This window comes from Vibrio pelagius (assembly GCF_024347575.1).
Taxonomy (GTDB): domain Bacteria; phylum Pseudomonadota; class Gammaproteobacteria; order Enterobacterales; family Vibrionaceae; genus Vibrio; species Vibrio pelagius.
On record NZ_AP025504.1, the window covers coordinates 1,095,758 to 1,211,100 of the forward strand.

Here is a 115,343-nt window from a genome sequence, read left to right on the forward strand (position 1 = left end):
GTGCTTGGCCTTGCGCCTCTCCTCGATTTAAGCGAAGAATGGCTAGTTCGCTTTCCATATCTGGGTAAGCGACATCAAGGTGCAATAAAAAGCGGTCGAGCTGTGCTTCTGGTAACGGGTAGGTACCTTCTTGCTCAATCGGGTTTTGCGTCGCCATGACGAGAAAAAGCTCTGGTAGTGGGTACGTCTTGCGCCCAGCAGTCACTTGTTTTTCTGCCATTGCTTCGAGCATTGCGGCTTGTACCTTCGCTGGCGCTCGGTTGATCTCATCGGCAAGAATTAAAGAGTTAAATATTGGTCCTGCCTGAAAGGTAAAGTCACCAGTTTCAGGACGGAAGATATCTGTCCCGGTTAGATCGGCAGGTAATAAGTCTGGGGTAAATTGAATACGGTGGAAGTCTCCTTCAACGCAGTCTGCAAGTGACTTAACGGCGCGAGTCTTTGCTAGACCGGGTGGCCCCTCAACCAGAATATGACCATCAGCGAGCAGTGCAACCATTAGTTGTTTCACCAGCTCTTGTTGTCCGATGATTTGAGCCTCTAGATAAGTTTTCAGTGTGTTGAACGCGTTTGAATGCATGACGTTGTCTCGGCGTATCTTGTATCAAAATTGAAGTTTTCTGTGTAATCACAGTGTATTAGCTACTTGGTTAGAAAATCTAGCCAAAAGTTCCGCAGAATATTGAGAACTGACAGAGAACTGATTTTGATTGGTGGTTTTGCATCCAATTCAGCCGTGAAAATTAAAATAATTGCTGTTTTTTCGACAGAAAGGCACCTTGTTGTTCAGCTTTTTAGTGACATTTACACGCATATTGGGCGCAATATTTGTTGCTCCAAACGTTTGCTTAAAGGTCATTGGCGTTTGTGGCTTGAGTGTCGCCATTCCCTAAAGCTTATTCATAATCAGCCGATGTAAGTGAGTTGCAAGTTTACTTGCCAAATTTAGGTGTAGAGAGATGTTCAATTTAAATTCAATGAGTATTAAGCAGAAAGTGGTTGCCGGAATTACTTTCGCGGTACTGGCGTCAACGATCATCGTTGGTGTAATGGCTCAGCGCCAAGCTAGAGATGTATTAAGTCACCGCTTGGTGGATATCGAGCTTCCTGGCTTACTCGAGCGCATCAATGGCGAAATCGACCGTGAAGTATCGCAACTTTTGCTTGCGGCTGAACAAGTTGCATCGAATGAGTTCATTGCAGATGCGATTGAGTCCACTTATCGCGATGCCGAAGTTGAAGCCAAGCTAGTGAAACAGCTTAATAACGTTCGTAACCAGTATCAGTTAAACGACGCCTCGGTAGCAAACCGCGAAACGGCTTACTATTGGAACCAAAATGGCTTTTTACGCCAACTTAACCAACAACAAGATGGCTGGTTCTTTGGCTTTACCCAATCTGGTCAGCCGACCATGGTGAGCATGTTCCAAGAAGCGAATGGCGAAGTGAAGATGTTCGCGAACTATCAGCAATCTACTGGCAAAGCGATGTCTGGATTGTCTAAGTCGATGGATGACATGGTTCACTTGTTAAACAGCTTTAAGATTGAGAATACGGGTTTTGTCTTTCTAACCGATAGTCAAGGTGATGTACAAATTCACCGTGACAGAGCGCGCAGCGATTCATCTCTACAGCAATTATACGGCGCGCAAGCAAGCCAGTTGCTGAACAAGTCGGGCTTTAACTTGATAACGACTCAGTTCCAAGGCCAAGAGCTGTTTGTTGCAAGCCTTTATGTTGCATCAATGGACTGGTTTGTTATCGGTGTGGTCCCAACGTCTGAAGTATTTGCTGAACTGGATGCAACCGCACAGAAGATGCTGATCATGACGGTGATTGTTGCTTTAGTGTTTATCCTCATGGGCTTCCTATTGGCAAACAGTATTACCAAGCCAATTAAACTGCTTTCAGAGCGCTTTACTGACCTAGGTAAAGGTGATGGCGACCTATCGCAGCGTATTGAAGTCAAAGGCAATGACGAGATTGCACAGTTATCTGCAGGCTTTAATGGCTTTATTGAAAAAATTCACTTATCGATGAAAGAGGTGTGCGAAACCAGCCAAGCGCTTCAAGTTGCGGCGGAAAGCGTATCAAGCAAAGCGCACATTACGCATGACAACAGCCAAGAGCAGCGTGATCAAACCATTCAAGTAGTAGCAGCAATCAACCAAATGGGGATGACCATCAGCGAAATCGCGTCTAACGCGGCAACCGCAGCAGAAACAGCGACCCAAGCATCTGACAACACTGAAGTTGGTCGTGAAGTGGTGAACAAAGCGAAAGATGCAATCAGCCGACTGGCTCAAGACATTGAGAGCACAGGTCAGGTGATCGAGCAGCTAGCATCTACCACTCAAGACATTGGCTCTATTCTTGGTGTCATTCGTGACATTTCTGAACAGACTAACCTTCTGGCACTCAACGCAGCGATTGAAGCGGCGCGTGCTGGTGAGCAAGGTCGTGGCTTTGCGGTCGTAGCAGATGAGGTTCGTAACCTAGCAAGTCGTACTGCAGATTCAACGGAAGAGATTCAGAAGATGATTAACCAGCTGCAGAGCGATGCGAAAGACGCAGTGACGGCAATGAGTTCCGGTAAGATCATTACGCTGGAAGGTGTAACAGCTTCCGATGAAGCGGTTGAAGTGTTAGGGGGTATCTCTGATCGCATCCTAGACATCACAGATCGCAACACTCAGGTGGCGACAGCGACGGAAGAACAATCAACAGTGGTTCACACCATCAATCAGAACATTGAAGAGATCAACGCAATCAACGAAGTTACGACGGGTACAGCTGAACAATTAGCTGATGCAAGCCAAGAGTTACGCCTGCTCTCTTCTCGTCTTGATAAGATGGTTGGCTCATTTAAGCTTTAAGCTTTTAGTTTTAAAATATTGATTTGCGTATTGGCCTTGTCTCGGTTTACAGGGTAAGGCCAAAGCACCTAGCATCATTGCCTAGAAATGAGTAAAATTGTCTTAGTATTAATGTTTAGGTAAAAAAGAATCATGAGCGATTTTGAAAAAGAACTTGAGCTTATGTCTCAAGAGATGGGCGACGAGCCAGAAGTGAAACTACCGTCACTAGAAGAGCAAAAAGCCGTTGTTGCTGAGCTTAAACGTCTAGAAGCGGAAGGTAAACTCACACCAGAAGTACTGGAAGAGCACTTCGGTAAGTTCAACCAAAAGAACACACCAATCCACTAACTGGGCAGGTGTTTGGGGAAACCCCTGAAGAATGACAAAGGTCTAGCGAGTGCTGGGCCTTTTTTGTGGTTCATCGCGGATTAGCGGGAACTTAAAACAAAAACGGTAGTAAGTGATATGGTTTAGTCGCCAAACAAAAATCATACACAAACTACCGTTTCCATGCCGAATCATACTTTCCTATCTTCATTCTGGGAAGGCTTTCAAATAGTAAAGTCTCACCAGACAGCAACACTTATTACCCTTACTCTTAAACCTAACTCTGAAGCTAAATGCCTCTGTGGTCTTGAAGACGAAGCTATCCATGAGTATCAATGGCGTCATGTAAAGGATGCCATGTTACTCGGTGTTCCAGTTGAACTTTCCGTTCAAACTCGAAGGATTAAGTGTCGCGACTGCGGCATAAAAACAGAGTCTCTATCTTGGTTAGAGCCTTATGCTCGCATAACGAAGCGCCTAAAAAGCTATATAGAACAACTATTACCTCTTCTCCCTATTAAGCATATCTCCCAGTTAACGAGCGTTCATTGGCACACAATTAAAGAGATAGATAAACGCCGGCTTAGACAAGTTGTACCGTCAATAAAATGGGAAGACCTAAGGCAACTCGTCATGGACGAGTTCGCCATCTTTAAAGGACATCGATATGCCACGGTCATCGCTGATGCTAAGACTCACCAAGTCATTTGGATAGGATTAGGTCGTAGCCGCAAAGACATACGACCGTTCTTCGAGCAATTAGGCGAGCATGGGATAAATATCGAAGCCGTCGCGATGGACATGAATACGGCTTTCGATCTTGAAGTTCAAGCACACTGTCCGAACGCAAAAATCGTTTACGACTTATTCCATGTTGTCGCTAAGTTCGGTCGCGAGGTGATGGATAGAGTTAGAGTCGACCAAGCCAACAAACTTAAGCAAGACAAAAAAGCGAGGCAATGGGTGAAGCGTTCACGCTGGGTACTGCTGAAAAATAGAGGCAACTTAAATACACGCCAAGAAAGCTATCTTACTGAAATATTGAATATCAATAAGGACTTAATGACCACTTATATACTCGGAGCTCAACTCAAAGAGCTTTGGTATTGTGAATCAGAAGGGCGCGCTAAGGAGCTCTGGGACGCGTGGTGGGAACAAGTGCAAGAGAGTGGGATTAAGCCATTAAAAGAGTTCGCACGAAAACTCAGACCATATCTTCACGGGGTTATCGCATCGGCAAGTTATCCGTTAAATACCTGCACGCTTGAAGGGATAAACAACAAGATAAAGCTAATCAAGCGAATGGGGTATGGTTATCGAGATACTGACTACTTCTTCTTGAAGATAAAAGCGGCTTTCCCCGGAAAGCCGCGATGAACCTTTTTTGTGGGCGCTGGTTGGACTTTCAAAGCCTGTCTTTAAGATAAAGAAAATCCCTCACGAGGAGGGATTTTGATAGGGCAATATATGTTTAAATCTACAGTCGAGGTTTACTCTGTACCTTTCTCTACGTACAGACGACGACATGCTTTACCGTCGCTGTGGAACAGGTGACAACGGTGTGCTGGGATACCGATAGCAAGCTTGTCTCCTGCTTCAACGTCTAATGTATCTGGTTGACGGAAGATAACGTCAGCATCTGCACTTTCTAGGTTTAGGTAAACCTGAGTTTCGTTGCCTAGCTTCTCAACAATCATCACTTCGCCTTCGATGGTTGCATCGCCGTTTTCTGCAGACAGCAAGTGTTCAGGGCGAACCCCCAGTGACATACGGTCGCCAACGTTAACTGTCGTGCCATCGACTGGGACCCAGAAAGTCATGCCGTTGGACAGTTGAACCATGACACGCTCAGACTCCACTGCTTCGATGTGAACCGACATGAAGTTCATCTTAGGTGAACCGATGAAGCCTGCAACAAAGCGGTTTTTAGGGTAGTGGTACAGTTCCAGAGGTTTACCCACTTGAGAAACGTAACCGCCATCAAGAACAACGATTTTGTCTGCCATCGTCATTGCTTCTACTTGGTCATGCGTTACGTAAATCATGGTACAACCAAGCTGACGTTGTAGCTTAGTGATTTGAGAACGCATCTGAACACGTAGCGCCGCATCTAGGTTAGATAGAGGCTCATCTAGTAGGAATACATTTGGTTGAGAAACCAAAGTACGACCGATAGCAACACGCTGACGTTGACCACCTGAAAGCGCTTTTGGCTGACGCTCTAATAGGTGACCTAGCTGTAGGATTTCAGCAGCATGCTCAACACGTTTGTCGATCTCAGCCTTGTCTGCTTTCGCAAGCTTAAGACCGAAAGACATGTTGTCGTAAAGGTTTAGGTGAGGGTATAGAGCGTAAGATTGGAATACCATGCCCACGCCACGCTTAGATGGCTCAACGTCGTTCATACGCTCGTCGCCAATGTACAAATCACCTGAAGTGATATCTTCTAGACCTGCGATACAGCGTAATAGTGTCGATTTACCACAACCTGATGGTCCAACGAATACTACAAATTCACCTTCGTTGATCTCTAAGTTTACGTCCTTAGAAATCTGTACATCACCATATGATTTATAAACGTTTTTTAACGTGACACTCGCCATCTAGCTCGTCCTCGATCGATCAAATTTTAAAACTTACTGCTTATCATTATAAGAAATTATTGGGTCAGCAGTAACTGTAGGAATTGGTAAGCATTGAGTGTGTAAGAAAAAACGGGTGTGTTTGGTGGTTTCAACAGATCGTCAATACACCCAAACACACCCTCATAGCCAAGCAGATGTCTCTTTCCCCCACATCAAGCTAAACCTCCCCCGTGATGCCATCACTGGTTTAGCTTGATGCTTAATTTAAGACAAAAGCGGGCAATGCAAGCCAACATATATTGTTCGGTCTATATAGAAGCAACAAACAATTGCCGGTAAAGGGTTCTTACTATCCACTCTTGGATGACTGCAGTTTCGGTTAATCCAAGAAAGAGTACATCCTCCTAATGGAAAATTAACGAGGGGGAGTAGGAGGGGAGGAGTAGATAAAGGGGGTGAAACGTAATAGGCGATCCACTTCAAATAAATTCACCGGACAACGGTGATGTTGATCACGGTGCTTACGGTTTTTGTGATTTTGCTCTCTAATCCGACCCGATGGTGATCACGAATTTAAGCCATAATAGCTGGGGCGTAGTGGCTAGGATGATGAGCTTAAGACGGTTTTTTCAGATCATATCTAACGAAAACTGGCTCGTCTTAAATGAATGCGCCCTACGTATAAATATAAAAAGGATATTAACATGAAAAACGCTCTAAGCGCTGTAGCTCTAGGTACATTAGTTGCTCTGGGTTCTTTCGGTGCAAACGCTGCTATCGAAGAAGGTCAACTAACAATCTGGGTAGGTGGTGATAAAGCTTACGAAGGCATGGCAGAAGTAGGTAAACGCTTTGAAGAAGATACAGGCGTAAAAGTTACGGTCGCTTTCCCAGACAAACTAGAAGAGAAATTCTCTCAAGTTGCAGCTGCGGGTGACGGCCCAGACATGATTTTCTACGCACATGACCGTTTCGGTGGTTTTGCAGAAGCGGGTCTTCTTGCGGATATCAAACCTTCTAAAGAGACCAAAGAAGGTATCGTAGACTTCGCATGGGACGCAGTGTCTTACAAAGGTAAAACAATTGCATACCCAGTAGCAGTTGAGTCAGTTTCTCTAATTTACAACAAAGCTCTTGTTCCTAACCCACCTAAGTCTTGGGAAGAGATCCCAGCACTAAACGCTGAGCTTCAAAAAGATGGCAAAAAAGCGATCATGTGGCCTCTACGTGGCGGTGCTTACTTCACATGGCCTCTACTAGCAGCTGACGGCGGTTACGCATTTAAACAAACGGCTGAAGGTTACGACATCAAAGATGCAGGTGTAGCGAACGACGGTGTTCAGAAGTCTCTTGGCTTTATCGAGAAAATGGTTAAAGACAAAGTGATCTCTGCAGATATGGACTACTCTGTAGCAGAGTCTGAGTTCGTTGCTGGTAACGTTGCAATGACAATCAACGGTCCTTGGGGCTGGGCAAACATCGAGAAATCTGGCGTAGATTACGGTGTTGCAACACTACCTAAATTCAACGGTAAAGCATCTAAACCTTTCGTTGGTGTATGGGCTGGTGGTATCAGCACGGCTTCTCCAAACCGTGACCTAGCGGTTGAGTTCATGGAAAACTACCTGCTGACTGACGAAGGTCTGAAGAGCCTAAATGACGACAAGCCACTAGGTGCTGTAGCGCTTAACTCTTTCCAACGCCAACTAGATAGCGATACTCGTATCGCGGCGACAATGGACAACGCGATGAACGGCGAAATCATGCCTAACATCCCTCAGTTCACAACGTTCTGGTACAGCATGGAAGAGGCAATTGGTAACGTGGTTGACGGTCGTCAAACTGTAGACCAAGCACTTAAAGCCGCTGAAACACGCATGACTAAATAATATCGACGAAACACCCTTTTAAGGAGGGGGTAACCCCTCCTTACTTTTCTATTTTATATATCGCTAGCAGGTTCCTCTATGCAGTCAGTTCAAGGTACAGATGCTATTCAAGCACCAACAAGCCTTCCAGGAAGTAAAAGCGTCTTCATTAAGTGGGGATTGCTTGGTAGCGTTGGCTTAATCAATGGCTACGCTACCATCCTAATGTATTCTCGCGGTGAGCTCGCATTCGCGTTGCTTACGGTGATCCTAACGGCTTTAGCTCTTTACGTTTTCGGTAGCAAGAAAACTTACGCACACCGTTATATCTACCCTGGTATTGCCGGAATGATCCTTTTCATTCTCTTCCCTTTGGCTTATACCGTCGGTCTTGCGTTCACTAACTACAGTGCAAAAAACCAACTTTCGCTAGAACGTACGCAAACTGTCCTACTGGACCGTACGTTCCAAAGCGGTGAAAGCTTCCCATTTACTCTGTACAAAACAGACAACGGCCACCAAATCGTGGTTGAAGATGGTGAGCAACTTCTCGCAACTGAAGAGTTCTCGTTAGGCGGTTTGAACGTCAGTGAGATGGATCTGAAAGCGATCGACTCTGCTCAAGGCGAAAAAGAGAAAATCAAAACAATTATCCAAAATCGTACTGCAATCAGTGCTGTTGATTTCCACCTACCATCAGGTGAAGACATCCGCATGAGCGGCCTACGTAAGTTTGCTGCTGTGGTTCCGCTTTACACAATGCAAGACGATGGCGAAACGCTATACAACAACGAAACGGGTGAGACTCTAAAACCCAATATGGAAGTAGGTTTCTACCAACCTGTTGATGAGAATGGTGCATTCATTGGTAACACCATCTCTCCGGGCTTCGTGGTTGAAATCGGTACGGCTAACTTTGAGCGTGTTTGGAAAGATGAAGGCATCAAAGAACCTTTCATCAGCATCTTTATTTGGACAGTTGTCTTCTCGATTTGTACGGTAGCCTTCACTCTAGCGATCGGTTTGATTCTTGCGAACATCGTACAGTGGGAGGAGCTGAAAGGCCGTGCTGTATACCGTGTTCTACTGATTCTGCCTTATGCAGTTCCAGCGTTTATCTCAATCCTTATCTTTAAAGGTTTGTTTAACCAAAGCTTTGGCGAAATTAACATGGTGTTAGAGAGCATCTTCGGTCTTAAGCCGAACTGGTTCTCTGACCCAATCCTAGCGAAAACGATGGTGCTTATCGTAAACACATGGTTAGGTTTCCCTTACATGATGATCCTGTGTATGGGTCTATTGAAGGCGATTCCTGATGATCTATACGAAGCGTCTGCGATTGATGGTGCTAACTTCATCGATAACTTCAAGCGCATTACGTTCCCGTTGATGATTAAACCACTAACACCGCTACTGATTGCAGCATTCGCATTTAACTTCAACAACTTCGTAATGATTCAGCTGTTGACGAACGGTGGTCCAAACATGATTGGTACTTCTGAACCTGCGGGTTACACAGACTTGCTTGTAAGCTACACGTACCGAATCGCGTTTGAAGGCGGCGGCGGTCAAGACTTCGGTCTAGCAAGTGCAATCGCAACGCTTATCTTCCTACTAGTAGGTGCCCTAGCGTTACTAAACCTTCGTTTCACTAAACTGTCTCAAGATTAAGGAGCACGACAATGGCTATGGTACAAGGTAAAAGCCTGAAATACCGAGTGTGGGCAACGCATATTGCGCTGTGGTGCTTCCTAGCACTGATTATCTTCCCACTACTGATGATCATCGCGATCTCGTTCCGTGAAGGTAACTTTGCAACAGGTAGCTTGATTCCAGAGAACCCATCACTGGAGCACTGGAAACTGGCACTGGGTATCCCAGTAACTAACGCAGACGGCTCGGTAACACCACCTCCATTCCCAGTATTAACTTGGCTATGGAACTCAGTAAAAGTTGCAGGTATCACATCAATCCTGATTGTGGCACTGTCTACAACATCGGCTTACGCATTCGCTCGTATGCGCTTTAAAGGCAAAGAGACGATTCTAAAAGCGATGATGATTTTCCAGATGTTCCCAGCGGTACTTGCACTGGTTGCAATCTACGCTTTGTTCGACAAACTAGGTCAGTACATTCCTTTCTTAGGCTTGAACACACACGGTGGTCTTATCTTCTCTTACCTAGGGGGTATTGCACTGCACGTTTGGACAATCAAAGGTTACTTTGAAACGATTGATACTTCTCTAGAAGAAGCGGCAGCACTCGATGGTGCGACGCCGTGGCAAGCATTCCGTTTGGTACTATTGCCACTGTCAGTGCCTATTCTAGCGGTAGTATTTATTCTATCGTTTATCGGTGTTGTCGGTGAGGTTCCGGTTGCATCTATCCTGCTTTCAGACGTGAACTCTTACACGCTAGCGGTTGGTATGCAGCAGTATCTATACCCACAAAACTACCTATGGGGTGACTTTGCGGCAGCAGCAGTATTATCGGCACTTCCTATCACTATCGTCTTCCTATTAGCACAACGTTGGTTAGTTGGTGGTTTGACGGCAGGTGGTGTAAAAGGATAAGCTAGGGCTTATAAGAAAGACAAAGAGCGACCGCAAAGTCGCTCTATATTGGCATTTTTATTACATCATTTTGGTTTGGCCGCCGATCAGTAATAAAAATAACCCTCAGGTTACGCATAGCTGGCTACTAATCAGGTTCCTTACGCTATTCAATGATTAGTGGTTTTTGTAACTCTAACCCAGGTATTTACTTGGGTTTTTTTATATCTGAAAAAATTCGGTCTTTTCAGATGACCTTACCGCTCTTCAAGAGCTTCTTGGCTTGTGTGAGAAGAGATGCTTTGCACATTGTTTTGATAACAATACTCATCAGTCGATCATCATACCCTCTAGTTGTACAGTCAGTATAAATAGACGAATGGGAATTGATACTTTGGTCAAAGCTCACTGCGGAAGACTTCAATGAAAGCCATGTAACAGTGATTAATGTTGCATAAAAATTGTCTGGCAAGTCAGTTTGAAAGTGAAATCAGTAAGGGGAGTAGGCGCTTATCAATAGTTTGCTATATATAAACGCCTGAAATCTATTAGGTTAGAATTCTCTGTTGGAAGGAGCGCAACCAAGGTGTTGCAGTAGAACGTAGATACTCTCTTGGTCTAATGCGACGCGTCTAAAGAGGTCTGCGAAGGTATTATCGCCACCAAAACAGGTTTGAATATAGTGATTGATCTCTTCGTTGTTGTAGCCTTCTACGTAAAGGGTTCTTACCCATTGATACTCAACTGCCTTAAGATTGTTTAGGGTTGATTCACTCAAAGTAGTGCGCGTAACGCTCAAGAGGTGCTCCAGAAATACAGTCGTGTCCATGATAGATGGCAGTATTTAAGCAGAGCTAAATGACGACTTTATTACAATTATAATATTTTACAGACTCATGACTTGAACAATGAAAGAACAGAGAAAGTGAAGTTACACACTCAATGGTTAAGTGTGTAACCCTAAGATTTATTTCAGATATTTGACGTGCGCTTCCATCTCTTCGCCAATCTCTTTACGCATGTTCATGAGGCGAACGGCAGAGTCGCGTAACTCAATATCTTCTTGGGTTTCTGGTACCCACTCTGGCACTTTGGTTGGTAAGCCGTTTTCATCAACCGCAACCATGATAACAATACAGTGGGTCGTTAGGCGGTTCTTAAGGTTTTTGGGGTCGCTGGCTTGTACATCAATCGCGATATGCATTGAAGAGGAACCTGTGTAGATGACTTTTGCACTGACTTCGACCAAGTTACCTACGTGGATCGGCGCAACAAAACGAATACCACCGGCATAGGCCGTAATACAGTATTTGCCACTCCAACCTGCTGAACAAGCGTATGCTGCTAAATCGATCCATTTCATCACGGCACCACCGTGAACTTTACCACCAAAGTTTACATCTCCGGGCTCCGCTAAAAAACGCAGGGTTACGTCGCGCTTTCCATTTTGACTACTGCTCATTTTTAGTCCTTTTTATTCTTATGTTGTACTGCAACAACTATGTTACTTACCAATAACATATACTTTAGTCGTACGAATTAAAAGCAGAGTTTTCGGGTTGAGCGGGGAAATATCGACGCAATAGGTATTAGGAGAATTAACTGGGGCAGATATAAAAAAACACCGAGTATTGAGCTCGGTGTCTTTGATGATTGGACTAATTCGCTAGCCTCTTTCTTACAGCCAATTAACCATTGTTTATTCGGGTAACTAAAGCGTTACTTGTACTTATTGTATGGATGTTGCCATACCATTTTATTGTCCCGCCACGAAATATAAGTCTTTCGCGTAGATGTTTCCTTTCGGATTATTCACTGGTAAACCTTTCAAGGAGTTACGAACTAAGCGAGTATGGTTGTAGTGATAAAGAGGGATAACGACAGCAGATTCATTGAGTAGCACTTCGGCTTGTTGGTACACTTTGAAGCGCTCATCTTGCTTAGTTATTAGGCTTGCTTGCTTTATCAAATTATCGAATTCTGGATTGCAATAGCCGCTTTCATTGGCGGTGTGCCCGCAGGTAAAACCCTCAAGCAGAGCAGACGGTTCTGGGTAGTCTCCAAACGCCCAAGAGCGAGCCAGTTGGTAGTCGCCTGAGCTTTTTGCTGCGACATAAGCTTTCCACTCCATGTTTTCTAATTTAACCTTCACACCCAGTGGCTTCCACATTGAAGCGATGGCCAGTGCAATCTTCTTGTGGTTCTCGCTGGTGTTATAGGTCAACGTAAACTCAAGTGGTTTTTCTTTGCCGTAACCGGCTTCTTCAAGAAGTTGCTTTGCTTTACTCAGTCTTTGCTTGGCATCTAAATGTTTAAAGTCTGACTTTGGTGCTTGGTAGTTTGGAATATTATTTGGTGTGACACTGTATGCTTCTGGTTCACCTTGCCCTGTGATTTTATCAACTAAGATCTCGCGGTTCACCGCCATACTCAATGCCTGACGAACTTTCAGGTTATCGAAAGGTGCTTGGCGAGTATTAAACGAATAGACATAAGAACCGAGTAGAGCTTGCGCCTTGATTTGATCTGGATTCTCTTTAATCAGCTTCTGGTAGTATTCCAGTTGAACTCTATTGGTCATATCAATCTCGCCAGATTGATAGCGAATCAGTTCAGCATTTTGCGATGACAAACCTAGGTAAGTTACACCATTTATAACCGTGGCATCGTTGTCCCAATATTTCGGGTTACGTTTAACCTTAACGTACTCATTTGGGACCCATTCAGATAATTTGTATGCTCCGTTTGTCGCGATATTTTCTGCTCGGGTCCAGCGATCACCTTTCTCTTTAACCAGTTCGCTTGGAACGGGAAAGAAGGTTTTAATACTCATTAAGCTCATGAAGTAAGGCGTAGGTTTACTTAGGTTGATTTCAATAGTTAGTGGGTTGAGAGCCTTAATTCCCAGTTCTGATGGATCTTTTTCGCCGGCGATGATCTCTTCAGCATTGACAATGTTGGCTGTTCTAAATACGAAGCTAGTGTTATTACCAGTCTTAGGATTCACAGCGCGTTGCCACGCAAATACGAAATCATCAGCTGTAACTGGTGAACCGTTTGACCACTGAAGTCCTTTTTTCAGAGTAAAGGTGACGGTTTTGCCGTCATTGCTGAAATGCCAATCTTTAGCTTGTCCTGGGATGATTTGTCCGTCGCGATTCTCAATCACGAAGCCTTCAAACATGTCATTGACGATGATATCCCCCGGCATGCCTGAGTTAACAAATGTTGGATCTAATGTGTTGGGTTCTGCACCATTACCACGAACAAAATATTGCTCGTCGGCTAGTAAGGCATTTGATGGAACCTGTGCAGCGATAGCAGAAGTAGTACCCAAAGCTAGCAGAGTGGGGAGAGCGATAGATAGAGGTGATTTAGTCATTGTAATTCCTTGACGACTTAAACAGAACTTTATGCATTAAAAAGGAATAATTACAATATTGCAACAATAAATAGTAAGGCTATTAATGATTGACAACAGGATGGAGCTCTAGTCTGATTCAAAAAGAAAAAGCGAAACAAACGCAGTGGTTCATTTCGCTTCTAAACGTAAGTATATTGGAACTACATTCGCCTCAAATTGAAGCCTGAGTGTTGAATGCTAACCCTGTTGCGGAATCGCGCCTTTGACCACGGATTTTCTTTTTATCTGCGCCATAATGACGCCAGAGATAACCATGATGCCGCCCATTAAGTGATAATCATGAATCGTTTCACCGAGCCAAGTGGCTGCAAGGACGACTGCGACAACAGGTAGTAAGTTCATGAACATAGCACTCGAGTCTGCGCCAATCGCATCGATCGCTTTTACCCACATCCAAGGAGCCAGTACTGAGCCGGCGATTGCAGCGTAGGCGATAAGTGGCAGTGACTCTTGAGAAGGCGCCAGTTGAGCACTCGATAACCATAGTGGTGTTAACATAGCGACCGCAAATAGGCCTTGCATGTAGATCACTACCCAGTTACTTACCGGCATCTTCCAACGTTTAAGTAGTACACAGTAAGCGGCGTAAACAAGAGCGGCAATCAACATATAGCCATCACCTTGGGTGAGCTCTTGGTGTAAGAAAAACAGTGGGTCACCTTTACCTAGCATAAACGCCAAGCCCGATAGCGATAGTCCGCCACCGACAATGCTTAGTCCTGAAATGGACTTGTGCAGCAGAGGAACGCTCAAGAAGATGCTAATCAACGGCACTAATGACGTAATTAGAGCCATGTTTGATGCACTGGTCGTGAGGCCCGCGTAGTAGCCAAGAGATTGATTCAGCACCATTCCCAGCAAGGCAAGAAAGGCTAGCTTGGTCAGATTCGGCTTAATGGCAGGCCACTGTTTAATGGCACTTGGCAAACAGAAAGGTGTAAGAATGAGCATAGCGACAAACCAACGAAAGAAACTCATTGCGCTTGGCTCGATAACGCTCGCTGCCATCTTATTTACAATGGCATTGGCACCCCAAATACAAACAGTAAAAAATGGCAGAAGATATGACATGTGAGCTCCATCGCAGAATGAGTTAATGTGCATAGTTTGACAGGTCGTTACAATAACAGATATCTTTAAAAAGACATCGAACGCGATAGGAAGACAAGTTTGAAAAAACATCCAAGAAATCTTCACCCTTCCTTATCAATTGATAAGGCACCATCCAACGTATTTATGAATTTCGAAGCGTTTCTCTCTAATACAGAAACCCGAGTTCACAGCCATCCTTGGGGACAAGTACAACTGATTAGTGGTGGAATCTTAGAGATGGAAGCGGAAGGAACGCGTTTCTTAGCACCACCTCATCTTGCCATTTGGGTACCAGCTGGCGTTATGCACTGTAGCTATAATCGTAAACCACTGGATTACTGTTCCTTGAACATTGCACCTGAGCTGACACAACACTTGCCAGAAAAGACCAGCCTAATAAAGATCACACCGATCGTGTCGTCGATTATCGATGATTTTCGTGAAAGGAATATCAATGTTGCAGAACGCGAACCAGACAAACGTTTAGTGCAAGTGCTGCTTGATCAATTGGCAGAGCGACAAGTTGAACACCACTTTTTACCATCAACCGATAACAAATATCTAGCCCCAATCCTTGCGGCGATTGAGGAGAATCCCACCGATGAAATTTCTCTTAAGGATTGGGCAGAGCGCGTTCATACCACAGAACGCACCTTGTCGCGCCATTGTCAAAGCGAACTGGGGATGAGTTTCACCGAATGGCGCTTACGCGTCCGTTATCTTTACTCAATGGATCTTCTACGTAATGGTCAATCGGTAAAAGAGGTCGCTCTCACCTTAGGCTATAACCAAGCCAGCCCTTTCATCTCTATGTTTAAGAAGTACTCCGGACAAACACCAGAGCAGTATAAGAACCGATTGTTGTAAGAAAATGGAGATATCTCGACAATAATTTGCATTTTCTTGGTCCCATTCAACACAAGAGAGGAGTCAAATTGACGATAAACGGCATAAACCCAAAATCTAATGCCCTTAGTCAATAACCCGTCAGCTCCATATACCCAGCCCCAGAGTGGGAGCCTTGGATGGTGACTGGGCCTTCCCAGTATGGGACTGACAGCGGCATTTTTGCGTTGGGGTTGAGTGCCGAAACGGTAAGTTCAATTTTGTAATTTGGAATCGAGATTGTCCACTCCGTTGGGTAGTCTCGGTTGTCGATTTCCGTGTATTCTTTTACACGCATTACAATCTCATCTTGTGTAATGGCTGTACCTGAACCGTCTTGATGCATTAAGCGTGCATTAGAGTAACTTGCGCTTCCTGTTTCAGAGTCGCGAAGTTGGAATACCACTAGGCTGGTTTCATCATCAAGCCTTAATGCAAACCAATCCCAGCCCTGTTGTGAATCAAGCAAGAACTGCGAGCTCCACTCTCTATCTATCCAACCTTTGCCGGAAACTTGATGCGTGTTGCCATCAATGGTGACTTCTCCAGAAACATCAATAAACGGTTGACTGTAGTAGTAGGAAGCCACCTGCCCATCGGCACTTTTCATGCTGTATCCTTGCTTACCTTGCTTTTGATAAGGCGCGCTACTGTTGAGAGTGAGCGAGTAGCCGAACTGTTCAGATCTTGCATTTAACGTGGCTGGGAAAAGATCTTCGGTCGATGATGTCCATTGCCAATCATCGAGATAAACACGAAATGGCGAAGTATCGACACCTGCCAAAGCGGCGTGTTCACGAGACCATTTTTCATCTGCGTAGTGCTTTTTCTGCGTAGTGACAGCACCGTGCGCCATGTAGATCTGGCTGCTTTGCCATTGCGTTTTCTTGGTTTCGTTTGAATTAGATGGTGGGGCGGCGGCAAAGCGAAATTGGGTCCACTGTACACCGAGTGATTGCCCATCTTCATCGGTTAAATTGGCGGTCAAATACCACCATTCATGGCGAAAGTCGGGATGGGCTTGGTGGTCTGCTGGGAAGTGGATTTCAACTCCTTTTGTAACGGGAGTGAACTGGTCATCTTGTGATTGGTTGCTTTCAGCACTTGCCAATAGTGTTCCCATGGTTTGAGGTTGCTGCTCTTCGCAACCAACCAGTGCCAGAGCAAGTAACATAAGTGCGCAGAGTTTGATGGGGTGAATCATTACAAAACCTCACTTTGCAGACTGGAGACGACAGGTTTACTGACTAACCGCCAAAGCGGTATCAGGGTGGCAATCACGCCGACCACAATGGTCACGGCAGCCATGCTCAGTGCATCACTCCAATTCCATAGGTAGTTCAAGCTCCAACCAAAGGCGCGCAGGGTAACAATATCCGTGAGTACATAACCGACCAAAGCGCCTAATGGTAAGGCGATCACCAGAGTAAAACTAACCAGAGCGGCAATCTGCCCGATCACCATCGTCATCAGCTTTTTACGATTCACACCAAGTGCATACAACCTTGCGATCGCGGCTTTGCGCGCATCGAGCAACATAAAACAGGCGGTGAACAGGCCGATCACAGCAACCATCAATGTAACGCCGTTTAACGCTCGGGTGATGGCAAACGTCTGCGAGAATATATCTAAGGCGATGGATTTGATCTGCGCTTGGTCATAGAGCTGACTTGGGTGCAGGTTGAGATCTTTACGTAACTGCTCATAAACCAACTTTGGATTGCCGGAGACTTTAATACCAAGGCTGGTAGGTAAATCAGTAAAACCGCTTTCTCGCCAAAGTTGAGACGCTAAGAGTATTTCGCCATTTGGGGACCCGTAATCATGGAAAACAGCGCCAACTGTGAGTGCTTTGTTTGGAATCGCGTCGAGCTTAAATTCACTTGCAAGTGATAACCCAAGTTTCACTGCAGTTGGCTCACTAATGGCGACGACTTCACCTTGATAGAAACGTGACCAAAAGTCATCAAGCCGAGATTGAAATACCATGGTCTGCTCTAGAGTGTCTTCGTCTTTGGTGCCGAGCAAAATGGGTAAGCCATATAGGTTGTCGTCGACGTAGTACTGTTTATATACAGTTTGGACGTTCTCAAACTGTTCTAAAGCTAGCTCAACATTGGCGATTTCCCCTTGAGACGGGCTGACATAGATGTCAGCATGAAGTCGTTGTTCAAGCCACTGTTTGAGTGTTGATTCAAAGCTGCCAACTAGGGTATTCATCCCCATGTTGGCGGTCACGGCAAGCAGCAGTGCCATCATCGCCAGAGAAAGAGGGGAGATAAGCTCTCGCAGCTCTGCAAACAGATACTGCATTAACCCGGAACGTGTGCGTTGTTCACACCAAATCGCTAATACCATCAGTGTTTTCGGAAGGTATAGAGGAATCGACACTACTAATAGACCTAACCATGCCATAGTGAAACGGTGATGCTCGCTAAGCCAAAGCCCTGTTAACGCGATAATGGTGAGTAGCGCGCCAGCAATAAATAGTTGGTTTTCATTGGATGAATCTGGGGCTTGGTAATATCCGCCATGGGAAGAGAGCGGTTGTTGCACTCGCTGTTTAAAGTGCTGCCAACACGCAAGCAGTGTTGCTGCCAAAGTGAGTAGTAGAGCTTGAGCCCACCATTGCCACTGCCACGTTCCCGGCAGTAGCGTCGCACCATAAAGTTGCTCTAAGGTAAGCGCAACTGTTGGGTGCAGCCAATGGCTGAGTTGCATACCCAGAACAAAGCCAATTGAGGCACCAATAGCCACTAAGATGGTGAGCTCGACCAATAAGGCTGAGAGGACTCGAAAGGGTGCTATTCCGGCTTGCTGAATTTGCACGATCAGTCGGTTACGTTTGAGTAAGCTGTATTTTACGCCGTTGTAGGCGATGAATAGTCCGACTAGGAATGCGAGCAAACTCATTGCCGTTAGATTGAGGTGAAAGCTGTCGGTAAGAGAGCCTAAATCGGTGCTTTGATTGTTGGTTATCCATTGCCCTTGGTCGCTAATGTATTTTTGCCAAGCGGCTTGAGTGTCATTCCCTAAATCGAAAACGGCGATGTAACTGAGTTGGCCTTGTTTATTGAGCAACTTCTGCGCAAACCCAATATCCATCAACATTCTGCTACCGAGCTGCCATTTATCGGGCAAAACCGCGACTTGCGTTTTAATGTCGTCCAATACCAATGTGTCGGGTTCGCCGATATTTCGGTATTGCGACTGGCTCATCATCACGATTGGCTCGCTCGCTAACAGGTCTGGAAGCGGGAGTAGGCTATCGAACAGAGAAACGTTGTAATCATTGTTAGATGCGTATCGCGAACGTGATGTGATCGCAGTGATCAGTCCACTGCCTTGTATCGACCAACGGCGACCTTGATCATCTCTCACTCTTCCTTCAATTACAGGCAGCGCAGCGCTCAATCCTTGTTGTCTGAGAGTGAAGTAAAGTGACTCCGGTAAGTAGTTTTGCCCTGCTGGTGGAATAATTAGGTTCTGCGCTTGCGCACTCAGTTGTTCAGTGGATTCAGCATAGCTGCGCTTAGCGTTGAGGTTGATGGCTTGTACTGCAACAAATAGAGTCACGGCTAATACAATGCCAATCAAAATAGCGGCAGCTTGAAGGGGCGCTTGCCGATAGTGAGCGGCAAACAGATTCAGCGCAAGCTTAGTATGATTTAATTTGAAAGCGTTAACTCTAGCGTGCTTCATGTGAGAGGCCGCTTTGGCTTTGTGGACGCACTCGCTGATCGTTATGCAGCTCACTGTTTTCAAGGCGCAGGCGTGTTTGCATAAAGTCGGCGCAGTCATTGCTGTGGGTGACAAGTAGAACTGCTGTGTTTCCTTGGGTTGTGATTTCACTCAGTAGTTTCATCACTTCGATACCGGCTTTTTGATCGAGGTTGCCTGTTGGCTCATCGGCGAGCAGCAGTTTGGGTTGGTGTGCCAGTGCTCGTGCGATGGCTACGCGTTGCTGTTGGCCGCCGGATAGCGCAGATACATGTCGTTCGAGCAGTTGGCTGATGCCAAGTGTCTCGACCAAATAGTCACACCAGTCATTCCATTGTTGTTGATTCAAGTGCAGTGGGAAGGCGATGTTCTGTTTTACATTCAGGGGCGTTAATAGGTTGAATTGCTGAAAGATTACGCCGAGTTTTTGATGGCGGAATTGACTCCAGTGTGGGTCTTTCCAGAGTTTGGTGTTATCGCCATCAAGCCATAGCTCACCAGAAGAGAGCGGTTCAAATCCAGCAATCATATTCAGTAGGGTGCTTTTCCCACTACCACTGGCTCCTGTTAACGCCACACTTGAACCTGTCTCGAGTGCAAAGTCGACACCTTCTAGTACTTGATGGTCTTCTTTGCCATCGACAAAGCTTTTACTGGCACGTTTAAGTGCGACGAGTGGCCTTTCCATCATCTCTCCCTAGGGTTTGTTTTAGCAGTAACGCTTATAGATTGAGTTACTTAAAATTTTAGTTCACAAACGAGGAGAGTGGTGCGATTAAGCCCGAATAATTAATGACTTGCTAATCAAACTTAGCGACTTTTCTTGAGCCGGTATTGGTGGGTAAATTGCGGTAGATCTCTCATCTGAAGTCATGAGAGTTATGCCTGTGATAGACAGTAGTAGAGTCTAAAAATCTTGTACTAACGTTGGTGTTTTAGAGCGAAAGAGTTTGGTGAACAGAGATTTGTATCGCCAACCGAGTGACAATAGATGCTGCGCCAACCTTTTGTTTTCGATGATGGCGACTTCAATTCCTCGATAGTGGTAAGGCGAGCGTTTTACATACTCGATGAACTCAGTCAGCACACCTTGACTGCGGACAGAGGGGGAGAAGTTCACCGACACAATGCTGAAGCGCTGGCTTCCCACAGGGCAGCGTACGAAGCAATGACCAAACTCGGTGTGTATGGTTTCGGAAAACTCGGGAAACGGTCGAGATTGGTAGGTCTTAGAAAGGGCATCGTATTCAGCACAAAGCTGGTCAAGAAGGTGTTTGGCGTCATCATTCATACTGGCTACTCCGGATTCGGTCTCGCTGTCTTTCTGATGACTATTTTAGCGCTGATTACCGGCGTAAATGAGGTATAAAGCGTTACCTATTTTGTTCCGAGTTTTGGCTCTGTGCATCGAGAGATAGTTATGAAAGAGATGAGGTTTACATTGCTTTGAGATTCGCAGAGCCCTTGCCCCTCGTAGTGATGGCGCTCATTGGAAGTCTTTTAAATGCTGTTGAACTAAGGGCGGTGCTCCCCTTTAGCGGATCAAGTTATCGCTTACCATTCAGGGTTTTTACACTCGGTGTAAAGAATTTAGCTTTTTAGTAACTTAATAAATTCGGCTTTGTTTAGAGCATACACTAGGGCGTGTTGATCTTTCGAGCTGATTTTTGCAGCGAGTTGCTGGGTATTTCTACAAGGCAGAGGTTTTGATGTGTAGCTAGCCTACATGAAAAGCCGATAACGCAGTAGAAATGACCAGCAAACGCTGCCCGAAGGGTTCGGCTAAAAGCGTTTTACTCTTTGTTGAGGGGGATTTGCTTAGAATGACTAGGCTACTTCCCCCTCGCCGCGATTAAAACGCTTTTGACTAGGCGTCCCCATCCGAACAAAACTTAACCACGAAAGGTCAACACGCCCTAAAAATAATGTTAAAGTTTCACGCATTGCCAACATGTCTTCGGTGCCGTAAACGATTGAATCGCATAATGAAGAGGCGCTGATGCGTAGGCTAGATTGGCTAGGAATATCAACGAGCAAGGAGATTTCATGCTTAATTCTGTAACGGCGAAAGCGGTGATCGATCACGCTCTCTTTTTAGGGGCTGATTTCGCAGAGCTATTCGTTGAACACCACCAAACCAGCAGCGTACAAATTGCGTCTGGTGAAGTGGACAAGGTTAACTCGGGCATCGATTTTGGTATCGGTATCCGCCTCTTCTTCGGTCATAAAGTCCTTTATGGCTACACCAACAGTACCGATGAGAATGAACTAAAACGCGTAACATCCCTGCTGGCGGCAAAAGATAAACGTGAGCAAATTGCTTCTGCAGGTGCTCTGAATCTGAACCGTTACCCAGTACAGCATGGCTGTCGTATGCCATTGAGCAAAGACGCGAACCTCGATTCAAAAATTGCGTTCTTACTGCAAGTGGACAAAGCGGCGCGTGCGGAAAGCGAGTACATCAGCCAGTTTATCGGCAGTGCGCTTCAACGCGAGCAGCAAGTCTCAATCTTCAACTCAGAAGGCCTTCACGTTGACGATACTCGCCACTACATTCGTGTTTCGGGTAACACTGTTGCGCAAAAGGGTACTGAGCAGTCTTCTGGTATGGAAGGTCCGGGCGCACTTGCTGGTTGGGAGTTTAGTGAGCAGTTAGATGCTAAAGAACTTGGTCAAAGTATTGCCCAGCAAGCCCTAATTAAACTGGGTGCGGATGTTTGTCCGTCTGGTGAAATGCCAGTAGTGATTGGTAATGGTTTTGGTGGAGTTATTTTCCATGAAGCGTGTGGTCACTTACTAGAGACGACTTCTGTTGCTAAGAAAGCGTCTGTATTCCATGACCAAATGGGCGAAATGATCGCGCATACCGCGGTAAATGCAGTGGACGATGGCACCATGACCAATGAGTGGGGCTCCATTCACGTTGATGACGAAGGTATGCCGACACAGCGTACTCAGCTGATCAAAGACGGTAAGCTCACCAGCTTTATGGTCGACAAAATGGGCGGCATGAAAACTGGCTATGAACCGACGGGATCGGGTCGTCGTCAAAACTACAAGTTCGCGCCAACGTCTCGTATGCGTAATACCTTCATTGAAGAGGGTGAACATACTCTTGATGAGATGTTCGCAGGTATTGAACGCGGTATCTACGCGAAGAAGCTGGGCGGAGGTTCTGTTCAGCCGGGCACTGGAGAATTTAACTTTGCGGTCCGTGAAGCTTACTTGATTGAGAATGGTAAGGTCACCAAGCCATTGAAGACAGCGACTTTGATTAGCACTGGCCCTAAAGTGCTGAAAGAGATCAGCATGGTTGGAAAAGATATGGCGTTAGCACCGGGCATGTGTGGTTCGGTGAGTGGTTCGGTACCGACGACGGTTGGTCAACCTACGTTGAAGGTCGATAACATCCTAGTAGGAGGCGGTAACTAATGAGCCAAGAACAACAACTTCTTAATGCCGTTGAATACGTACTTGCTGAAGCGAAACGCCAAGGTGCGGAAGCAGACGTTATCGTTAACAGCAGTAATAGTTTCTCGCTTAAAGCGAACCAAGGCCAGCTTGATGAATATAAAGTGAGCTCAAGCCAAGTTCTGGGTGTGCGTGTGGTCAAAGATGCACGTGTCGCGACCAGTTACTCGGAATCGCTAGAGCAACCAAGCCTTGATCTACTGCTGACGAATGCATTGCAGAGTGCTCGTTTTTCTAAGCAGGATGAGCATCAAACCATCAGTTGTGTAAGCAGCACAATTACGACGGATGTGGCTGAGATTGCTCAACAAGACACGACGTCAGTTGATGAAAAAATCGAACTCTCTTTGGCACTTGAGCAAGGTGTAGTGACTCAACCTCATGCGAAGAGCTCGCCTTACAATGGTTACAGCGATGGTGAGTCTCAATTGATCATCGCTAACACTCAAGGTTCTCTGTGTAAGCATTTTGAGCGTTCATTTAACTGTTATGCCTACACGTTATTTGAGAAAGATGGTAAGCAGTCGATGGCGGGTAAAATGTCAGTAGGTCGTCGCTTCGATGAACTAAAGCCAGCGTACTGTATTGAACAAGGTTATAACCTAGCACGAGATCTGCTTGATGGTGCGCCAGTTGCTACTGGGAACTACTCAGCTATTTTCCACATCAATGCGCTTAGCAGCTTGTTCGGCGCGTTTGGTAGTGCATTTTCTGGTGTGAGTGCTATGAAAGGCATTACGCCACTCGCCGACAAGCTAGGTCAAGGTATCGCGAGTGAACTATTGTCGTTCACCGATAAAGCGTATATGCCGAATGGCATGGCGATCGCGGGCTTTGATAGCGAAGGCTTTGCGACTCAAGACAATGCGATTATTGTCGATGGTCAGTTAAATACACTACTTCATAACAGCCAAACAGCGAGCTACCTAGGTGCAACATCGACAGCAAGTGCTGCGCGTGGTGCTAAGTCGAGCCTTGATGTATCAGCAAACCATCGTGTGATTGCAACAGGTCAAAGTAGCGTAACAGAAGTGAAAGCGGGCGAGTACTTAGAGCTGGTGGAACTGCAAGGCGTCCATTCGGGAGCAGATGCGGTGAGCGGTGACTTCTCATTTGGTGCGAGTGGTTTCTTGTGTCGAGATGGTGAACGAGTCCAACCTGTTCGCGGTATTACGGTTGCGGGTAACTTCTACAAGATGCTTAAAGAAATTGATGCTGTAGGTAATAGCCAACTCAGCAATGATAGCCGCACCTTTTTTGCTCCAGATGTGCGCTTCGCGCGTCTAAGCATTGGTGGTAAGTAGCATTGGCGCCAAATAGCGGTCTGACAGCTACTTAGGCGATTTAGCTAAGAAAATTAGCAGCACCAAAACGACAAAGAGGACTTAATGAGTCCTCTTTTTAATTCTATACGGCTTAATGTGATAGTAATCAGTCAGCCATTTCTGGCTCAAGCACTTCGCTGATGCATGCGCGGCTGATGTCTTCGTTGATATACGCCATGCCGAGCTTATTTTGGTAGTCCATACGATCTGCGGAGCGAAGATCAATATCCGGTCCTTCAATACCACACTCTTGGTATACCTTAGCTAAGTGCGCCATGAAGTTTTCGCCGATGCTCATCATTAATAGGCTCATTGCACCCACGTCCGGTCTTACTTTCGCTCGTTGCTTTTCTGATAAGTTAACCGCCAGTACGATAGGTTGCTCATCACCTTCGAAACGTACGCTACGTTCACGCACCGTTTGTTGTGCCCAGTAGTAAGCCAACTCTTTACTTTGAGTCAGGAATACAGGCTCAGTCGATTCGGTGTAGTTATTGCCAATCGTGGCCATTGTTTTCTGCGCTGCTTCATTCAGTGCTTTGTCTCCAGAGCGTTTCAGCCCTTGACCTTTAATGGAAGCAAGTAAGGCTGAAGAGGTCCCGTGATACCAAATATCACCGGTTGCAAAGCCATCGTCAGTTAGCAGTTCTTTTGCATCTTGTAAGTAGGTAGGTACAGAAGTCATAGGCACTCTCAACAACATGAATGGTATTAGTTTAGCCAGAAGAGCGGGAAGGAACAGTGGCTTATCACGCAAATCTGGCTTTTGAAAAAATCGCGTTTTATTCATTTGATACCAAGCTTTCGGGGGATAAAAGCTTAGTAAGATGAGCTTCCTCTCTCACCAGGAGAAGAAGAGAGGAAGCTCGTTAAGCGATTAGTCAAATTGGTGTGAAGTATTCAACTCACCTGCAGCTTTCAGCGCGTTCTCACCTGCAAAGTACTCTTTGTGATCATCACCCATGTCTGAACCAGACATGTTTTGGTGTTTAACACAAGCAATGCCTTGGCGAATCTCTTTACGTTGAACGTTTGCAACATAGCCCAGCATACCTTGGTCGCCGAAGTACTCTTTCGCTAGGTTATCTGTAGATAGCGCAGCAGTGTGGTACGTTGGTAGCGTGATTAGGTGGTGGAAAATACCAGCTTCACGAGATGCATCTGCTTGGAATGTGCGGATCTTTTCGTCAGCACGCTTAGACAATTCAGTTTCGTCGTATTCAGCACTCATTAGGTTAGCGCGGTCGTATGCAGAAACGTCTTCACCAGCTTCAACCATTGCATCGTATGCTTGTTGACGGAAGTTGAGTGTCCAGTTGAATGATGGAGAGTTGTTGTAAACCAGTTTCGCATTAGGGTGTACTGCTCGAACGCCGTCCATCATCTCTTTGATTTGACCAATGTGTGGTTTCTCAGTCTCAATCCAAAGTAGGTCAGCACCAGCGTTGATTGCTTCAATACAGTCAAATACACAGCGGTCTTCACCCGTACCTTGACGGAATTGGTATAGGCCTGAAGGTAGACGCTTAGGTCGAACAAGCTTGCCGTCACGGTTGAAGCAAACGTCGCCTTGCTTCATGTCTGCTACATCTATCTCTTCTACATCTAGGTAAGAGTTGTAGATATCACCTTGGTCACCTGGCTCTTTCACTACCGCGATCTCTTTTGTTAGACCTGCACCTTGTGAGTCAGTACGTGCAACGATGATGCCGTTGTCGATGCCTAGCTCTAGGAAAGCGTAACGAAGTGCACGTAATTTCGCGTGGAAGTCTGCGTGAGGTACCGTTACTTTACCGTCTTGGTGACCACACTGCTTCTCATCCGCTACTTGGTTTTCAATCTGTAGACAACAAGCACCCGCTTCAATCATCTGCTTAGCCATTAGGTAAGTCGCTTCTGCGTTACCGAAACCTGCATCGATATCCGCAATGATTGGTACAACGTGTGTTACGTGGTTGTCGATTTTGTCTTGAATAGAGTCTTGTAGATCAACATCACCTGCTTCACGTGCTGCGTCTAATTCACGGAATAGACCACCTAGCTCACGAGCATCTGCTTGACGTAGGAATGTGTATAGCTCTTCAACTAGGCCAGCAACGGTTGTTTTTTCGTGCATTGATTGGTCTGGAAGAGGACCGAATTCTGAACGTAATGCCGCAACCATCCAACCCGAAAGGTATAGGTAACGACGATCTGTTTTACCGCCAAAATGCTTTTTAATTGAAATCAGCTTTTGTTGACCGATAAAACCGTGCCAGCAACCCAAAGATTGAGTGTATTGAGAGCTGTCTTTGTCATAAGCCTCCATATCTGCACGCATAATGTCTGCCGTGTATTGCGCAATGTCTAGACCGGTTTTGAATTTATTTTGAGCACGCATACGAGCAGCAGATTCAGGGTTGATAGCATCCCATGGAGCACCAGCAGCACGTTTTGCAACTTCGATCATTTCGATATCTTGTGTGATTTGCGACATAACTATTCCTTAGTTTCACGTGGGGTATGTTTGCCAAATTTGGCTTGGATTAAAACTTTGCTATGGACAAAGAATAATCACACATGTGATAATTTTGTTAATTTATAGTTATTATATTCGGTATTTTTTATATGAATATTGCTCGTATAGACCTTAATCTACTTGTGTATTTAGACATGTTATTGCGAGAGCGAAACGTGACTCGTGCAGCCAAACAATTGGGTATTACTCAGCCAGCAATGAGTAATGGACTTCGTCGATTACGCGACCTTTTGGAGGATCCATTATTGGTAAGAACCAGTGAAGGGATGATACCAACGGAGCGTGCTCAAAAGCTTCAGCCGTTGATTCGAAATATCTTGGCTAATGTAGAGAAGACATTGCAGCCAACCACCGAATTCCGGGCCGAGGACAGCGAACGCGTGTTCCGAATCATGGCGAGCGACTACGCAGAATCGACCATTATTCAGCCATTATTAAGAAGGCTAAGTGAGATCGCTCCGAAGATTCGCCTCGATATTATGACACCCAGTGACGTGAGCTATCAGGACGTAGAACAGGGCACCGTTGATATTATTATCAACCGTTTTGACAACATCCCTCAGTCCTTCCATCAGATGAGCCTTTGGCACGACGGGTTCTCCTGTTTGTTCAGTTGTGACAACCCAATTGCCGATGACTTTAGCCTTTTGTCGTATTTAAAAGCTCAACATATTTGGGTAAGTAAGACGGGAATGGGTACTGGCGTCGGGATCAACCCAAGTGAAGCACAGAAATTGGGGTGGATAGATGAGGCACTAATGCGAATCGGTAAAACGAGAAACATTACTGTATTCACGCGACATTATTTGTCGGCCATTCTCTTCGCCCAACAGAAGAATCTGATTTTGACGATTCCAACAAAGGCCGCTCAACTGCAAAGGGATAACCCTAATTTGCTGATCAAGCCTGCGCCATTTGCCATTGAACCTTTTGAGGTGAAGATGGCATGGAGTCCGTTATTGCAGAGTAATCCCGACCATCAATGGATGCGTCGTTTGATTAAAAGTGTCGCTAGTGAAATAGAGAGCGGCGTGACAGGATAGCCCCGATTTATGGGTATTTTTTTTATGAATATTCAATATAAATGGCATAAATTAGCTAAATTTTAGTCCGTTACGTAGTTTATTGAGTAGTCATCGGTTAATTTGAGAGAGATTTTATGAGCAGTCGTATTCAACAGGGAAGCTTGAACATTGATAGCACCCTCTACCAGTTAATTAATGAACAGGTCATCCCAGGGACAGGCATCAACGCCGAAGATTTTTGGCAATCTTTTGCTGATATCCTTAAAGACCTTGCCCCAAAGAACCGAGAATTATTGATTAAGCGTGATGACCTTCAGCATCAAATTGATGTGTGGCACCAAGAGCGAGTTGGTCAAGCGTTGGATCCGGTCGAGTACAAGCAGTTCTTACAGCAGATTGGTTACCTTGTTCCAGAAGGTGACGATTTCGAAGTCACCACAGCAAACGTAGAACCAGAGATTGCAACTCAAGCAGGTCCGCAACTTGTAGTGCCTATCATGAATGCGCGTTTTGCTCTTAATGCAGCAAATGCTCGTTGGGGTAGCCTATACGATGCTCTTTACGGCACGGATGTGATCAGTGAAGAAGATGGCGCAGAGAAAGGGGGTAGCTTCAACCCTGTACGTGGTGCCAAAGTAGTTGCGTACGCTCGCGAGTTTCTAGACGAAGCAGCGCCATTAAACGGTGTTTCCCACAAAGACGTCACTAAATACAGCATCAGTAATGTCAGCAAAGGTAATACTCTGACGGCAACGCTAGAGAACGGTGAAGAAGTGACGCTTATCGAGCACAGCCAGTTCATCGGTTACCAAGGTGAGGCAAGTGCACCTTCTTGTATTCTTCTTAAACACAATAACCTTCATATCGAAATCCAAATTGACCCGAGTGCACCTATCGGCAGCGTAGATGCTGCTGGGGTTAAGGACGTTCTGGTTGAAGCGGCACTCACGACCATTATGGACTGTGAAGACTCTGTTGCAGCGGTAGATGGTGAAGACAAAGCGCTTGCCTACCGCAACTGGTTAGGCTTGATGAAAGGTGACTTACAAGAGTCGCTTGAGAAGAATGGTAAGACTATTGTTCGCAGCCTCAACCCAGATCGTCAGTACACCAGTGTTAGCGGCGGAGAGATCTCTCTGAAAGGCCGAAGCATGCTGTTTGTGCGTAATGTTGGGCACCTAATGACTAACCCAGCCATCATCGACGAAAACGGTAATGAAGTACCAGAAGGCATCATGGATGGCATGATTACTTCGCTTATCGCAATGCATGATTTGAAGGGTAACAGCCCGTACCAAAACTCGACTGCCAATAGCATTAACATCGTAAAACCTAAGATGCATGGCCCTGAAGAGGTGGCGTTTACCAATGAGTTGTTTGGTCGAATTGAAGATGCCCTAGGTCTTGAGCGTTTCACGATTAAAGTCGGCATTATGGATGAGGAACGTCGCACCTCGGTCAACTTGAAAGAGTGTATCCGCGCCGCGAAAGACCGTGTGGTATTCATCAATACCGGTTTCCTAGACCGCACAGGTGATGAGATTCATACCAGCATGGAAGCGGGCCCGTTTGCTCCAAAAGCACAGTTGAAAACCATGACTTGGATTGGCGCGTACGAAGATCAAAACGTCGATCTAGGTTTAGCATGTGGCCTTCAAGGTAAGGCACAAATTGGTAAAGGCATGTGGCCAGAACCAGACAACATGGCCAAGATGATGGAAGCTAAGTTAGGTCATCCTAAAGCGGGTGCGAACACAGCATGGGTTCCATCACCGACTGCAGCAACGCTGCACGCACTTCACTATCACCAAGTGAGCGTACCGAGTCGTCAAAAAGAGCTTCGTGAGCGTGTAAGGGCGAGTGTCGACGACATTCTAACGATTCCATTGCTAGGTAACCAAAAGCTGACTGCTCAAGATATTCAGAGTGAACTTGACAACAATACCCAAGGTATTCTGGGTTACGTTGTGCGCTGGATTGACCAAGGTGTTGGGTGTTCTAAGGTGCCAGACATCAATGATGTTGGCTTAATGGAAGACCGCGCAACACTGCGTATCTCAAGTCAGCACATTGCAAACTGGATTCGTCACGGTATCTGTGATGAGGCGCAAGTGATGGCAACAATGAAGCGCATGGCTGCTGTGGTTGATGAGCAAAACGCAGGTGACCCAAATTACCGTAACATGGCGGATGATTTTGAAAACAGCATTGCGTTCTCAGCTGCTTGTCAGTTGGTTTTTGAAGGTTGTGCTCAGCCGAGTGGTTACACTGAACCTGTCCTTCATGCAATGCGCTTGAAGTTAAAGGAATCGACCAGATAACAGAAATCTAATAAAACGAATTTCACACAAAAGTGAAACTGTAAAATCCCTGTTATTAACCAAGCCCAAGGTGCCGCACTCATTAGTGCGGCTTTTTTTGTTTTTGGAAGTTTTAGAAATAAAGTATCTGGCCAAGCTCCACTTATGCCTGTTAAGTATCGACGCTTAGTTACCACCAAAACATAGGTACTTAACATCCATGTACTCATCGATGCCTTCTTTTGCCCCTTCACGACCAATGCCCGACTGTTTCACCCCACCAAACGGTGCTACTTCAGTAGAGATCAAGCCGTCATTGATGCCAACCATACCGTATTCAAGCGCTTCTGCTACCTTCCATACACGGTGAATATTCTGGCTGTAGAAGTAAGACGCTAAACCATAAATCGTATCGTTCGCCATCTCGATGAGTTCTTCATCGCTGTCGAACTTCATAACTGGAGCGACAGGACCAAAAATCTCTTGTTGAACGATGTCCATGTCGTGTCTCACGTCTTTAAGAATGACGGGTTGAATAAACTGGCCATCGAGTAATTGAGTCGGTGTAACAGGCTGTGCTCCTTGTTCAATCGCTCGGTCAATTAAGCCTTGGATATTTTGCTTCGCTTTTTCACTGATGACTGGGCCAATATTGACGCCTTCATCTAAGCCATTGCCGACTTTAAGCTGTTGTACTGCTTGGTCGAACTTAGCCACAAATTCGTCATGTACCTTGCTGTGGATATAGAATCGGTTAGCACAAACACAAGTCTGCCCTGCATTGCGGAATTTAGATGCCATTGCTCCTTGCACGGCAGCGTCGATGTCTGCGTCGTCAAACACAATAAAGGGTGCGTTGCCACCAAGCTCCATTGAAGTACGTTTGATGCCTTTGGCGGCTTGCGCCATCAAGATGCTGCCAACACGGGTAGAGCCGGTAAATGAGATCTTTTTGATTAATGGATGAGAGGTAAACAGTTCGCCGATTTGTTCCGGACTATTACCTAAAACCACTTGAATAAGGTCTTCAGGGATTCCAGCCTGGTAAGCCAGTTTAACGACCGCAAATGCTGAAAGTGGTGTCTCGTCAGAAGGTTTCACAATGAAGCTACAGCCAGCGGCTAATGCAGGCGCTGCTTTACGGGTGATCATCGCGACGGGAAAATTCCATGGTGTGATGGCACAGGCTACTCCAATTGGTTGTTTGATAGTGACTAAACGCTTATCTGCCGCAGTACTAGGGATCGAATCGCCGTAGGTGCGTTTGGCTTCTTCGGCGAACCACTCGATAAAGCTTGCGCCGTAAACCACTTCGCCAGTCGCTTCTGCCAACGGTTTGCCTTGTTCCAAGGTCATCAAGCGAGCAAGATCATCTTTGTTTTCAAGGATCAGCTTATACCAATTATTTAGCAGCGCGGCGCGAGTTTTAGCTGGAACTTTTGCCCACTCTTTCTGCGCGACATTTGCACGCTGGATGGCGTTATCTAACTCCAATTCAGTAGAGATTGGCGCATAGCCAATGAGCTCACCGGTTGCTGGATTGGTGACCGCAACCGCGCTATCTGCTTCTGTCACCATAAAAGAGAGTAATTGCTTGTTGTTGATTTTGAGCATTTTGGTTCCTTATTGATGATTACTTAACACGTGTTGACCTATGAGTGAACTTACCGTTGTCGAGGAGCCAGATATCCTCAAAATATTTATTGTTGGCCCCAGTTGTCCGCTTCGATTTTCGCTAATGCTTTCGCCGCTTTTTGCAGTGCAGGCAAAAACTTAATCGCTTCATCTGGCTTCACTCGAATCACAGGTGCTTGAATTGCTAAACCAAGGTTGGATTGACCGGTTGGTGATGGGATGAGAACTGCAATACACACCAAACCGGGAAGAAACTCTTCATCGTCAATCGCATAGCCTTGGATCTTCGCTTCTTCGATATCTTGTTCCAGAACGGAATAGTCGGTAATGGTTTTCATTGTGTACTGCGTCAGAGGCACATTCTCGATCAGGCGTCTGCGCTGTGATTTAGTCATGTGCGCCAAAAACAGTTTGCCGGTAGCCGAGCAATGGACGGGAACACGGGAGCCTGGCTGGAGGTGGAAACGAAGTGGGGCTTCTGTTTCTGCACGGTCAAGATAGATGATCTCGCCACTCGATAGCGCTGTCAGGTTGCAGCTCTCGCCAACTTCTGCACGCAGGTTTTCAAGAATCGTGCGTCGTGCACTGTGCATAGTGCTATTGAAGAGTAGGTTTTCGGCCAGCTTTCTGAGTCGAATACCTGAGCTGTAGTGCTTATCGTCACCATCTCTTTGAATGATGCCTGCTGATTCCAATTGTTGCAGCATACGGTGCAACGTCGGTTTAGGTAGCCCAGTTTCTTCGACTAATCCTTGAAGAGAAATGAATTCGTCTTTCTGTGCGATTACCTCTAATAGAGCAAAAAGTCGAAGAGTTGGCGTATCTCCTTGAACTTGTGGTGTTTCTGTTTGCATATAATGATTCATCCTTGCGATATGTCTATGTGTAAGAGTGTACATAGCAAATCAATTTCCTTCAATTATCTGAATAATATTTGACCTTTTTTATTATTTCAATAATATAAAGTTAAATTATGGAACAATTAATCTCAATAAATGGAATTTAATCATGAAGGCAATTGAACGGATTATTGATAAGGCTCACTTAGATCGTAAGCGCGTGGTGTTGAGCGAAGCGGAAGATCCTCGAGTACTCGCCGCAGCACGATTGGCGATAGACAAACAGCTCGCCTATATCACGCTAGTGGGAGATGAGAAGGCGATTATTGAGGCTGCGCAGTTGCATCATATTAATCTTGCTGGTATCCACATTGTTTCACCTCAAACGTCGGCTCTGAAAGCCGTGTTAGCTGAGCGCCTATATGAGTTAAGAAAAGCCAAAGGCATGACGTATGAAGATGCTTTGGAGAAGGTTAAAGACCCACTTATCTTTGCCAACCTAATGGTAAGGGAAGGGGTGGTTGATGGCACTGTTAATGGTGCGGTGTATACCACTTCTGATGTAGTGCGAGCTGCGCTGCAGATTATCGGCCCAGCTCCCGATAGTGAGTTGGTATCGAGTTTCTTCCTCATGATGCTGTGTGAGCCTTTCCATAACCTAAAAGGTGGTCTGATTTTCAGTGACTGTGGCTTGGTGATTAACCCCAATGAAACTGAGCTGGCATCCATCGCGGTTGCCGCTTCTCAAAGTGCTCAGGCGTTGCTAATGGAAGAGCCCAAGCTGGCGATGCTTTCATTCTCTACCAACGGTAGCGCGAAACATGAGTCAGTCGATAAGGTGCGTAGTGCTGCGCAGATAGTGAAACAGCGTTGCCCAGGTATTGCGGTTGATCAAGATGTTCAGCTTGATGCCGCAATTGTTACCGAAATCGCGGCCAAAAAGTTGCCTGACTCCGAAGTGAAAGGCCAATCGAACGTATTGATCTTCCCGAACCTTGAAGCGGGCAATATAGGTTACAAGTTGGCAGAAAGGTTAGGTGGTGCGGTGGCCATTGGTCCTTTACTCCAAGGGTTGAATCAACCGGCTAATGATCTGTCGAGAGGCTGTAGCGCGGAAGACATTTTTAACGTGATTGCGGTGACAGCAGTTCAAGCGCAGCAAGGTAAAGCAGCAAACTCAACTCTTGATACCGAAGCTAATGTGGAAAAAGAAGAATCAGAATTTGAGTTTAGGTATTAAGTCTTAATTAGCCATAGCTGAATACCTAGATTTCGCCCTCACACTAAATAACAAGTATCGAATTAGGATTGCTAATGGAGTTACCGGTTTTACTCGCTATTTTGGCCACCATTGCGCTAGGCACCTATTTTCAAACTGTCACGGGCTTTGGGTTAGGCATCATTGTGATTGGTTTGACGATCAGCCTTAATCTGGTTTCCATTAACGTTATTGCCGCCGTGGTGAGCATTGTCACCTTGTTCAATTGCTTGGTTGCTTTAATGGGCAAGCCTTTGCTTAGTGAGCTAAAAATTCTTGTGGTGTTAGTGCTCGGTATTATCCCCGGTGTTTCGCTGGGCGTGTTCTTGTTGGACGAATTGAGCGAATCTGCAACGCATATCCTACGAGCTTTGCTGGGCGCTATGGTGTTATTTGCTGGTCTGAGTTTTATGTTCAAACCTAAAACCAGAACAGAACGCTCAGCAACTCTATCATTTTTTGTGTCAGGTTTTAGTTCTGGTCTAGCGGGTGGGCTGTTTGGTATGGCGGGTCCACCGATTGTTTACCATCTCTACAGGCAACCTTTTACGCTCGATCTAGTACGAAGCACACTGCTGATGGTGTTCGCTTGCACGTCGATGTCTCGTACTGTGAATGTCTACGCTGCAGGCGATATGGAAGCGAGCATATTGTGGCTATCTGCGATTGCTATTCCTTTGGTGGCGCTTGTCACCATGTTTGCACGGCGCTTTCCGCCACCCTTGTCTAATGATCAACTGAGGAAGTTGGTGTTTGGTGTACTGATGTTGATTGGTGGATATTTGATGGCTGTGTCGGCATGGTCATTGTTGGGCTCGTTGTAAAATCCGCTCTATCAGTGAGGCTAGCGAGTTGCTAGCCAAAGTTTCACAGGTTAAACACGCTTTAGCATCTCAAATATCCCTCTACATAGTCCAAACAAGCAGCTCTCTTGCGCATCCAACGTGATGTTGCTGCGATAATAGGGGCTCAAATCGACACCCATACCTACGCCATGGATCTCAATAGTATTTTTGGTCGTCTCCCGTTCAATCACCTGTTTGAGGTGGTTATCTAGGTAGAATTGATCATTGGCTGTGCTGGTGGCGGTGTCCATCGGGCAACCGTCCGAAAACACAAACAAGATCTTTCGTTGTGCGCTGTGCTGCTGCAATCGCTGGCTAGCAAACTGAACCGCTTCTCCATCAATCCCTTCTTTGAAGATATCCGCTTTACGAAGGCTTGCAATACCAAGTCGAGCGCGTCTCCATTGAGTATCAAAATCTTTAAAGACGATATGTCTAACCTCATTTAAACGCCCAGGATGTTTCGGTTGGCCTTGTTGAAGCCATTGACGATAGACCTTGCCACCGTTCCAATTATTGGTGGTGAAGCCGATAATCTCAAAGGGTATATTGGCGAGTCCAACGGATTTGAGAATCGTATCCATTAGTAGGCTGAGTTTATGACTGTGTTTTTGCATTGATCCCGAACAGTCCATCAAAAACGTGATGGCACACTGGTGGGACGCACCAATTTCAGGCTGATAAAAAACTGTACGGTCTAAAGGTGCAGTGATGAGCTTAGTGATAGCGGTGGCGTTGACGATGCCTTCTTCTAGGTGTTCTTGGCGTCGACTTCGTTGTGGTGTGGCGACAAAACCAGAGAGCATGGCGGCTAAGCGTCGGGTATTCACTTGTCTCGCCATCAAGTCATCACTGAGTTTTTGCCTCAGTTCGAATAACAGGGCACGCCTAACAAGCTTATCTGCGGCGATCACTTGATCGAACTCTGAGTTAAAGATCTGGTAATTGGCACCGGAGAGCTCGAATACCTTACTACTGCCAGTGATGTCCGCATCAACCTCTTCCTCTTCTATGTCACCGTCAACGATTAAAGCAAGTTGCGCGAGGATTTTAATGTCTTCTTCAACCGTTGGGGTGCTTGAGCTTTCACCCTCTAGTTCTTGGTTGATGAGCTCTTGCGCCAGAGACGCGAGCTCGTTGGCACAGTGCGCAAACTGCTGTTGATCGGTTCGATGTTCCTTTATTTGTTTTAGACAGTTCCCGAAAATAGGTACGATACCTGCCCGAGTTGATTCAATAGTTTCAGCTATGGGTTCTGAGACTGGGATACCCGTTAAGCGAGTGTGGATGACCTGCATTAATGTGAACAATAAAATACCAACGCGGGATTCAGTAAAACCATTTTGATGATATTGATCGCTCCAATATGCAAAGTTGAACCGAATGCTCTTAGTGACGCCTTTTAGATAAGCGGGAACTTGCGATTCGATTCGCACCTGTTCGCAAAAATCGAACAATAAACGCTCGACTTCGTTTTTTGGGCGCAGTGAATAGTGAAGTTCAGCATCCGAAAACAGCAGCCTCAATGCGGAGGAGTCAATTTTACCATTCATCGATAATTTACTGTTGATGAGCTCATGGCGTGACACAAAGGTAAGATCGTTGGTGTGTGCCGATAAGTGATAACAAGGACGACTACCGTTGTAGAGGCGCTCTCCTCGGTAATTCAGGCTCAACTCACCGCTGATCGCTCTGGCAACTGACACGCCAATATCGAGGATCTTTTTCTGTTGGGAGGAAATATTAGCCATCGATTAGGACTCCGACTGAGCATAGCTCTGAGTATGATCCTCTAAGGCCTCACCAAAGCAGCGGAAGAAATATTCGCGAACCAGCTCCTTCTCTTCGTCTTCACAACGGTTGAGGAACGACAGCCTAAATGCAGTGGCTACATTGTTGAATATTTTAATATTCTCAGCCCATGTGATTACTGTCCTTGGCGACATAACCGTCGATAAATCGCCTGCTTTAAATCCATTTCGCGTTAAACCGGCGGTGGCGATCATTTTTTCTACTAACTGCTGACCGCTTTCATTGTTTAGCTCAGGACGCTTTGATAGAACGATCTTAGTTTCATGTTGTGGGTCTAAATAGTTAAGTGTCGCGATGATGTTCCATCGGTCAAGTTGGCTATGGTTAAGCACTTGAGTTCCGGAGTACAAACCTGAAAAGTTACCCAATCCTAGGGTATTGCAGGTCGCAAACAGGCGGAAAGAAGGGTGGGGGGGGATCACTCGGTTTTGCTCGAGAGAAGTGTATTTGCCATCTTGCTCTAACAGTTGCTGAATCACAAACATCACATCAGGTCGTCCCGCATCGTATTCGTCCAATACTAATGCGATGGGTTGCTGAATGCTTTGTGGAAGAATGCCTTCCTTAAACTCTGTTACCTGCATTCCATCTTTAATGACGATGCTATCTTTGCCAATGAAATCCAATCGGCTTAAGTGCCCATCTAGGTTGATCCTCAAGCATGGCCAATTTAATCGCGCTGCCACTTGCTCTATATGAGAAGATTTGCCGGTTCCGTGTGTGCCTTGTATTAACGTGCGACGGTTAGATGTGAAGCCCGCTAATATAGCGAGCGTGACTTCAGGATCAAAACTGTAGTTGGGATCGATCTTCGGTACGTATTCTCCCGCCTTCTTAAAGGCCAACACCATTAAGTCGCTATCGATGCCGAAATGCTCTCTTACACTGACTTGTTTCGTTGGTCGCAATTCCTCATTATTCATTCTTTTTCCCCATTATCGCTTCCATGACTGCTGTGATTTTTGAACTGCTATCGATTATTAACCTCTCTCTTCGAGTTAACGACACTTTTTGTACGAAAAACTACCAATAATGTGATCTAGTTTTATTAATCAGAATGAATTGTTCCATTTATGTTTAAAAAGTTGACGTGCAAAAAATCTACTACTAAGGTGAATTTGAATCAGAAAAAGAGACAGTTCATTCCGAAAAATGAATTTTAGGTTAACTCAAGGAGAATGGAAGAATGAGTGAGCAAGAAAAACGTACGGTTGTTTCCGGTACAGTAACAATGACACCATCAGAAGCGTTCGTTGAAACTATGGTCGCCAATGATGTCACCGATATGTTCGGCATCATGGGTTCGGCATTTATGGATGCAATGGATATCTTTGCTCCTGCTGGCATTCGATTGGTTCCAGTAGTACACGAGCAAGGTGCTGCTCACATGGCAGATGGTTACTCTCGAGTTTCTGGTCGCCACGGGGTAGTTATCGGTCAGAATGGCCCGGGTATCAGTAACTGTGTAACAGCGATTGCAGCAGCGTATTGGGCACACAGCCCTGTTGTTATTGTGACGCCAGAGACCGGCACTAAAACAATGGGCTTAGGTGGTTTCCAAGAGTGTAACCAACTTCCAATGTTCCAAGAGTTTACAAAGTATCAAGGACATGTAACGCACCCTGACCGTATGGCTGAGTACACGGGCCGATGCTTTGACCGTGCTATGAGCGAGATGGGGCCTACTCAACTTAACATTCCACGTGACTACTTCTACGGTGAGATTCAAACCGAGATCCCTCAACCAGCACGTTTAGACCGTGGCCCTGGTGGTGAAAAATCTCTGAACGAAGCAGCAGACCTGATTGCAGAAGCGAAATTCCCAGTCATCATTTCTGGTGGTGGTGTGGTGATGGCTGACGCAGTTCAAGAATGTGCAGCACTGGCTGAACGACTAGGTGCGCCAGTAGTAAACAGCTACCTACACAATGACTCGTTCCCTGCAAGTCACCCATTATGGTGTGGTCCATTAGGTTACCAAGGTTCTAAGGCTGCAATGAAGTTGATTGCTCAGGCGGATGTGGTTATAGCTCTCGGTACTCGTCTTGGTCCATTCGGAACATTACCTCAACATGGTATGGATTACTGGCCGAAGGACGCAAAAATCATTCAGATTGATGCCGACAACAAGATGCTTGGCTTAGTTAAGAAGATCTCTGTGGGTATTTGTGGGGATGCGAAAGCTGCTGCAGTGGCATTAACCGAGAGATTGGAAGGCCGTGCACTCCTGTGTGATGACAATAGAGGTGCTCGCCAAGATACAGTCGCAACAGAAAAAGCGCTTTGGGAAAAAGAGCTTGATGAGTGGACGCACGAGCGTGACTCATTCAGCTTGGACATGATCGAAGAAAACTCGCATGAGACTCCTTTCTCTGGTGGTGAATACCTTCACCCACGCCAAGTACTTCGTGAACTAGAAAAAGCGATGCCAGAAGACGTAATGGTCTCAACGGATATCGGCAACATCAACTCGGTTGCAAACAGCTACTTACGTTTTGAAAAACCGCGCAGCTTCTTTGCGGCAATGAGTTTCGGTAACTGTGGCTACGCGTTCCCGACCATCATAGGTGCGAAAGCAGCAGCACCTCATCGTCCAGCTATCTCTTACGCAGGCGACGGCGCGTGGGGCATGAGCCTGATGGAGACCATGACGTGTGTTCGTCATAACATTCCTGTGACTGCGGTGGTATTCCACAATCGTCAATGGGGCGCAGAGAAGAAGAACCAAGTCGACTTCTACAACCGACGCTTTGTTGCTGGTGAACTAGACAACCAAAGCTTTGCAGAGATCGCTCGAGCAATGGGTGCTGAAGGTATCACGGTTGATAAGCTAGAAGATGTTGGTCCAACTCTACAAAAAGCCATCGACATGCAAATGAATGAAGGCAAAACAACCATCATTGAGATCATGTGTACTCAAGAACTGGGCGACCCGTTCCGTCGAGACGCATTGTCTAAACCGGTTCGTTTCCTAGATAAATACAAAGATTACGTATAACCAATAGGAAGTTTGTCCGGCACCGTATTATCGAAAGTGTTAGGGATAATTCTATCGAGATCGGAGTCGGACAAACAAATTAAGTGATGGTTTTTGATATTAAATTGAGCGTGAAAGAAAACTCTTTTTGCATTAAGTCATGTTCTTCACGTTCATTACTATGAATATTAGAGCACTAACCAAATCACTATTATTCCACTTTACATTTCATCGACATCAAGGTTTTATCAGTAATTATTATTAATCTAACATTAAAATAGTAATTATTGATGAGTCACTAGATTTATTCGACTTTAGTATGAGTACTCTAAGAGTCATTAACTTTTTATCTAACAATAACTATTTATACGGGTGAGTGGTAGAAAATAGATATGAAAAATAAACGTTATATAAAGTCACTCAAAGAACTTTACCAAATAATCGATTCATATACTAAAGAGTGTAATGAACCTTGTGGGTTGATTTATAACGTTTGTGATTACGAAAACTATAACTTGATGCCGGGCTTGGGCCGTTCTAATCGTAAGAACTTACGCCGAGTCGAACAAGATCTGCTTTCAACTGTTCGTATCTATGGTGGACATTCATTGAACTCTCACGACATAAATGATTGGTTGCTGATGTGCTTAGCAAAGAAGCAGGGGTTTCCCACTCGTTTACTTGAATGGAGCGATAATCTGGTGAATGCGCTGTGGGCTTTGTGTCATAGCCAGAGTAAAGACTGCATCAATATTACTAAAGTGATTAATTTTGAAAGAGTTAATAATTTCTTCACACCATTTGGTGTTGAGAAAGCTCAGATATTTCATGTTGTTGATTGTGATCAGCAAGAACAACGTAAGGACAAATGGTATTCCATTCATCCGTTTAAGGAAGGTTGCAATGATGCCATTCAACCTTTGTACGACGAGCAAGGATATTCAAACGGTCTAGTATCCGTTCATGTTCTGCCGTCCGCCAAAGTAAATCTGATAAAGGAGTTAATATCCATGAATGTGTTAAATGAACCTACAGAGTATAACGAAGAGGCACTGGTTGATTTGAAAAATGAATCACACGTCGATGGAAATAAGGTTATGGGTAAAGATGGAAGCAATGTCGAATTAAAAGTTAATACTCATAATCGAAATTTGGAACAATATGGCCGAAAGTACCATCAAGACTTTGACTTCGACTAACGACTAATATCTTTATTGAAAATTAAGGCTTCTCTCATATTTTTTAATTATCTAAATCGAGTTAAGTCTTTTTAATTAAACTTAGAACACTAATTAAATTTATAAAAATACTAAATCTGTGAGCTTAGATATTGTATATAATACGACTCGAAGTTAGAGTTGTGTGACTTGTTATCAAGTTGTTAATTTTTTCAAGTTTCTAGTTTAAAAGATCTAATAAAAAGTGGCGAAAGGCTACTGAAATTTAAACCAATAACGTAAACATAAAGGATTCTGGAATATGAATATGCAAACCGATGCAGCGGCATTTGTGCTGGAAAACCAAGTCGACACCGCCTTTTTACAGTCATTCAGTGATGCTTGGAATAACCATGATGTCGAAGCATTAATGTCGTTCATGACTGAAGATTGTGTATTCCATACAGTGGCTGGTGAAGGCTTAGTTGGAAACACTATCGAAGGGTACGAAGCGGTTCGAAATAGCTTTGAATTGGTTTGGCAGAACTTCCCAGATGCCGCTTGGAGCGATCCTGTCCACTTTGTGTGTGGTGACCGAGCGGTGACTGAATCAACATTCTCTGCGACTAACCCAGATGGCAGCGTCATTGAAGCCCGCATGGTCGACGTGTTTACCTTGAAAGACGGAAAAATCAGCGTAAAAAATGCCTTCCGTAAAACACGACCTCTTTTGACTCCCAAGAGCTAGACACGAAACCGCAACCCGTTCACGTGTTATGACTAGGAGAGTCGAATTATGAGTTTAGTAATGGAACAACCGGCTGCCGATGTGCAGCCAAAGGTGAAAAACACCCAAGCACAAGAAAGTACTCAAGCAAAAGATAGATACGATCCAAAGTACGACCCACTTAAGGATAAAACGCCAGGTCATGGTAAAGAATACGCCCCAACGTATTGGGTGGATACTGCAGGTGCTCCACCTGAAGATGATGGCCCAATCACATCGGACATGGATGTTGATGTGGCGATCATCGGTTCTGGCTTTACCGGCTTAAGCACAGCGATACATCTTGCAGAGATGTATGGGATTAAAGCGACAGTGATTGAAGCTAACCGTTCAAGCTGGGGATGCAGTACTCGAAATGGTGGTCAGGCGCAGTGTGCCTCTGGGCGTTTGAAGCGTTCACAATGGATTGAACGCTGGGGCCTAGAAACGGCGCTCAAAATGCACCGCGAGTGTGTTGATGGCATGGAAACCTTTAAGTCACTGATCAAAGACATCGATTGTGACCCACAACCTGGCGGCCACTTATATGTTGCTCACCGTCCAAAAGTGATGGCAACACTCGAGAAAGAAGCCAAACTGTTACGCGACACGTTTGACTACGATGCGCAGATCTTAGATGCAGAAACCGTAAAGCGTGATTACGTTGGAGACCAAGAAGCAGCAGGCGCTATGCATGAGCCAGAAGGGATTGGCATTCATCCAGGGAAACTGGCGTTTGGTTATCTAAGAAAGGCGCGAGCACTCGGCGTTAAAGTTCATCCATCGAGTCCAGTTATGGGCTGGGAGACTCGTGGCGGTGTGCATTACCTGAAAACGCCAGGTGGTGTTGTGAAGGCGCGTTCTGTCGGTGTTTGTACGGGTGGGTATACCAGCCAAGGCTTGCATTCAGAGCTTAAAAATCGCCTGTTGCCAGTACTGTCTAACTCAATGGTCACACGTCCGCTAACTCAAGACGAAATCGCCGCGTGTAACTTCAAAACCAATCAAGTGATTACTGATACTCGAATTCTGCGCCACTACTACCGTTTGTTACCGGATAACCGAATACAGATTGGTACACGCAGTGCTATCAGCGGCAAGAATGCACCTGAAAAGAAATATGAAGACATGCTAAGAGCGGATCTTACTCGAAAGTTCCCGTCTCTCGACCAGATCAAAATTGATTATTCATGGTGGGGCTGGGTGGATGTTAGCCACGACATGATGCCAAGGATTTACCAACCGAATCCAAAACAATCCATCTTTTACGCCCTTGGGTATGGCGGTAATGGCGTGATGTATTCCGCTCAAGCGGGTAAGCGCCTTGCTCAGTGGATTGCAGGTGAAGGTCATACGCTCGACCTACCAATATTTGAATCAAAACTTCCGTTCCCCAACGTGAGGGAAGTGGTGGAATCAGAGATGTTTGCGCCGTTTCGAAGAATGGGGCAGCGGTTCCTTTATCAGTGGTATTCGTTAAAGGATGAAAGGCTGTAACTACTCGAACATTGTTTCCAAAATAGGGAAATAGAACTACGACCAGGAAAGTTGTACCAGGTCACCTTGTGAGCAAAGTACAGGCAGGAAGTCTGTATGAAACGAAAGGTTAAGACTATGAAATTTATTAAAAATAAAATTATTGCTGGTGTCACCATTGTAGCAACAGCGGTGCTATCTCATACCGCGGCAGCAGCGAATTTTAAAATGGCTATCGGCGATGCTGCTGGTGGTACGCAGTGGGAATTAGCGACCTCATTCTCGAAACTCATGGAGCAAAAGACAGACGGTAAAGTAAAAATCGATCTGTTCCCGAACGGTCAGTTAGGCAATGAGCAAGACACAGTCAACGATGCGGCAATCGGGCTTCTCGACTTCTCTGTACTGGCGATCAACAACGTCACCCCTTTCTCTCCGACAGTTGGTCTACTGACCATGCCTTACGTAATTCAGAGTGCAGAAGAAGCAGTGCTACTGACTCAAGGTCAAGTTGGCCAAGACTTAGTTGATAATACGATTCGTGATGCTGGTGTTCGTATTGTCGGTTGGGCGTATTCAGGCTTTAGGGTTCTGACTAACTCGAAAAAGCCTGTCGCTTCCCCAGAAGATCTTAAAGGACTCGTGATTCGTGTTCCTCGTAACGAAATCATGATCGCTTCTTACCAAGCATGGGGCGTAAACCCAACGCCAATGGCATGGTCTGAAACCTTTACTGGCCTGCAACAGGGCGTGGTAGATGGTCAAGATAACCCTTACATCACAGTGCATGCGATGAAGTTTAATGAAGTACAAAAGTACGTGACCAATATTCGCTACATTTTCTCTCTAGAACCTTTAATTGTGAGTGAAACGGTCTTCCAACAGCAAACACCTGAAATGCAAAAGATTATTCTTGAAGCCGGTCAGGAAGCGACAGAGCACAGCTTTGCTTATCTAGAAAACACGGAAAACCAAATTCGTGAAGAGCTACAAGCGAAGGGTATGGTATTCACCGACCCAGCAGATAATGAGCAAGAGTGGATCAGCAAGGTGACTAAGTCAGTTTGGCCTAAGTTCTACTCAAGCATTGGAGGCAAAGACAAGCTAGACGACGTTCTTGAGTTACTAGGTAGAAAGTAACGATTAGATTCGCCCTATCTGCTGTTCTCCGCGACTTAATCACCTAGCGATAGAACAGTGAGATAGGGCATTTACATGGCTGTACTCGTTGAGCTGTTCTGTACCTGATCTTTTGGGGCCGTGAGCGACTGGTTGTCATGTGAAAATCACCATTGGAGGTTATATGTCAGTCGCTAAAACAATAAAAAAACACCTGAACAACATTGAGGAATATACATGTTGTTTGTTGCTTGCAAGCTTTGTCTTATTGCTGTTTACACAAATCCTGACACGTCAGCTATTCGACTACTCAATCCCGTGGGGGGATGAAGTCGCTACTTACATGTTCGTTTGGTTCGCCTATCTAGGCGCTGTTGTGGCAGCCAAGATGTCAGCACACAACCGAGTGAGCTTTCACTTCAAATTCTTTCCGCCCATTGTGCAAACCGTCAGTGAAACCATCGCTGATTTCTTATGGCTCTGCTTCAACGGTTACTTTGTCTATCTCAGTTATGACTTCGTGTTCAACAAAATGAACCTATTTTGGAAGTCTCAGACCACAGGTATCCCGATGAAGTACTTCTACATGATTTTACCTATCGCGTTTTCCCTGATGATGATTCGAATTATCTGGAACAACTATGAGCGCTTATTCAAAGGTGCAACCAATGAAGATCCAGAAGTGAAAGAACTGCGAAAAATGACTGCACAAAAGTCTATGCAGTAGTCACAGAGAATAGTCGTAATAGAGAGATGTAATAATGGAATCCTATTTAACTCTAATTTTATTTGGTGGCTTCTTAACCCTGTTAATTCTAGGTGCACCAATCACAGTATCACTGGCGGGCGCTTCGATGGCGGCTTATATGTTGCTCGATAAAAATCCTATCGCACTGGTACAAATCGCATTTACCTCGGTAGGAAACTTCCCGCTTATGGCACTGCCTGCCTTTGTGCTTGCGGGTGCACTAATGGAGGCGGCAGGGATCTCCAAACGTTTGGTTGATATTGCTGAAAGCTTAGCTGGGCCAGTAACAGGCGGTCTTGGCGCGGCAACGGTAATGGCCTGTCTTTTTTTCGGTGCGATCTCTGGTTCAGGCCCAGCAACAACTGCCGCGGTAGGTATGCTAATGGTGCCTGCGATGGTTAAGCGTGACTACGATAAGAGCTACGCCTCGGCAGTAACGGCGGCATCAGGCGGGTTAGGGATCATTATTCCGCCATCCATTCCTTTGGTTATTTTTGGTATCTCTGCGATGGGCTTAATGGCACCACCAGAAGCCATTGCACAACATGGTCAGTTTGCATCTTTATCGATTCCAAAACTGTTTGTCGCAGGGGTTGTGCCGGGTTTCATCATGGCATCGACATTGGTACTGACCAACTATTTCATAGCCAAGCGTGAAGGCTATAAAGGGCTTACTGAAACCTGGTCATTTGGTGATGTAAGGCACTACTTACGTAGAGGTTTATGGTCGATATTGGCGCCATTCTTGATTCTTGGTGGTATTTACAGCGGTATGTTCACACCAACAGAGTCAGCGGTTGTAGCAATTTTTTATTCGTTGTTTGTGGGGGTATTTATTCACCGTGAATTGTCATTTAAAAGCGTGATGAAATCTCTATCCACCACTACGTGGATCACCGGACGTGTGTTGTTGATCCTCTTTGCCGCTACCGTGTTTGGTCGCTTATTGATTGAACAAAAAGTTCCAGTAGTGGTGGCCGAATCGCTGCTCAGTTTTACTGACAACATGTATATGGTGTGGGCGCTTACGATTACCTTGTTGCTATTCATCGGCATGTTCATGGAAACCTTAGCGGCAATCATGATCATTGTTCCAGTTCTATTACCAATCATGTACATGTTAGGCGCGGATCCTACTCATGTGGGCATTGTGGTGGTCTGTACCTTGTCGATAGGTTTTGCAACGCCGCCACTTGGTGAAAACATCTTTGTTGCTTCGGGGATAGGTGGTTCCACGGTTGAGCAAATCACCGCGAAGATCCATCCCTTCGTTATTGCTTCGGTTGTGGGTGTGTTTGTTATCGCTTTCTTCCCACAAATTACACTTTGGCTTCCGTCCTTACTGGGTTACTAGGAGAGATAACCATGAGTTTATCCAAAATTATCCTTATCAGTTGCGCCTTTTTTGCCGTTATTGGTGGCATAGGTTTACGGGCTGAGCATTCAGAGTCGGAGAAGGCTACCCAAGCTGTCAATGTGCTCGATATTTCTGAGCCCCATGTGGTGAGCGAGGCAGAGAGAAGAGCCAAGACTTTGCTAGCGAAAGCGGTAATCCACGTTCAAACCGAGGGAGATGAAAGCGTAAAAGATTTCATGAGTGACCCAGAATACATTGACGGTGAGTTATACGTGTTTGCACTCGGAATTGACGGCCAATTCCTTGCGAGTGGCGGCTCTTCAATGGTGCTGGTGGGCGACAGTGTGTTGGACACGCAAGATGTTTATGGCAATCCATTTTTCCGAGAAATGATCACCAAAGCAGTCCACAACGGTTTTGGTGAGGTGGAATATCACTGGACCAACCCAACCGATCGTATGGGAGAGCCTAAAACGACCTTCTTTGAACGTGTAGGCGATGTGATTGTTGCTGTAGGCTTCTATCCAGAGCGTTCTAGTGCCGCTGAAGCTAAGCGCTTATTGGCAAGAGCGATGACCGCGATAGTGGAGTCGGAGCAACAGAGCCTGGCTGAGTTCAATGACGCTGAAGGCAGTTTCGTAGAAGGGGATTTATATGTGTTTGTGATGGACATGAGTTCAGGAAAGCTACTGGCGCATGGGGTGTCCCCTGAGTTAGTTGGGCGATCACACAACGAAATCTTGAGTCCGGATGATAAGCCGATCCTAACCGACATGTTGAATCTTGCACGAGAAAATGGCCGTGGTGTGTACACCTATCGCTGGTTAAATCCATTGTCGAGTAAGGTCGAAACTAAGCATACCTACTATCGAGTTATCGATAACAAGCTAGTAGGGGTCGGATATTATACAAAATCAAGCAAGACGTAAAAATGAGAGGGTGGTGAAATTAAGTTTAATGAAATTAATGACTTAAGACTTGTGTTGCCCCTAAAAATAGGAGTGTGTAAAAAGCAATTTAGTAAAATTCACAGTGTGTAATTTTTGTTGTGAAATTGTTTTAAAAATAACAGTAGTATGAAAAACATGGAAACCAAGCAGTAAAGAACAAATCTGAAAAGGGTCAATTAGGATGTTTGACCCAAATTAAATTTAAAGCCGTACGAGGGAAAGACTATGAACATGCTTACATTGGATAAAACAGAACTACACAGAAACCATTCTACCTTTATCGCTGAAGCTGTCTTTGCTGTCGAAATGGTTAAAGCGGACAAACAGATGGAAAAACAACGCATGGCGAAGCAACTGCTAGACACGCTTTTCCCTCTAGAGAGCGGTTCGCATGAGGATGCAGTGAGCTATGAGATCGATTACCGTCACGTTCAAGTCTACTTTAAGAACGGTGAACACACGGGTCTGAAAAGAGCGAAGCACTTTGTGGCTTACGCAGGCGACAAATCTAAGCCTTCAGCAATCCTGTTCCGTGACGAAAGCGGCACACACGTAGAGGTTACCATTGGCGCTCGCGCTGGCACTGGTCGTCTAGAACTTGTAAATATCGAAGATATTCAGCTAGAAACATGTACCACATTTGGTCAGTCAGAAGAGAGCTACTCTTCAGGCATCAGACACTGGGTTAGCTTGGTACAAGGTGATGAGAAAGGCCGACCAACTGCGTGCAGCGAAGACAAAGAATACACAGCGAAAAACGGCGATGATTACAGCCTAGGGTTTAGTTTCGCACTGTGAAGTGACTTTAGCGATAAGGGATAATCCTGAATAGCAGAGACAAAAAAGAGCGACAGCATTTTATGCGAGCCGCTCTTTTATTATTCTAGGCACTAAACTAAGCGCTTAGCTCATGCTTAATCACATACTCCAAGCCACCCACGATTGCCGCAACTTGAGCATCATTACACTCTTCGTCAGTCACTTTGTCACTATCTGGGTAAACCTCGGTTGTTGTACCGTACTTGCAGTTGGTTACGCCGCCACATAGACCAAGCTCTTTCATTGGGTAGTTGATTACGCCGTGTTGAGTCACCTCTGAACCGATGATCTTGCCGTCAGCATCCGCAGGTGCGATGTGAGTAACCTTTTCTACAGAAGCGATAACGGCTGCTTGGAAGTCAGGCTGCGGGTTTTCTGTGTCACCCACCGTGTAGAAGCCATCTGGAATCATACCTTCGATGTATTCAAGGCCATCACGAGCAGCTAAAGCTGGGCGGAACTCGGTCTCATCAGAGTCTGTTGTTTCATGAAGATCAATATGCATCAGTACTTCTTGTGGAAGCGACGCGACGAGTGCACGTAAGTTCGCTGACTCTTCTGCAGGCGTATTGTCGTAGAAAGAGCGGTTTGGATCGACAGCGTTTGGATTCCAACGGTTGATCACTTCGTAACCCCAAGGGCTCACACAAGGCGCGATAACGATGTTGAAGTATTGGCTGTAGTGTTCAGCTTGTGTATCTGCAAACTTCAGCGCGCCATGAACACCGCTGGTTTCATAGCCGTGTACACCACCTGTAACCAGTACCGTTGGCTTATTTTCGTCCCAAGCTTTGGTTTTGATTGCGAACAGAGGAAAGCGTGCTTCGTCATAGCTGAGTGCGCCGTATTGCTCTACGTCGAAACGTTCAGCCAGTGCTTTGATCTTAGGCACGACTTCTTGTTGATATTCACGTTTGACTGTCTGGCTTTCACGCCATTGTTGACGTTCAGCTTCGCCCCATTTTTGTCCAGCAATTCCGATAGGGTAAGTCGAAGTGGTTTGCATATCCATGTCCTGTAATTTGACCTAATTATGTGTAGAGGATAAAGGGCAATAAGCAGTAAAACAATCAATTAGGAAGATGTTGATGAACAATTGACACAAAAGACTTATTCTATCCGCAGAATTTAGAATGGGAGGGGATCCCAAAGGAAAAATCATGTTAATTCTTATTCGGCTGTTAAAGCTTGCTGTGATTTGCGCCATCTTTTTCACGGCATTTGATTTGTTGGAGTATGGCAAAGTTGAATGGGTTGCCAGGTTACTCAGCCACTTCTAGCTTCATTAAAAATGCCGCTGACTTTGTTCAAAAAAAGTCAGCGGCATTTTGGATCTTATGTGATTTCCCCTTTAGACAGGGATAACCCCAAAATCGGTTACTTGACTGTCCACGCTATCGTCTCACCGCCACGGATTGGTACGACGATGTCTGAACCGAACGGCATCGTTTCTGCAACGTTCCACTCTTCCTTGGTAAGAGTCACAGTGTCAGTGTTGCGAGGTATACCGTAGAAATCAGGACCGTTATGGCTCGCAAAAGCTTCTAGGTTTTCAAGCTTGCCTTCTTGCTCAAACACTTCTGCGTAAAGTTCTACTGCAGCATGCGCCGTGTATGAACCTGCACAGCCACACGCTGATTCTTTCGCACCTTTTGCGTGAGGTGCTGAGTCTGTACCTAGGAAGAACTTCTTGCTACCACTTGTTGCTGCTTCAATTAGCGCTTGCTGGTGGGTGTTACGTTTAAGAATCGGTAGGCAGTAGAAGTGTGGCTTAATGCCGCCAACCAACATGTGGTTACGGTTGTAAAGTAGGTGATGTGCTGTGATGGTTGCAGCCACGTTCTCGTTGGCGTTTTTAACGAATGTCGCCGCATCAGCGGTTGTGATGTGCTCTAGAACAATCTTTAGATTCGGGAAATCGTTAACGATAGGTGTTAGAACGGTATCTAGGAACTCTTTCTCACGGTCGAAGATATCAACGTCGTGAGTGGTTACTTCGCCATGAACCAATAGCAACATGCCGACTTCTTGCATCGTTTCTAGTACGTGATAGATGTTCTTTGCAGACGTCACACCTGAATCCGAGTTCGTTGTTGCGCCAGCTGGGTAAAGTTTCGCTGCCACTACTGCACCGGACGCTTTCGCTTTGCGGATCTCGTCAGGAGTTGTATTGTCTGTTAGGTAAAGTGCCATCAGTGGCTCGAACTGCTCACTTGGCTTTTCTGCCATGATACGCTCGCGGTAAGCCAGCGCCAATTCTGTATCAGTTACAGGTGGGACAGTGTTTGGCATGATTAACGCTCGACCATTGTAACGGCTGATATCGCGAACGGTATCTTTCAGTACTTCGCCATCGCGTAGATGAACGTGCCAGTCGTCAGGACGAGTAATCGTAAGTTGTGTCATTGAAAGCTCCCACCAATTGAAATGTTATGTAGTTGGAGCCTAAACGGTGCGAAATCTGTGAAAGCAATCGCTTACGTTTAGGCGACAGGATGATAGTGGAAAAGCCGTTTTATTTCATCCTATTTTTACTATTTCATCGGTAGGCGCTTCGATACGTACTGATTAACGCGTTGATTTGTATTAAAGGCATACGATTATCGTGTCGCGACCCACAAGCCGTGGATCATTCCCGGGACCCAAAAGAAGATCGTGAGAATAATGTTGATCACTAGGTCTTTGCCAGCACCGCGAGCGACGAAAACGCCAAGCGGTGGAAGAAGAACACACAGGATAATGACGAGAAGCTTATTCATGATAATTCCTTTCTATTCAATGACGTTTCAAAGTTTAGTCTCGCTGCGTGATAAATGTACACAGTCACAAGGAGACAAAACTTATGAAACAGTTGAGGGTGAAAAGCGTATTTTGATCACTTCTCAATATAATAGCTGAGTATCAAGTGTTTAGCGTGAGTGAGTTCCTAAAACTAGGCCCTTTTGTTAGCATTGTTAAAAATCTAATAACATTGGAGTCGTTATGTCAAAGTCCCCGGAAGCTCAAAGTCCTTATCTCTCTCAGGTGAATGTTTATCCTGTTAAATCAGTTGGCGGGATCTCGCTATCAAGTGCATGGGTAGAAAAACAAGGTTTGAGTTTTGACCGACGCTTTATGTTGGCGCTCGCGGATGGCTCAATGGTAACGGCTCGTAAGTATCCGCAAATGGTGAAAGTGTCTTCTAGCTTGCAACCGGATGGCTTGATTTTCACCTGTGAAGGTAAGCCTGCACTGCGTGTGAAATATAGCGAGTTCAAGATGCAGGAAACACCAGCGACGGTTTGGAAGGATAGCTTCACCGCATACACCACCAATGATGCCGCAGATGATTGGTTCAGTGACGTGCTTGGACAACGTGTCGAGTTGCTGTTTACTGGTGAACAGTCTAACCGTGTGCGTGAGAAGCTCGGACATAACGTGAGCTTTGCTGATGGTTATCCACTTCTGATTATCAGCGAAGCGTCGTTGGCCGAGCTAAACCGTCGTAGCCCAGAGCTGCATACTATGGATCAATTTCGTACTAACTTAGTAGTCTCGAATACCGAAGCATTTGGTGAAGATGGTTGGAAGCGCATTCGAATCGGCGAAGTAGAGTTTGAAGCGGTGAAACCGTGTCAGCGCTGTATTTTAACCACGGTTGATGTAGATAAAGGTGAGTTCCGCCCTTCAAAAGAGCCACTGAATACCTTCTCTCAATTCCGCGCAGATGAAACTGGTGGTGTTTTCTTTGGCCAGAATCTTGTAGCGAAAAACGAAGGTGTGATTAAGGAAGGCGATAAGATTGAAGTGCTAGAGACCAAACCTAAAGAGCAGTATGAAGATACGTGGGTCGAGTCGTTGCATCTTACCTGTGTCGAGCGTGAAGAGATCGCGCGCGACTTTACAACGTTTTGGTTAGAGCCTGCCAAAGGCGACAAAGTTCTACCTAGCTATCTGCCGGGTCAGCACCTACCGATTGAGATGGCCATTGATGGCGAAAAGATATCTCGTCGTTATACGCTGTCTTCGAGCCCATCACGCGTCGGTCGCCTTGCAATCTCGGTAAAACGTGTCAATGATGGCCGAATCTCAAATTGGCTTAATGATAATTTTCAAGTCGGCGATACGTTGGTCGCGCAAAATCCAGATGGTGCTTTCTATCTGGAAGAGAATCCCAATCATCCGTTGCTGCTGCTTTCTGCAGGTAGCGGTGTAACGCCTATGCTCTCAATGCTGCGTTATCTTGCCGACCACAACCAAGTAGAAGACGTGGTGTTCTATCATCAGTGCAGCAGCGAGTTGGATATCCCTTATCAACAAGAGATTCAGGAAATTGCGGATAAGCACCCAGGCCTAAAGGTGATCTATTCGCTAAGTCAGCCAGCTAAAGGTTGGCAAGGTTTGTCAGGGCGTTTGAGCGTTTCTCATATCGCGAAGATCGATGACCTGCATCGACGCCAAGCATTTGTTTGTGGCCCAGATGGCTTTATGGACAATGCTAAAAAGATGCTGATTCAAATGGGTTTAAATCCACAGCATTACCATCAAGAAGCGTTTGGTGTTAACCACGCAACAGAAGAAGTGGTGAAAACTCTGCAGTTAAGCGTTAATGGCTATCTGTTTGAGGGCAACAACCAAGGTACTTTGCTTGACCAAGCGGAAGCGGCGGGTGTTTCCATTGCCTCAAGCTGCCGAGCTGGATTCTGTGGAGCATGTAAGGTGACTCTAGAATCTGGGCAAGTGCATCAACCTGATGTTCCAGCGCTGCAAGATCATGAGCGTAATATGGGGCAAGTATTGGCATGTTGCTGCGTACCACAAACCGATATCGAAGTAGTCGACTAGGTTGTGGCTTAATTGGTCAATAGACCCTAGTGATAAAACATAACGAAAAGGCCGACGGTGAACTTCACCGTCGGCCTTTTGCTTTACGAGTTTTGAGCTAATTAGGTACGCAAATTACAGCGTGACCAATTTGTGCTTAGTCGTAGATCGTTGGGATCGGTTGACGTTTGTGCTGCGTCGCTTGATAGATGCTTACTAGACGATCAGAGACCTCTTTAGACACTTCTTTGCCTTCTAGGAAGTCATCGATCTGGTCGTAAGTCAGGTTCAGTGCATCTTCGTCTGCTTTTTGAGGATCCAGTTCTTCAAGGTCAGCTGTAGGGACCTTTTTCACAAGAAGTTCTGGTGCGCCGAGTGTTGCTGCCAGTTCACGTACTTGACGTTTGCTTAGACCAAACAGTGGTGCAAGATCACAAGCGCCGTCACCGTGCTTAGTGTAGAAACCAGTGATGTTTTCTGCCGAGTGGTCAGTGCCGATAACTAAGCCACCAACGTAACCTGCGATTTCGTATTGAGCGATCATGCGAGCACGAGCTTTTACGTTGCCTTTTACGAAATCAATCTTAGCTGAATCAGTAGGAAGAAGACCTGTGCCTTCAAGCGCAACATGAGACGCGGCATGCAGGCCATCAACGCCCGCTTTAATGTTTACTGATACAGATTGAGATGGTTGGATGAAAGAGATAGCAAGCTGCGCTTCATCTTCGTCTTTTTGCTCACCGTAAGGCAGGCGAACGGCGATAAACTGGTAATCGTTGCTGTTGCTTGATTCGTTAAGACTGTCTACCGCTAGCTGAGCGAGTCGGCCACATGTTGTTGAATCAACGCCACCACTGATACCCAGTACAAGAGACTTACATCCTGATTGCTGTAATTTGTTTTTGATGAACTCGACACGACGATCCACTTCAAATTGAGCGTCAATTGATGGTAGAACGCGCATTTCATCACGAATTAACTGTTCCATTCGTATTCCTTTCCTGCAAGCAAATTGAAATCTAGTGTTATCATACCGAAATCAAGAGAGATAAAAACCTCTTTACACAGTGAGATAAAAGAAGGCAGCGACAAGCGATGGAAAAAATAGCGGTTTTTGGTAGTGCATTTAACCCACCAAGTTTAGGGCATAAAAGTGTCATTGAGTCTTTGGTGCACTTCGACCGAATCTTACTTGTTCCGAGCATTGCTCACGCGTGGGGGAAAGCTATGCTGGACTATGATATTCGATGTCAGCTTGTTGAGGTATTTATCAATGACTTGGCTATTGAGCAAGTTGAACTATCTTTAGTAGAGCAAAGTTTGTATACCCCGGGTGAGAGTGTCACGACGTATGCAGTGTTAAAAAAGCTTCAAGAATGTCATCCAACGGCCGATATAACTTTTGTTATCGGGCCAGATAATTTTTTTAAGTTCTCGTCTTTTTATAAGTCTGACGAGATAACTGAGTGTTGGTCTGTGATGGCTTGCCCAGAAAAAGTTAAGGTTCGTAGTACCGATATCCGTAATGCGATTATAAATGGTGACGATTTTACAAATTTGAGTACAAAGTCAGTTACAAATATCTTGCAAGATGGTGGGCTGTATAAGACAATGTAATTCTTCACTCTAAGAGGTCAGAGCACTATGCTAAAAAGAGCACTTTTAACGACTAGCTTCGTCGTTACTTTCAGCTTGCATGCGCATGCTGAGTGTGACCTATTTAGCTTAGACTCAATAATGTTCGACTCGGATGACCAAACAACGTGCCTCGATTTTTCGGATAGCCTCGAAACCTTCAGCCAAACAATGCTGCTCCTGAGTGGGTTTAATGATGAAACAGAAGCATCTTCAAACGACTACTGGACTGATTGGGTACTGCAAACTAAAGACTCACCCATCATCACTCAAAGTATTAGCTCGAACTATGTTGGGTTGGGCATGTGGTTTCCAGAAGATCTCGAAGACAAAAAGTACGACATGACCACAGAAGAGTGGCTTTTAAATCACGGTTTGCAACTGAGCATCGGGTTTGGTGAGAAGTCAGTAGGGGAACCGCGTATGCGATTTGATTATCGTTGGCATGATGCAAGAGAAGCCGACATGATGATGCAGATTGAGTTTCCGTTTTAGTTGAGTCCATCCCTGTAACCAAGTTTCTAGAAAATCTGTCTCTAGCAAATAAACCTAGAAAAACACGCCGAATTAAAAAAGCCGCGACACTGAGTTACCACATAAAGTTGGACAGTTCGCGGCTTTTTCGTTGTTTGGACTAACTGATGTCAGCTTATAGCGTATCGCCAAACACCAACATACATAGTTGCTCGAACTCTTCCGTTTGACCCGAGAACAACTCATCAATTACCTTTTCTTTCTTCTGACCAGATTGCATACGTTTTTTCGCTTCACGCATCACCATCACTAAGGTTTGCTCTTGAGATAGTGGTGAGTCTTCAATGTTCCAACGGTTGAAGCGTTGCGATAATTCGCTTTCACACAGCAATGGCTTAAAGGTCAACACTTCCTGCTTAACTACTGCTAACAGCTCTTTACATGTTGAAGACGTATTATTGGTGTCTTTGTTTTTAAATGCTAAGGTCGCTAACTTATCTAATAGAGCTTGTGAAAGTGGTGTTTGGTTAACGTAGCCCGCTTGTTTAGGGAACGCATCGGTCAGGCGTACAGAAAAGTCGACACGTGCGACTTGCGTATTCGGAAAGTAGGTGAGTGAAGTCAAACAATCAAACGGGATCCAAATGCTTTGGCCTGGCTCAATTGCGTGTTCCTGCTTACCGACCTTAATTAAAACTAATCCACTTTCAACGTATACAAGGCTATGTTTTACCGCTTTTTTTCTAGGAGTGATTTCTAGGTGGGAGTAGTGAGCCGATGTGTATTCGATAGCGAAGTTCATAGAAGGTCCTTAGTTTTGCGACCGCTTAGGTTACCGTTAATTTTCTCAGATGCCAACAATAATGCTGGCAAAACTCATGTTTCTGGTCAGACCTTGTCAAAAGTATGGGTTCTGTAGCTGCGAGAAAGCAAAACAATGCGTAGAATGAGCCAGCTTTTTATTAGATGTAGTGAAAAATGACTTCTCAGACCGATCCATATATTGATATCCGTCCTTATAATGACGACGAAATTCCTGCGGCACTTGATCGCTTAATTAATGATGAAGAGTTCATCAGCGCGATCTTAAACTATCGTTTTTCTAACCACGCAGCTTGGTTCCAAGCGATCATGAGCCCAATCTTGCGCGTTTACTTAAAAATGAAGTGGAGTAAGTTGCAGAGCGTTGAAGCGATCCAGATCGAAGTGAAGAAATACCTTCGTGATACCTTAGCGAACACAACTAAAGGTGTGACTTACACAGGGCTTGAAGCGTTAGAACAAAATCAGTCTTACCTGTTTGTCTCTAATCACCGTGATATTGCTATGGATCCGGCTTTGGTGAACTATGCACTGCATCAGCAAAACCACAATACATGCCGTATTGCGATTGGTGATAACCTGCTTAAGAAGCCATGTGCAACTGAGCTTATGCGTTTAAACAAAAGCTTTATTGTTAAGCGCTCTTTAAAAGGCCCGCGTGAGATGATGAAAGCGCTTGGCCAACTCTCTTCTTATATCAAGCACTCTCTAGATACGGGCAACTCTATCTGGATTGCGCAGAAAGAGGGGCGTGCAAAAGATGGTAACGACTTTACTGATCCAGCAATCCTAAAGATGTTCCATGTCGAAGGTCGTAAAAAGAAAGTTACTTTCGCTGAATATGTGAAATCATTGAAGATTGTACCGGTTGCGATCTCTTATGAAAATGACCCTTGTGATACGGCAAAAGCACTAGAGCTGTTTGAAAAGGACGTTAATGGCTCATACGAGAAAGGTGAATTTGAAGACATCGAAAGCATCATTCAAGGTATTGTGGGCAATAAAGGCCACGTGCACGTTGGCTTCGGCTCTGTGATCGACCAAGATTTTGAGACGCCAGAAGCATTGGCTGAAGAGATTGACCGTCAAATTCACGAGAATTATAAACTGTTCCCTGTCAATCTTCTTGCAGCAGGCAAAGAAGATGACAGCATTACAGAAGCCGTGAAGCGTGAGTTTGAAGAAAAACTATCCAGCATTCCTCAAGGTGCGCATCAGTACCTAATTGATAGCTATGCCAACCCAGTAAAGAACGTCGGTTAAGTTCAGCCTAAGAGTTTGACGGCCAAGGGTAAAACTAAAAAGGAGCGTGATGCTCCTTTTTTGATCGCCTTACATGGCAAAGTCTCAAGCTCCAATGTGACTAGCGCGCTACCGCGCCACCTAGATTCAACGTCGTTGGCCATTTGTTTATGGTATTACCACCAAGATAGATATTTCCATTCACCGTCATCACGTCTGGAAACTGTGTAATCGCAGAACCACCAATATAGAGATTTCCCTCAACCACGATGCCGTTTGGCAGTTCGGTTAGAGGGGTCCGAATCAAACTCAAGTCACCCTTAACACGAAAACCATTCGGTAGTTTTGTCAGAGGAGTATCGGTGAAGTTGATAAAGCCGCCAACTTTGACACCCTTTGGCCAACTCTGGATCTGACTTCCTAGCAAGTTAGCGTAACCTTTGATAGAGGTTCCTGTAGACACACTTCTGAGCAAGCTATTCGCTGCTTTCAGACTGCCGCCAATTTCTAGTTCTTTCGGCAGTTGTTTGATTGAGGTTTTCTCTATATTTAAATTACCTTTGACAACTAACCCTGCTGGTAGCTCGGTGTAAGGTTTGTTACGCAGGTACAGATTTCCGTAATTGTCGAGATGATTCAATATTTGATAGTGATCGAGAGGTTGGGAGATACTATTTGGTATGGTGAGTAAACACGCAAGCAATGTGACAATTCTGAGCATAATGGCGATCTTCTAACAGAGTTGCGCTTACTATATCGGAAATTGAATACGAGCCCAGAAATATTGCCGATAATTGTTAAATTTAGCCAATTAAACAGAGAGCGAAATATAAGTGAAAAGATTAAATGCAATTCAAGTCATATCTTTGACAGTAATATCGGGTCTATTTGGGATGAATACAAACGTTTACGCCGATAATATTATTTCAGTGCCCGCAAAGAAGGCAGTGATTGTTTCACAAAAGAATACGCACCCAAGGGTCTGCTATTACGATGACAAGGCCTATAGTCTTGGGGCCGTTCTGGAAATTTCCGGTGTTGTCATTCAATGTACTAAACAGAATGACTTTGAGACAAATGGCGCACTATCATGGAAAACGCTCGAAAAAAAAGACGAGCAATAGGCTCGTCTTAATCGCTAGAGTAGAGTGCGTTATTATCGCGCAATTGAACGTGTTTTCAGTTCAAAGATAATTTTCTCTGCGCTCACTTCAAACTTGAAACGAGTACGCAGTTCGCTAGTTTCTTCTGTTAGCTCTGTTGATTCAAACTCAACGCTGCTTGAAACTTGTTTAGCCAAATCAATATACTTAGCTAGCTCTGCTTCCATTGCGTCTTTCGAGTTACCGTAGATCACAACTTCTGCTACATCGTCGCCTTCTTTAATGATGAAGCCCATTTCACCTGCACAACCGCAAGCTTCGCACACATCATTAGTGCCAACATCTTGGTTCATAACTAATCCTCTTACAAAATTTGAGGTTATTTTACCGAGCAATTTGATCTGTATCTACAAAAATTAAATCCTTTGGCCTATATCGCATTGGTATGCTATGTTGTTTGCAAAGGAAGTCAATGAGCATGACGTTTTATAAATGTGAATATGGGTGTGATCAATCTCATATTTTTCTGAAAATTAGTGTCATTAATTTGTCAGAACATCATTCAGTTAGTTGCACCCAGAATGATTTTATAAGAGTATCTATCGCTTGATAGTTATTTATATAATGAATTTATTGTTTCGCATTTCATATTCTAAGCAGTTATTTTGACACACTGCTTTAGAACGGTAAGGTGGGTTACGAAGACTAGTTAATAAAGTGCGCAAAGACGCAATACTATAAAACTAGTCGTATAGAGTACTTTCGTGCTTTTAGGTGTAAGTACTCATGATAAGCCCCTTGCTTGCAGAATGCTGATAATGATTTTCATTCTGACTTCATTTGATGAGTTAGATGGATTTACAAAAAGAAGAGCCTGAATATGCCAAAGCGTAGTAAAGAAGATACAGAAATCACTATCCAGAAAATCATGGATGCCGTAGTTGACCAGTTATTGAGACTGGGTTATGACAAGATGTCCTACACGACGTTGAGTCAACAAACGGGTGTTTCTCGTACTGGTATTAGCCACCACTTTCCAAAGAAGACAGATTTTACGGCAGCGCTTGATGGTCGTATATTCAAAATGTTCATGGAACATATCGATTTTGAAAATGGTCTAGATGCTTTTTCTAAAAGCTGGATCAAAGCCTTGGAAGATGCTGAGTTCTTAGCAATCTTACGTCTGCTGTTCCACCACATCGTTACTTCTGAGAGCGCACATGAGTTCGCTGCAAACGGTATTGACCGCTTGTACAAACTGACTGAAACTCAGTTTGGCGAAACAAGCGGCAAAGAACTAGAGTGGTTAATTGGTAAGTCTCTCATTCAAATGAGCAAATAATCCATCGAAATAAAGCTCCTCTTAAGGAGCTTTTTTATGCTTGCTGCTTTTAAAACCTATCGTTATTTGGCTCTCACTGTGGTTTCAGAAGCAACGAGGCGAACTATTGAATTTGTTACGTGTAATCGTTCGGGATTATCGAAATCTGCAGTAACAATATCTATTGTTGAATTGAAAAATCGCTTAAATGCACGTGAGTGACGTTTTAAGCCTTTAGAAACTACAAAGAGCACCGTTAGGGTACTCTTTGTGTTTTTAGCCCGCAGGGTGGACTTGAGGGAAGTTCATCGTAGGGTGCTTTTCAATAATACTTCGATAACCATAGACCTCTTCAATCATCTCTGGTGTTAGTGCGTTCCAGGGTGTCCCATCACACACTAATTGCCCATCTTTCAACACTATTAAACGATCCGAATACTGCGCGGCGAGGTTTAAGTCGTGTAACACCACAATCACCGCTGCGTTTTGTTCGTCTGCCATTTTGCGCGCAACTTTCAATGTGTTGTGTTGATGAGCGAGATCGAGTGCCGAGGTGGGCTCGTCCAGCATCAATACAGTCTGATCACCTGAGTGATGCAGTTGAGTCAACACCCGCGCTAAATGCACGCGCTGCTTCTCACCACCAGACAGTGATGGGTAGAGACGATCAGCTAGGTGAGACACGTCTGCCGTATTCATCTTTTCTTGTGCGATTTTAGTCACTGCTCGGTTAGATTCTTGCAATGGAATACCGCCAAGTTCTACGACCTCGTTTGCAAGGAATGGGAAAGTGAGCGTACTGTGTTGTGGGAGCATTGCCACATGTTTCGCTAGCGTGCTCGGTGACCAAAGGGCTCTCTCTTGGCCAAAGTACTCGATGTGACCTTGGCTTTCGATTTCTTGGCACAATGCTTTGAGCAAGGTGCTTTTTCCAGCACCATTAGGGCCAAGAAGTGTTGTCACTTTTCCCGCTTCAATCTCAATGGATACATTATCGAGAATTACTTTACTACCAAACTTTACATGGATCTCGCTGGCTTTGATGGCTGGGGAGTGCATTACAGAATTCTCCCTTTTTGTTGAAATAGTAGATATAGGAAAAACGGTGCGCCGATAATGGCCGTTACGATCCCTACCGGCAGCTCGGCTGGTGCCAGTACCACACGCGAGAACATATCAGCGGCTGTCAGCAATAGTGCGCCTAGGACTGCTGATAGAGGGAGCAGTACACGGTGGTCAGGACCTGCAAGCATGCGACCAAGATGAGGAATCACTAAGCCAATGAATCCAATCATGCCTGAGAGACTAACGGTAATACCCACACCTGCAGCTGTTAGTAAGATCAACTGGCGTTTTAGTTTCTGAACGGGAATACCCAAATGTTGCGCTTCTGACTCACCAAGGAGAAGTGCGTTTAGCGACATCGCTTGGCGATAGAACAAGATAAACAGCACAATCAAGGTCATAAGGGCCAATGCAATCCCAGACCATTTAGCGCCTGCCAATGAACCCATTGACCATAATGAGAGATCTCTAAGCATTTGATCGTCAGCTAGGAAGTTTAAAAAGCCAATACCAGCACCGGAAAGGGCACTGATCGCCACACCTGCCAGCAGCATGATGGTCACGGAAGTTCCGAACTTACCTGTACCTAGCTTATAAACCAAGAGTGTCGTTAATGCGCCGCCAAGAAAGGCGAACACTGGTACTGCTGCAAAGTTCATGAAACCTGGGTAGTTAAGGCTCAACTCAGAGAACATAACGATAGCCAATGCTGCCCCTAATGCCGCTCCTGCGGAAACGCCAATGATTCCCGGCTCTGCGAGTGGATTTCGAAACAGCCCCTGCATCACTGCGCCACATAGCGCCAATATGGCACCAATCACCATGCACAGAATGGTTCGTGGCAATCGAATTTCTTGGATCACCAGATTGATGTGAGGCGCGAGTTCGTTGTTTGGGTTAAACAAGCTTGCCGCACTGTCGCTCAAGCTAATGTTCATTGGTCCAACAGTAATCGAAAACAGGGCAATGAAGACTAGGGCGATACCAAAGCCTACCATTGATGTTTTTAAAGGTACGGTTCTTAACAGCATAATGAGAGCCTTAAACTAAACGCACAATCAGTTATTGTGGATAAATACGTGCGTTTAAACGTTTTGCTTCGGCAAGGCTTGCTAAGCCAAGACCACCAACTAATGCGCTACCGTTGACTGTGATGATCTGCTTGTTCATACCTGCAGGTGTAGCCGCTAGCATTGGTAATGATTTCAAAATAGCGTCTGCTCCGCCCATTTTTTGGTAGCTACGGCCACTGACAAGAATAACGTCTGGTTGCATCTCAACCATAGATTCCATAGATAGTGGTTTATAAGACGTTAAGCTTTCAGCCGCTGGGTTAATACCCCCCGCAAGCTCGATGATCGCGTTTGGAGAGGTCTCACTGCCAGCAACATTGGCTGGTCGACCTTCGTGAATCAATAGAAACAGAACTTTCTTAGCTTCGTTTTGAGGAACTTGGTTCGCTTTAAGCGCAGCGATCTTCTTACTTACTTCTTCTTTGACCGCTGTTGCGTTCTCTTGCGTGTGAGTGATCTTTGCGATTTGGTCGATACGCTTAAGTAGACCATCTACGCTTGCTTCTGTGTTAACGATTTCAACAGCAACACCTGCTGATTTGAGTTGAGAAATTGCCGTATCTGGACCCATTTCATCAGAGCCGATCAGAGTGGTCGGTTGCAGAGCAATAAGCCCTTCTGCTGATAGATTACGGTGGTAGCCAATTTTAGGAAGTTTGTCTGATTGCGGGAAACGGCTAGTAACATCAATTGCGACCAGTTGATCGTCGGCGCCAAGAGCTAATACAAGTTCCGTGACAGCACTGCCTGCACTGATAATTCGTTGTTGGTGTGTGTCGTCTGCTGCAATCGCAGAGTGAGTTGCAAGGGAGAAACCTAAAAGCGCGGCCATCGAAAGTAGCCCCTTTTTAAGCGGCTTTTTAACTGAATGATTGTAATTGAGCTCTTTAATTGTATTCATAATTCTATTCTTATTGTCTGTTTTTGTCGGTCTGCATATTTGGCCGACATGATTTGAAATGTTTACAAGGCGTAGACTGATGCCCACGCCTTTGAGGTTTGCCGTCTAACGTCGGCTGCTTATTCGCCTTCAGTTAGCAGCTGCGTTGCCGGGATACCGTTGTCTTGTAGGAAGGAGAGCAACTTAACGAGGTTCTGCACGTCAGCAGTTTTGTCCGCTCCAATGATGATTGGCTTCTTGTTATTACCAGAACCGACCTCTTCAAGTAGCGCCAACTTAAAGTTCTCCCAGTCAATGTACTCTTTGCCGTTGATTGCCCAATAAGGTTCGCGGTTAAGCAGATTCACGCTGATCGAGTCTTTATGTACCTCAGACACATTGCTGCTGTCATTACTCGGTAACTCAACGTCCAATGACTCCAACTTCACGGAAGCGGTAAGAAGCAAGAACACCATTACGATAAAGATGATGTCCAAAAGAGGTGTCAGATCTGGCGTTAAGCTTGATGCATTGTGATTCTGAGAGACTTTGATCATGACTAGTGCGCACCTTGTGTTGCAGTGATTTGTTGTGATGCGTTAACTTGATTTTTGGTAGGCTGCATTGACATACCCTCTAGCCACACGTTGACGTAGTTCAGCGTGTGTTCCAATTTAGCCAATACTCTGTCGGCCCACAGGCCAAGCAGTTGCGCACCTGAGATGGCAGGAAGGGCAATAATCAAACCGGCTGCGGTAGTGCGCATCGCAAGGCCAAGGCCATCGGCTAGGTCATTAGGTGTGATACTGCCTGTTGTTGCAGCAACGCCTTTAAACATCTCGATTAAACCAAGAACCGTACCCAATAGGCCGATCAGTGGGCTGATCACGCCAATCAACCCCAGTAGTCGTAAACCTGCATGTAGCTGGTGGCGTTTCTCTTGAAGCCAGATCCCCGCAGCGTCTTCACGTAGCCCCTTAGAAAAAGAGTGATGAGCCAGCACCATCGAAACGCCTTTGTAGAGCAGTGGGCGCTGATTGGACAAATGAGCAGCGAGTGTTTCAATTTGATGAGTGTCGGTTGGAGAGATCTGGTTAAGCTCCTTACGAATAGCGCGGCGTCCTACACCGATACTCAGCATCACCTGGAAAATTCGCTCAACGATGATCATTGCGGTAAGTGCTGAGCAGATAAGCAGTGGCCACGTCATTAGGCCCAATTGCTCTTGTAAATAACTGATTTGTTGCATGTCTTAGTCCAACTTAAAACGAACAGGTACTTGTACACGGTGAGCAATTGCTCGACCATTTACAGTGTGTGGTGAAAATTGCCATTTTTTGATTGCGTCAAGTGCGGCCTTATCAAGAAGTAGCGCACCTGAAGAATTGACTAACGCTTGCTTAACTTGTTTACCGTCTTCATCAAGCCAAATCTCATAAGTCGCAACCCCTTCAACGCCACGGCGTCTCGCTTGTCTTGGGTATTTAGGTGGCACCGGTCGAGCACTGAAACTTGGTTTAGTGATTAATATTGGCTCTACGTTCGTTACACCTTGGTTTACGGGCTGAGGCTGTGCTTTGTTCTGTTCGTTACGTTCGACTTTTTTCTCGGCGATTTTCTTGTCAGGTTGCGGCTTAACAGGCTCAGCTTTCTTTTCTGTCACTTTTTCCTCGACAGGCTTTTTCTTTGCCTGTTTTTTCACTGGCGGTTTAGGCTCAGGCTTTTTGACGAGCTCTTTTGTTGGCTCAGGTTTTGGCTTGTTAGTGATTGCTTCTTTTTTCGGTTGAACCTTTTTCGGCTCTGTTATCGGAGTCGGGGTGGGTTCTACAGGGGTTTCTGTAATTTCAGGTTCAGGAGTGACTTCTGATTCAACGGGTTCGGTGACCGTTTCTTCACGTTTCACGGACCGTTGAGTTTGTGGCTTAAAGTTAAGAGCAACAGTTTTAGATTCTGCGCCAGCTGGCATAGCAAATACCTTTGATTCTTGCGCGACAAACAACAACGCAGCATGAATCACCAATGAGGCTCCCCCTGCTATGACATACCTTGGAACGTTCACAATTAACCCTTCACCTAAACGAAAATCTAACACCGATTATTGCCTAGAATCTAAATAAGATCAATTATCAATTGCATTATCATTTCAGGATATTTATGATTCTCTCAGTTTTTAGCGAATAGTCTTCCAAGCTTGGCTCGGTAAGCGTTTAGGTAATTTATATGACTCTCGATATTTATAAATTTGACCAATCGATTTTGGGTGTTTCAACGCCGGATCCGCTGCGTTTTGCGTTTGCAAAAAAGCACTCGGCACACGCTGGTGGAAGTGCGACTCCCATTGCTCAAGATAAGAAGTTGAATTTGTTCGACGAATTGATGCTAAAAGAAGGAAAGAAACAGGATAAACGTTGTTTGTATATCCACATTCCTTTTTGCCGAGTACGTTGTACTTTTTGTAATTTTTTCCAGAACGCTGCTAGCCGCAAACTTGTTGACGATTATTTTGAAGCCTTGCTTTTTGAGTTGAAGCAAAAAGCAAAAACACCTTGGGCTCAATCTGGCCTTTTCCATGCGGTTTACATTGGTGGAGGCACTCCGACGGATTTGTCTGCAATGCAAGTTGAGCTGCTGGGCAAAGCGATTCGTGAGCATTTCCCATTAGCGAACGACGTGGAAATGACTCTCGAAGGGCGAATTAACCGTTTCAGTGATGAAATGTTCGACCGAGCGCTAGAAGGTGGCTTCAACCGATTCTCTTTTGGTATTCAAAGCTTCAATACCAAAGTTCGTCGCAGCGCAAAAAGACTAGATGATCGCGAAGTGGTTCTAGAGAGAATCAGCTCATTAAGTAAAACTGAGCAAGCCCCAATCGTACTCGACTTACTTTATGGTTTGCCACACCAAACCATGGATGTGTTTGAGCAAGACTTACACGATTACATGTCGACTGGAGCACACGGTATTGACCTATACCAACTGATCGTGGGTGGTGATGCACCAATGCTGAACTTGGTTGATAAAGGTAAGATTCCGCCTCCTGCGACAACCCCTGATAAAGCAAGCATGTATTTGGCTGGCGTCGAGTTTATGGAAAAACACAAAGTTAAGAAACTCAGTGTGAACCATTGGGCTCGTGACAATCGTGAACGCAGCATCTACAACAGCTTAGCTAAGACATACGCCGAAGTACTGCCTATCGGTTGTGGTGCCGGTGGTAATGTTGGTGGTCACGGCATCATGCAACATCGAACGCTAGAGACTTACATGGACTCGGTTAAGCGTGGTGAGCTTCCAATCGCCATGATGACGAAGCAAAGCGAACTTGAACCTATTTTCTCTTCACTGAAAGCGGGTTTTGATTCCGGAGTTGTACGCAGAAGCCTACTGGCGACCATCATGGGACAAGACACGTTTGATTATTTAAAGCCTCTATTTTCGCATTGGCAAAGCAACGGACTGGTCGAATTGTCTGAAGACTACTTAACTTTAACCATTGCAGGCAGCTTTTGGGCTGTGACATTAGCGCAAAGCGTTATTCAAGTTTTGAATGCGGATTACTTTGAAGCGAATCCACAAGCAAGACCGTCGCGTCCTGCTCATCACCCTCATGCTGTAAAGAAACACGCATAATTAATAATGGAAATGAATTCAATGACAGATACAACGGTAGAGATGATCGAAACATTAGAGCAAAGCGTCGCTCGTATTCTTGAAGAAGAACCCAAGCTACTTCCTACAGCTATTGCTGAAAAGCTGAACGTGACAGAAGCAGAAGTCGTCGCTGCACTCCCAGGCGATATGTCTGTGATGCTAGACGGCTCTCGTGCTCAAGAGATCCTTGAAGGTCTTGTTGGTTGGGGCCCAGTAACGACGATCGTTCACTCGTTCGGTTCAATCTTTGAAGTTAAAGCGCCTCTCCCTAAAGGTAAAGTGGCTCGTGGTTACTACAACCTAATGGGCAAAGAGGGCGAGCTCCATGGTCACCTTAAACTAGACAACGTTAAACATGTGGCGTTGGTGAGCAAACCATTCATGGGGCGCGAGAGTCACTACTTTGGTTTCTTCAGCGAGACTGGCGAAAACATCTTTAAGATTTACCTAGGCCGTGATGAGAAACGTGAGCTTATTGTTGACCAAGTAGAACGCTTCAACGCGTTGAAAGCGCGAGGCTAATTCTCATGTTTCGCGACTTGAGATAAGCAACGATTAGAGCGAACCAAGGAGAGACATCGGAGTTTCTCCTTGGCTAAAAATATAATAATGTAGAGAAAGTAAATAAAGGAATCACCATGGAACAGCAAGTAAAACAAGAACGCCTTCAAGGTCGTTTAGGTCCTGAAATCAAAGAGTTCCGTCAAGAGCGTCGTACGCTGCAACTGGCGACTGTTGATGAAGAAGGTCGCCCAAACGTGAGCTACGCGCCGTTTGTTCAAAACCAAGAGGGCTATTTTGTTTTAATTTCTGATATCGCACGTCACGCTCGTAACCTAAAAGCGAATCCGAACGTGTCTTTGATGATGATTGAAGACGAAGAGAGCTCAAAGCAGCTTTATGCACGCAAGCGTCTAACGTTTGATGCAACGGCATCAGTCGTTGAGCGTGAGAGTGAGCTTTGGAATCAAGTTATCGCGCAAATGAAGGAGCGCTTTGGTGAGATCATTGATGGTCTAAGTCAACTTCAAGATTTCTCACTGTTTAACCTTAAAGCTGAAAACGGCTTGTTCGTTAAAGGTTTTGGTCAAGCATACCAAGTGTCTGGTGATGATCTAGTGGACTTCGTTCACCTACAAGAAGGTCACAAAAAAGTATCGAACGAATAGTCTGAACTTTTGCTTGATTGATAAATGGCTCTCGCTTGTGGTGAGGGCCTTTTTTATGCTCTCAACGTTGGGTTTATGTTTGCTTTTACCGAGGTATTATCTAATAGTGTGCGCGGGATACTTATTAGGAGCATTAAGTGAAACCAGTAAGCCGAGATTGGGATGAGTTCTGTTATCCGTTTATTTACGAAGAGAGTCCAGCGTGCGATTTTGAGATCCTTTCCGATGAGCTTTGTTGTCGCATAGGCTTAGTTCTTACCATGGATCTCGAACCACAAGTGCGCGACGTATTAACTCGCCTGCAGCCGAATGTTTATCACTTGAATGGTTCGGTTCGAGGAAAGCTGGCAATCACGGAGTTAGAGCTGAGTGAACTTAAAGTCGACTATCATGCGATACGTGAGCGTTTAGAGGGCGGTTTCTCAGGGTTTGTATTGCCGGGAGGTTGCCGAGTTGCCAGTGAGTTGCACTTAGCGCGTTGCCAAGCAAAGAAAGTGGTCAGAGCGCTGGTGGCGATCGAACACAGCGGTAAAAAGTCACCTGCTGATATCTTGTTCAAATACGCCAACTTAGTTGCCAATACTCTGTATGCTTTAGCGTCGCTAACCAATTTCATCGAAGGCGTGGAAGAGGTAGAATTTGTGAGTAAAAGCTACCCAATGCCGAAGAAGTAAAACTCAGGATAGCGATGGGCTGATTTCCACCGTTAAATCGTAATTTGCTGCTTTTTAGGTGCCTTTTCTAACGATTTTGCGCCTTTAAGCATCGCTTCGATCAGTTCACCTGCATTGAACTTTTCTAGCGCTTCGTGTGCACCTACCTGCTGAGCTCTATCCACACAGATTTCACTCGACAGTGAAGTATGCAAGATACAGTAAGCGTGGCGCAGCGAATCATCATTCTGCACTTCAAACGCAAGTTCATAGCCATCGAGTCCAGGCATCTCGATATCGCTTACCAAAAGGTCTATTGCTTGCCCACGTTGCGCTTGTTCACGCATCATTTTCAGCGCGTCCATACCATTATTGCAGATGCTATAAGGAATATTGATACTATCGAGCGCATCAGAGAGCTGTTTTCTGGCGATGAGTGAATCATCAACCAAAAGAATATTGAGCGCTTTGAGCCGTTCACGTTCAACGTCTGTCAACATTGGGATCTGAGCGTTCTCATATTCTGGGTAGATTTTTGATAGCAGTAGTTCGACATCCAGCATCTGTACGATGCGATCTTGATAGCGTGTAATACCAGTCACAAACACATTTTGACCAACGCTTGACGGCGGCGATTCGATACTACGCCAATCACACTCGATGATTTTATCAATAGAACGGACTAAGAAGGCAACAACGGTTCTCAAGCAGTCTGTGACGATCAAAACACAACTTTGGTACTCTTGAGGTGAAATTGGACGAAAGCCTACCGCAGCCGACATATCAATGACAGGAACAGTCAGATTACGAATAGTGACAGTCCCGATAACATGGTGGTGTGAGTAGGGCAGCTGAGTCATTGGTTGAAAAGGAACGATCTCTCTCACTTTCAACGTGCCGATTGCAAAACTCTGAGTCAAAGATAGCTTAAACATAAGCATCCCCTGAGACTGGCTCGCCTTACTGATCGTTTTCGCCATTGTTGTCTCCTGATTTCGTCGTTGTTTTTTATTTATAAAAAGCAATGTAAAGGGAATCACGCACTGCGGCAAGGGACTTAATCAATTTTCCCCTTGTTTTGGGCTTAGCTTAGCTTAATGAAGTGAAGAATGGTCAGTCTTGAGTTAAAATCACCACATCGCAACACAATGAGAAAGATCATGGCAAGAACCGCAGCAGCGCTTCATATTTTAGTGAAGCATAAAGAACAGGCAGAAGACATCATTAAGCAACTGAAAAAAGGTGCTAAATTTCAGACTCTTGCTAAGAAGTATTCAACCTGCCCATCAGGTAAAAAAGGCGGCGACTTAGGTGAGTTCAAAAAGGGCCAAATGGTACCTCAGTTCGATAAAGTGTGCTTTACCGGAGAAACACTCGTACCTCACTTAGTGAAAACCAAATTTGGTTGGCATGTAGTCAAAGTGCTTTACCGTACCTAGTCATTAAGCATGTAATGGAATATAAAGGAGCGTAAATACGCTCCTTTTTTGATACCTGAAGCCAGTTTTACTCAAATATGGTGGAGTTCTTCATCCCTAATGTTATGCGATATTTTAGGCTACGCCCTGTGTTATCCCCCTAAGCCCTTGCTAGGTAGGAGGATGGAAATCTTAGGTATAGCAATATAATGAACGCCATTCTTAGAGAGAATTTATCTGCAACCTTCGTCTTTTACTCTGTAGTTTAAGGTTGCGACTGAGTTTGGTAGGAGAACCACATGGAGAGTTCAGCAATGTTAAACCAACCAGCCACGGATGTTATTTTACACGCCTTCGATTGGCGTTATGCAGACATCGCGGATAACGCTGCACTGATTCAAGAATTAGGCTACAAATCAGTATTGGTTTCACCAGCAATGAAGTCGCTGCGTAGCGACAGGAACAAACCACAACAGAAACCAACCCAATGGTGGCAGCGCTACCAACCCCAAGATTACCGTGTCATTGATAACCAGTTGGGTGATACCCAAGATTTTGCTGCAATGGTCGATACCTTAAGACAGCATGGCCTCAGAACCTACGTTGATGTGGTCTTTAATCATATGGCCAATGAGTCGAGTATTCGTAGTGACTTGACGTACCCAAATCAAAACGATCTCGACGATTACCAGAAACATTCAGAGTACTACGAATCGATTCGCCTTTTCGGTGACTTATCAAAGCCACTATTTGATGAGAATGACTTTGTTGAAGCATTCGGCATTAAGAACTGGCGCGATAAGTGGGAAGTTCAGAATGGCCGTATTACTGGCGGCCCTACCGATCCAGGCTTACCAACTTTGTTGGATAATGAAAATGTTGTTGAACAACAGCGTAGCTACTTGAAGGCATTGAAAGCCATGGGTGTAAAAGGCTTTCGTATCGACGCTGCTAAACACATGACCTTAGCGCATCTGCGTAAGGTGTGGACGGAAGATATTTGTGAGCATATGCATATCTTTGGTGAGATCATTACCGATGGCGGTGCGACAGAAGAAGAGTATGAGCTGTTTCTAGAGCCATATCTCAAGCATACTCGTCTAGGCGCTTACGATTTCCCGTTGTTTAATACCATCTTTAAAGCGTTTGATAAAAAGGGAAGCTTTAAGTCGTTGATTAACCCATATTGTTTCGGGCAAGCTCTCTCAAATACGCGAGCGATTACCTTTGCGGTGACACACGATATCCCAAATAATGACGTGTTCTTAGAGTACGTGATGGATGAAGATGCTGAGAAGTTGGCGACCGCATTCATCTTGGGACGCGATGGAGGTGTGCCTCTGATTTACAGCGAACTTGATACCAGTGGTATTAAAGACAGAAATGGACACCCTCGCTGGCTTAATGATTGGAAGGCCCCATACATGCGTGGCATGATCCAGTTCCACAACTGTACCCATGGAGAAACGATGCGTGTCGTTGAAGCGAATGACGACTTGTTGGTGTTTGTTCGTGGCGATAAAGGTATCGTGGTGATCAACAAGTCAAAGCGCAGTAAAACCGCCAATCTAACTTGGTGTGGTTCAGTGACTGACACGCTTTCGGCCAAGGTATTTGAGAGCAACGAGAAAATGCTGAAGCTGAAAGTAGAGGCCAATAGTTGTTTGATGCTGCTTACCAACCCGAAAGGGAAGCAGGGTTAGCCACACACCTGTACCATTTTTTCACATTAAAAAGGCCGGTTGAATCTTTCAAACCGGCCTTTTTTGCTGAATGTCTCGTCCTGAAATGTGTTTACACATTGAGGACGAGACATAACAAAAACAATGGGGTCGCTGTCTATTCGCCAATATTACACGGTGAACTTATTCAATAGCTCATCTTGTTGGCGAACATTATCCGTTTGAACTTGCATCGCTTCGTTCGCTTTTTGTGAAGACTCGGATACCTGAGTTGATAGGTCTTTGATCTTAACAGTGTTGTTGTTGATCTCTTCCGCTACTAAGCTCTGCTCTTCAGCCGCAGATGCGATTTGAATATTCATATCAGAGATGCGTTGAATTGCATCACGGATACGCTCAAGTGCAGAATTCGCTTCTTGGGCGCGCTCAACCGCATCGGTTGCTGTGTCTTTGCTCTGATTCATCGCGTTCGATACAGAGCTTGCACCCGCCTGAAGTTGTTCGATCATGTTGCGGATTTCAGTGGTCGACTCTTGTGTGCGCTGCGCGAGTGTACGAACTTCGTCAGCAACAACGGCAAAGCCGCGGCCAGACTCACCGGCACGTGCCGCTTCAATCGCCGCGTTCAGTGCTAACAAGTTCGTTTGGTCGGCGATTTCATTGATTACCTTCAAAATCGTTTCGATGTTGGCCGTTGCAGATTCAAGCACTTCTACTTCTGCTACCGCTTGGTCAATACGCGAAGATAGGTTGCCAATCGCTTGCGTTGTATCGCTGACGACTGAAGTACCATCAAGTGTCGCTTCATCAGCCTCACGAGCCGCTGCTGCTGCGCCTTGCGCGTTATTTGCGACTTCAGTGGCCGTTACCGCCATCTCGTTCATTGCAGTTGCTAGCTGTTCAAGCTCCTGCAATTGTGTGCCCATCGCGTGTGCAGACTCTTTCGCACCTTGGACGATGATTTCAGTACCACACTTGATTTCAACACCAATTGCTTTTGATTGAATGATCTGTTTTTGAAGATTCTCGGTAAAGGTGTTGAAGCCTTTCGCAAGCTCAGAGAACTCTTTATCCGTGTTGGTATCTAGACGCTTAGTCAGGTCACCTTGGCCGCTTGCCACGTCATTGATCGCTTCATTGAGCGCGTCCAGAGGGCGCATTAGCACACGAATCAGAACGGTTAGCGCGATAACGCTTAGAACAACAGCAATCAAAGAGTAGATGATAGAGCTATTTTTCAGCTCAGAAACCGTCTGGAAAGCGATCTCTTCATCTAGGATTGCACCTACGTACCAGTTTTCGCTTGGGATTGGCGTGAAGCTTACTAGGTAAGGCTTGCCATCAATCTCGATACTCTGGGAACCTTCACGAATAGAAGCTTGTGGTAGGTAGCTCGATAGCTTCTCACCGTTATTTTTCGCTTCTGGGTGCGCGATGGTCGTGCCGTCTGCTGTTACTAGGAATAGGTAACCCGCGTCAAACAAGTTCACCTTGTTCACCAGTGTCGCTAAGTTGGTTAGCTCTAAGTCGTAGAACATACCAGCGGTGAACTGGCCATTATCTTTAACGGGGGTACCTACAGAAATGATCACTTTCTTGCTTGATGCATCTACGTAAGGGTCTGTTACAACAAGAGAGTTCTTTGTTTTCGCATCAATATACCAAGGACGAACGCGAGGATCGTAGTCTGGACCTGCATCCCAACCGTCATCATTTTCGATAACAAATCCGTTGGCTTCATAACCGAAGCCCACTGCCAAAAAGCTGTTCTTTAGTTTTGGTTTTTCCAAGATAGTTTTCACGTAGTCACGATCTTGCGGTGCAATTTCGATAACTTCGGTTGTCGATTGGGCAAGTGCTTTTTTGGCTGTCATTTCAGATACAACAGTATTTTTCACACCTGCAACCATCTCCTTGAGGCTGGCGTTGACATGATTCTCGACCGCATCTCGAACAGTGTATAGTTGTTGGATAGACAGTAGCGATACTGTGACTAGCAGTAAGGTCGATGATGCAGCGACCACCTTATGGCTAAATTTCATTGAGTATTCCCCTTCTCACAGGCTTTGCGAAGACTAAATTAACTATTGTTTTTATTGTTCTATATATATCGGCAAATAGATTTTTTACTTGAAGGTATTTTCACAAAAATATTACAAGGTGGCAGTGAGATAAACATAGTAGAACTTAATATTCTATTGGCCAAAATATTTTTCCATTAAAGTTCATAGGCTTGTATTCGAAGTTTATTAACCGTTTGTATAGGTATGATGCATAAGGCTTGGGTGGTTATCCCGAGTGGTAAGGAGAGCGGAATTAAATGTGACTCAAAATAATTTAATTTATAAATGAAATTTCGGTGAAATAATATGCAAGTGGTTTGATTTGGGCGGGGAAATAAAAAAGCCTCACGTGAAGTGAGGCTTTGAGTCTATTTGCATAATTCGTAATTAGAATATCATATGTGCGATACCAGCAATAACTGGAAGCGTAATTAAGGTACGCAGAATAAAGATAATAAACAGTTCAAAAATGTTAACTGGGATCTTACTTCCAAGTAATAGTGCACCGACCTCAGACATGTAGATGAGCTGTGTGACCGACATTGCTGCAATCACGAAACGTGTCATCTCGTTATCAATAGAAGCGGCAAGGATTGCAGGGATAAACATATCAGCAAAACCAACCACAATAGTTTCAGACGCTGCAACGGCTTCAGGTACACCCAGTAGCTCCAAGAATGGAATGAAAGGCTGACCAAGAATAGCGAAGATAGAGGTGTACTCGGCAATAATAAGAGCAATAGTACCTAGGCCCATTACAACTGGCAGTACGCCAAATACCATGTCTACTGCGTTGCGAACGCCTTCACCGAAGACACCTTTCGCTGATTTCACTTGAGACGCTTTATTGACCGCGAGTTCAAGACCCCAAGAGAAGGTGCTGTGACCTTCAGGGATAGCATCAGCATCTTCTTGTGGTTTTGAACCATCAATAAATGTGTCTTTTTTCATGCTTAGTGGTGGTAAGCGAGGAATCACCACTGCCGCAACGAAACCGGCTAAACAGATCGCTGCGTAGAAAGGTAGGAACAGGTGCTCTAGCTCTACCTGTGCGATAACCACAAGGCTGAAAGTAATAGATACCGCAGAGAACGTCGTACCAACAACGGCCGCTTCGCGCTGCGTGTAGAACTTGTTTTCGTACTGCTTGCTGGTTAGCAAGATACCGACACTGCCGTCACCCAACCAAGATGCCATACAATCGATCGCACTGCGGCCTGGTAGGTTGAAGATAGGGCGCATTACTTTACTTAGTAGTGTGCCAAATAACTCTAGTAGACCAAAGTTTAGTAGTAGAGGTAGTAGAAGGCCTGCAAAGATGAAAACAGAGAATAGTGTCGGCAGTAGCCCCTCGAGTACTAGTCCACCAGTGTTCTCTTCCCAAACCGCCGTTGGGCCTACTTGGAAGAAAGTCATTACCGCAGCCGCCCCACCGATAACGCGTACCGCCAACCATAAAGGCGAAGGGTTGAATAGGCCGTTCAAGAATGGGCTAGATTGAATAAACGCGGGCTTGAAAAGTTTAGTGCAAATGGACGCGAACGCCATAAAAGCAACAATCGCTGTAATTGCAGGTACCAAAACATCACCAAAAACGGCTTGAATCGATTTCGCAAGGATTGCAACAGGGATGGTTAGATCACCTTCATAGCTGATAGGCGCCATGAATAAGAATAAACCGATGAGCGATGGGATTAAGAAAATCCAGAAACTGCTTTTTGATTTTTCAGTATTCGCAGTGTTCATGTTGTTAGACATTGTATAGTTCTCGTATATCTACTCGTAAAAAGCCACATCCTTGGCATTTTTATGCACTAAACATCCTTATTCTCTCATTGGCGGCAAGACTACATAGTATTAAAACAACTTGCAATACTATTCATTGTGGATCGGTAAATATTCACCACCAGCATGCTGCCATTGCCAGAAAGTCTAGTATAAAGTTTCGTAGATGTTACTTTTGTTTTAGTTATGTTGCTAGTTTTTTATAAAATATCTAGCTTATTCGTTTGGCGGTACAGATACAGCCAGTAGACAAACGCGATCACAAATGAAAAAGAAGCAGGAAAGGCCAATGCGGTGATCTCGAACTTTTGGAACAGACAAGCACCCACTAGACCGCCTGATAAGAAGCCAATTACGATAAAGAGCAGTAGCTTTGCTTTGCGGCGATCGAAAGGTGTTCCTTTTAAGCGCGCGCCGATCATAATACCGAGGTCAGTAATGATGCCGCTCATGTGTGTCGTGCGGATGATAGCGCCGCTATAGGTGGTGATCATTGCATTTTGAAGTCCACATGCTGCTGACGCGAAGTATTGACCGTAAGCGTAACCGTTTAGCAATGACCACAAAGCGGTGAATAGCAACGCCCCTTCAATACATAGTGCTATGCCGTAACGTCTGCCTAGTTTAAGAGCCTGATTCTCGATAAAGAAACCACTAAACGCAGCGCCAAGCATAAAACTAACTATGACTAACAGCAGGTGCCAAGAGATCAATGATGGGGTGAGTAGGCTGCTCCCAAACAAAGAGAGAGTGCCCGATATGTGTGAAATCGCTTGATGTTGAAATCCAAGCAGGCCAATAGCGTTCACACTGCCTGCCAGTCCGGCAAGCAGCAGTGCCCCATATTCGATCCAGCGAGGGAGTTTTGAGATCATGTGTATGGCCTGATGAATGAAAGAAGAGGCGGATTATAACGCTAGCAAAATGTAACGCTAGCGTTGTCCCTAAAGAGAGTTTGATCTTAGGCAATCAATCGCGATTTAGTTAAAACGTTCTATCTCACAATCAAATTTTACCCAGCCGTGCTTGCGCTCTTCGTAGACGGAGAAACTGGGAATAGGGAAGTCCCGCTCTTTGAAAAGGCCAAGTGGAACGATAAAGGCATCGGGAGCTCCAGTGGTTTGCAATAGCATGGTGGTGCCGCATTTTGGGCAAAATTGATAGTAGACTTCATTACCGCTATCGCTGATGCGTGAAAAACTGGTGACTTCGCCACTCAGAGTGACTTGTTCGCTGGCAAATCGAGCTTGTACCCCAAACACACTTCCTGTTCTTTTTTGGCACTCGTAGCAATGACATACTGAGGTTCTGAGTGGCTCGCCGCGACAGACCAAACTGGTAGCACCACAACGACATTCACAACTTCTTACCGCTTTATCATTTGCTTTGTTTGTATTCATGCACAACTCGCTTTCTAGTTAAGCTCATATTGCTAATTATACTAAAGCGATTTAAGGTCTGCACAAGTCGATGAAAATCAAAGAATAGAAGTTCATGAAAAAGAAAATTTTACCAATTCCACTGATCCTGTTGATCCCGATTGTGATGCTGGTGGTAGTGATTGTCGCGGGTCTTTATCGCTTTAGTTTGAGTGATGAAGAGATACTGGCCAAATTCCCCTCATCTCAAGTGAGCTACGATCCTGTGGTTGAGCGGGTGTTTGATCTAAAAGCAACCAACCCTTGGACAATTAAAGTACCAGAAACTCAAGCTTTTGCTTTTATTGATGAATATATGGATTCAAAGCACATCGCTTCTGGTCGATACGATTCTGGGGCGGAGCGCGGCACGGTGCAAGTGGCTACAGATAAGATTGTTGCACTCGTTGTTGGACAAGATCAGGTGTTTGTCGCACCGATGTGGGTTTCCAATCAAGGCTCTGGCGTGTTCCACTACTTAGCACTGTTTAAATTTGATAAAGCACGCAGTCGTGTAGTGTTGGTGGATGAGCTTCTTTTAGGTGACCGCATCCAATTAGCAACACTGGATATCACAAATGCTGCTGGCGAAGCTCGAAACAGTTATCAGGGGCTGGTGAGCTTTAACCAACACAGTGCTCAACAATCCTACGCAGAGGCGCCAGATGAGAAAGTGATATCGAGCTTTACAGTAAATAAGCAATCAATTGAACTGCATTAAAGGTTTTAATCGTGCATTGTTTTGTTGTTTATGTGAGCTAAATTACATATTATCTTAGATAGTTGACTGAAATTTAGACACAAATCGGTTTTGTGTTGGACGATTTTTACAAATGGAGCTTGCGAATGATTAACAAACGCTTTTTTAAAACCAAAGACGAAGTAGAAGTGACCTTTGAACTAGAGGCTCAAGAGGCGAATTCAGTATCTATTGTCGCTGACTTTCTGGATTGGAAGGCCACGCCGATGAAGAAATTGGCAAAAGGAAAAGTCTACAAGTTTAAGACCCGTCTACCAAAGGGCGGAGAGTTTCAGTTCCGCTATCTAGTAGACGACCAGCAGTGGGTCAATGATGCCAATGCTGACAGTTATATCCCGAACGAGTTTGGCGAAGATAACTGTTTAGTATCGACGGCGAGCGCATAACTGGGATCAACACTCTAATGAGTTATAAAGCAGAGGCTGAAATGTCTCTGCTTTTTTATTTTTGTAATGAATGGATACAGACGAGTTCGGCGACAATAACTCAATGACTTAGCATGATCGAGTAAGATTCCCATCATATTATGACAATGTATTGATGATTTATGCGTTTGAAAAGCATATCCTATGACCTTTATATCGTAGAAAGACCTGTTTACCGTGTATTCAAAATTATTTTCATCTCCGTTTACTGCGCTTTCGCCCGTAAAAAAGATAACCATTTTGGGGTTGCCTGTATTCGCTTTAATTGGCGTCGCGATCAACTCGTCCCAATCGAGTTTAACCGGAACTATTGAACTCAACTTACCAGACTCGACTGTGATTGAGTCAATTCTCTCTCCATCTCATAACGTGATTGAGCCACCGACATTTGAATATCAGATTCAAACTGGTGATAGTCTGAGCGGCATTTTCACTCAGTTAGGCTTCTCTTATCAGTCGATGATGAGTGTGATGGAGACGGATCTAAACTATCTTGCTCTTGATACGCTAAAGCCGGGTAATCAGCTCCGTTTTTGGCGAAACGAGGAGACGAATAACCTGGATAAGATGGAGTTAAGCTTCAACGTTGCCGATAAGGTTGTATATCGCCGCCTTGAAGACGGCAGTTATGAGTTTGAAGATATTTCTATCCCTGGTGAGTGGAAGCAGAAGCCAATGGTGGGTGCTATTCATGGAAGCTTCTCAACGTCAGCTAATAAACTCGGTTTAAGTAGCGTTGAGATTGACCAAGTTGTCTCTCTTTTAAAAGACAAGCTTAATTTTAGCCGTGACTTACGCGCCGGTGATACCTTTGAGGTCCTACAACGTGCGCAATATGTTGATGGTGTCGCGACAGGTAAACGCGAAATTGAAGCGGTCAAGATAGTTAACCGCGGGCGTTTAGTCTCTGCTTATTTACACAGCGATGGCCAATACTATGATGCCAAGGGTGATAGCCTACAAAGAGCTTTTCAGCGTTATCCAGTGAGTCGAAACTGGCGTCAGAGCTCGCAGTTTAATCCTAAGCGTTTGCATCCAGTGACAGGGCGTATTTCACCTCATAATGGTACTGACTTTGCGACACCCATTGGCACACCTGTGCAGTCGACTGGTGACGGTGTTGTTATTATGACTCGTAAGCACCCGTATGCAGGTAACTATGTGGTGATTCAACACGGCAGCACTTATAAAACGCGTTACCTCCATCTAAGTAAGATCTTGGTGCGTAAAGGCCAGCAAGTGTCACGTGGGCAGCGTATTGGATTATCGGGTAAGACAGGTCGCGTGACGGGACCTCACCTTCATTATGAATTGATTGAACGTGGTCGCCCAGTTGATGCAATGAAAGCGAATATTCCGATGGCAAACTCAGTGCCAAAAAAAGAGAAAGCGGAATTTTTTGCACTGCGTGACAAAGCAGATGCTTTGCTAAAGCAACAAGCTAGCCTTTAAGTCATTGTGTAGCTCAAATGTAAGCCGTGAATAGTTAACTGTTCACGGCTTATTTGTGTGAGTTCTCGACGCTTTCGTCTCTGCTTCGATTCAATTTCACCTAGTCAGTTGGTCGCGCAATCCGTCGTTGGTAACGCGTGGATTTTAGCGATCATGTCGTGTGCAGGTAGAGGGCAAGAGAAGAAAAATCCTTGTATCTGATCACATCCCATAGCGTACAACTTTTCAAGCTGCTCTTTATGCTCAACGCCCTCTGCAACTAGCGATACGCCTAAGCGGTTTGCTAATTGTACTATCAACCAAACCACGCTCTCTGCGGTGTCACTGGTCAGTAACCCTTTGATGAAGGTCGCATCAATCTTGATGCAATCAATTGGATAACTATGAATGTAATTCAAGCTTGAGTAGCCCGTGCCAAAGTCATCGAGTGCGATGGTGAAGCCTTGCTGCCTCATAACACTGAGCACATTTTTTGTCTCTTCGGTCGGGGAGAGAAGCACGGTTTCTGTTAGCTCAATGACAAAATCGCGCTTATCGAAATGAAAATGTTTGATCATTTTGGTTAAGTAGCTGAGATAGCGTTGGCTGTCATGTAATTCGTGTGCTGAGCAGTTAATACCGAGCTTCACTGGATACCCTAACTCTTTTTCTAAAAGCATTTTCGCTCTGCACGCGAGCTCTATGACTCTTTCACCCAGTTCGACAATCAGCCCCGACTCTTCAGCGACATCGATAAACTCAACGGGAGAAACATTGCCGTGCTTTTCCGTGTGCCAACGAGCGAGGACTTCAAAGTAATCCCAGTGTTGGGATTGAGCACTGACGATTGGCTGAACCGCAACATATAAACCTTGTTCTGAACGCGGATCAATCGGTTGAGAAAGTTCACTTTTTAGCGCACTTACAAGCTCTGCCTTACGATGATAAGTTGCACTGAGGTGTGTGTCGTAACACTTAACACGGGTATTCGGCGTCTGTTTACATGCTTTCAACGCAAGGCTGGTATTAAAGATGAGTTGCTCAATGTCCTTCATTCCGTCTTGAGAGCGAGCTAAACCAATACTGATGTTGAAATCAAGTTGCAACGAGCTGCCAATTCGACTGTGTTTAAGCTCTCTGAGTATGGCGTCGCAAACACAGAAAGGGTCGGAGTGATAAGTGATAAAGGCGAACTCATTGCCTGCGGTGCGGAAAGTTAGATTTTTCTCTGGAACGACCGCTTTCAGAATGTCTGCCAGCTTCTGCAAAACTTTATCTCCAATGTAGTTGCCATGCGTATCGTTGATGGCTTTAAAGCTATCGATATCGAGAATTGCTAAGGTGAAAGACGGGTTATTCTGTTGAGTAATCGACTCCAATGTATCCGCTAAACAAGAGCGATTGAGCAGACCTGTGAGACTGTCGTGAGAGACTTCGTAACTGAGCTGGTGCACGAGTTGTTCTGAGCGATCATTGAACCACATCTCTCTGAGGGTATGGGTCATGATGTTGGCAAAGAGCTGATGATGCTGAATCATCTTTTGCTGGTGATATTGGTCTACGGGAGTCTTAAATATGGACAGCAATACCCCCATGACTTCGCCGCTTGGTGTTTTGGTCGGGATTGCTAATAAATGGCTTGTCTTAACGACTTGTGTAAAAGCTTCTGATGGTAGAAGGTTAACGATGTGTCTCGCAGCATGACTATCTGGGTGATGATGGCGAACGGCTTCTTGATACAATTCACGATGTAGAGGGTTAATTCTGTCGTGATGGATGTGGTGATCGTGGGCAATGATCATCGGTGAAATTTGATCAGGAAAATACTTACGTTCAACGAGGCTTGTGTACTCGGTATCGTAAGCGCTGTGAAGGCTCAAAACGGCAGATTCTAGAAGATCCAATCCCTCGAGTTCGAGGAGTTGACCAACCGTCTTGAGTTTAATTTCAGTGCGATTATGGACGTATGCCATATGCACCTCCTAGCCGTAACTTATTAATTTTAGTATATGCGCATTGATTAGTATGGTGCGTATTAATCAGATTTCAAATAGTGTTGAGAATTTTTCTCACTAACCGTTGGGTTGTGGAGTGGCTAATAAAGAGGGCTTCCCTCTTGTCGTAAACGATCTTTTAAATGATCCAAAAACAGTGTGGTCAGAGTGTGAGAGTAGTCGAGTTTCGGGTAGTAGGCATAAACCATCAGCTCATCCGCAGTGACGTCTGGTAGGATACGAACCAAGTTGCCCTGTTGAAGATCCTCTTTGATGATAGTGCTGTTCGTTAGCAAGATACCAATCCCCCGTTTTGCTGCATGGAAGAGCGCTTCTGGGTTGGTGGTCGCAAAGTTTCCTTTAAGGGTAATTCGTTTACCTGTCGCTAGCCTTACTTCTCGGTCTATGCGCTCCCCCCAAACTAACGAATTATGCCGTTCTAGTTCGCCAATGTCTTGTGGAGTGCCGTGCTTTTCTAAGTAGTTCGGCGCTGCATAGAAGCCGGCTTTGTGTTCAAACAGTGGGGATTTTTTAAACGCAAGTGAGTTGAGCTGTTCTAGCTCTCGGCTAATGACTAAATCTAGTCTGAGTTCCGGTACTTGGCCGGGAGTTGTGGTGATAAGTTGGACCTTGATATCCGGGTATTTCTCCAAAAAATCATCAAGATATTGCACCAAAAACTTAGAACCCACTGCAATGGTGGCCCCGATTTTTAATAAACCTGCTGGGGTCTGGTTAACAGAGCGTGTCTCGTCAACGATGGACTGCCAGTTTTCTAATTGCGCTTTTGAGCGAGTATAAAACAGCGCTCCAGCTTCTGTCTGGCTAATAGAACGAGTAGTGCGTTTAAGGAGCTGAGTTCCGATACGATCTTCTAACCAGTTAACGCGCTTGCTGATGGCGGAGCTGGTGGTGTTCAGTGAACGTGCCGCACCATTGAAGCTGCCTTCTTCAACCACTTTTATGTAACTTTTAACGTTTAGTATCCAATCCATATTCGTTCCCAGTAAGACTTAATTTAATTCCAAATTGGCTAATTATCATCGCTCAGCTTTGAATGTAGACTCATTATAGGGAAAAATTTAACTGAAAAGGAACGATATTGAACGCATCTGATTTTAAAAAGACGCCACTGCTTCTTGCGATGATGATCATCGCTACTGGGCAAGTGGGTGTGAGTATCTACTTACCATCATTGCCACTCATTTCATCGGATCTGGATATTTCTCAGGTCGATGTTCAACTTCTTGTGACACTTTTTCTAGTGGGTTTTGGTACATCTCAGCTCTTTTACGGTCCTATGTCTGATGCGGTCGGTCGTCGGCCAATATTTTTGCTTGGTCAAGGTGTTTACCTGGCTGGTACGGTGATCTGTTTTTTCTTTTCAGATAGCGTTGCAGCGCTAGAATTTGGCCGTCTATTACAAGGCTTGGGTGCAGGTAGTGCCTCGGTATTGGGGCGCAGTGTGCTCAGAGACAGTTATGATGGCGGGCAACTGACCAAAGCGCTCTCATACATTTCACTGACGGCTTCCATTATTCCAATCATTGCACCTGTTTTTGGGGGCTGGATTGCATTTCATTTAGGTTGGGAATCGGTGTTTTTGTTTGTTTTGATGTATCTGTCTGCGATTTACACCTTGGGTTACTTTGTCCTGCCAGAAACCTTGCCTTATGGTAAGAGTCGCTTTGAATGGAAAAACGTGATTAAGAACTACGGAAGTTTGCTGTTAAATCGCCAAGTGGTTGGCAGTGCGAGTTATAACTGGGTGAGTTATCTTGCGAGCTTAGTAACGTTGTCTCTGTTCCCGTTTTTGATGCAAAAGCAACTTGGATTGAGTACAGCGGATTACGGCTCTCTGATGATCATTCCTTCTGCTGGGTTGATGATGGGGAGCGTGCTATTGAATATCTTCAACAAGCGCTTCTCAACTTCTCAGCTGATGGCTGTAGCGATCACGATCATTTTTGCTGCTGGAACTTGGTTATTGATGAGTGAACTGACGATCTTTAATCTAGTGTGGGCATTTACTTGGTTGGCTATCGCACAAGGGATCTCTTTTCCACTATCGATCAGTATGCTTCTTGAGCCCCACAAAAAACAAGCGGGTGCGGTATCTGCGCTCTCAGGCTCAATCCAGATGTGTTTGGCTGGGTTGTTAGGCGGGCACTTGGTTGAAACTTGGGTCACGACTCATGTTCAACTCGGTTGGTTCTATTTGATCTCAGGCAGTGTAATGGGGCTAGTACTGTTTACCTCAAGTAAGCGTGGTGTCGAACAGAGTAGTCGTTCCAAGCAGTATGCATCGTAATGATTGAGTTTAACGACGCTGTTTCTTACAATGTGCGGGTTCATTTAATAGGTAAATAAATCATGCAGCATAAAGAATTCGAAACATTGGTAAAGGCTATCTGTGATCTTGAGACGCTTCCTCAAGCTCTAGAGTTGCTAAAGAGCAGCGAAGAGAGTGAAGTGGCAGAAGCAGCAGCGTCATTAAGCGGTCAATTTGCGCTGGCTGAAGTTGAGAACGAAAAGCGTATTTACCATGTTACTCAACAAGAGAATGAGCAGGGTGAAGAGCAAGAGTTTGTTGAGCATGTAATGAATGAAGGCGACGATCTGATCAAATTCGCAGCGTGGTTCTTTGACTCAATGTTTGGTGTTAAGCAGAAAGAAACGTATCAAACGGCAGGTAAAACGTACCGTCAACCTAAACGCAGTTAATCGAGACTATCTATACAGGTCTGATTTATAGGACCAAGTTGCGTTATAAGATAGATGTTTGATCTAAATAGCTTAAAAATGAAGCTCTACTTCGGTAGAGTTTTTTTGTAGATATAGATGAGCCTATTAATCACGATGGTGTAAATAAATTACTAAAAAGTGTGATTTAAATCTTGTTTTTGGGTTGTTTAGGTGTAAAATTACCACATAAAGAAATTTTATTACATCTGTGGTGATTATTATGAGTTACGAATTAGGCAATGTTTACGTGGGTCATATTGTGGCGAAAAACATGATGCACGAAGCGCTACATGGCAAACCAAAACAGAAGAAAATCTCATTCGTTAAACGAATGATGAAGAAAATGGCGAACTAGTCATTGATCTTAAAGGATTTTAAAAGGCCTTAAGCGAAATGCTTAAGGCCTTTTGCGTATTCAACATAGCATCAGTTTAAATGTCATCACTATTGATACGTCTCTTTGTGGATGGACACAAAATGCTAAACGCGATCTTTTGACTCGATGTTAGCCTGTAGATTGGTTAGAAAGATCAACCACATTGTTTGGAATGGCATCTAGCCCTTTCTCTTTCATCCAAGCTTCTAGGTTGTCAGCACCACCAATGTACTGACCGTCTAACCAGATTTGAGGCACGGTAACGGGGGTTTTCTGTCCAATGTGCGCCTTCACTTCAGGGATCATCCGGTACAGTGCAGCACTCTCTTTTACAACGTCGTGGTACTGGTATTCGATACCTGCTTCATCCAGCATTTTCTTCGCTTTCACACAGAAAGGGCAGGTCGCTTTACCATAAACAATGTTGCCTTTCAGTGTATCACGCTCAGTCCACTCCTTGATCACAGACTGCACTAATACACCGCGATTGAGTGCTTCACCTTGGCTCACGACTTTACCTTCAACGATAAGTATTGGCGCATGCCAAGCACCATATCTCAAAGGCTCCCACCAATGAGACAGCCAATCTTTCACCTCTAGTTCGATATCAACATCGGACAATTCATTATCAAATGTGTCCTGCAGAATATCTTTCGTAAGGGTACATTCACCGCAAGGGATGTTGACCTTAAACGGTCCCCAGCTTCCACCCCAACGATACAAGGTTATTTTTATTGGTTTGCTCATCGTGACATCCTCGTTTCAAATCTCTTGTAAATATAGAACGATAAGCTCCTACTTTTCTTCCCAAGAAATTTAAATATATTGGTGTTTCTCTGTTTTATCGCTCTTTCTTGGTTTCCCAATGGGTAATGAAAGCGACGGAGGCGATGATGATCGCAGCACCTAGCCAGAGGCGACCAGGAGGCACCCAGCTAAACACAATCCAACCAGCCAAAACGTTAAGAGGTAATTTTGCGTGATCGAAAGGTTGAACGAAAGACGCATCGGCAACTGAGTACGCTTTTACTATTGCCCATTGCGCCAACGCAGTTAGTACCCCGATAACAACAAGAATCGCCCAAATGTTAAAGCCACTCGGCATTTGCCATTCAGGTGCTGCCAGAAGAATGTTAAATGGTGTGATAAGCAGTAGCAGGTATACCACCATCGTCGAAGGGCTATCGTCAGAAGATAGCTTTTTCACCATCAGCGAGTAACATGCCCAGAAAAATGCGGCACCGACGGGTAATAGTGTTGCCCAGCTGAAATCATCGGCCCACGGCTCAAGAATGATCATTGCACCGGCAAAGCCAGCGAGCGTCGCGCCCCAGCGCGCTTTGCCGACATTCTCTTTTAAGAACAGCCCTGAACCCACAGTCGCAAACAGTGGAGAGGTCATCAGCAGTGCAATACCTTGCCAAATAGGGACGGGGTAAGCGAGGGCCCATATCCATAATTGAATGCCAATAACGGATAAGAATACGCGTGCGATGTGCATTTTAAGATTGTTGGTTTGCAGGGCTCTGCGAATCCCTAACGTTTGCAAGTAAGGAAGAATCGCAAAGAATGCAATAGCGTATTGAATTACAGCAACAGTAGTCGAAGCGAGTCCAAAATGAATACTGGCGATTTGAGTTAAGCTGTTGATGATCGCGAATGCAAGGCCAGCGGTTAGCATCCAGCTTGCGCCTTGAATCGGGTGATGTTGAGACATAATGTTTCTGGTTCATTGATGTGGTTTACGTATGATACGGATTTAACGCAATGAAACCAGAAAAAGCATTGATGAACTTGGTCAAATTAATTGAAGAAGTCAAAAAAGCTGAGCACTTGCTCAGCTTTTAGAGGTTTTGTCTAGAAGACTAGATTAGAAGTCGTAGCGGACACCTAGGCGAAGTGTGTCTTCACCTGCAGTTACTACACCTGCTGCATTCTTTACTTCGTCTAGGCCATTTAGGTAGTACGATAGGTAAGTACGGAAGTTGCTGTTGAACTTGTAGTAACCCGCAAGTTCGATACCATCTGTCGCATCAACTTTGGTGCCGTTTGCTAGTTCGTTCTCTTGGTATGTGTATACGGCTGCTGCAGAGATTTGCTTAGTGAACTTGTATTGAGCCGCAAATTCCATCGCTGTGAACGACTCTTCGTCTGTACCCGTCGCTTTGTCATCTAGGTCACCTGTAGAGTATGTCGCTGCAAGGTATAGGCTGTCTAGAGAGTAAGCAACACCAGCTAGAATTTGGTTTGCGCTACCTGCGCCAGCACCTAGGTCTTCAGCGGCGTATGCTAGACCAAGATCTAGACCGATTGGCAGTGAGTAAACACCTGAAATGCCGTAGCCATCAGAGTCTTTTGCGCTGTTTGTTTTGTATGTTGCTTCTAGTTGAAGCGCGTCGAAGCCACCACGGTATGCGAATACACCGTCTTCTTTGTCTGAAGCTGAATCGATCACTTGCTGAACACCAGAGAACTCAGTGATATCCGTGAAATCAGAAACAATAACAGAAGCCATGTCTTGACGACCGAAAGAGATAGCTTGACCATCAAAATCAACGCCAGCGTACATGTAGCGGTTTTTGAATGTGTTATCACCAGAGCCTTGTTCTGCTTCGTAGAAGCCAAACGCAGTTGTTGTATCAGTTAATTGAGTTTCACCTTTTAGGTTTAGGCGGAAGCGCGTTTCATCTTGCATTGAGCCTTCGACTTCTCCGCCATCATCGTTACCGATGAAATCACCGCGGAATTCCGCACGACCACCGATTTTAAGTTCAGTGCCGTCAGAGCTGTAAACTGTTGCTGCCAAAGATGAACCTGAAACTAGTGCTGCTACCACTGCAGAAGCTAGAACTGCCTTTTTCATAATCACTTACCTTGTATTGTAAATTCCGTGAGCGTTGTGCTCGTTCTTTTCGGGATGGGGTTAATGTAGAGCAGCCAAATTAAGCTTTCATTTCTGAAAAATTACATTTTCGTGAATAGGGAACTTTTCGTTAGTTATTAATTTCATTGCATTTTTATTTCATTTCTATTTTTGTCCGTGCACGGTTAGTCGATTTTTCATCAAGGATTTTGACGTGTGATTCGCATCTAAGGTGGTGATCGACGCTATAGGTAACTTATTGTTATGGCTCAATTCATTCACAGAATTAAGGGTTGTTCTGCGGATCGATTAGGTTATGATTCAGACTGTAGTAAACGGATTAATTAGGCGTAACAGCGGGGAAACCGAATGAAAACAGAGTACTTAGGAGATGTGTTACAAGGAAGACAGGTAATTACCTCTCTTAATGTTGATGATCTCCCGGTTGGAGAGCATCAGTTTTGGTTTCAAGTGACCAGTGATGGACTCGGTCAGCCTAAAAACATGCCAGTGTCTGTTTTCAAAGGGAGCCAGGAAGGGCCAAAGTTGATGATAACCGCGGGGATTCATGGCGACGAACTGAATGGCGTGCTCGCGGCACAACAGATTATTCGAGAATTGATAGGGAAGGGGTTGAAAGGAACGGTAACAATCGTGCCAACGGTCAACTTACCGGGCCTGCTGAATCATAGTCGCGACTTCGTGTCATCGGACCCGGGGTCGTGCCCTGCCAATTTGAATCGTTTATTCCCCGGTGACGCACATGGCTTGGCGGCTGAACGATTTGTTGCGTCATTGTGGGAGCATCTACTCAAACATAATGCGACGTTTGCTGTTGATCTTCACACTCAAACCCGCGGTGCAGTCTACCCATTGTACGTATTTGCTGACTATCGTATTGATCAGTGTGTTGAAATGGCGCGCCTAATGAAACCGGATTGTGTTCTGAACGACCCGGGTGATCCAGGTATTTTGGAAACGGTTTGGAACCGCAGTGGCATTCCAAGTATCACTGTTGAAGTGGGCATGGGTAAAGTGACTCAACCAGAGATGATTCAGCGTGCTGTAGATGGCGTGTTCAACATACTCAGCTACTACGATATGTTGAGCGAGAATCGTGACGTTGCAGCCTTACCGGATATCGATTGGGTTGCAGGTGACAGCGTCGTCTCTATTCGTGCAGATATTGGTGGCTTTGTATTGCCTCAAGTTTCTCTGTTACAACAGGTTGTCGCAGGTGACTTGTTAGCGATTCAATACGATGCGTTCGGCAATGAATGCCGCCGCTACCTATCACCTTCGAAAGGGCATGTATTGAGCTACAATGTTGATGCTCTAAGGGAGCCGGGTGCTCTGGTTGCTCGTTTACTCTGTTAGATAGAAAGCGTACACCAAGCAGAAAAAAAACCGAGCAGCGCTCGGTTAAAGGACAGTGGCCATAGAGTAGGCATGTGTGTTGAGCTCTTTGTCTCAACACCCTTTAAGTTAGTCGTTGTAAGTGAAATTTATGTGGACTAATGATGACACTTTGAAACCACTTTGATTGCATTGAGATGACGAAAAATGGAAGCGGGATTTGCTTCCATTTTTATGCTTGCTTAAAACGCTTGGTCTACGACGTCTTTAAGCTTGTCATAAGGCATGTATCCCGGAAGGAATTGCCCATTAATGATCATTGTTGGTGTACCCGTTAAGCCCAACGCTGAAAATATCTGATGATTGGAGGCCAGAGCCGAATCAAGATCCGGTGTCGACTTCAGCAACTCTTCAGTGCCTGTGCGTTTCGCTACTGCTTCTAAAGAGCGGGTAGTATGCAGGCCGCTCTTTGCCACAAGCAGGTCATGAACTTCGGTGTACGTTTCTGGCTTTTGTTGCCAAACGTTCATCGCATAGAGCGCAGAGTTGGTTTCTATCTTGTCGAGCTTTTGTTGCTTGAACGACACGTAAACGTTGATGACCTTAAGGTCTTTCTCCTCTTCTACCAGTTGTCCAAGCGCTTTCTCTAATCGCTTACAGTAAGGACAGTTGTAGTCAGTAAAGTTGATGATGATGTTTTTGCTCTCTGGATTACCCATAACCGGGTGAGCCGGATTATTGTAGAGCCATTCTTGACTATCTGCTTGTGCCTTCTCTGCTTGCTCTTTACTTGCTAAGTACTGTTGTAGACTAGTATGCAGGCCCGCAATTGTTTCTGGGTTATCTTTTAAAAAGGTATTGATCTCTTCCAGTTGTTGCTCTTGCTGAGGGCTAAGTGCTGCCAGTGCCGTCGTTGAAAACAGAGCACTTAGAACCATGCCAGCCAGTAGTTGTTTCTTCATTATTGATTCTCTTTTTTGAGGCCACTCCTCAGTTTAGCAAGAGCGGCGTTGTTATCGGTTTGGTTGATTTATGCCAAAGCAGCACGCAGCCAAATACCTATCGGTGTAGTGACACCTGTTGTAATACTTTTGATCTCTCCATCTTTTATGATGGCGATGGTCGGTGTAACACTGATCGCCCAGTCACGGCCAATTTGCCCGCTGGTGTCGTTGAGCACATTGAAGCTGTAGTCCTTAGCTTGCAAGTAACGAGAGACACGCTCATCAGGACCTGAAGACAGAGAGACCGAGACGACATTGTGAGATTTAGCTAACCAATCGACACTCGGACTGACAAATTTACAAGCGCCACACCAGGTCGCCCAAAAATAGACGATCACGGGCTCGCCTTGTTTACTCAACTCTATCAAGTCGATCTCTTCTCCTTGAATCGAAGTACCGACCATAGGGATAGCGTTACCTTGAGGCATGGACTGTGAGCGATAGAAGTCCATTGCCGCTGAAATCACCCCGACGATCAATAGGATAGAAAGCAGCTCTTTGGACCAACGCTTGATGCGCTGACCTAGACTCTTGTGCGTCTTATTTTCGGTTTGATCATCCTGCTCGGACTGGTTTGATTTAGTCATGATGATTACCTCGAAGTGTTAATCGCTTGAACCACGGTATCGCCATCTAAAATAACCGGCAGTGGTATGCCTGCTGGAACCTTCGGTCCATATACAATATTGAATGGAACGCCGTAACGACCATTGCTTTGTAAGTATCCTGTCACGCTTTCACTTGGTGTGGTCCAGTCACCTTTCATCAATACCATGTCTGGTTGCTGTAGGTGAGAGTAGACAGGGTCTTGTAAGGTCACGCCGACTTTATTGGCCTTACAAGTGATACACCATTCTGCTGTGACATCAACAAACACGGTTTTCCCTTGAGCGACTAACGCTGGAATCTGCTTAGCATCAAGTGGTTGCCAAGGAAGATCGTCAACGATAGGCGTTCTCCAGTGTTCAGCCGTCATGCTGCCTGCAATCAAACCGACGCCAGACAGTATGGTCGTGATCGCAATTAAGGGCACCATTACTTTGCGTCCGAGCTTCACTCCCACCCAGATCAATACAGCGATGAAAATAGTCGCGCAGAGCACAATGGTCGCAAACAGCCCGATAAATGGCTTAAGCAGGCTTGCCAACCAAAGGCTGGTAATGAACATCATTAAGCCAAACAGAAGCTTAACGTGATTCATCCAGTTGCCCGGTTTTGGTAGCAGTCTGGTTAGGCTTGGGAAAAGCGCGAACAGTAGCCATGGGGAACTCATACCCAGACCTAAAGCCAAGAAGATTGTCCACAGCTCAATGTAGCTCGCACCAAGCGCATAAGCGACGGCAGTTCCTAAAAACGGCGCACTACAAGGTGTCGCTAACAAGGTCGCAAACATGCCTTGAACAAAGTGACCGAAATGCGAGTTGTCCCCTTGGGTCGCCATCCAAGTGTTCATGCGCGATGGCAGTCTGACTTCGAATAAGCCGAGTAGATTGAGTGAGAACAACAATGTAATCGTCAGCATCAAAGCGATAAACCAAACACTCTGGAACTGAATACCCCAACCAACGGCATTGCCCCCCAGTTTGAGTAGCGTCATTCCAGTGGCGAGAATCGCAAATGATGTGATGACGCCTGAAGCCGATGCGATAAAGGATAGTCGGATGTGCTTGTTAGGCGCACCTTGGTTCTGGACAATGCTATTGAGCTTCATGCCAAGCACGGGCAGAACACAAGGCATAATATTAAGAATCAAGCCCCCAATCAGCGCAAAGCCGACCATAACCCAGAAGCCCTGAATGGTATTTTCATACACAATCGGCTGAGCTCCCACGCGAGCAGACAGTTCTTCCGCAAAGTTAGTATCTGCAACGGTTACGTTAACTATGCGCTCAGTTAGGTCGACTTCGCCTAGCCAGTTAGAAACATCAAACACTGCGGTTAGAGTGTTGTCTGTTATGTGCACAGCAGGTTGAGCGAAGAAATCATCAATGACAGACTCACCGTCAATCAAGACTTGTGGCTTATCCCAAGCTTGATCGTTGTCGAGTTGAACAACTAGCTGCTGATTGGCTTTGTCCCAGAAAAGTTGTTCGTTAGATACGTGATAAGCAGATTTAGGTGAGCGACTCATGCCTTGGTTAAACAAGAACATGGCTTGCTCATCAAGTGCTAGTGATTGACCATCTATTGGCAACTCGATCGCATAGTCGTGAAGTACACAAATGGTCGTGCACGATGGGAACGTCAGGTTGGCACGAAACAGCGCAGGTAGATTCGGATCTTTTAGTGTTAGTGTGACAGGGAAGCTGGCGTGCTTTTTATACCCGAGCGTCATCACGCCTAATTGTTCGTAATATTTCGGAATCGGCCAATGCCATTCGACAGACTCAATATTGCTGGACTCTGACCAGTCCCAACTTGGCGGAATACCACCCTCACCAGGGCTACGCCAATAGGTTTTCCAGTCTCCAGACAGCTCGACATCGAGGACGGTTTGAATGATTTTGCCGTCATTAGATTGTTCACCTGTCGACATCATCCGCATTTTTACGGGTGGATGCTCAGGTGCACTTATCCAGCCTGTGCTTTGAGCAGAAGCCAGCATAGGCAGCAGTACTAACAACGTAGTCAGAAATTTTACGCATGTACGAGTGAGGGTTGCTAAACGTGCAGCAACGCTATGGGTTCGTGTGTTGTACACAAATGTATCTCCAAAAAGTAAATAAAAAGGGTGAGAGGCCCTCTATCTACTCTCTAAATATACAGTGCTCTAAATGAATACGGTTTTTAACTGTTCTTGCAGTTCGATCATGATTCGCTGGGATTCGAGATGATCTTGGCGCACTAACGAGTGCAATAACAAGTAAGAAAGTGAGGGGCAGAACCCAGCCAGTCAGTGGCGCTGAAAAAGAAGGTAGGCTTTTGGATTGACTACAACTGCTCTTATCGGGAGAAGTTAAAGGCTGAGAAGCCTCAGGTCCAAATACATTGTTGAACAGCGACTGCATCTCTGAGGTAGGTTCAACAGATGATGGAGCTTGAGCTGAATTAGCCATTGAAAGTACAGGCTTCGAGAATGATTTACCTTGAGATAGACCAAACGCCAAGCAAGTCATGATGACTAACCCGGTTAGCATTAAAGCCCAAAGAGAGCGCTGCTGGGTTTGATGATAGTTAGGTAAAACAGACAGTGGAGAGTCCTGCACATTATAAAATTGAGTGAACAAGGGTAGTGAATAAATGATCACTCGACAAGTCATAATCGTGTTTAGTGCGAAGAACAAATGTAACAAGTTAAATGAAGAGAGAGTTTATCGAGGGGGGGGGTATAGAAAAGCCAACCCTTAGGCTGGCTCTAAACGTTTAATTTAGTGAGCTCGGCGTGGTCCGTTGCGCACTAAATCTTTGCCCGTTTCGTAGACATCATCAGTGATCCAGCGAGCAAACAGAACTTGGTGGCTGCTGTTGAACGCGGCAACAAAGTGACGACCGTCAGAGTTGTTAGTTGCCATACCTACGCCTTCAACACCTTCTAGGCCCAGACCGCCAGATTCTACGTCGATTAGAAACTTCTCTAGCTCTTCCAAAGAATCAATAATTTCAAGTTCGTTGTTCATCTTCATTACTCGTTATTTTACTGTTTAGCGACTTCTATTATAGCTTGTCACAGAGTCACGTTTTTTTGCTGGGCGCTACTCTACAGATCATCTGCTTAGATTGAAACTCTCAAATTATTGAACTCTCTAGTAATTCTGAATGATATTTGAATTAATTCCATTTAAATAATTGTTATCTATGTTCTTTTCACTACTCTTAAAAGTGGTTTTCGATCTTTATTAGAGGTTAAGGATGATAAATTTTTGGCGATATCTATTGTTGGTGCTGGCTCTGGTAACGTCTGTGAGTTTTGCAGAAAGCATCGAGAAAATATCAGAAACTCAAGACCAGTTAATGGTGGAGTTAACGGAACTGCAGTCTGCTCATGAGGCAGAGAAGCCGTTTTTAGAAGATATATTGAGACGCAAGAACCAGGCATTACGTGATGAACTTTTTAGTCAGTTGTCTTCGGATAACAAAGAGTTGGTGGACAAGGTTCTTGGGCAGCAAGTGGCGATGCTGGAGCAACTGCTCGAAATGAATGAAGCCAAGATCGTAACTTTGAGTAAGCAGAATCGAACCACAGAGGGCGAGGAGAAAAAGAGTATAGAGTTAGTCGTTCAGAAGCGTATCGGAATGATGGATGACTACTATCGTCAACTCGCCAAAACACTGACTTGGTCGAGCGAGCGTGGAATTGATGTAACGGCGTCGAAAGAGAAGTTGAAAAACGCGCTCATTGTTCGGTCTGAATATCTAACCAATGCTATTTTGTACACGGATACGCAACGCCAAGATTTGGAAAAACGTCTTGGATTCGTTAGTGCGGACGAGAAGACAACTATCAATAGCGAGCTAGAGCGATTTAGTGAGCGGACTAGTGTGATGGTGGCGAGTCTCGAAGAAACCATCTCGCTCATGGAACCTTATGGGGTCGATGTTACGTCGTTCAAACGAGTACTATTAGCAACGACCGGCGATATTAACGCGGATGTGTTGGAATGGAGTGTTGCTCGTGAATTGCTAGAAGGTTGGTTAAGAAACTTTGGTTCATGGGCGTTTGAGAATACTCCATCGTTTGTGGTGAAGCTTGCGCTGTTCTTGGGGATTCTTTACGCGACGAGTTTACTTGCCAAGTTAGCTAGAAAAACAGTGAGAAAGAGCATCTCTCACTCGAAGATGGACTTCAGTGTCTTGATGCAAGATTTCTTTGTCTCAATCGCGTCTAAAGCGGTTGTCTTCATTGGCTTGCTGATTGCGCTATCGCAAATTGGTATCGAACTCGCCCCCTTGTTAACCGGTTTTGGTGTTGCAGGTGTGATTATCGGCTTTGCATTGCAAGACACACTCTCTAACTTCGCTTCTGGGTTGATGATTCTTATCTATCGCCCTTATGACGTCGGCGATATGGTGAAAGTGGCCGGAGTGCAAGGCACAGTAAAAGACATGAGCCTAGTGTCGACCACAGTTCAGACCATTGATAATCAGCGCTTAGTGATTCCGAATAATAAAATTTGGGGTGATGTGATCAATAACATCACAGCAGAGCGTGTGCGTCGTGTTGATATGGTCTTCGGGATTGGCTATTCCGATGATATCGATAAAGCGAAATCGGTGTTGAATGACATCATCATCAATCACCCTAAAGTACTGAAAAAACCAGAGCATATGATCAAATTGCATACACTCAACACCTCATCAGTGGATTTTGTAGTTAGACCTTGGGTAAAAACCGACGACTACTGGGATGTGTACTGGGATGTGACAGAAACTGTCAAGAAACGATTCGATGAGGAAGGCATTACCATTCCATTCCCTCAACGCGATGTGCATATTTATAATCATGAGCAGAGCTAGATCGAGCGGTTGAAAATGAAAATCACCATAGGCGCCCAAGTTGGCGTCTATTTTTTTGATTGTGAGTGCCAGACGATAAATGACTGTTAGGCCAAAAACTTCGGTATGATAGCCGTAGATTGAATCAGTAAAGAACGGCGACATGGACAATTCAGAGCAAAAACCTCGAATCAGAAAAGCGACACGCATTGAGAGTGTCATGAACTCTGCGATGTGGCATCTTACTCAGCGAGACATGACAGAGCATGAGCTCGTCTCAAAGTTGAAGGTTAAAACGGATAATCAAGAGTGGATCGACGAAGTGCTTCAAAGGCTGCGTGACTTTGGGTATCTGAAATCAAATCAAGACTTCGCTCAGCAGTTTGTTGAGCAGTCGTTTTTCGGTGAATTCGGCTCAGCCTACATTGTTGAAAAGCTAAAGAAGAAAGGACTGAAAGACTCCGATATTTACGATGCGATCAATAAGGTTAAGAGTGACAAGAATATTGACGAACAATCGCTACTCAATGATCGAATCAACAATTACTACAGTGACTTCAACATGAGCCGTGAGAAGCTAGTATCGACTTTGCAAAAGCGTGGATTTAGCTATCAACAAGTTAAGATCGCCATCGACCAACACCCGAATAGCTCGAACCTGAAAACCAACATTCAGATAAAGGCGGAAAAGGCGGATTTGGAAAAGGAGGTGTTGAAGTATGCTCGTAAAGGCAAAGGTCTAACAGCGATTAAGCAAGAACTTAAGCAGCGTCAAATAGATACTAGTGGCATCACCGAACTTGTCGACAGGCTGGGCAATGAGGATCAGTTAGATTTCTATTCGAGCTGTTTAGAACAACTGCAAAAGAAATCCTATGATGTGAGTGATCATAAAGAGAGAGCCAAGGCATACGCTATGCTCACTCGTAAAGGTTTCTCTTCTGATGAGATTAAGTTTGCATTGGCTGAAGCCGAAGGAGCGAACGAATAGCGTTGTGCTTCTCTGTGTTTAGTACATAGTTAACCCTTAGCAACGTATAATTGGGGGAATCTTAGATAAGGAGTTCTCCGTGAAACTCATTTCAATTTTTTGTCTCTCTATCTCACTTCTCTATAGTCATGTAACACTGGCTGGTGAGTCCTGGTGGTTTCGAACTGTATTTAATAGTGACCCTAGCGCTCCAGACGCAACAAGCTTGATGCACGATGCTGAGTTGTTTGATTGTGGTGAAGTCGAGGGGACTTTGTTGTGCAGTGATGAGACGAACTACTATGATCTAAAAGTATTCGTTGAACTCGAGTTGATGGAAGGAAAGGTCTTTTCTACCAGACTCTCTTTCCCTAAGACTCAGCTAAATGATACCAAGGCGCAACTCTATTTGCGTAAAGATGGTTTACAACTTAAGTCCGCCACCATCGACGGTGTTACCTTCGATGTGTTGAAGGAGCTTGAGCTGGCCCATGAGCAAGGAAGTAGTCCACATAGTGTCGATCACGCATTGGTGACGTTCCTTAACGTCGCGCCATCATCGAATTCGATGTTAGACAACAAATCCATGGTTTGGTATTGGCCGGGCAATGCATCGGCGGTGGTGATGATGAGCCATCGAGATCAAGAGATCGTCATCGAACTGACAAAAAGCAGGCTTAAGCGATAAACAGTTCTATCATTTTCTAACGATGTTTTTGTAACAAGCTCACATTTTTGTAGTGGGTCATATCGGCAAAGTCTTTATTAATTTGAGGCTATAATTAAATAAGCATAGGATACGGTTATTACTGATATAGGAGATAACCCATGGTTACAAAAGTAACAATTGCGCCACAAGGTCCAGACTTTTCTGAACTGGTTCAAGGATATTGGCGTTTGGCCGAATGGGGCATGACTCCACAGCAGCGTCTTACCTTCCTTAAGCAGCATATCGATCTCGGAATAACAACGGTTGACCATGCAGACATTTATGGTGGTTACCAGTGTGAGAAGTTGTTCGGTGAAGCGCTGGCTTTAGACCCAAGCGTGCGCGAGCAGATTCAGATCGTCACCAAGTGCGATATTAACTTGTGTGGAGACCATACTCCTGACCGCAAGATCAACCACTACGACACCAGTGCTCAGCATATTTATCAGTCAGTGAACAACTCTTTGGAGCGTCTAGGCGTTGATGAAATTGATGTCCTTCTTATCCATAGACCCGATGTACTGATGGATGCCGATGAAGTGGCAGAAGCGTTCAACGAGCTTTATAAAATTGGTAAAGTGAAACACTTTGGAGTGTCTAATTTCACCCCTCGTCAATTTGAGCTTTTGCAATCGCGCCTTGGTAAGCACTTGGTGACCAATCAGGTAGAGATCAATCCACTTAACTTCGAAGTGGCTCATGACGGTACACTCGATCAACTTCAGATGAACCGTGTTCGTCCAATGGCTTGGTCTTGCCTTGCTGGTGGTGAACTGTTTACAGGTAAGAGCGAGCAAGCAGTTCGAGTTCGGAGTGAACTGGAATCAATTCGCAAAGAGGTTGGTGCAGCAAGTATCGATCAAGTGATTTATGCGTGGGTTCGTCGCCTACCATCAAAACCACTGCCTATTATCGGCTCAGGAAAAATTGAGCGTGTCCAAACGGCGATTGATGCGTTGAGCATCGAATTGACAAGAGAACAGTGGTATCGAGTTTGGGTAGCATCGAAAGGTCACGGTGTGCCATAGACTGAAACTGACGTCGTATACTAAGCCAGCGCTTAAAGCTGGCTTTTTCGTTACTTTTTAGTATCTACAAGCGCGATAAGCTTTATGGAAGGGGGAGGGTGCTAGAATTTAAGTACGTTCACCCTCTTTATTGGCCAGTAAATTAACAACGGCTACTATTGAGTGGAATATTTTCTCAAAACACTCATAATGCACTCTGTTTTTCATTAGCTGGAATTGTCCTGTGACCACTGCAAAATTCTCTTCAATTGCCCTAAAACCAGAACTTATTCAAACTCTGGATTCGTTGGGGTATACCGAAATGACACCGATCCAAGCACTGAGCTTGCCTTCTATTCTTGGTGGTAAAGATGTCATCGGCCAAGGTAAAACGGGTTCAGGCAAAACCGCCGCCTTTGGTTTAGGTGTGCTACAAAACCTTCGTGTTAAGCGTTTCCGTGTTCAATCACTGGTGCTATGCCCAACACGTGAATTGGCTGATCAAGTGGCGAAAGAGATTCGCACACTGGCTCGTGGTATCCATAACATCAAAGTACTGACGCTTTGTGGTGGTATGCCAATGGGACCTCAAATTGGCTCTCTGGAGCATGGTGCTCACATTCTTGTCGGTACACCTGGTCGTATTCTTGATCACCTTGAGCGTGGTCGTATCGATCTATCTGAGCTGAATACCTTGGTTCTAGATGAAGCTGATCGCATGTTAGAAATGGGTTTCCAAGATGCAATTGACGCAGTGATTGATGCAGCGCCGAAACAGCGTCAAACCTTACTCTTTAGTGCGACGTTCCCAAAACAGATCAAGTCTATTGCTGATCGTATTATGAATAACCCTGAGATGGTGAAAGTCGAGTCGACGCACGATCATTCAAGCATTCAGCAACATTTCTATAAATTAGAGGGTACAGAAGCGCGTGACGATGCTGTCGAGTTATTGTTACTTCATCATCAGCCAGAGTCAGCGGTTGTATTTTGTAACACTAAGAAAGAAGTTCAGAACGTAACAGATGAACTAGCACATCGCGGTTTCAGTGTGATTGAGCTACATGGTGACATGGAGCAGCGTGAACGTGATCAAGCACTGGTTCAATTCTCAAACAAGAGTATCTCGATCTTAGTGGCAACAGACGTCGCAGCTCGTGGTCTGGATGTCGATAACCTAGACGCGGTGTTCAACTTCGAATTGTCACGCGACCCTGAAGTACACGTACACCGTATTGGGCGTACTGGCCGTGCAGGTAGTAAGGGTGTTGCTTGTAGCTTCTTCAGTGAGAAAGAGATGTATCGTGTTGCTCAAATCGACGAGTACATGGATATGCCGATTGAGCCATCTGATCTGCCAGCTAAGCCAGTCGCGAAGCCATACTACTCAAACATGGTGACGATTCAGATCGACGGCGGTAAAAAAGCGAAGTTACGTGCAGGCGATATCTTGGGTGCATTGACGGGTCAAGGTGGTATCGAAGGTAAGTCGGTCGGTAAGATTAACCTTTTCCCAATGCGTGCCTATGTTGCAGTTGAAAAGTCAGTAGCAAAGAAAGCGTTACGTAAGATTGAATCTGGAAAGATGAAGGGAAGACAGTTCCGAGCTCGAATCCTCAAGTAATTCGAACGCCATAGTATTGTAACGCCTTAACGGCACTTTGGTTCAAAGTGCCGTTAAGACTCTCCACATAGCTCTATTCATCTGGGCGGATTGAATAGAGATCGTTGATATGCTTACCTTCACCAAGATACCAATTCATAGCTTCCTGACGATTGTTCGCTAATATCCTTACTGTGGTTATTTTTCCATCTTCAAAATAGCAAAGCTCATATTCTATTTCGCTCGAATAATGAGGAATAGCGGCCATAGATTGCCTCCCAAATACTGACCTTCGAGATTTTATGCAAATAACGTACCTTTTTGTACACTTGATTGCTTATCTATTAGTCAATAAATTACGAAAATCATCACTGCCAACGATTAATTTTATTTTAAGCATTTACCCAAATAGAGCACTTGGCAAGTACATCTCTTAATTTCTTTATAAATCAGGCTAAATGGGGCACAACAATCTAAACTGTCTGTGAGTAAACGTTACGAACAGAGGGGTTGTATGAAAGTCTATCGATATTTAGCGGTTATATTGGCAAGCCTTGCCACATTTGGGTGTGCCACTAAATTTGCCTACAACAATATTGATTGGTTCATTATCTCGTATATTGAAGACCTTGTCCCTTTAAGCTCCGCTCAGGAATCAGAGTTAGAGAGTCGCTTACAAGACCTACAGCAGTGGCACAAGTCTACTCAGCTTCCTTTGTATATTCAGCAACTCAATAATATTCAGCAACAAAAACGGCAATCAATCACCGCTGATTTTATTCAACAACAAGGCAACGAAATTAGAACGCATATTCGAACTATCGTGACTGAGTTTTCGCCAGACCTGTATGCACTAAGCTTGCAGCTGTCACCGGAACAAGACCAAGAGTTTTTGAAAAACTTTAAAGCGAAGCAACAGGAATATTATGATGAGCGTTTATCCTTGGATGATAAAGAAGCTCGCGAGTTTTATTCCGAACGATTAAGAAAGAGGATGGAGCGTTGGCTCGGAGATATAAACTCAGAGCAAGATACCATCATTAAAAATTGGGCTAACGAGTGGGTAAATACAAATCCTGATTGGCACCAATATCAGAAGAATACTTATCAAGCACTATCAGAACTCGTCGAGAAAAAAGTCGATTTACCATTTGTTCAGGTGACAATCATGCAATTGCTGCTGAACAATGAATCTTATTACCCGGACACATTACCTGAAAAATTGAAGAAGAATAGCGCCATTTCAGCGAAGTATTTAATGCTCATTGCACAATCAAGTAACGACACTCAATGGCAATATTTTATGGATGAACTGAGTACATTGAAGTCCACTCTAATCGACTTACAGAAGTAGTTTGGTGCCCGTGACTGAATAGTCAAAAAGCATGAATGAAGGTCTAGCTCACTTGGTTTGCCAATAGTTTTGATACAGCGGTTTTGCTGGTTTTTGAGATCTTCTGCATTAAATCGAAATCAGGGTTGGTAATACCCTGGGCAGAAGAAGACGGCATAATGGTTCCTGATGAAAATGGTTTAGTAACGATTTTATTTAATGACAAGTTCGGTATAACCGGTCGACTCATCATGTTCACGGGTAAATGCGAGTTCTGGGTATATGTGTAAGACAAGTTCAGCCGTGGTAGCGATAAGTGTGCCTTCTAGCAGGTGCCCGCCGATGACCTTTCCTTGCTCGTCTGCTACTGAGATATGAATGTGCTGGTGGTTGGGCGTTAGAGTTCCCATTACCGAAACTATCTCAAATGGCGCGTCAATTTGTAGAGTTTGGTCAGCGTTAGCGAGTCGAAGGTTTATGGTTGAAACACAACCGACACAAGATGCGATGGTACCTGCCGATACTTGGTGCTGGTTAACCAACTCTTGAATCGACAGTTTGAGGTCTTGGCCTCGGGTTAGCCTAACTGCTATTGGAGTGATCATAGTGCTTCCTTAAATCAACGCTAGAAGGAAAAACAGAAGCGAAGCCAGATGACTTCGCTTCGTTGATGAATGCATTATACCAATCGTAGTAAATAATTGCTCACCCTAGCTTGTTAAAATGCTCGATAACTGCGTTAGAATTTTTGATTGTAGAATAACTACTTATCGAAACTCTCTGTTGGAAAAAAAGCTGCCTTGTCCTCAAGCCTTTTTCCTTCGCTATTTTTGATCACTTATTTACTGTGATTGGTATTACTTCTGTTGTTCTCTTTTGTGTTTAGGCACGAAGTTTAATACAGAAATCGGCACAGGCTTACGCGGCTCAAAGCCTTCAATCACGCGGCGCTCAATTAAATGACCGAGGCGCTTTTCAATGATACATAGATTCTTGAAATCATCTTTTGATAAGAATGAGATCGCTTCACCTGAAGCATCTGCACGGCCAGTACGACCAATACGGTGTACATAGTCATCCGCTGGGAATGGCAGGTCGTAGTTGACGACACGAGTCAGGTTGTCGATATCGATACCCCGAGCAGCTACGCCAGTTGCTACAAGGAACTTTACTTTCCCTTTTTTGAAGTCAGCTAGGACTTTCTCACGAATCGCTTGGCTGCTACCACTATGGAAAGACTCTGCGTGAATACCGCGCTTTTCCAACTGTGACACTAACTTGGCTGCACCGTGTTTGGTCTCAATGAAGATCAGTGCTTGTTCCCAGTTTCCTTCTTGGATCATATGGCTTAGGAGTGCTGACTTGCGGTCTTTATCAACAGTGACTAGCCACTGTTCAATATTGGCCTTTGATGCGGCATGCTTAGCAATTGAGATCTCTTCTGCTTCTTGAATAGCACTCTTAGCAAGGTCTCTAACTGGATTCGATAGGGTCGCCGAGAACAGCAAGTTTTGTACGTCTTGAGGAAGACGTGCGATGATCTTGTTGATGTCTTCAATGAAGCCCATGTCTAGCATGCGGTCTGCTTCATCAAGAACTAACACTTCTACTTCTTCAAAGTACACCGCTTTTTGACCGTACATATCGATCAAACGACCTGGCGTCGCAACCAAAATATCGACACCTTCAATGAGGCGCTCTTTCTGATGCTTGTACTCAACACCACCGTACATTGCTAGTGAGGTTAGGTTAAGGTGCTTCGCATACTTCTTGATGTTGCGATCAACCTGAACGGCTAGCTCACGAGTTGGCGCTAAGATCACAGCACGAATGCGTTTTTTACGCTGAGTCGTTCCTTTGCTCAACATCTCCAAAATCGGCAACACGAAGCTCGCGGTTTTACCAGTACCGGTTTGCGCTGCGGCGATAAGGTTACGACCAGAAAGAACAATAGGAATTGCTTTTTCTTGGATAGATGTCGGTTTATCGTAGCCGAGTGCATTAACGGCTTTAACAATTGGGGAGCTTAATCCAAGTTTGGAAAATGGCATAGGAGCCTCTGTATTTATGAAAGTAGAGTCATGGAACGACTCTATTTTAACTGAATCTAGAAAAATAAAAGGGCTCATTGAGCCCTTTTCAGCGAATTGGTTAATAGGGAGACTAAGCGTTGTCTTTAGATGCCTGATCAACCATAGATAAAGCCAATGCTTCTGCAGCCTTAATACCATCAATACCCGCTGACAAGATACCGCCTGCGTAACCGGCACCTTCACCTGCAGGGTAGAAGCCTTTCAGGTTGATGCTCTGGTAATCTTTATCACGTTTGATGCAAACAGGCGAAGATGTACGAGTCTCAACACCTGTTAGTAGACCATCTGCACTCGCAAAGCCTTTGATCTTCTTATCGAACGCTGGGATAGCTTCACGAATTGCTTCGATTGCAAAATCAGGCAACGCTTTAGAGATATCTGTCAGGTGGATACCCGGCGTGAATGATGGTTGGACATCACCTAGCTCACTTGGATCGCGACCTTTCAGGAAGTCACCAATCTTCTGTGCTGGGGCATCGTAGTTTTCACCACCTAGCACGTATGCGCCTGTTTCCAATTCACGTTGGAAGCGGATACCTGCCAGTGGGTCACCTGGGTAATCGCGTTCTGGGTCAATGCCAACAACGATTGCACTGTTCGCGTTACGCTCAGCACGTGAGTATTGGCTCATGCCGTTAGTTACCACGCGGCCTTCTTCAGAAGTCGCAGCAACAACAGTACCGCCTGGACACATACAGAAGCTGTAAACGGTACGGCCATTCTTACAGTGGTGAACTAATTTGTAGTCCGCAGCGCCAAGAATTGGGTTGCCTGCATTTGGACCGAAACGCGCTTCATCAATCATTGATTGTTTGTGCTCGATACGGAAACCAACAGAGAATGGCTTCGCTTCCATGTAGACACCGCGCTCATGCAGCATTTCGAATGTATCGCGAGCACTGTGGCCTACCGCTAGGATAACGTGGCGAGATTTGATCTCTTCGCCGTTAGATAGCGTCAGACCTGTGATTTGGCCATCTTCCATGTGGATGTCGTCAACACGTGTACTGAAGCGAATTTCGCCACCAAGTTCGATGATTTTCGCACGCATTTTTTCGATCATGGTCACCAGTTTAAAAGTACCGATGTGCGGCTTACTTACGTATAGGATCTCCTCAGGTGCGCCAGCAGCAACAAACTCTTCGATAACTTTACGACCGTAGTGTTTTGGATCTTTTACTTGGCTGTATAGCTTACCGTCAGAGAATGTACCTGCACCACCTTCACCAAACTGTACGTTTGATTCTGTATTCAGGGTGCGCTTACGCCAGAAACCAAAGGTATCTTTAGTACGTTCACGAACTTCTTTACCACGTTCAACAACGATAGGCTTGAAGCCGCTTTGCGCTAGGATAAGCGCTGAGAACAGGCCACACGGACCGAAACCGATAACGACAGGGCGTTCAGTTAGATTTTCAGGCGCTTGTGCAACAAACTTGTAAGCCATGTCAGGCGTTACTTTCACGTGAGGGTCGCTCACAAACTCTTCGAGTAGCGCTTCTTCGTTTTCTACGGCGACATCAAGAGTGTAGATAAGAAGGATCTTTGTTTTCTTACGAGCATCGTAGCCACGTTTAAAGATATTAAAAGAGATAACCTGATCAGCAGTGATACCCAGTTTCGCTTCAATTGCGTCTTGGATCTCGTGCTCTTCATGGTCGAGTGGAAGTTTAATTTCGGTTAAACGTATCATGTATAGATGTCTCGTTTTATAGGTGTCTTAGCTTGGCACTGCGGATCTCATCATAGTTGTTGAGAGAGTGCTTCGCTCACAATGGCGCGCATTTTACGAGAAATTGAATTCTCTGTCATAATAAATTGAAAGCAGAAGCGAATTAGAGATGATATTCCCCCGCGATGATATTGAATTTTGTCTTGGGATGAGTATTATCCCCATTCCTCAATTTTGACTAACTTAAGAGCAGAGCATCATGGCATTTGTCGTCGGCGATAACTGTATCCAATGTAAATACACTGACTGTGTGGCGGTTTGTCCCGCAGACGCATTTCATGAAGGCCCAAACTTCATGGTCATCAATCCAATTGAGTGTATTGACTGTGGCCTATGTGTGCCGGAATGTGATGCCCAAGCGATCTACCAAGAGGACGAAGTGCCAGAAGATCAGCAAATCTATATTGAGTTGAATGCAGAATTAGCCGAGCTGTGGCCTGTGCAGACGGAAGTGAAGCCTGCAATGGATGAAGCTGAGAAGTGGAATGGTGTACCTGATAAACTGGGTATGTTAGAGAAGTAATTTAATTCCTCTCACCGAAAAAGATCCCCAACTCAGTCGTCCCTCCTTCTTGAGGATGACGGCTGATGATGAACCTAATCATCGATTCCCTGATATTTTTAACTCTCACGCGCGTCATTCCCTACGGCGAGGAACGAGCAAGATAGGGAATCTTGCTCTTTAATTCGTTTAACTCTCTTTCTTGCTATTAACTGTGCTGACGACGCATGTTGTCGAGAATGATCCCGGTCGCCATCGCGACATTAAGAGACTCTGCACCACCAAAAGCTGGAATCGTGATCTTGTCTGTCACAAATTGAGCCGCTTTTTCACGAATGCCGTGAGATTCGCTACCCATCAATAGGATGCCGTTAGCTGAAAACTCAGTGCGGTGTACACTTTCACCTTCAAGAAATGCGCCGTAGACCGGTAGGTTCGCTTGTTCCAAGTAGCTTGGTAGATCGGTTTGACTCACTTGCACACGACCAAAACTCCCCATTGTTGCACTGATGGTTTTTGGGTTGTAAGGATCAGCACAATCGCTGCTCGCCACAATGTGTTTAATGCCGTACCAGTCAGCAACACGAATGATGGTGCCAAGGTTGCCCGGGTCAGAGACACCATCAAGTGCGATCATCAGCCCGCTTGCTTTTGGCAGTTCGAATGATGGAATCTCAACAACTGCAATAGCGGCATTGTTGCTCACCAATGTGCTGGCTTTCGTTAGCTCATCTAGGGAAGCTTCAACGCAATCGAACTCTCTCAGTGCTGCTTGGTTTTGTGACAGAAACTCGGCTGTGGCAAAAACGTTCTTCACCACTAGGTCGCTGTCTATTAACTCAAGCACATTCTTTTCCCCTTGAACAAGGAACAAGCCGTGTGCTTTACGTTGCTTCTTTTGACCTAAGGCGCGAAGGAGTTTTAATTGGTTTTTTGAAATCATGTTTTTATCCTAGATATAAGCCCGCGCATTATAGAGCAAAGGTTAGGGAACACAAAGTGGGAGAGTGAAATGCTCGCGAGATTAAAAACAAAAGCGCACCTTTCGATGCGCTTTATGTTTTAGTTTGGTCTTGTTATCACCACATAAGGTGGCGTGACCGCGAATTAGTACGGTACAGGGTAGCGTCTAAATACGGTGTTGATATCAGCTAACACTTCTTCCGACAGAGGCTTACTGAACGCGGCCACATTCTCTTTTAACTGGTCTAGATTCGTTGCACCGATAATCGTCGATGTAACACCATCAACTTGGTTACACCATGCTAGAGCAAGTTGGCTTGGAGTAAAGCCATGGGTCTTCGCCACTTCCACGTACTCTTTCACCGCCGAGTTAGCGATTTCAGTGTCACGGAAAATACCTTTACGCTGCATGTATGTCCAACGACTGCCCGCAGGACGCGCACCATCAATGTACTTGCCACTCAGCATACCTGCCGCCAGTGGTGACCATGGTAAGTAAGCGACATCTTCATGAACACAGTTTTCAATCAAATATGGCCAATCTTTTGCGTGCAGCAGGCTAAACTCATTTTGAATTGAAACCATGCGTGGTAAGTCGTGTTTTTCACTCAACTTGAGATAGGTATTAATCCCCCAAGTAGTATCGTCAGACAGGCCGCAGTGACGAATCTTGCCCGCTTTGATGCAGCTTGCTAGTGCCTGAAGGATCTCCAGCATTTGGTTTTCGTGTTCCTGGCGATCAATGTCGCTAAACGAAATGTGACCTGGGAAATGCTTTCCGAAATGCGGTGTTGCGCGGTTTGGCCAGTGTAGTTGGTAGAGGTCGATATAATCGGTGTTGAGTCGCTTCAATGACGCATCGACAGCGGCAATTACCGCTTCTCCAGTAATCGGACCGCCACCACGGACCCAAGGCAGGCCTGCACCGGCGATCTTGGTTGCGATGATCAATTCACTACGGCGCTGAGGGTTGCGTGATAACCAGTCGCCGATAATCTCTTCTGTTTTGCCATAAGTCTCTGGAGACGGCGGGACCGCATACATTTCAGCGGTATCGATAAAGTTAATCCCTTGGCTAAGTGCATACTCGATCTGTTGGTCGGCTTGCAGTTGCGTATTTTGCAGGCCCCATGTCATGCTCCCAAGACAGATGCGGGAAACTGGAATTTGGCTGCTTCCTAACTTTGAATATTCCATTGATTGCTGGATTCCTATTGTTATACGTCCACCGCAGATGAGAATTTTGACGAAGAATAAATTGCGAGTGGCGTGAGTTGGAATACAAAGTAGTAACATAAAAAAACACGTTCGGGTACGGTTTTTAACAATGTTTAGAGTGGTTGAATGAAGCGTAAGAGGGGACAAGTCTACGCGATTGAATTTAGAGAAAAGCTATTTGAATCAAGACAAAAGGTTGAGAAACTAACGCCCTGCATGGATAAGTCAGGGCGTGATACGGATCTAAGTGAATGAGTAGTTTTTAGACTGCTTTAGTCCTCTGTACTCATACCACCTTGTTGTTGAACCTGTCTTAAAGCTTCCAGTCTTTGAGATTCTTTGTCTGTCGATGCCGTATTAACTTGTTCCTCAGTCGCTTGAGGAGCAAAAACATAGTACTTATTGATAGTCATAATCGAACCCTCATGTAACGTATGACATAGTTTGCTTGAAGGATAAACTGTGATCATCATCCGTCTTGTTCTTTTTTTAGGCTGAGAGCGGAGGGCGTAGAATACGAACAAAACGACCGTTTATCATCCTCTTGCAATAAGTAACTGACGAAACCCTCTGGTTTAGAGTATAGGGTACTCAGTTCATTTCGCAGAAAAATGATTTGGAGCAAATCGCTTATCCCTTAGAGGCGTAAGATGAGCGTTCATGCATCAACAGTTTCAAGACAATTTTCTCAAGTCTTAGTCTATCTGAATCCCAATCATGTTGATGAATCAATTCAATAAAACCGCGGCGAGCACAAGTTATGGAACAGTTAGTTGAACGTTTTCTAAAGTACGTGACCTACGATACTCAATCTAATCCTTCGAATGCACAGTGCCCAAGCTCTAGTGGTCAAATGACCTTTGCAGAGGTGTTAAAGGAAGAGCTGATTGCACTAGGGCTGAGTGATGTTAGCTTAGACAGTAACGGTTACTTGATGGCAAAACTGCCGTCTAATGTTGACCATCAAGTACCTGCGATTGGTTTTGTGGCGCATATGGATACCGCACCTGATGCATCGGGTGCCAATGTCGCTCCACAATTAATACGTGACTATCAAGGTGGTGTTGTACAACTTGGTAGTAGTGGCGAGTGTTTAGACCCAGAGCAGTACTCAGACCTCAACAAATTGCACGGTCACGACCTCATTACGACTGACGGTACGACGTTGCTTGGTGCCGACAATAAAGCAGGTATTGCTGAGATCATTACAGCGATTGCTTATCTAAAAGCGAATCCTGAATTGAAACATGGTGACATTTGTATTGGCTTCACACCTGATGAAGAGATCGGTCGTGGTGCAAACTTGTTCAATGTAGAAAAATTTGGTGCTGAGTGGGCTTATACCATTGATGGTGGTCCCGTAGGCGAGCTGGAGTTTGAGAACTTTAACGCGTCAAGTGCGGATGTTATCTGTCATGGTGTAAACGTTCACCCAGGAACAGCGAAAGGAAAGATGGTCAATGCGATGAACATCGCAGCGCAATTTCAATTGATGATGCCAGCGGAAGAGACACCGGAATGCACCGAAGGTTATGAAGGTTTCTATCACCTCAAATCTGCGGAGATGGGGGTCGCGCGCTCAGAGCTAGGCTACATTATTCGTGACTTTGAGCGCGAGGGCGTAGAGCAACGTAAAGTCTTCATGCAACAAAAAGTTGCTGAGCTAAATAGTCGTTTAGAGAAGGGGAGCGTAGAGCTTGTGCTAACCGATAGCTATTTCAACATGAAAGAGATGGTTGAGCCGCATCAGCATATTATTGAATTGGCAAAACAGGCGATGATCACTTGTGACGTTGAGCCGATGATCAAACCAATTCGTGGCGGTACGGATGGTGCAAGGCTCTCATTTATGGGGTTGCCATGCCCGAATATTTTCACTGGCGGTTACAACTTCCATGGTATTCATGAGTTCATTACGGTTCAGGGTATGGAGCTCGCTGTTAAAGTGATTGTAGAGTTGTCTCAAAATACCGCGGCTCAATATCAAAAATAGAATAAGAATGACGGCTTTATCTCTTTGTTCCTTTGTATTTTAGAGAGTATTCATTGATACTTTCGATAAGTATAAGGGAGTAAACGATGAGAAAATTCATTCTACTGTGCACCCACCTTGCTGTGGGTGCTTTTGGTTTTGGGTTAGGGGTTTATGCGTTACCTATTTTGATCGAACCCGAGTCACCCTCAAAAGATTCAGTAAAAGCGGTGACAGAGAGAGCAGTACTGAGTGGGGAATTTACAAGAGACCGCCAAGACAGTGATTTTCTTCATTGGGGAGAGGGTGTTGTTTCTGTTACTGAGAGTGCCATTGCCTTTGAGGGAGAGCTTGCGCCTGGACCTGATTACAAACTCTATTTGTCCCCTAGTTATGTTGAGACAGAAATGGCTTTCAATGAGCTCAAGTCAACAATGTTGAAGGTAGGCGATGTTAAAACCTTTGACCGCTTTATGCTGACACTGCCACAAGGGGTAGACCTTGATCAATACGATACGGTTGTGATTTGGTGTGAAACTTTTGGCGAGTTTATTACTTCGGCAAAAATAAAATGATAGCCTAAAAGACGCTGTGTCTTATGAACAAAAACGCTCAGAGAATGGGCGTTTTTATTAGCTTAAGTCATCATCATTCCAAAGGAAGTTGTAATGGAAAAAATGTGGCAAGTGATCGATTTTTTGTTATCACACAAAGGCCTGTTCAGTGCATTAATTATCGCTGTTGTTTTAATTATTCGTCGAATAACGCTATCTCAAATCAGAGGTGACGTTGCTTTTCTCTCTGAAAATCAGCGTAACTGGATGTCTCGCACAAAGAATGGCACTTTTACCCTGCTAGTGGTTATCTTGTTTATTCTTTGGCAGTCGGAAATCAGTGAGTTCGCGTTGTCGTTAACTGCGATTGCGGTGGCAATTGTTGTGGCATCGAAAGAGATTATTCTCTGTTTTACCGGTTCAATCCAGAGGGCAAGTTCGCGTTCTTTTCGAATTGGTGATTGGATCGAAGTAGGCAAAATCAGTGGTCAGGTGATTGAACATAATATGATGGCAACCGTGATTCAGGAAATTGACCTGCACCACGGACAATATCAATATACGGGCAAAACAGCCACGCTACCTAACAGTATGTTTTTTACTTATCCAGTAAAGAACCTCAACTTTATGAAGCGCTATGTTTATCACGACTTTTCTATTGTGGTGAAAGATTTTGTCAACTTGTACCCCTTGTTTCCGGGACTGCTCAAACAGATTGAAGCGCACAGTGAGCACTTTTTTGAAGTTGCACGCCGTTACAATGCTGTAATTGAACGTCATGCTGGGGTAGACCTTCCGGGGCCTGAGCCACATATTCATGTCTCGAGTGGAGCCACGGGCGAACAAGTCGTGCATTTCATTATTTTCTGTCCGACAGAACAAGCCTCCCATATAGAGCAGGAGATTCGTCGTGACTTCATGGAAAGCTATGCTCAAGCGTTTCCAGAAAAGCCTCTGCTTAATGAATAATAAAAAGCCCCCCAATAATTGGTGTCCAACTATTGGGGGGCTGTTCAATCATTGGTTTGTTAATATTGGGGAGTGACCTGAATCATTAAACTCTGTTCTGAGTTAATTGAGTTCCTCTACCGGCAACCAATCTACTTGTACGCCGGCCTGTTCAAACATATCTTGGCTAACTTTAATCTTGTCGCCCCAACGTGATAAAAAGTCTTCACTTTGAGCTGGGCAATGAACGGCAGCAATACCTGTTTGGATGATCTTCGCTGCACAGTTAGGACACGGGAAGTGTGTCACCCAAATTTCACATCCGTCTAGATCTCGCTTGGCGAACAGAATTGCGTTCTCTTCAGCGTGTAGTGTCTTCAGGTATTTCATCTCACGTGCATCGGTGTCAGCACTATCGGAGACACCATGTGGGTACCCGTTAAAGCCAACAGAAACAATGCGGTTGTGCTTGGTGATTACGGCACCTACTTGAGTCGAAGGATCCTTGCTCCATGAGCCGACCAATTCGGCCATTTGGTAAAAACGCTTAGCCCATTTTGAAATCATGTACATTACCTTAACGATCAATAAGAGATATTTTAGATATGAAGAGTCATCATGTTAGACAATATCTCGGCAGACTAAAAGTATAAGCCTAAGATTTTCAGGGAAAATGTAGCGTAATTGTAAGCTATTTATGCGCATCTGGTTGCAATTTACATGTTGAAACATTTTGACCGGTGATAATTGATATTCCTCGGACAATGGTCGCAATTGTGTTACGTAGATTTTTATACTGTTCTATTTTTAACTAGCGATGGTATACCAATGTGTAAAAAGCTACTCCTGACCGCTCTGGCCAGCTCTATGATCCTTGTCGGCTGTGGGCAAGATGCCCAAAACGCCCAACAAGCGCCTTTACCTCTCGTAGCTGTACAGGATGTTAATGTTATTCCTCACCAACAAAGCAAGTCTTATATTGGTCGTATTGAAGCTGTAGAAGACACAGCGATTACAGCTCAGGTATCAGGCTACCTTCAAAACCGTCATTTCAAAGAAGGGCAAATGGTTGAGAAAGGTCAGTTGCTCTACACCATCGAGCCTTCCTCTTTTGAAGCACAAGTAGCTAGTGCGAAAGCCTCGGTAGCACAAGCGAATGCTAACCTTAAAAAAGCTGAACTCGACTTCAACCGCGGTAAAAATCTACTTCCGAAAGGCAGTATTTCTCAATCTGAATTCGATGCTCTTACTGCTACGCTTTTGGGGGCTCAGGCACAGCTTGAAGCGAGTAAAGCTCAGTTGAACTCAGCGAATGTTCAACTTTCTCATACCCGTATTGAAGCGCCGTTTGCAGGCCGTATCAGCGACAGCAAAGTGAGCACCGGCGACCTCGTATCTCCATCTTCTGGCGTATTGACTACGTTGGTAAGTCTAGACCCAGTACATGCATCGTTTAGCATTAGCGAACGTGAACGCTTGGCGTTGGGTATGGACCGTATTGAAGGTGACGGAAGCAGTGATAGTGACCGTGTTGAAGTGCAAATTATTCTTGAGAATGGTGAAGCGTTTGAGCACTTAGGCAAGCTAGATTTCTTAGGTAACCGTATTAACCTCAATACCGGGACAATCGCGATGCGTGCGATTGCCGATAACCCGAACCAGCAACTTTTGCCGGGACAACATGTGCGTGTCAACCTTCGTGATAAGCAAGAGATCGACGTCGTGACTATTCCGCGCCGCGCTGTTCAGACTGACCTTGAAGGTGACTTTGTGATGGTGCTTGTTGAAGGCGAGGGTGCGCCAGTGGCAGAGCGTCGTAATATCGATATGGGTCGTCAGGTTGAAGGCGGCGTGATTGTGCACTCTGGTCTTGAAACGGGCGATGCGATCATCACGCAAGGTCTACAGCGCGTGAGAAATGGAATGCCAGTGCGTATTCAGCCTTCAGCTTCTGAGAAAACAGAGTAAGGGACACAACTATGCTAAGTCGTTTCTTTATTCAAAGGCCCAAGTTTGCCCTTGTTATCTCGATTATTCTGACACTGGCTGGGGCAATTTCTTTGGCCATTCTGCCGGTAGCTGAGTACCCAAAAATTAGTCCACCTTCGGTAAGTGTATCTGCATCGTATACAGGCGCGAGTGCTGAGGTTGTAGAACAGGCGATAGCCGATCCCATAGAAACTTCGGTTAATGGTGTAGAGGACATGATCTACATGTCTTCTAAAAGTGCCAACGACGGCTCGTACAACCTTAACGTCACCTTTGATGTTGGTACTGATCCAGATATGGCTCAGGTTAACGTACAAAACCGAGTTGCCCAGATTGAATCGAAACTTCCACAAGAAGTTAGAATGGTAGGTGTAACCGTTAAAAAGCGTTCACCTGACCTGTTGATGGTATTGAACTTTTACTCGCCAAATGGTGAGTATGACGATCAGTTCTTGATCAACTACATCAACTTAAATGTGAAAGACCAGTTAGCCCGTGTGACCGGTATTAGTGAAGTGAATGTGCTTGGTGGTGGTGAATACGCAATGCGTGTTTGGTTAGATCCTGAAAAAATGGCTAACCTCAATATCACTACCTCAGATGTGAATCGTTCGCTGGCGGAACAAAATGTTCAAGTCGCGGCTGGTCGCATTGGCGCAGCGCCTTACAACAACGCACAAGAAGTGCAGTTCAACTTGGTAACAAAAGGCCGACTAGAGACGGTTGATGAGTTTGAAAATGTCGTACTTCGCGCAAATAAAGACGGCTCAACGGTCTATTTGAAAGATGTTGCGCGTGTAGAGTTAGGTAAAAGGTTTTACGATGGTAACGGCAAATATCGTGGTCAAGACGCTTCAATCGTAGCATTGTCACTGCAGTCAGATGCTAACGCGTTAGAAAGTGGCCAAGCGGTCATGGCGATGCTGGAGAATCTAAGTAAAAACTTCCCTGAAGGTGTTGCTTACGAGGCGAGTTACGACACCACAGTGTTCGTTGCTGAATCGATAAAAGGTGTTGTTAAAACGCTTATTGAAGCTATCTTACTGGTTATCGCTGTAACCTATCTATTTTTGGGTAGTGCGCGTGCGACTTTGATTCCTGTTGTTGCTATTCCGGTATCCTTAATTGGTACTTTTGCAGTGATGCAGATGACCGGTTTTACCATCAACACAGTTACCCTATTTGGTTTGATCCTTGCGATTGGTATCGTGGTGGATGATGCGATTCTGGTTATCGAAAATGTCGATACCACAATGGCTAAAGATCCAACCATCTCTCCTCGCAAAGCGACACTGATTGCGATGAAAGAAGTAACGGGGCCGATAATCACCTCTACCTTGGTACTGTTAGCGGTATTTATCCCTGTGGCAATGCTTCCGGGTATCACCGGGATCATGTATCGCCAGTTTGCACTGACTATCTGTATCGCGGTTGTGATTTCATCTATCAACGCATTGACGCTGTCTCCTGCATTGTGTTCTCTGGTTCTGAAACAGGGTGGCGGTAACACAGCGCGTTGGTATCAAGCATTTAACCGTGGTCTAGAAAGCGTGACCAAGAAGTACGGTCAAGTCGCAGGCTTCCTTGTTAAGAAAGGCGTACTGCTGTTTACCTTCTTCGTGGTGGCATTGGCTGCGGTCACTTACTTCTCGAAGACAACGTCTACAGCGTTCGTTCCTCAGGAAGATAAGGGTATCTTGCTGGTTAATGTGCAATTGCCTGATGCTGCTTCTTTGTCTCGTACACAAGAGGTGACTGAGCACTTACTGGAAATGGTAGAGCAAGAGCCTGGAGTGGACGGTGTTACGTTGGTAAACGGTTACGCCTTTATGACGGGTGCGTCAGCATCAAATGGTGCGTCGTTGTTTATCAAACTGCACGATTGGGATATGCGTAATGCACTCGATGGAGAGCATTCAGCACAAGCGATTTCTCAGCGAATTAACGGTCGCGCTGCACTGGAACTGCCACAAGCAGTAGTCTTTGCGATGGGACCTCCGGCAGTTCCAGGTATGGGCGCGGCATCTGGCTTTGAGTTTGTATTAGAAGATACATTAGGCCGTAGCCGAAGCGATCTTGCGATGGTAATGGATGACGTCATTCAGAAAGCTAACCAGCAGCCTGAAATTGCACGTACTTTTAGTACTTTCCGTGCCAACGTTCCGCACTACTACGTGGACATTGACCGCGAAAAAGCGCAGCAGTTAGGTATCCCTCTGTCTGAAATCTTCCAAACATTGCAAGGTAACCTAGGTTCAATGTATGTGAACGATTTCACCATGTTTGGTAAGAACTTCCGCGTAACCATGCAAGCCGACAGTGACCATCGAAATAGTATGGAAGACCTGCAACGCTTCCATGTTCGCTCCTCATCGGGTGAGATGATCCCATTGAGTACACTGGTAACGCATGAGCAGATCTTTGAACCTGATGTAGCGTGGCGTTACAACATGTACCGTAGTGCTGTGATTCAAGGTCAACCAGCTCCAGGTTACTCAAGTGGTGATGCGATTGCCGCAATGGAACGAGTTGCTGCAGAAGTCCTTCCACAGGGTTACCAGTACGAGTGGACAGGCATGGCGTATCAAGAAGTATTAGCGGGTAACCAAGCTATCTTCGCGTTCGCTTTGGCACTGATCTTCATCTACTTGTTCATGGTTGCGCAGTACGAGAGTTGGACAATTCCGATTGCGATTATATTGGTGGTGCCAGTGGCCACGTTGGGCTCTTTCTTAGCACTTAACCTCACAGGCACGCCACTTAACTTGTACGCTCAGATAGGTTTGGTTCTACTGATAGCGCTGGCGGCGAAGAACGCTATTTTGATTGTGGAATTCGCGAAAGTTGAGCGTGAGGAGAAAGATGTGCCTATTGATGATGCGGCAGTGAAAGGAGGAACCTTGCGTTTCCGCGCGGTAAACATGACCTCTTGGTCGTTTATCTTAGGTATCTTCCCATTGATCTTCGCGGCGGGAGCTGGCCACGTGAGTCAAAACTCGCTGGGTATTTCATTGATTGGCGGTCTGCTATGTGTGTTGTTAGCAGGTACGTTTCTCATTCCTGGTTTCTATGCGTTTGTTCAGCGCAGACGTGAGAAAGCCCATGGCGGAAATACCAAACTTATTCCTCTCGATGATGAATAACGCGAGTTGATATTAACCACATGAAACAAAAGGCTTAGCATTTGCTAAGCCTTTTTTATATCCAAAAAGAATATAAATTGAACTCCATATACCAATTATTCAAATGTATCATTGAGTTTATACTCTAAACATGATCTTCTAATAAAATAGCGTTTTTTAAATAAATCATTGATATTTAATATTATTATTCCTTTCGGTGAACGTGTGTATGCTCGAAAATGTTTGCACAATATTGTGAAGTGTTTCAAAATTAGC

Annotated in this window: 105 protein-coding genes (1 of these 105 cut by a window edge); 53 read left to right on the top strand and 52 right to left on the bottom strand. The window is 45.1% G+C overall.

The features are described 5' to 3' along the window. Window positions 1-580 carry the 5' portion of an AAA family ATPase gene (locus tag vsple_RS18995; RefSeq protein WP_261883429.1) on the bottom strand. The gene continues 377 nt to the left of window position 1, outside the view, so the window shows 580 of its 957 coding nt (coding positions 1-580); the start codon lies at window positions 578-580; its stop codon lies beyond the left edge, outside the window. Between the two features lie 379 nt (window positions 581-959). On the opposite strand from vsple_RS18995, the gene vsple_RS19000 reads away from it, so the two are divergent. The 3 genes from vsple_RS19000 (at window position 960) to vsple_RS19010 (ending at window position 4,562) form a co-directional block, all read left to right on the top strand. Beyond that, the gene (locus vsple_RS19000; protein ID WP_261883430.1) at window positions 960-2,876 is read left to right on the top strand and encodes a methyl-accepting chemotaxis protein; all 1,917 of its coding nucleotides are present in this window, start codon (window positions 960-962) and stop codon (window positions 2,874-2,876) included. Window positions 2,877-3,008: 132 nt separating this feature from the next. Next, window positions 3,009-3,206: a restriction endonuclease subunit S domain-containing protein gene (locus vsple_RS19005; protein WP_032550492.1), complete on the top strand. Its 198-nt coding sequence runs from the start codon at window positions 3,009-3,011 to the stop codon at window positions 3,204-3,206. Window positions 3,207-3,368: 162 nt separating this feature from the next. Next, complete coding sequence (locus vsple_RS19010) at window positions 3,369-4,562, top strand: ISL3 family transposase (protein ID WP_261883310.1); 1,194 nt, start codon at window positions 3,369-3,371, stop codon at window positions 4,560-4,562. 113 nt (window positions 4,563-4,675) lie between these two features. On the opposite strand, the gene malK is transcribed toward vsple_RS19010, so the two are convergent. Next, window positions 4,676-5,788, bottom strand: coding sequence for a maltose/maltodextrin ABC transporter ATP-binding protein MalK (gene malK / locus vsple_RS19015; protein WP_261883431.1), 1,113 nt, complete (start codon window positions 5,786-5,788; stop codon window positions 4,676-4,678). 686 nt (window positions 5,789-6,474) lie between these two features. Here malK and malE point away from each other — a divergent pair. The 3 genes from malE (at window position 6,475) to malG (ending at window position 10,211) form a co-directional block, all read left to right on the top strand. Then, the gene (gene malE / locus vsple_RS19020) at window positions 6,475-7,659 is read left to right on the top strand and encodes a maltose/maltodextrin ABC transporter substrate-binding protein MalE (protein ID WP_255232129.1); all 1,185 of its coding nucleotides are present in this window, start codon (window positions 6,475-6,477) and stop codon (window positions 7,657-7,659) included. Window positions 7,660-7,737: 78 nt separating this feature from the next. Continuing rightward, window positions 7,738-9,309: a maltose ABC transporter permease MalF gene (gene malF / locus vsple_RS19025; RefSeq protein WP_261883432.1), complete on the top strand. Its 1,572-nt coding sequence runs from the start codon at window positions 7,738-7,740 to the stop codon at window positions 9,307-9,309. Window positions 9,310-9,320: 11 nt separating this feature from the next. Further along, the gene (gene malG / locus vsple_RS19030) at window positions 9,321-10,211 is read left to right on the top strand and encodes a maltose ABC transporter permease MalG (RefSeq protein ID WP_255232127.1); all 891 of its coding nucleotides are present in this window, start codon (window positions 9,321-9,323) and stop codon (window positions 10,209-10,211) included. Window positions 10,212-10,743: 532 nt separating this feature from the next. Here malG and vsple_RS19035 read toward each other — a convergent pair. The 4 genes from vsple_RS19035 to vsple_RS19050 all read right to left on the bottom strand — a co-directional run bounded on the left by vsple_RS19035 (window position 10,744) and on the right by vsple_RS19050 (window position 14,685). Beyond that, window positions 10,744-10,989 carry a hypothetical protein gene (locus vsple_RS19035; RefSeq protein ID WP_255232126.1) on the bottom strand — a complete coding sequence of 82 codons (246 nt, stop codon included), beginning with the start codon at window positions 10,987-10,989 and terminating at the stop codon, window positions 10,744-10,746. Between the two features lie 168 nt (window positions 10,990-11,157). Further along, window positions 11,158-11,652, bottom strand: a complete 495-nt coding sequence (locus vsple_RS19040; RefSeq protein ID WP_255232125.1) for an acyl-CoA thioesterase — start codon at window positions 11,650-11,652, stop codon at window positions 11,158-11,160. A 294-nt stretch (window positions 11,653-11,946) separates the two neighbouring features. Next, on the bottom strand, window positions 11,947-13,572 hold the full coding sequence (locus vsple_RS19045) for a peptide ABC transporter substrate-binding protein (protein WP_261883433.1): 1,626 nt from the start codon (window positions 13,570-13,572) through the stop codon (window positions 11,947-11,949). Between the two features lie 219 nt (window positions 13,573-13,791). Continuing rightward, on the bottom strand, window positions 13,792-14,685 hold the full coding sequence (locus tag vsple_RS19050) for a DMT family transporter (protein WP_261883434.1): 894 nt from the start codon (window positions 14,683-14,685) through the stop codon (window positions 13,792-13,794). A 99-nt stretch (window positions 14,686-14,784) separates the two neighbouring features. On the opposite strand from vsple_RS19050, the gene vsple_RS19055 reads away from it, so the two are divergent. Beyond that, window positions 14,785-15,573 carry an AraC family transcriptional regulator gene (locus vsple_RS19055; protein ID WP_255232123.1) on the top strand — a complete coding sequence of 263 codons (789 nt, stop codon included), beginning with the start codon at window positions 14,785-14,787 and terminating at the stop codon, window positions 15,571-15,573. Between the two features lie 109 nt (window positions 15,574-15,682). On the opposite strand, the gene vsple_RS19060 is transcribed toward vsple_RS19055, so the two are convergent. The 4 genes from vsple_RS19060 to vsple_RS19075 form a co-directional block, all read right to left on the bottom strand. After that, window positions 15,683-16,795: a lipocalin-like domain-containing protein gene (locus vsple_RS19060; RefSeq protein WP_261883435.1), complete on the bottom strand. Its 1,113-nt coding sequence runs from the start codon at window positions 16,793-16,795 to the stop codon at window positions 15,683-15,685. Next, a complete protein-coding gene (locus vsple_RS19065; protein WP_261883436.1) occupies window positions 16,795-19,293 on the bottom strand; it encodes an ABC transporter permease in 2,499 nt (832 codons plus the stop codon). Before vsple_RS19065 ends, vsple_RS19060 begins: the two co-directional genes overlap by 1 nt. Next, entirely contained in the window at window positions 19,280-19,999 is a 720-nt protein-coding gene (locus vsple_RS19070; RefSeq protein WP_261884019.1) for an ABC transporter ATP-binding protein, read from the bottom strand. The genes vsple_RS19065 and vsple_RS19070 overlap by 14 nt, the downstream gene beginning before the upstream one ends. A 219-nt stretch (window positions 20,000-20,218) precedes the next feature. Beyond that, the gene (locus vsple_RS19075) at window positions 20,219-20,602 is read right to left on the bottom strand and encodes a hypothetical protein (protein WP_261883437.1); all 384 of its coding nucleotides are present in this window, start codon (window positions 20,600-20,602) and stop codon (window positions 20,219-20,221) included. 755 nt (window positions 20,603-21,357) lie between these two features. Between vsple_RS19075 and vsple_RS19080 the strand changes: the two genes are divergently transcribed. Next, the gene (locus vsple_RS19080; protein ID WP_261883438.1) at window positions 21,358-22,743 is read left to right on the top strand and encodes a TldD/PmbA family protein; all 1,386 of its coding nucleotides are present in this window, start codon (window positions 21,358-21,360) and stop codon (window positions 22,741-22,743) included. After that, complete coding sequence (locus tag vsple_RS19085) at window positions 22,743-24,086, top strand: TldD/PmbA family protein (RefSeq protein WP_261883439.1); 1,344 nt, start codon at window positions 22,743-22,745, stop codon at window positions 24,084-24,086. The genes vsple_RS19080 and vsple_RS19085 overlap by 1 nt, the downstream gene beginning before the upstream one ends. A 127-nt stretch (window positions 24,087-24,213) precedes the next feature. Here the strand turns inward: vsple_RS19085 and vsple_RS19090 are convergent, their stop codons facing one another. Then, window positions 24,214-24,792 carry a hypothetical protein gene (locus vsple_RS19090; RefSeq protein ID WP_152469844.1) on the bottom strand — a complete coding sequence of 193 codons (579 nt, stop codon included), beginning with the start codon at window positions 24,790-24,792 and terminating at the stop codon, window positions 24,214-24,216. 192 nt (window positions 24,793-24,984) lie between these two features. Continuing rightward, window positions 24,985-26,583, bottom strand: a complete 1,599-nt coding sequence (locus tag vsple_RS19095; RefSeq protein WP_261883440.1) for an isocitrate lyase — start codon at window positions 26,581-26,583, stop codon at window positions 24,985-24,987. 131 nt (window positions 26,584-26,714) lie between these two features. On the opposite strand from vsple_RS19095, the gene vsple_RS19100 reads away from it, so the two are divergent. Both vsple_RS19100 and vsple_RS19105 read left to right on the top strand, forming a co-directional pair. Then, complete coding sequence (locus vsple_RS19100; protein ID WP_032550470.1) at window positions 26,715-27,668, top strand: LysR family transcriptional regulator; 954 nt, start codon at window positions 26,715-26,717, stop codon at window positions 27,666-27,668. Window positions 27,669-27,784: 116 nt separating this feature from the next. Further along, window positions 27,785-29,971: a malate synthase G gene (locus vsple_RS19105; RefSeq protein WP_261883441.1), complete on the top strand. Its 2,187-nt coding sequence runs from the start codon at window positions 27,785-27,787 to the stop codon at window positions 29,969-29,971. A 165-nt stretch (window positions 29,972-30,136) separates the two neighbouring features. Here vsple_RS19105 and vsple_RS19110 read toward each other — a convergent pair whose 3' ends face one another. Beyond that, window positions 30,137-31,564 carry an NAD-dependent succinate-semialdehyde dehydrogenase gene (locus tag vsple_RS19110; RefSeq protein WP_261883442.1) on the bottom strand — a complete coding sequence of 476 codons (1,428 nt, stop codon included), beginning with the start codon at window positions 31,562-31,564 and terminating at the stop codon, window positions 30,137-30,139. An 86-nt stretch (window positions 31,565-31,650) separates the two neighbouring features. Further along, window positions 31,651-32,439, bottom strand: coding sequence for an IclR family transcriptional regulator (locus tag vsple_RS19115; protein WP_261883443.1), 789 nt, complete (start codon window positions 32,437-32,439; stop codon window positions 31,651-31,653). A 154-nt stretch (window positions 32,440-32,593) separates the two neighbouring features. On the opposite strand from vsple_RS19115, the gene pta reads away from it, so the two are divergent. Both pta and vsple_RS19125 read left to right on the top strand, forming a co-directional pair. Continuing rightward, window positions 32,594-33,664 carry a phosphate acetyltransferase gene (pta, locus tag vsple_RS19120; RefSeq protein WP_261883444.1) on the top strand — a complete coding sequence of 357 codons (1,071 nt, stop codon included), beginning with the start codon at window positions 32,594-32,596 and terminating at the stop codon, window positions 33,662-33,664. Between the two features lie 74 nt (window positions 33,665-33,738). Further along, window positions 33,739-34,506 (top strand): sulfite exporter TauE/SafE family protein, encoded by a 768-nt coding sequence (locus vsple_RS19125; RefSeq protein WP_261883445.1) that lies wholly within the window; start codon window positions 33,739-33,741, stop codon window positions 34,504-34,506. A 50-nt stretch (window positions 34,507-34,556) separates the two neighbouring features. Here vsple_RS19125 and vsple_RS19130 read toward each other — a convergent pair whose 3' ends face one another. Together vsple_RS19130 and vsple_RS19135 are read right to left on the bottom strand one after the other, a co-directional pair. Then, a complete protein-coding gene (locus vsple_RS19130; protein ID WP_261883446.1) occupies window positions 34,557-36,278 on the bottom strand; it encodes a cobaltochelatase CobT-related protein in 1,722 nt (573 codons plus the stop codon). 3 nt (window positions 36,279-36,281) lie between these two features. Beyond that, a complete protein-coding gene (locus vsple_RS19135) occupies window positions 36,282-37,262 on the bottom strand; it encodes an AAA family ATPase (RefSeq protein WP_261883447.1) in 981 nt (326 codons plus the stop codon). 263 nt (window positions 37,263-37,525) lie between these two features. Here vsple_RS19135 and xsc point away from each other — a divergent pair, with 263 nt between their 5' ends. The 9 genes from xsc (at window position 37,526) to vsple_RS19180 (ending at window position 47,687) form a co-directional block, all read left to right on the top strand. Beyond that, a complete protein-coding gene (gene xsc, locus vsple_RS19140) occupies window positions 37,526-39,337 on the top strand; it encodes a sulfoacetaldehyde acetyltransferase (protein ID WP_261883448.1) in 1,812 nt (603 codons plus the stop codon). A 371-nt stretch (window positions 39,338-39,708) separates the two neighbouring features. Then, on the top strand, window positions 39,709-40,515 hold the full coding sequence (locus vsple_RS19145; RefSeq protein ID WP_261883449.1) for an FRG domain-containing protein: 807 nt from the start codon (window positions 39,709-39,711) through the stop codon (window positions 40,513-40,515). Between the two features lie 280 nt (window positions 40,516-40,795). Beyond that, the gene (locus vsple_RS19150) at window positions 40,796-41,221 is read left to right on the top strand and encodes a nuclear transport factor 2 family protein (RefSeq protein WP_261883450.1); all 426 of its coding nucleotides are present in this window, start codon (window positions 40,796-40,798) and stop codon (window positions 41,219-41,221) included. A gap of 48 nt (window positions 41,222-41,269) precedes the next feature. Continuing rightward, on the top strand, window positions 41,270-42,736 hold the full coding sequence (locus vsple_RS19155) for an NAD(P)/FAD-dependent oxidoreductase (RefSeq protein ID WP_261883451.1): 1,467 nt from the start codon (window positions 41,270-41,272) through the stop codon (window positions 42,734-42,736). Window positions 42,737-42,853: 117 nt separating this feature from the next. Beyond that, the gene (locus tag vsple_RS19160) at window positions 42,854-43,855 is read left to right on the top strand and encodes a TRAP transporter substrate-binding protein (RefSeq protein WP_261883452.1); all 1,002 of its coding nucleotides are present in this window, start codon (window positions 42,854-42,856) and stop codon (window positions 43,853-43,855) included. Window positions 43,856-44,018: 163 nt separating this feature from the next. Beyond that, on the top strand, window positions 44,019-44,561 hold the full coding sequence (locus vsple_RS19165; protein WP_008215727.1) for a TRAP transporter small permease: 543 nt from the start codon (window positions 44,019-44,021) through the stop codon (window positions 44,559-44,561). A gap of 34 nt (window positions 44,562-44,595) precedes the next feature. Continuing rightward, entirely contained in the window at window positions 44,596-45,936 is a 1,341-nt protein-coding gene (locus tag vsple_RS19170; RefSeq protein ID WP_261883453.1) for a TRAP transporter large permease, read from the top strand. 11 nt (window positions 45,937-45,947) lie between these two features. Then, complete coding sequence (locus vsple_RS19175; protein WP_261883454.1) at window positions 45,948-46,868, top strand: cache domain-containing protein; 921 nt, start codon at window positions 45,948-45,950, stop codon at window positions 46,866-46,868. A gap of 246 nt (window positions 46,869-47,114) precedes the next feature. Beyond that, entirely contained in the window at window positions 47,115-47,687 is a 573-nt protein-coding gene (locus vsple_RS19180) for an aldolase/citrate lyase/malate synthase family protein (protein WP_255232113.1), read from the top strand. Window positions 47,688-47,784: 97 nt separating this feature from the next. Here the strand turns inward: vsple_RS19180 and vsple_RS19185 are convergent, their stop codons facing one another. The 3 genes from vsple_RS19185 to vsple_RS19195 all read right to left on the bottom strand — a co-directional run bounded on the left by vsple_RS19185 (window position 47,785) and on the right by vsple_RS19195 (window position 50,467). Next, on the bottom strand, window positions 47,785-48,714 hold the full coding sequence (locus vsple_RS19185) for a M14 family metallopeptidase (protein ID WP_261883455.1): 930 nt from the start codon (window positions 48,712-48,714) through the stop codon (window positions 47,785-47,787). A gap of 371 nt (window positions 48,715-49,085) precedes the next feature. Continuing rightward, complete coding sequence (gene pyrC / locus vsple_RS19190) at window positions 49,086-50,114, bottom strand: dihydroorotase (RefSeq protein ID WP_261883456.1); 1,029 nt, start codon at window positions 50,112-50,114, stop codon at window positions 49,086-49,088. A gap of 194 nt (window positions 50,115-50,308) precedes the next feature. Further along, window positions 50,309-50,467 carry a YqaE/Pmp3 family membrane protein gene (locus vsple_RS19195; protein ID WP_255232110.1) on the bottom strand — a complete coding sequence of 53 codons (159 nt, stop codon included), beginning with the start codon at window positions 50,465-50,467 and terminating at the stop codon, window positions 50,309-50,311. Window positions 50,468-50,690: 223 nt separating this feature from the next. Here vsple_RS19195 and vsple_RS19200 point away from each other — a divergent pair, with 223 nt between their 5' ends. Then, window positions 50,691-52,532 carry a hybrid-cluster NAD(P)-dependent oxidoreductase gene (locus vsple_RS19200; RefSeq protein ID WP_261883457.1) on the top strand — a complete coding sequence of 614 codons (1,842 nt, stop codon included), beginning with the start codon at window positions 50,691-50,693 and terminating at the stop codon, window positions 52,530-52,532. Between the two features lie 136 nt (window positions 52,533-52,668). Here vsple_RS19200 and nadE read toward each other — a convergent pair whose 3' ends face one another. Next, the gene (nadE, locus tag vsple_RS19205) at window positions 52,669-53,499 is read right to left on the bottom strand and encodes an ammonia-dependent NAD(+) synthetase (RefSeq protein ID WP_261883458.1); all 831 of its coding nucleotides are present in this window, start codon (window positions 53,497-53,499) and stop codon (window positions 52,669-52,671) included. 107 nt (window positions 53,500-53,606) lie between these two features. Between nadE and vsple_RS19210 the strand changes: the two genes are divergently transcribed. Together vsple_RS19210 and vsple_RS19215 are read left to right on the top strand one after the other, a co-directional pair. Then, window positions 53,607-54,128: a nicotinate-nicotinamide nucleotide adenylyltransferase gene (locus vsple_RS19210; protein WP_261883459.1), complete on the top strand. Its 522-nt coding sequence runs from the start codon at window positions 53,607-53,609 to the stop codon at window positions 54,126-54,128. 27 nt (window positions 54,129-54,155) lie between these two features. After that, window positions 54,156-54,641, top strand: a complete 486-nt coding sequence (locus vsple_RS19215) for a hypothetical protein (protein ID WP_255232106.1) — start codon at window positions 54,156-54,158, stop codon at window positions 54,639-54,641. A gap of 154 nt (window positions 54,642-54,795) precedes the next feature. Here the strand turns inward: vsple_RS19215 and vsple_RS19220 are convergent, their stop codons facing one another. Then, window positions 54,796-55,422, bottom strand: coding sequence for a cupin domain-containing protein (locus vsple_RS19220; RefSeq protein ID WP_261883460.1), 627 nt, complete (start codon window positions 55,420-55,422; stop codon window positions 54,796-54,798). A gap of 176 nt (window positions 55,423-55,598) precedes the next feature. Between vsple_RS19220 and vsple_RS19225 the strand changes: the two genes are divergently transcribed. Next, on the top strand, window positions 55,599-56,705 hold the full coding sequence (locus vsple_RS19225) for a 1-acyl-sn-glycerol-3-phosphate acyltransferase (RefSeq protein WP_261883461.1): 1,107 nt from the start codon (window positions 55,599-55,601) through the stop codon (window positions 56,703-56,705). Window positions 56,706-56,805: 100 nt separating this feature from the next. Here the strand turns inward: vsple_RS19225 and vsple_RS19230 are convergent, their stop codons facing one another. Beyond that, window positions 56,806-57,405, bottom strand: coding sequence for a hypothetical protein (locus vsple_RS19230; protein ID WP_261883462.1), 600 nt, complete (start codon window positions 57,403-57,405; stop codon window positions 56,806-56,808). Between the two features lie 172 nt (window positions 57,406-57,577). Between vsple_RS19230 and vsple_RS19235 the strand changes: the two genes are divergently transcribed. Further along, a complete protein-coding gene (locus tag vsple_RS19235; RefSeq protein WP_255232102.1) occupies window positions 57,578-57,808 on the top strand; it encodes a DUF1496 domain-containing protein in 231 nt (76 codons plus the stop codon). Between the two features lie 32 nt (window positions 57,809-57,840). On the opposite strand, the gene vsple_RS19240 is transcribed toward vsple_RS19235, so the two are convergent. Further along, a complete protein-coding gene (locus vsple_RS19240) occupies window positions 57,841-58,140 on the bottom strand; it encodes a YfcZ/YiiS family protein (RefSeq protein WP_255232101.1) in 300 nt (99 codons plus the stop codon). Between the two features lie 527 nt (window positions 58,141-58,667). Here vsple_RS19240 and vsple_RS19245 point away from each other — a divergent pair. Further along, window positions 58,668-59,129, top strand: coding sequence for a TetR/AcrR family transcriptional regulator (locus vsple_RS19245; RefSeq protein ID WP_255232100.1), 462 nt, complete (start codon window positions 58,668-58,670; stop codon window positions 59,127-59,129). A 255-nt stretch (window positions 59,130-59,384) separates the two neighbouring features. Here vsple_RS19245 and vsple_RS19250 read toward each other — a convergent pair whose 3' ends face one another. The 6 genes from vsple_RS19250 to vsple_RS19275 form a co-directional block, all read right to left on the bottom strand. Next, the gene (locus vsple_RS19250) at window positions 59,385-60,167 is read right to left on the bottom strand and encodes a heme ABC transporter ATP-binding protein (RefSeq protein ID WP_261883463.1); all 783 of its coding nucleotides are present in this window, start codon (window positions 60,165-60,167) and stop codon (window positions 59,385-59,387) included. Continuing rightward, window positions 60,167-61,204: a FecCD family ABC transporter permease gene (locus tag vsple_RS19255; RefSeq protein ID WP_261883464.1), complete on the bottom strand. Its 1,038-nt coding sequence runs from the start codon at window positions 61,202-61,204 to the stop codon at window positions 60,167-60,169. The genes vsple_RS19250 and vsple_RS19255 overlap by 1 nt, the downstream gene beginning before the upstream one ends. Window positions 61,205-61,235: 31 nt before the next feature. Continuing rightward, on the bottom strand, window positions 61,236-62,078 hold the full coding sequence (locus tag vsple_RS19260) for a heme/hemin ABC transporter substrate-binding protein (RefSeq protein ID WP_261884020.1): 843 nt from the start codon (window positions 62,076-62,078) through the stop codon (window positions 61,236-61,238). A 188-nt stretch (window positions 62,079-62,266) separates the two neighbouring features. After that, window positions 62,267-62,683 (bottom strand): ExbD/TolR family protein, encoded by a 417-nt coding sequence (locus vsple_RS19265; RefSeq protein ID WP_261883465.1) that lies wholly within the window; start codon window positions 62,681-62,683, stop codon window positions 62,267-62,269. Between the two features lie 2 nt (window positions 62,684-62,685). Next, window positions 62,686-63,375 carry a MotA/TolQ/ExbB proton channel family protein gene (locus vsple_RS19270; RefSeq protein ID WP_261883466.1) on the bottom strand — a complete coding sequence of 230 codons (690 nt, stop codon included), beginning with the start codon at window positions 63,373-63,375 and terminating at the stop codon, window positions 62,686-62,688. Window positions 63,376-63,378: 3 nt separating this feature from the next. Next, window positions 63,379-64,185 (bottom strand): energy transducer TonB, encoded by an 807-nt coding sequence (locus vsple_RS19275; protein WP_261884021.1) that lies wholly within the window; start codon window positions 64,183-64,185, stop codon window positions 63,379-63,381. Between the two features lie 161 nt (window positions 64,186-64,346). On the opposite strand from vsple_RS19275, the gene hutW reads away from it, so the two are divergent. The 4 genes from hutW to vsple_RS19295 all read left to right on the top strand — a co-directional run bounded on the left by hutW (window position 64,347) and on the right by vsple_RS19295 (window position 67,620). Beyond that, the gene (gene hutW / locus vsple_RS19280; RefSeq protein WP_261883467.1) at window positions 64,347-65,756 is read left to right on the top strand and encodes a heme anaerobic degradation radical SAM methyltransferase ChuW/HutW; all 1,410 of its coding nucleotides are present in this window, start codon (window positions 64,347-64,349) and stop codon (window positions 65,754-65,756) included. A gap of 21 nt (window positions 65,757-65,777) precedes the next feature. Further along, window positions 65,778-66,299 carry a heme utilization cystosolic carrier protein HutX gene (gene hutX, locus vsple_RS19285; RefSeq protein ID WP_261883468.1) on the top strand — a complete coding sequence of 174 codons (522 nt, stop codon included), beginning with the start codon at window positions 65,778-65,780 and terminating at the stop codon, window positions 66,297-66,299. 116 nt (window positions 66,300-66,415) lie between these two features. Continuing rightward, window positions 66,416-66,946, top strand: coding sequence for a heme utilization protein HutZ (gene hutZ, locus vsple_RS19290; RefSeq protein ID WP_261883469.1), 531 nt, complete (start codon window positions 66,416-66,418; stop codon window positions 66,944-66,946). Between the two features lie 137 nt (window positions 66,947-67,083). Then, on the top strand, window positions 67,084-67,620 hold the full coding sequence (locus tag vsple_RS19295; protein ID WP_255232091.1) for an ATP:cob(I)alamin adenosyltransferase: 537 nt from the start codon (window positions 67,084-67,086) through the stop codon (window positions 67,618-67,620). 32 nt (window positions 67,621-67,652) lie between these two features. On the opposite strand, the gene vsple_RS19300 is transcribed toward vsple_RS19295, so the two are convergent. Then, complete coding sequence (locus tag vsple_RS19300; RefSeq protein ID WP_261883470.1) at window positions 67,653-68,579, bottom strand: chemotaxis protein; 927 nt, start codon at window positions 68,577-68,579, stop codon at window positions 67,653-67,655. Between the two features lie 180 nt (window positions 68,580-68,759). Between vsple_RS19300 and ppiC the strand changes: the two genes are divergently transcribed. Together ppiC and vsple_RS19310 are read left to right on the top strand one after the other, a co-directional pair. Then, entirely contained in the window at window positions 68,760-69,038 is a 279-nt protein-coding gene (ppiC, locus tag vsple_RS19305) for a peptidylprolyl isomerase PpiC (protein WP_032550441.1), read from the top strand. A 278-nt stretch (window positions 69,039-69,316) separates the two neighbouring features. Next, window positions 69,317-70,720 carry an alpha-amylase family glycosyl hydrolase gene (locus tag vsple_RS19310; protein WP_261883471.1) on the top strand — a complete coding sequence of 468 codons (1,404 nt, stop codon included), beginning with the start codon at window positions 69,317-69,319 and terminating at the stop codon, window positions 70,718-70,720. A 149-nt stretch (window positions 70,721-70,869) separates the two neighbouring features. Here the strand turns inward: vsple_RS19310 and vsple_RS19315 are convergent, their stop codons facing one another. The 4 genes from vsple_RS19315 to vsple_RS19330 all read right to left on the bottom strand — a co-directional run bounded on the left by vsple_RS19315 (window position 70,870) and on the right by vsple_RS19330 (window position 75,947). Next, window positions 70,870-72,741: a methyl-accepting chemotaxis protein gene (locus vsple_RS19315; RefSeq protein WP_261883472.1), complete on the bottom strand. Its 1,872-nt coding sequence runs from the start codon at window positions 72,739-72,741 to the stop codon at window positions 70,870-70,872. Window positions 72,742-73,149: 408 nt separating this feature from the next. Continuing rightward, a complete protein-coding gene (locus vsple_RS19320; protein ID WP_261883473.1) occupies window positions 73,150-74,520 on the bottom strand; it encodes a YjiH family protein in 1,371 nt (456 codons plus the stop codon). Window positions 74,521-74,747: 227 nt separating this feature from the next. Continuing rightward, window positions 74,748-75,422, bottom strand: a complete 675-nt coding sequence (locus vsple_RS19325; RefSeq protein ID WP_255232085.1) for a YoaK family protein — start codon at window positions 75,420-75,422, stop codon at window positions 74,748-74,750. 105 nt (window positions 75,423-75,527) lie between these two features. Then, the gene (locus vsple_RS19330; protein WP_255232084.1) at window positions 75,528-75,947 is read right to left on the bottom strand and encodes a GFA family protein; all 420 of its coding nucleotides are present in this window, start codon (window positions 75,945-75,947) and stop codon (window positions 75,528-75,530) included. Between the two features lie 94 nt (window positions 75,948-76,041). On the opposite strand from vsple_RS19330, the gene vsple_RS19335 reads away from it, so the two are divergent. The 3 genes from vsple_RS19335 (at window position 76,042) to vsple_RS19345 (ending at window position 78,602) form a co-directional block, all read left to right on the top strand. After that, on the top strand, window positions 76,042-76,686 hold the full coding sequence (locus vsple_RS19335; RefSeq protein ID WP_261883474.1) for a hypothetical protein: 645 nt from the start codon (window positions 76,042-76,044) through the stop codon (window positions 76,684-76,686). A gap of 125 nt (window positions 76,687-76,811) precedes the next feature. After that, the gene (locus vsple_RS19340; protein ID WP_255232082.1) at window positions 76,812-77,111 is read left to right on the top strand and encodes an isoamylase early set domain-containing protein; all 300 of its coding nucleotides are present in this window, start codon (window positions 76,812-76,814) and stop codon (window positions 77,109-77,111) included. A gap of 216 nt (window positions 77,112-77,327) precedes the next feature. Then, window positions 77,328-78,602, top strand: a complete 1,275-nt coding sequence (locus vsple_RS19345; protein ID WP_261883475.1) for a peptidoglycan DD-metalloendopeptidase family protein — start codon at window positions 77,328-77,330, stop codon at window positions 78,600-78,602. Window positions 78,603-78,706: 104 nt separating this feature from the next. Here the strand turns inward: vsple_RS19345 and vsple_RS19350 are convergent, their stop codons facing one another. Continuing rightward, window positions 78,707-80,554 carry a putative bifunctional diguanylate cyclase/phosphodiesterase gene (locus vsple_RS19350; protein WP_261883476.1) on the bottom strand — a complete coding sequence of 616 codons (1,848 nt, stop codon included), beginning with the start codon at window positions 80,552-80,554 and terminating at the stop codon, window positions 78,707-78,709. Between the two features lie 122 nt (window positions 80,555-80,676). After that, complete coding sequence (locus vsple_RS19355; RefSeq protein ID WP_255232079.1) at window positions 80,677-81,570, bottom strand: LysR family transcriptional regulator; 894 nt, start codon at window positions 81,568-81,570, stop codon at window positions 80,677-80,679. Window positions 81,571-81,677: 107 nt separating this feature from the next. Here vsple_RS19355 and vsple_RS19360 point away from each other — a divergent pair, with 107 nt between their 5' ends. From vsple_RS19360 to vsple_RS19370, 3 genes are all read left to right on the top strand, one after another. Beyond that, complete coding sequence (locus tag vsple_RS19360) at window positions 81,678-82,886, top strand: multidrug effflux MFS transporter (protein WP_255232078.1); 1,209 nt, start codon at window positions 81,678-81,680, stop codon at window positions 82,884-82,886. A 62-nt stretch (window positions 82,887-82,948) separates the two neighbouring features. After that, on the top strand, window positions 82,949-83,299 hold the full coding sequence (locus tag vsple_RS19365; RefSeq protein ID WP_255232077.1) for a hypothetical protein: 351 nt from the start codon (window positions 82,949-82,951) through the stop codon (window positions 83,297-83,299). A gap of 241 nt (window positions 83,300-83,540) precedes the next feature. Next, window positions 83,541-83,675, top strand: a complete 135-nt coding sequence (locus vsple_RS19370) for a hypothetical protein (RefSeq protein WP_255232076.1) — start codon at window positions 83,541-83,543, stop codon at window positions 83,673-83,675. 150 nt (window positions 83,676-83,825) lie between these two features. On the opposite strand, the gene vsple_RS19375 is transcribed toward vsple_RS19370, so the two are convergent. From vsple_RS19375 to vsple_RS19385, 3 genes are all read right to left on the bottom strand, one after another. Beyond that, a complete protein-coding gene (locus vsple_RS19375) occupies window positions 83,826-84,443 on the bottom strand; it encodes a glutaredoxin (RefSeq protein WP_261883477.1) in 618 nt (205 codons plus the stop codon). Between the two features lie 94 nt (window positions 84,444-84,537). Next, window positions 84,538-85,413, bottom strand: a complete 876-nt coding sequence (locus vsple_RS19380) for a DMT family transporter (RefSeq protein ID WP_261883478.1) — start codon at window positions 85,411-85,413, stop codon at window positions 84,538-84,540. Between the two features lie 153 nt (window positions 85,414-85,566). After that, a complete protein-coding gene (locus vsple_RS19385; RefSeq protein WP_261883479.1) occupies window positions 85,567-86,559 on the bottom strand; it encodes a porin in 993 nt (330 codons plus the stop codon). Between the two features lie 369 nt (window positions 86,560-86,928). On the opposite strand from vsple_RS19385, the gene vsple_RS19390 reads away from it, so the two are divergent. After that, on the top strand, window positions 86,929-87,936 hold the full coding sequence (locus tag vsple_RS19390) for a succinylglutamate desuccinylase/aspartoacylase family protein (RefSeq protein ID WP_255232072.1): 1,008 nt from the start codon (window positions 86,929-86,931) through the stop codon (window positions 87,934-87,936). A gap of 221 nt (window positions 87,937-88,157) precedes the next feature. On the opposite strand, the gene vsple_RS19395 is transcribed toward vsple_RS19390, so the two are convergent. The 5 genes from vsple_RS19395 to vsple_RS19415 all read right to left on the bottom strand — a co-directional run bounded on the left by vsple_RS19395 (window position 88,158) and on the right by vsple_RS19415 (window position 92,536). Continuing rightward, complete coding sequence (locus vsple_RS19395; RefSeq protein WP_261883480.1) at window positions 88,158-88,877, bottom strand: DsbA family protein; 720 nt, start codon at window positions 88,875-88,877, stop codon at window positions 88,158-88,160. 68 nt (window positions 88,878-88,945) lie between these two features. After that, window positions 88,946-89,506 (bottom strand): protein disulfide oxidoreductase, encoded by a 561-nt coding sequence (locus vsple_RS19400; RefSeq protein WP_261883481.1) that lies wholly within the window; start codon window positions 89,504-89,506, stop codon window positions 88,946-88,948. A 5-nt stretch (window positions 89,507-89,511) separates the two neighbouring features. Further along, window positions 89,512-91,524, bottom strand: a complete 2,013-nt coding sequence (locus tag vsple_RS19405) for a protein-disulfide reductase DsbD family protein (RefSeq protein WP_261884022.1) — start codon at window positions 91,522-91,524, stop codon at window positions 89,512-89,514. A gap of 142 nt (window positions 91,525-91,666) precedes the next feature. Then, a complete protein-coding gene (locus vsple_RS19410; RefSeq protein ID WP_261883482.1) occupies window positions 91,667-92,167 on the bottom strand; it encodes a hypothetical protein in 501 nt (166 codons plus the stop codon). 120 nt (window positions 92,168-92,287) lie between these two features. Then, on the bottom strand, window positions 92,288-92,536 hold the full coding sequence (locus vsple_RS19415; protein WP_255232068.1) for a hypothetical protein: 249 nt from the start codon (window positions 92,534-92,536) through the stop codon (window positions 92,288-92,290). Window positions 92,537-92,768: 232 nt separating this feature from the next. Here vsple_RS19415 and vsple_RS19420 point away from each other — a divergent pair, with 232 nt between their 5' ends. The 5 genes from vsple_RS19420 to dbpA all read left to right on the top strand — a co-directional run bounded on the left by vsple_RS19420 (window position 92,769) and on the right by dbpA (window position 98,662). After that, a complete protein-coding gene (locus vsple_RS19420; RefSeq protein ID WP_261883483.1) occupies window positions 92,769-94,373 on the top strand; it encodes a mechanosensitive ion channel family protein in 1,605 nt (534 codons plus the stop codon). Window positions 94,374-94,515: 142 nt separating this feature from the next. After that, window positions 94,516-95,343, top strand: coding sequence for a RecX family transcriptional regulator (locus tag vsple_RS19425; RefSeq protein ID WP_261883484.1), 828 nt, complete (start codon window positions 94,516-94,518; stop codon window positions 95,341-95,343). Between the two features lie 79 nt (window positions 95,344-95,422). Further along, window positions 95,423-96,010, top strand: a complete 588-nt coding sequence (locus vsple_RS19430) for a hypothetical protein (protein WP_261883485.1) — start codon at window positions 95,423-95,425, stop codon at window positions 96,008-96,010. 140 nt (window positions 96,011-96,150) lie between these two features. After that, a complete protein-coding gene (locus vsple_RS19435; protein ID WP_261883486.1) occupies window positions 96,151-97,059 on the top strand; it encodes an aldo/keto reductase in 909 nt (302 codons plus the stop codon). Window positions 97,060-97,282: 223 nt separating this feature from the next. Continuing rightward, the gene (gene dbpA / locus vsple_RS19440) at window positions 97,283-98,662 is read left to right on the top strand and encodes an ATP-dependent RNA helicase DbpA (protein WP_261883487.1); all 1,380 of its coding nucleotides are present in this window, start codon (window positions 97,283-97,285) and stop codon (window positions 98,660-98,662) included. Between the two features lie 73 nt (window positions 98,663-98,735). Here dbpA and vsple_RS19445 read toward each other — a convergent pair whose 3' ends face one another. Continuing rightward, the gene (locus tag vsple_RS19445; protein WP_032550409.1) at window positions 98,736-98,909 is read right to left on the bottom strand and encodes a hypothetical protein; all 174 of its coding nucleotides are present in this window, start codon (window positions 98,907-98,909) and stop codon (window positions 98,736-98,738) included. A 246-nt stretch (window positions 98,910-99,155) separates the two neighbouring features. On the opposite strand from vsple_RS19445, the gene vsple_RS19450 reads away from it, so the two are divergent. Next, window positions 99,156-99,995 (top strand): DUF6279 family lipoprotein, encoded by an 840-nt coding sequence (locus vsple_RS19450; protein WP_261883488.1) that lies wholly within the window; start codon window positions 99,156-99,158, stop codon window positions 99,993-99,995. Window positions 99,996-100,186: 191 nt separating this feature from the next. Here vsple_RS19450 and vsple_RS19455 read toward each other — a convergent pair whose 3' ends face one another. The 3 genes from vsple_RS19455 to vsple_RS19465 form a co-directional block, all read right to left on the bottom strand. Continuing rightward, window positions 100,187-100,579 (bottom strand): PPC domain-containing DNA-binding protein, encoded by a 393-nt coding sequence (locus vsple_RS19455; protein ID WP_261883489.1) that lies wholly within the window; start codon window positions 100,577-100,579, stop codon window positions 100,187-100,189. 252 nt (window positions 100,580-100,831) lie between these two features. After that, window positions 100,832-102,025, bottom strand: a complete 1,194-nt coding sequence (locus vsple_RS19460) for a DEAD/DEAH box helicase (protein WP_261883490.1) — start codon at window positions 102,023-102,025, stop codon at window positions 100,832-100,834. 112 nt (window positions 102,026-102,137) lie between these two features. After that, on the bottom strand, window positions 102,138-103,760 hold the full coding sequence (locus vsple_RS19465; RefSeq protein ID WP_261883491.1) for an NAD(P)/FAD-dependent oxidoreductase: 1,623 nt from the start codon (window positions 103,758-103,760) through the stop codon (window positions 102,138-102,140). Between the two features lie 238 nt (window positions 103,761-103,998). On the opposite strand from vsple_RS19465, the gene fdxA reads away from it, so the two are divergent. Further along, on the top strand, window positions 103,999-104,322 hold the full coding sequence (fdxA, locus tag vsple_RS19470) for a ferredoxin FdxA (protein ID WP_239839702.1): 324 nt from the start codon (window positions 103,999-104,001) through the stop codon (window positions 104,320-104,322). A 187-nt stretch (window positions 104,323-104,509) separates the two neighbouring features. On the opposite strand, the gene vsple_RS19475 is transcribed toward fdxA, so the two are convergent. From vsple_RS19475 to vsple_RS19485, 3 genes are all read right to left on the bottom strand, one after another. After that, complete coding sequence (locus tag vsple_RS19475) at window positions 104,510-105,244, bottom strand: RNA methyltransferase (protein WP_261883492.1); 735 nt, start codon at window positions 105,242-105,244, stop codon at window positions 104,510-104,512. A 164-nt stretch (window positions 105,245-105,408) separates the two neighbouring features. Continuing rightward, window positions 105,409-106,461: an aldo/keto reductase gene (locus tag vsple_RS19480; protein WP_261883493.1), complete on the bottom strand. Its 1,053-nt coding sequence runs from the start codon at window positions 106,459-106,461 to the stop codon at window positions 105,409-105,411. Between the two features lie 293 nt (window positions 106,462-106,754). Further along, on the bottom strand, window positions 106,755-106,895 hold the full coding sequence (locus tag vsple_RS19485) for a hypothetical protein (RefSeq protein ID WP_255232056.1): 141 nt from the start codon (window positions 106,893-106,895) through the stop codon (window positions 106,755-106,757). A gap of 347 nt (window positions 106,896-107,242) precedes the next feature. Between vsple_RS19485 and pepT the strand changes: the two genes are divergently transcribed. The 3 genes from pepT to vsple_RS19500 all read left to right on the top strand — a co-directional run bounded on the left by pepT (window position 107,243) and on the right by vsple_RS19500 (window position 109,977). Then, window positions 107,243-108,475, top strand: a complete 1,233-nt coding sequence (gene pepT / locus vsple_RS19490) for a peptidase T (protein WP_261883494.1) — start codon at window positions 107,243-107,245, stop codon at window positions 108,473-108,475. Window positions 108,476-108,561: 86 nt separating this feature from the next. Next, window positions 108,562-109,029, top strand: a complete 468-nt coding sequence (locus vsple_RS19495; RefSeq protein ID WP_261883495.1) for a DM13 domain-containing protein — start codon at window positions 108,562-108,564, stop codon at window positions 109,027-109,029. A 93-nt stretch (window positions 109,030-109,122) separates the two neighbouring features. Next, the gene (locus vsple_RS19500) at window positions 109,123-109,977 is read left to right on the top strand and encodes a mechanosensitive ion channel family protein (RefSeq protein WP_255232054.1); all 855 of its coding nucleotides are present in this window, start codon (window positions 109,123-109,125) and stop codon (window positions 109,975-109,977) included. Between the two features lie 102 nt (window positions 109,978-110,079). Here the strand turns inward: vsple_RS19500 and vsple_RS19505 are convergent, their stop codons facing one another. Beyond that, window positions 110,080-110,523: a dCMP deaminase family protein gene (locus vsple_RS19505; protein WP_255232053.1), complete on the bottom strand. Its 444-nt coding sequence runs from the start codon at window positions 110,521-110,523 to the stop codon at window positions 110,080-110,082. Between the two features lie 261 nt (window positions 110,524-110,784). Here vsple_RS19505 and vsple_RS19510 point away from each other — a divergent pair, with 261 nt between their 5' ends. Together vsple_RS19510 and vsple_RS19515 are read left to right on the top strand one after the other, a co-directional pair. Beyond that, on the top strand, window positions 110,785-111,924 hold the full coding sequence (locus tag vsple_RS19510) for an efflux RND transporter periplasmic adaptor subunit (RefSeq protein ID WP_261883496.1): 1,140 nt from the start codon (window positions 110,785-110,787) through the stop codon (window positions 111,922-111,924). An 11-nt stretch (window positions 111,925-111,935) separates the two neighbouring features. Then, window positions 111,936-115,088 (top strand): efflux RND transporter permease subunit, encoded by a 3,153-nt coding sequence (locus tag vsple_RS19515; RefSeq protein ID WP_261883497.1) that lies wholly within the window; start codon window positions 111,936-111,938, stop codon window positions 115,086-115,088. The last annotated feature ends 255 nt before the right edge of the window (window positions 115,089-115,343 follow it).

What these genes read in the sequence shown, in the direction of transcription:
- nadE (WP_261883458.1), bottom strand. Translation starts at nt 53,499, where the DNA reads ATGGAACAGTTAATTCGTGATGAAATGCGCGTTCTACCATCAATTGAC.
- vsple_RS19370 (WP_255232076.1), top strand. Translation starts at nt 83,541, where the DNA reads ATGAGTTACGAATTAGGCAATGTTTACGTGGGTCATATTGTGGCGAAA.
- vsple_RS19115 (WP_261883443.1), bottom strand. Translation starts at nt 32,439, where the DNA reads ATGCAAACAGAAACACCACAAGTTCAAGGAGATACGCCAACTCTTCGA.
- vsple_RS19390 (WP_255232072.1), top strand. Translation starts at nt 86,929, where the DNA reads ATGAAAACAGAGTACTTAGGAGATGTGTTACAAGGAAGACAGGTAATT.
- vsple_RS19450 (WP_261883488.1), top strand. Translation starts at nt 99,156, where the DNA reads ATGAAAGTCTATCGATATTTAGCGGTTATATTGGCAAGCCTTGCCACA.
- vsple_RS19230 (WP_261883462.1), bottom strand. Translation starts at nt 57,405, where the DNA reads ATGCTCAGAATTGTCACATTGCTTGCGTGTTTACTCACCATACCAAAT.
- vsple_RS19455 (WP_261883489.1), bottom strand. Translation starts at nt 100,579, where the DNA reads ATGATCACTCCAATAGCAGTTAGGCTAACCCGAGGCCAAGACCTCAAA.
- vsple_RS19385 (WP_261883479.1), bottom strand. Translation starts at nt 86,559, where the DNA reads ATGAAAAAGGCAGTTCTAGCTTCTGCAGTGGTAGCAGCACTAGTTTCA.
- vsple_RS19240 (WP_255232101.1), bottom strand. Translation starts at nt 58,140, where the DNA reads ATGAACCAAGATGTTGGCACTAATGATGTGTGCGAAGCTTGCGGTTGT.
- vsple_RS19165 (WP_008215727.1), top strand. Translation starts at nt 44,019, where the DNA reads ATGTCAGTCGCTAAAACAATAAAAAAACACCTGAACAACATTGAGGAA.
- vsple_RS19130 (WP_261883446.1), bottom strand. Translation starts at nt 36,278, where the DNA reads ATGGCTAATATTTCCTCCCAACAGAAAAAGATCCTCGATATTGGCGTG.
- vsple_RS19135 (WP_261883447.1), bottom strand. Translation starts at nt 37,262, where the DNA reads ATGAATAATGAGGAATTGCGACCAACGAAACAAGTCAGTGTAAGAGAG.
- vsple_RS19235 (WP_255232102.1), top strand. Translation starts at nt 57,578, where the DNA reads ATGAATACAAACGTTTACGCCGATAATATTATTTCAGTGCCCGCAAAG.
- vsple_RS19180 (WP_255232113.1), top strand. Translation starts at nt 47,115, where the DNA reads ATGAACATGCTTACATTGGATAAAACAGAACTACACAGAAACCATTCT.
- vsple_RS19060 (WP_261883435.1), bottom strand. Translation starts at nt 16,795, where the DNA reads ATGATTCACCCCATCAAACTCTGCGCACTTATGTTACTTGCTCTGGCA.
- vsple_RS19300 (WP_261883470.1), bottom strand. Translation starts at nt 68,579, where the DNA reads ATGGCGAAAACGATCAGTAAGGCGAGCCAGTCTCAGGGGATGCTTATG.
- vsple_RS19005 (WP_032550492.1), top strand. Translation starts at nt 3,009, where the DNA reads ATGAGCGATTTTGAAAAAGAACTTGAGCTTATGTCTCAAGAGATGGGC.
- vsple_RS19070 (WP_261884019.1), bottom strand. Translation starts at nt 19,999, where the DNA reads ATGGAAAGGCCACTCGTCGCACTTAAACGTGCCAGTAAAAGCTTTGTC.
- vsple_RS19475 (WP_261883492.1), bottom strand. Translation starts at nt 105,244, where the DNA reads ATGATTTCAAAAAACCAATTAAAACTCCTTCGCGCCTTAGGTCAAAAG.
- vsple_RS19335 (WP_261883474.1), top strand. Translation starts at nt 76,042, where the DNA reads ATGAAAAAGAAAATTTTACCAATTCCACTGATCCTGTTGATCCCGATT.
- vsple_RS19170 (WP_261883453.1), top strand. Translation starts at nt 44,596, where the DNA reads ATGGAATCCTATTTAACTCTAATTTTATTTGGTGGCTTCTTAACCCTG.
- vsple_RS19465 (WP_261883491.1), bottom strand. Translation starts at nt 103,760, where the DNA reads ATGATACGTTTAACCGAAATTAAACTTCCACTCGACCATGAAGAGCAC.
- malF (WP_261883432.1), top strand. Translation starts at nt 7,738, where the DNA reads ATGCAGTCAGTTCAAGGTACAGATGCTATTCAAGCACCAACAAGCCTT.
- malK (WP_261883431.1), bottom strand. Translation starts at nt 5,788, where the DNA reads ATGGCGAGTGTCACGTTAAAAAACGTTTATAAATCATATGGTGATGTA.
- hutW (WP_261883467.1), top strand. Translation starts at nt 64,347, where the DNA reads ATGACTCTCGATATTTATAAATTTGACCAATCGATTTTGGGTGTTTCA.
- vsple_RS19125 (WP_261883445.1), top strand. Translation starts at nt 33,739, where the DNA reads ATGGAGTTACCGGTTTTACTCGCTATTTTGGCCACCATTGCGCTAGGC.
- vsple_RS19000 (WP_261883430.1), top strand. Translation starts at nt 960, where the DNA reads ATGTTCAATTTAAATTCAATGAGTATTAAGCAGAAAGTGGTTGCCGGA.
- vsple_RS19500 (WP_255232054.1), top strand. Translation starts at nt 109,123, where the DNA reads ATGGAAAAAATGTGGCAAGTGATCGATTTTTTGTTATCACACAAAGGC.
- vsple_RS19405 (WP_261884022.1), bottom strand. Translation starts at nt 91,524, where the DNA reads ATGCTGGCTTCTGCTCAAAGCACAGGCTGGATAAGTGCACCTGAGCAT.
- vsple_RS19400 (WP_261883481.1), bottom strand. Translation starts at nt 89,506, where the DNA reads ATGACTAAATCAAACCAGTCCGAGCAGGATGATCAAACCGAAAATAAG.
- vsple_RS19505 (WP_255232053.1), bottom strand. Translation starts at nt 110,523, where the DNA reads ATGATTTCAAAATGGGCTAAGCGTTTTTACCAAATGGCCGAATTGGTC.
- vsple_RS19080 (WP_261883438.1), top strand. Translation starts at nt 21,358, where the DNA reads ATGCTTAATTCTGTAACGGCGAAAGCGGTGATCGATCACGCTCTCTTT.
- pepT (WP_261883494.1), top strand. Translation starts at nt 107,243, where the DNA reads ATGGAACAGTTAGTTGAACGTTTTCTAAAGTACGTGACCTACGATACT.
- vsple_RS19485 (WP_255232056.1), bottom strand. Translation starts at nt 106,895, where the DNA reads ATGACTATCAATAAGTACTATGTTTTTGCTCCTCAAGCGACTGAGGAA.
- vsple_RS19495 (WP_261883495.1), top strand. Translation starts at nt 108,562, where the DNA reads ATGAGAAAATTCATTCTACTGTGCACCCACCTTGCTGTGGGTGCTTTT.
- vsple_RS19395 (WP_261883480.1), bottom strand. Translation starts at nt 88,877, where the DNA reads ATGAAGAAACAACTACTGGCTGGCATGGTTCTAAGTGCTCTGTTTTCA.
- vsple_RS19215 (WP_255232106.1), top strand. Translation starts at nt 54,156, where the DNA reads ATGCTAAAAAGAGCACTTTTAACGACTAGCTTCGTCGTTACTTTCAGC.
- vsple_RS19340 (WP_255232082.1), top strand. Translation starts at nt 76,812, where the DNA reads ATGATTAACAAACGCTTTTTTAAAACCAAAGACGAAGTAGAAGTGACC.
- ppiC (WP_032550441.1), top strand. Translation starts at nt 68,760, where the DNA reads ATGGCAAGAACCGCAGCAGCGCTTCATATTTTAGTGAAGCATAAAGAA.
- vsple_RS19375 (WP_261883477.1), bottom strand. Translation starts at nt 84,443, where the DNA reads ATGAGCAAACCAATAAAAATAACCTTGTATCGTTGGGGTGGAAGCTGG.
- vsple_RS19105 (WP_261883441.1), top strand. Translation starts at nt 27,785, where the DNA reads ATGAGCAGTCGTATTCAACAGGGAAGCTTGAACATTGATAGCACCCTC.
- vsple_RS19145 (WP_261883449.1), top strand. Translation starts at nt 39,709, where the DNA reads ATGAAAAATAAACGTTATATAAAGTCACTCAAAGAACTTTACCAAATA.
- vsple_RS19245 (WP_255232100.1), top strand. Translation starts at nt 58,668, where the DNA reads ATGCCAAAGCGTAGTAAAGAAGATACAGAAATCACTATCCAGAAAATC.
- vsple_RS19315 (WP_261883472.1), bottom strand. Translation starts at nt 72,741, where the DNA reads ATGAAATTTAGCCATAAGGTGGTCGCTGCATCATCGACCTTACTGCTA.
- vsple_RS19250 (WP_261883463.1), bottom strand. Translation starts at nt 60,167, where the DNA reads ATGCACTCCCCAGCCATCAAAGCCAGCGAGATCCATGTAAAGTTTGGT.
- vsple_RS19365 (WP_255232077.1), top strand. Translation starts at nt 82,949, where the DNA reads ATGCAGCATAAAGAATTCGAAACATTGGTAAAGGCTATCTGTGATCTT.
- vsple_RS19320 (WP_261883473.1), bottom strand. Translation starts at nt 74,520, where the DNA reads ATGTCTAACAACATGAACACTGCGAATACTGAAAAATCAAAAAGCAGT.
- vsple_RS19110 (WP_261883442.1), bottom strand. Translation starts at nt 31,564, where the DNA reads ATGCTCAAAATCAACAACAAGCAATTACTCTCTTTTATGGTGACAGAA.
- pta (WP_261883444.1), top strand. Translation starts at nt 32,594, where the DNA reads ATGAAGGCAATTGAACGGATTATTGATAAGGCTCACTTAGATCGTAAG.
- vsple_RS19085 (WP_261883439.1), top strand. Translation starts at nt 22,743, where the DNA reads ATGAGCCAAGAACAACAACTTCTTAATGCCGTTGAATACGTACTTGCT.
- vsple_RS19480 (WP_261883493.1), bottom strand. Translation starts at nt 106,461, where the DNA reads ATGGAATATTCAAAGTTAGGAAGCAGCCAAATTCCAGTTTCCCGCATC.
- vsple_RS19255 (WP_261883464.1), bottom strand. Translation starts at nt 61,204, where the DNA reads ATGCTGTTAAGAACCGTACCTTTAAAAACATCAATGGTAGGCTTTGGT.
- vsple_RS19420 (WP_261883483.1), top strand. Translation starts at nt 92,769, where the DNA reads ATGATAAATTTTTGGCGATATCTATTGTTGGTGCTGGCTCTGGTAACG.
- vsple_RS19155 (WP_261883451.1), top strand. Translation starts at nt 41,270, where the DNA reads ATGAGTTTAGTAATGGAACAACCGGCTGCCGATGTGCAGCCAAAGGTG.
- vsple_RS19310 (WP_261883471.1), top strand. Translation starts at nt 69,317, where the DNA reads ATGGAGAGTTCAGCAATGTTAAACCAACCAGCCACGGATGTTATTTTA.
- vsple_RS19175 (WP_261883454.1), top strand. Translation starts at nt 45,948, where the DNA reads ATGAGTTTATCCAAAATTATCCTTATCAGTTGCGCCTTTTTTGCCGTT.
- vsple_RS19225 (WP_261883461.1), top strand. Translation starts at nt 55,599, where the DNA reads ATGACTTCTCAGACCGATCCATATATTGATATCCGTCCTTATAATGAC.
- vsple_RS19445 (WP_032550409.1), bottom strand. Translation starts at nt 98,909, where the DNA reads ATGGCCGCTATTCCTCATTATTCGAGCGAAATAGAATATGAGCTTTGC.
- vsple_RS19270 (WP_261883466.1), bottom strand. Translation starts at nt 63,375, where the DNA reads ATGCAACAAATCAGTTATTTACAAGAGCAATTGGGCCTAATGACGTGG.
- vsple_RS19045 (WP_261883433.1), bottom strand. Translation starts at nt 13,572, where the DNA reads ATGACTAAATCACCTCTATCTATCGCTCTCCCCACTCTGCTAGCTTTG.
- vsple_RS19040 (WP_255232125.1), bottom strand. Translation starts at nt 11,652, where the DNA reads ATGAGCAGTAGTCAAAATGGAAAGCGCGACGTAACCCTGCGTTTTTTA.
- vsple_RS19185 (WP_261883455.1), bottom strand. Translation starts at nt 48,714, where the DNA reads ATGCAAACCACTTCGACTTACCCTATCGGAATTGCTGGACAAAAATGG.
- vsple_RS19415 (WP_255232068.1), bottom strand. Translation starts at nt 92,536, where the DNA reads ATGAACAACGAACTTGAAATTATTGATTCTTTGGAAGAGCTAGAGAAG.
- xsc (WP_261883448.1), top strand. Translation starts at nt 37,526, where the DNA reads ATGAGTGAGCAAGAAAAACGTACGGTTGTTTCCGGTACAGTAACAATG.
- vsple_RS19220 (WP_261883460.1), bottom strand. Translation starts at nt 55,422, where the DNA reads ATGAACTTCGCTATCGAATACACATCGGCTCACTACTCCCACCTAGAA.
- vsple_RS19160 (WP_261883452.1), top strand. Translation starts at nt 42,854, where the DNA reads ATGAAATTTATTAAAAATAAAATTATTGCTGGTGTCACCATTGTAGCA.
- vsple_RS19050 (WP_261883434.1), bottom strand. Translation starts at nt 14,685, where the DNA reads ATGTCATATCTTCTGCCATTTTTTACTGTTTGTATTTGGGGTGCCAAT.
- vsple_RS19515 (WP_261883497.1), top strand. Translation starts at nt 111,936, where the DNA reads ATGCTAAGTCGTTTCTTTATTCAAAGGCCCAAGTTTGCCCTTGTTATC.
- vsple_RS19265 (WP_261883465.1), bottom strand. Translation starts at nt 62,683, where the DNA reads ATGATCAAAGTCTCTCAGAATCACAATGCATCAAGCTTAACGCCAGAT.
- malG (WP_255232127.1), top strand. Translation starts at nt 9,321, where the DNA reads ATGGCTATGGTACAAGGTAAAAGCCTGAAATACCGAGTGTGGGCAACG.
- vsple_RS19100 (WP_032550470.1), top strand. Translation starts at nt 26,715, where the DNA reads ATGAATATTGCTCGTATAGACCTTAATCTACTTGTGTATTTAGACATG.
- vsple_RS19200 (WP_261883457.1), top strand. Translation starts at nt 50,691, where the DNA reads ATGTCAAAGTCCCCGGAAGCTCAAAGTCCTTATCTCTCTCAGGTGAAT.
- vsple_RS19510 (WP_261883496.1), top strand. Translation starts at nt 110,785, where the DNA reads ATGTGTAAAAAGCTACTCCTGACCGCTCTGGCCAGCTCTATGATCCTT.
- vsple_RS19380 (WP_261883478.1), bottom strand. Translation starts at nt 85,413, where the DNA reads ATGTCTCAACATCACCCGATTCAAGGCGCAAGCTGGATGCTAACCGCT.
- vsple_RS19065 (WP_261883436.1), bottom strand. Translation starts at nt 19,293, where the DNA reads ATGAAGCACGCTAGAGTTAACGCTTTCAAATTAAATCATACTAAGCTT.
- vsple_RS19010 (WP_261883310.1), top strand. Translation starts at nt 3,369, where the DNA reads ATGCCGAATCATACTTTCCTATCTTCATTCTGGGAAGGCTTTCAAATA.
- fdxA (WP_239839702.1), top strand. Translation starts at nt 103,999, where the DNA reads ATGGCATTTGTCGTCGGCGATAACTGTATCCAATGTAAATACACTGAC.
- vsple_RS19260 (WP_261884020.1), bottom strand. Translation starts at nt 62,078, where the DNA reads ATGGCCGCGCTTTTAGGTTTCTCCCTTGCAACTCACTCTGCGATTGCA.
- hutX (WP_261883468.1), top strand. Translation starts at nt 65,778, where the DNA reads ATGACAGATACAACGGTAGAGATGATCGAAACATTAGAGCAAAGCGTC.
- vsple_RS19355 (WP_255232079.1), bottom strand. Translation starts at nt 81,570, where the DNA reads ATGGATTGGATACTAAACGTTAAAAGTTACATAAAAGTGGTTGAAGAA.
- vsple_RS19075 (WP_261883437.1), bottom strand. Translation starts at nt 20,602, where the DNA reads ATGAATGATGACGCCAAACACCTTCTTGACCAGCTTTGTGCTGAATAC.
- vsple_RS19095 (WP_261883440.1), bottom strand. Translation starts at nt 26,583, where the DNA reads ATGTCGCAAATCACACAAGATATCGAAATGATCGAAGTTGCAAAACGT.
- vsple_RS19425 (WP_261883484.1), top strand. Translation starts at nt 94,516, where the DNA reads ATGGACAATTCAGAGCAAAAACCTCGAATCAGAAAAGCGACACGCATT.
- vsple_RS19330 (WP_255232084.1), bottom strand. Translation starts at nt 75,947, where the DNA reads ATGAATACAAACAAAGCAAATGATAAAGCGGTAAGAAGTTGTGAATGT.
- vsple_RS19150 (WP_261883450.1), top strand. Translation starts at nt 40,796, where the DNA reads ATGAATATGCAAACCGATGCAGCGGCATTTGTGCTGGAAAACCAAGTC.
- vsple_RS19350 (WP_261883476.1), bottom strand. Translation starts at nt 80,554, where the DNA reads ATGGCATACGTCCATAATCGCACTGAAATTAAACTCAAGACGGTTGGT.
- hutZ (WP_261883469.1), top strand. Translation starts at nt 66,416, where the DNA reads ATGGAACAGCAAGTAAAACAAGAACGCCTTCAAGGTCGTTTAGGTCCT.
- vsple_RS19195 (WP_255232110.1), bottom strand. Translation starts at nt 50,467, where the DNA reads ATGAATAAGCTTCTCGTCATTATCCTGTGTGTTCTTCTTCCACCGCTT.
- pyrC (WP_261883456.1), bottom strand. Translation starts at nt 50,114, where the DNA reads ATGACACAACTTACGATTACTCGTCCTGACGACTGGCACGTTCATCTA.
- vsple_RS19090 (WP_152469844.1), bottom strand. Translation starts at nt 24,792, where the DNA reads ATGACTTCTGTACCTACCTACTTACAAGATGCAAAAGAACTGCTAACT.
- vsple_RS19435 (WP_261883486.1), top strand. Translation starts at nt 96,151, where the DNA reads ATGGTTACAAAAGTAACAATTGCGCCACAAGGTCCAGACTTTTCTGAA.
- vsple_RS19460 (WP_261883490.1), bottom strand. Translation starts at nt 102,025, where the DNA reads ATGCCATTTTCCAAACTTGGATTAAGCTCCCCAATTGTTAAAGCCGTT.
- vsple_RS19210 (WP_261883459.1), top strand. Translation starts at nt 53,607, where the DNA reads ATGGAAAAAATAGCGGTTTTTGGTAGTGCATTTAACCCACCAAGTTTA.
- malE (WP_255232129.1), top strand. Translation starts at nt 6,475, where the DNA reads ATGAAAAACGCTCTAAGCGCTGTAGCTCTAGGTACATTAGTTGCTCTG.
- vsple_RS19325 (WP_255232085.1), bottom strand. Translation starts at nt 75,422, where the DNA reads ATGATCTCAAAACTCCCTCGCTGGATCGAATATGGGGCACTGCTGCTT.